The sequence below is a fragment of the Thalassobium sp. R2A62 genome, from assembly GCF_000161835.1.
GTDB lineage: Bacteria > Pseudomonadota > Alphaproteobacteria > Rhodobacterales > Rhodobacteraceae > Thalassobium.
In genome coordinates this window covers 2575346-2687850 of record NZ_GG697169.2, presented here as the reverse complement: position 1 = coordinate 2687850, position 112505 = coordinate 2575346, and the positions used below count along the sequence as shown (strand labels likewise).

General features: G+C 56.1%; 115 protein-coding genes and 2 pseudogenes (2 of these 117 running past the window's edge). 57 read left to right on the top strand and 60 right to left on the bottom strand.

What is annotated here, in order from left to right; translation table 11 throughout:
- Positions 1 to 744, bottom strand: the 5' portion of a protein-coding gene (locus TR2A62_RS13385) for a M17 family metallopeptidase (RefSeq protein WP_009158908.1). 642 nt of this gene lie to the left of the window's left edge; the window shows 744 of its 1386 coding nt (coding positions 1-744); it begins with the start codon at positions 742 to 744; its stop codon lies off the left edge, out of view.
- A 64-nt stretch (positions 745 to 808) separates the two neighbouring features.
- Positions 809 to 1189, bottom strand: a complete 381-nt coding sequence (locus TR2A62_RS13380) for a hypothetical protein (RefSeq protein WP_009159959.1) — start codon at positions 1187 to 1189, stop codon at positions 809 to 811.
- A 143-nt stretch (positions 1190 to 1332) separates the two neighbouring features.
- Between TR2A62_RS13380 and TR2A62_RS13375 the strand changes: the two genes are divergently transcribed.
- The 3 genes and pseudogenes from TR2A62_RS13375 to TR2A62_RS13365 all read left to right on the top strand — a co-directional run bounded on the left by TR2A62_RS13375 (position 1333) and on the right by TR2A62_RS13365 (position 3287).
- A complete protein-coding gene (locus TR2A62_RS13375) occupies positions 1333 to 1983 on the top strand; it encodes a carbonic anhydrase (RefSeq protein ID WP_009157418.1) in 651 nt (216 codons plus the stop codon).
- A gap of 21 nt (positions 1984 to 2004) precedes the next feature.
- Positions 2005 to 2972 (top strand): annotated as a pseudogene (locus TR2A62_RS13370) (sodium-dependent bicarbonate transport family permease).
- Between the two features lie 63 nt (positions 2973 to 3035).
- A complete protein-coding gene (locus TR2A62_RS13365) occupies positions 3036 to 3287 on the top strand; it encodes a transcriptional regulator (RefSeq protein WP_223296169.1) in 252 nt (83 codons plus the stop codon).
- Positions 3288 to 3343: 56 nt separating this feature from the next.
- Here the strand turns inward: TR2A62_RS13365 and TR2A62_RS13360 are convergent, their stop codons facing one another.
- Both TR2A62_RS13360 and TR2A62_RS13355 read right to left on the bottom strand, forming a co-directional pair.
- On the bottom strand, positions 3344 to 4366 hold the full coding sequence (locus TR2A62_RS13360) for an aspartate-semialdehyde dehydrogenase (protein WP_009160070.1): 1023 nt from the start codon (positions 4364 to 4366) through the stop codon (positions 3344 to 3346).
- Positions 4367 to 4437: 71 nt separating this feature from the next.
- Positions 4438 to 5616 (bottom strand): MFS transporter, encoded by a 1179-nt coding sequence (locus TR2A62_RS13355; RefSeq protein ID WP_009158025.1) that lies wholly within the window; start codon positions 5614 to 5616, stop codon positions 4438 to 4440.
- Positions 5617 to 5849: 233 nt separating this feature from the next.
- On the opposite strand from TR2A62_RS13355, the gene TR2A62_RS18550 reads away from it, so the two are divergent.
- From TR2A62_RS18550 to TR2A62_RS13335, 4 genes are read left to right on the top strand one after another with little or no spacing between them, the layout of a single operon-like run.
- Positions 5850 to 6737 (top strand): metal ABC transporter substrate-binding protein, encoded by an 888-nt coding sequence (locus TR2A62_RS18550; protein ID WP_009158680.1) that lies wholly within the window; start codon positions 5850 to 5852, stop codon positions 6735 to 6737.
- Entirely contained in the window at positions 6738 to 7580 is an 843-nt protein-coding gene (locus tag TR2A62_RS18545) for a manganese/iron ABC transporter ATP-binding protein (RefSeq protein ID WP_009159161.1), read from the top strand.
- Positions 7573 to 8433 (top strand): metal ABC transporter permease, encoded by an 861-nt coding sequence (locus TR2A62_RS13340; RefSeq protein WP_009160357.1) that lies wholly within the window; start codon positions 7573 to 7575, stop codon positions 8431 to 8433. The genes TR2A62_RS18545 and TR2A62_RS13340 overlap by 8 nt, the downstream gene beginning before the upstream one ends.
- A complete protein-coding gene (locus TR2A62_RS13335; RefSeq protein WP_009158552.1) occupies positions 8430 to 9263 on the top strand; it encodes a metal ABC transporter permease in 834 nt (277 codons plus the stop codon). The genes TR2A62_RS13340 and TR2A62_RS13335 overlap by 4 nt, the downstream gene beginning before the upstream one ends.
- Here TR2A62_RS13335 and TR2A62_RS13330 read toward each other — a convergent pair.
- The 8 genes from TR2A62_RS13330 to leuC all read right to left on the bottom strand — a co-directional run bounded on the left by TR2A62_RS13330 (position 9260) and on the right by leuC (position 17495).
- Complete coding sequence (locus TR2A62_RS13330) at positions 9260 to 10222, bottom strand: DMT family transporter (RefSeq protein ID WP_009158856.1); 963 nt, start codon at positions 10220 to 10222, stop codon at positions 9260 to 9262. The two genes, TR2A62_RS13335 and TR2A62_RS13330, sit on opposite strands and share 4 nt — an antisense overlap.
- 39 nt (positions 10223 to 10261) lie before the next feature.
- Positions 10262 to 10924 (bottom strand): methyl-accepting chemotaxis protein, encoded by a 663-nt coding sequence (locus TR2A62_RS13325; protein ID WP_150103493.1) that lies wholly within the window; start codon positions 10922 to 10924, stop codon positions 10262 to 10264.
- A 68-nt stretch (positions 10925 to 10992) separates the two neighbouring features.
- On the bottom strand, positions 10993 to 12096 hold the full coding sequence (leuB, locus tag TR2A62_RS13320) for a 3-isopropylmalate dehydrogenase (protein WP_009157788.1): 1104 nt from the start codon (positions 12094 to 12096) through the stop codon (positions 10993 to 10995).
- A gap of 54 nt (positions 12097 to 12150) precedes the next feature.
- Positions 12151 to 13404, bottom strand: a complete 1254-nt coding sequence (locus TR2A62_RS17725) for a substrate-binding domain-containing protein (protein WP_009158309.1) — start codon at positions 13402 to 13404, stop codon at positions 12151 to 12153.
- Positions 13405 to 13451: 47 nt separating this feature from the next.
- Positions 13452 to 14294 (bottom strand): hypothetical protein, encoded by an 843-nt coding sequence (locus tag TR2A62_RS13305; protein ID WP_009159837.1) that lies wholly within the window; start codon positions 14292 to 14294, stop codon positions 13452 to 13454.
- A gap of 489 nt (positions 14295 to 14783) precedes the next feature.
- A complete protein-coding gene (gene leuD, locus TR2A62_RS13300) occupies positions 14784 to 15389 on the bottom strand; it encodes a 3-isopropylmalate dehydratase small subunit (protein ID WP_009160348.1) in 606 nt (201 codons plus the stop codon).
- A 163-nt stretch (positions 15390 to 15552) separates the two neighbouring features.
- Positions 15553 to 16089 carry a hypothetical protein gene (locus tag TR2A62_RS13295; protein ID WP_009160547.1) on the bottom strand — a complete coding sequence of 179 codons (537 nt, stop codon included), beginning with the start codon at positions 16087 to 16089 and terminating at the stop codon, positions 15553 to 15555.
- A complete protein-coding gene (leuC, locus tag TR2A62_RS13290) occupies positions 16089 to 17495 on the bottom strand; it encodes a 3-isopropylmalate dehydratase large subunit (RefSeq protein WP_009159718.1) in 1407 nt (468 codons plus the stop codon). The genes TR2A62_RS13295 and leuC overlap by 1 nt, the downstream gene beginning before the upstream one ends.
- A 237-nt stretch (positions 17496 to 17732) precedes the next feature.
- On the opposite strand from leuC, the gene TR2A62_RS13285 reads away from it, so the two are divergent.
- Positions 17733 to 19151, top strand: coding sequence for a mechanosensitive ion channel family protein (locus TR2A62_RS13285; protein ID WP_009157425.1), 1419 nt, complete (start codon positions 17733 to 17735; stop codon positions 19149 to 19151).
- Here TR2A62_RS13285 and TR2A62_RS13280 read toward each other — a convergent pair.
- Positions 19148 to 19540, bottom strand: a complete 393-nt coding sequence (locus TR2A62_RS13280) for a GFA family protein (RefSeq protein ID WP_009160492.1) — start codon at positions 19538 to 19540, stop codon at positions 19148 to 19150. The two genes, TR2A62_RS13285 and TR2A62_RS13280, sit on opposite strands and share 4 nt — an antisense overlap.
- A gap of 146 nt (positions 19541 to 19686) precedes the next feature.
- Between TR2A62_RS13280 and TR2A62_RS13275 the strand changes: the two genes are divergently transcribed.
- The 9 genes from TR2A62_RS13275 to TR2A62_RS13235 all read left to right on the top strand — a co-directional run bounded on the left by TR2A62_RS13275 (position 19687) and on the right by TR2A62_RS13235 (position 27532).
- The gene (locus tag TR2A62_RS13275; protein ID WP_009158197.1) at positions 19687 to 20511 is read left to right on the top strand and encodes a class I SAM-dependent methyltransferase; all 825 of its coding nucleotides are present in this window, start codon (positions 19687 to 19689) and stop codon (positions 20509 to 20511) included.
- 108 nt (positions 20512 to 20619) lie between these two features.
- The gene (gene rsfS / locus TR2A62_RS13270; RefSeq protein WP_083791069.1) at positions 20620 to 21078 is read left to right on the top strand and encodes a ribosome silencing factor; all 459 of its coding nucleotides are present in this window, start codon (positions 20620 to 20622) and stop codon (positions 21076 to 21078) included.
- On the top strand, positions 21078 to 21548 hold the full coding sequence (rlmH, locus tag TR2A62_RS13265) for a 23S rRNA (pseudouridine(1915)-N(3))-methyltransferase RlmH (protein WP_009160774.1): 471 nt from the start codon (positions 21078 to 21080) through the stop codon (positions 21546 to 21548). The genes rsfS and rlmH overlap by 1 nt, the downstream gene beginning before the upstream one ends.
- 66 nt (positions 21549 to 21614) lie before the next feature.
- Positions 21615 to 23132 carry a 2,3-bisphosphoglycerate-independent phosphoglycerate mutase gene (gene gpmI / locus TR2A62_RS13260; RefSeq protein WP_009157948.1) on the top strand — a complete coding sequence of 506 codons (1518 nt, stop codon included), beginning with the start codon at positions 21615 to 21617 and terminating at the stop codon, positions 23130 to 23132.
- Positions 23132 to 24253 (top strand): murein hydrolase activator EnvC, encoded by a 1122-nt coding sequence (locus TR2A62_RS13255; protein WP_009160845.1) that lies wholly within the window; start codon positions 23132 to 23134, stop codon positions 24251 to 24253. Before gpmI ends, TR2A62_RS13255 begins: the two co-directional genes overlap by 1 nt.
- Entirely contained in the window at positions 24250 to 25578 is a 1329-nt protein-coding gene (locus TR2A62_RS13250; RefSeq protein WP_009159389.1) for a S41 family peptidase, read from the top strand. Before TR2A62_RS13255 ends, TR2A62_RS13250 begins: the two co-directional genes overlap by 4 nt.
- 71 nt (positions 25579 to 25649) lie before the next feature.
- Positions 25650 to 26138, top strand: coding sequence for an RNA pyrophosphohydrolase (locus tag TR2A62_RS13245; RefSeq protein WP_009158779.1), 489 nt, complete (start codon positions 25650 to 25652; stop codon positions 26136 to 26138).
- The gene (locus tag TR2A62_RS13240) at positions 26135 to 26632 is read left to right on the top strand and encodes a hypothetical protein (protein ID WP_009158162.1); all 498 of its coding nucleotides are present in this window, start codon (positions 26135 to 26137) and stop codon (positions 26630 to 26632) included. The genes TR2A62_RS13245 and TR2A62_RS13240 overlap by 4 nt, the downstream gene beginning before the upstream one ends.
- Positions 26633 to 26674: 42 nt before the next feature.
- Positions 26675 to 27532 (top strand): trans-aconitate 2-methyltransferase, encoded by an 858-nt coding sequence (locus TR2A62_RS13235; protein ID WP_009160864.1) that lies wholly within the window; start codon positions 26675 to 26677, stop codon positions 27530 to 27532.
- Positions 27533 to 27538: 6 nt separating this feature from the next.
- Here TR2A62_RS13235 and TR2A62_RS13230 read toward each other — a convergent pair whose 3' ends face one another.
- The 3 genes from TR2A62_RS13230 to dapE all read right to left on the bottom strand — a co-directional run bounded on the left by TR2A62_RS13230 (position 27539) and on the right by dapE (position 32334).
- On the bottom strand, positions 27539 to 28780 hold the full coding sequence (locus tag TR2A62_RS13230) for a lytic murein transglycosylase (RefSeq protein ID WP_009158390.1): 1242 nt from the start codon (positions 28778 to 28780) through the stop codon (positions 27539 to 27541).
- A 93-nt stretch (positions 28781 to 28873) separates the two neighbouring features.
- On the bottom strand, positions 28874 to 31144 hold the full coding sequence (gene rnr, locus TR2A62_RS13225) for a ribonuclease R (protein WP_009157374.1): 2271 nt from the start codon (positions 31142 to 31144) through the stop codon (positions 28874 to 28876).
- Positions 31145 to 31182: 38 nt separating this feature from the next.
- Positions 31183 to 32334, bottom strand: coding sequence for a succinyl-diaminopimelate desuccinylase (gene dapE / locus TR2A62_RS13220; RefSeq protein ID WP_009160477.1), 1152 nt, complete (start codon positions 32332 to 32334; stop codon positions 31183 to 31185).
- A 285-nt stretch (positions 32335 to 32619) separates the two neighbouring features.
- Here dapE and TR2A62_RS13215 point away from each other — a divergent pair, with 285 nt between their 5' ends.
- Genes TR2A62_RS13215 through TR2A62_RS13205 form a run of 3 tightly spaced genes read left to right on the top strand, consistent with a single transcriptional unit; the run spans position 32620 to position 36340 of the window.
- Complete coding sequence (locus TR2A62_RS13215; protein WP_009157488.1) at positions 32620 to 34197, top strand: Hint domain-containing protein; 1578 nt, start codon at positions 32620 to 32622, stop codon at positions 34195 to 34197.
- A complete protein-coding gene (locus TR2A62_RS17720) occupies positions 34194 to 35270 on the top strand; it encodes a Hint domain-containing protein (protein WP_009160344.1) in 1077 nt (358 codons plus the stop codon). Before TR2A62_RS13215 ends, TR2A62_RS17720 begins: the two co-directional genes overlap by 4 nt.
- Positions 35271 to 35287: 17 nt before the next feature.
- Positions 35288 to 36340, top strand: coding sequence for a transporter substrate-binding domain-containing protein (locus tag TR2A62_RS13205; RefSeq protein ID WP_009159859.1), 1053 nt, complete (start codon positions 35288 to 35290; stop codon positions 36338 to 36340).
- On the opposite strand, the gene TR2A62_RS13200 is transcribed toward TR2A62_RS13205, so the two are convergent.
- On the bottom strand, positions 36337 to 36672 hold the full coding sequence (locus TR2A62_RS13200; RefSeq protein ID WP_190275711.1) for a hypothetical protein: 336 nt from the start codon (positions 36670 to 36672) through the stop codon (positions 36337 to 36339). The genes TR2A62_RS13205 and TR2A62_RS13200 overlap by 4 nt on opposite strands.
- 159 nt (positions 36673 to 36831) lie before the next feature.
- On the opposite strand from TR2A62_RS13200, the gene TR2A62_RS13195 reads away from it, so the two are divergent.
- Together TR2A62_RS13195 and TR2A62_RS19420 are read left to right on the top strand one after the other, a co-directional pair.
- Positions 36832 to 38025 (top strand): choice-of-anchor L domain-containing protein, encoded by a 1194-nt coding sequence (locus TR2A62_RS13195; protein WP_009159838.1) that lies wholly within the window; start codon positions 36832 to 36834, stop codon positions 38023 to 38025.
- A gap of 34 nt (positions 38026 to 38059) precedes the next feature.
- Entirely contained in the window at positions 38060 to 38401 is a 342-nt protein-coding gene (locus TR2A62_RS19420; RefSeq protein ID WP_009158813.1) for a Hint domain-containing protein, read from the top strand.
- A 3-nt stretch (positions 38402 to 38404) separates the two neighbouring features.
- On the opposite strand, the gene dapD is transcribed toward TR2A62_RS19420, so the two are convergent.
- A complete protein-coding gene (gene dapD, locus TR2A62_RS13190; protein ID WP_009157833.1) occupies positions 38405 to 39232 on the bottom strand; it encodes a 2,3,4,5-tetrahydropyridine-2,6-dicarboxylate N-succinyltransferase in 828 nt (275 codons plus the stop codon).
- Positions 39233 to 39291: 59 nt separating this feature from the next.
- Positions 39292 to 39840, bottom strand: a complete 549-nt coding sequence (locus TR2A62_RS13185; protein WP_009159184.1) for a thioredoxin family protein — start codon at positions 39838 to 39840, stop codon at positions 39292 to 39294.
- An 84-nt stretch (positions 39841 to 39924) separates the two neighbouring features.
- On the opposite strand from TR2A62_RS13185, the gene TR2A62_RS13180 reads away from it, so the two are divergent.
- Complete coding sequence (locus TR2A62_RS13180) at positions 39925 to 40773, top strand: TIGR00730 family Rossman fold protein (RefSeq protein WP_009158450.1); 849 nt, start codon at positions 39925 to 39927, stop codon at positions 40771 to 40773.
- A gap of 41 nt (positions 40774 to 40814) precedes the next feature.
- Here the strand turns inward: TR2A62_RS13180 and rlmN are convergent, their stop codons facing one another.
- Both rlmN and TR2A62_RS13170 read right to left on the bottom strand, forming a co-directional pair.
- Positions 40815 to 42002 carry a 23S rRNA (adenine(2503)-C(2))-methyltransferase RlmN gene (gene rlmN / locus TR2A62_RS13175; protein ID WP_009158030.1) on the bottom strand — a complete coding sequence of 396 codons (1188 nt, stop codon included), beginning with the start codon at positions 42000 to 42002 and terminating at the stop codon, positions 40815 to 40817.
- Positions 42003 to 42110: 108 nt separating this feature from the next.
- Positions 42111 to 42638, bottom strand: coding sequence for an invasion associated locus B family protein (locus TR2A62_RS13170; protein WP_009160094.1), 528 nt, complete (start codon positions 42636 to 42638; stop codon positions 42111 to 42113).
- Positions 42639 to 42829: 191 nt separating this feature from the next.
- Between TR2A62_RS13170 and TR2A62_RS13165 the strand changes: the two genes are divergently transcribed.
- Positions 42830 to 43831 (top strand): asparaginase, encoded by a 1002-nt coding sequence (locus tag TR2A62_RS13165; RefSeq protein WP_009158187.1) that lies wholly within the window; start codon positions 42830 to 42832, stop codon positions 43829 to 43831.
- Here the strand turns inward: TR2A62_RS13165 and serB are convergent.
- From serB to TR2A62_RS13150, 4 genes and pseudogenes are all read right to left on the bottom strand, one after another.
- The gene (gene serB / locus TR2A62_RS13160) at positions 43828 to 44703 is read right to left on the bottom strand and encodes a phosphoserine phosphatase SerB (protein ID WP_009158056.1); all 876 of its coding nucleotides are present in this window, start codon (positions 44701 to 44703) and stop codon (positions 43828 to 43830) included. The genes TR2A62_RS13165 and serB overlap by 4 nt on opposite strands.
- A gap of 135 nt (positions 44704 to 44838) precedes the next feature.
- Positions 44839 to 44934, bottom strand: a pseudogene (locus TR2A62_RS19190) (GTP-binding protein); the annotation flags it as partial.
- 105 nt (positions 44935 to 45039) lie between these two features.
- Entirely contained in the window at positions 45040 to 45471 is a 432-nt protein-coding gene (locus TR2A62_RS13155; RefSeq protein WP_009160545.1) for an Rrf2 family transcriptional regulator, read from the bottom strand.
- A gap of 270 nt (positions 45472 to 45741) precedes the next feature.
- Complete coding sequence (locus TR2A62_RS13150) at positions 45742 to 46860, bottom strand: zinc ABC transporter substrate-binding protein (RefSeq protein WP_040820754.1); 1119 nt, start codon at positions 46858 to 46860, stop codon at positions 45742 to 45744.
- Between the two features lie 56 nt (positions 46861 to 46916).
- Here TR2A62_RS13150 and TR2A62_RS13145 point away from each other — a divergent pair, with 56 nt between their 5' ends.
- From TR2A62_RS13145 to TR2A62_RS13135, 3 genes are read left to right on the top strand one after another with little or no spacing between them, the layout of a single operon-like run.
- A complete protein-coding gene (locus tag TR2A62_RS13145; protein WP_009159678.1) occupies positions 46917 to 47429 on the top strand; it encodes a Fur family transcriptional regulator in 513 nt (170 codons plus the stop codon).
- Positions 47426 to 48181 (top strand): metal ABC transporter ATP-binding protein, encoded by a 756-nt coding sequence (locus TR2A62_RS13140; RefSeq protein WP_009158825.1) that lies wholly within the window; start codon positions 47426 to 47428, stop codon positions 48179 to 48181. The genes TR2A62_RS13145 and TR2A62_RS13140 overlap by 4 nt, the downstream gene beginning before the upstream one ends.
- Complete coding sequence (locus tag TR2A62_RS13135; RefSeq protein WP_009158521.1) at positions 48181 to 48975, top strand: iron chelate uptake ABC transporter family permease subunit; 795 nt, start codon at positions 48181 to 48183, stop codon at positions 48973 to 48975. The genes TR2A62_RS13140 and TR2A62_RS13135 overlap by 1 nt, the downstream gene beginning before the upstream one ends.
- A 445-nt stretch (positions 48976 to 49420) precedes the next feature.
- Here the strand turns inward: TR2A62_RS13135 and TR2A62_RS19185 are convergent, their stop codons facing one another.
- The 5 genes from TR2A62_RS19185 to TR2A62_RS13110 form a co-directional block, all read right to left on the bottom strand.
- Complete coding sequence (locus TR2A62_RS19185) at positions 49421 to 49591, bottom strand: hypothetical protein (RefSeq protein WP_009159580.1); 171 nt, start codon at positions 49589 to 49591, stop codon at positions 49421 to 49423.
- Positions 49584 to 50831 carry a relaxase/mobilization nuclease domain-containing protein gene (locus tag TR2A62_RS13125; protein WP_223296117.1) on the bottom strand — a complete coding sequence of 416 codons (1248 nt, stop codon included), beginning with the start codon at positions 50829 to 50831 and terminating at the stop codon, positions 49584 to 49586. Before TR2A62_RS13125 ends, TR2A62_RS19185 begins: the two co-directional genes overlap by 8 nt.
- A 65-nt stretch (positions 50832 to 50896) precedes the next feature.
- A complete protein-coding gene (mobC, locus tag TR2A62_RS19180; protein WP_223296116.1) occupies positions 50897 to 51325 on the bottom strand; it encodes a plasmid mobilization relaxosome protein MobC in 429 nt (142 codons plus the stop codon).
- 41 nt (positions 51326 to 51366) lie between these two features.
- Entirely contained in the window at positions 51367 to 51753 is a 387-nt protein-coding gene (locus tag TR2A62_RS13115) for a hypothetical protein (protein WP_009158287.1), read from the bottom strand.
- 106 nt (positions 51754 to 51859) lie between these two features.
- Positions 51860 to 52240: a helix-turn-helix domain-containing protein gene (locus TR2A62_RS13110; RefSeq protein WP_040820750.1), complete on the bottom strand. Its 381-nt coding sequence runs from the start codon at positions 52238 to 52240 to the stop codon at positions 51860 to 51862.
- A 274-nt stretch (positions 52241 to 52514) separates the two neighbouring features.
- On the opposite strand from TR2A62_RS13110, the gene TR2A62_RS13105 reads away from it, so the two are divergent.
- From TR2A62_RS13105 to TR2A62_RS13095, 3 genes are all read left to right on the top strand, one after another.
- Positions 52515 to 53660 (top strand): phosphoserine transaminase, encoded by a 1146-nt coding sequence (locus TR2A62_RS13105; RefSeq protein ID WP_009159408.1) that lies wholly within the window; start codon positions 52515 to 52517, stop codon positions 53658 to 53660.
- Between the two features lie 62 nt (positions 53661 to 53722).
- Positions 53723 to 55315, top strand: a complete 1593-nt coding sequence (gene serA / locus TR2A62_RS13100; RefSeq protein ID WP_009160514.1) for a phosphoglycerate dehydrogenase — start codon at positions 53723 to 53725, stop codon at positions 55313 to 55315.
- A gap of 84 nt (positions 55316 to 55399) precedes the next feature.
- Entirely contained in the window at positions 55400 to 56125 is a 726-nt protein-coding gene (locus TR2A62_RS13095) for a metallophosphoesterase family protein (RefSeq protein WP_009159443.1), read from the top strand.
- Between the two features lie 98 nt (positions 56126 to 56223).
- Here TR2A62_RS13095 and TR2A62_RS13090 read toward each other — a convergent pair whose 3' ends face one another.
- Genes TR2A62_RS13090 through TR2A62_RS13080 form a run of 3 tightly spaced genes read right to left on the bottom strand, consistent with a single transcriptional unit; the run spans position 56224 to position 57682 of the window.
- A complete protein-coding gene (locus TR2A62_RS13090) occupies positions 56224 to 56757 on the bottom strand; it encodes a hypothetical protein (protein ID WP_009158892.1) in 534 nt (177 codons plus the stop codon).
- An 18-nt stretch (positions 56758 to 56775) separates the two neighbouring features.
- Positions 56776 to 57204 (bottom strand): hypothetical protein, encoded by a 429-nt coding sequence (locus tag TR2A62_RS13085; protein ID WP_009157873.1) that lies wholly within the window; start codon positions 57202 to 57204, stop codon positions 56776 to 56778.
- A gap of 10 nt (positions 57205 to 57214) precedes the next feature.
- Positions 57215 to 57682, bottom strand: a complete 468-nt coding sequence (locus TR2A62_RS13080; protein WP_040820748.1) for a hypothetical protein — start codon at positions 57680 to 57682, stop codon at positions 57215 to 57217.
- 82 nt (positions 57683 to 57764) lie between these two features.
- Here TR2A62_RS13080 and mnmH point away from each other — a divergent pair, with 82 nt between their 5' ends.
- Positions 57765 to 58817, top strand: coding sequence for a tRNA 2-selenouridine(34) synthase MnmH (gene mnmH / locus TR2A62_RS13075; protein ID WP_009157775.1), 1053 nt, complete (start codon positions 57765 to 57767; stop codon positions 58815 to 58817).
- Here the strand turns inward: mnmH and selD are convergent.
- From selD to TR2A62_RS19415, 6 genes are all read right to left on the bottom strand, one after another.
- Positions 58804 to 60945 carry a selenide, water dikinase SelD gene (gene selD, locus TR2A62_RS13070; protein ID WP_009158477.1) on the bottom strand — a complete coding sequence of 714 codons (2142 nt, stop codon included), beginning with the start codon at positions 60943 to 60945 and terminating at the stop codon, positions 58804 to 58806. The two genes, mnmH and selD, sit on opposite strands and share 14 nt — an antisense overlap.
- A 57-nt stretch (positions 60946 to 61002) precedes the next feature.
- Positions 61003 to 61548 carry a pyridoxamine 5'-phosphate oxidase family protein gene (locus TR2A62_RS13065; RefSeq protein WP_009158823.1) on the bottom strand — a complete coding sequence of 182 codons (546 nt, stop codon included), beginning with the start codon at positions 61546 to 61548 and terminating at the stop codon, positions 61003 to 61005.
- The gene (locus tag TR2A62_RS13060; protein ID WP_040820746.1) at positions 61541 to 62587 is read right to left on the bottom strand and encodes a lipocalin-like domain-containing protein; all 1047 of its coding nucleotides are present in this window, start codon (positions 62585 to 62587) and stop codon (positions 61541 to 61543) included. The genes TR2A62_RS13065 and TR2A62_RS13060 overlap by 8 nt, the downstream gene beginning before the upstream one ends.
- Positions 62577 to 64976 (bottom strand): FtsX-like permease family protein, encoded by a 2400-nt coding sequence (locus TR2A62_RS13055; protein ID WP_040820744.1) that lies wholly within the window; start codon positions 64974 to 64976, stop codon positions 62577 to 62579. Before TR2A62_RS13055 ends, TR2A62_RS13060 begins: the two co-directional genes overlap by 11 nt.
- Positions 64973 to 65632, bottom strand: coding sequence for an ABC transporter ATP-binding protein (locus tag TR2A62_RS13050; protein ID WP_009159985.1), 660 nt, complete (start codon positions 65630 to 65632; stop codon positions 64973 to 64975). Before TR2A62_RS13050 ends, TR2A62_RS13055 begins: the two co-directional genes overlap by 4 nt.
- 82 nt (positions 65633 to 65714) lie before the next feature.
- Positions 65715 to 65840: a hypothetical protein gene (locus TR2A62_RS19415; RefSeq protein WP_009160084.1), complete on the bottom strand. Its 126-nt coding sequence runs from the start codon at positions 65838 to 65840 to the stop codon at positions 65715 to 65717.
- Between the two features lie 2 nt (positions 65841 to 65842).
- Here TR2A62_RS19415 and TR2A62_RS19410 point away from each other — a divergent pair, with 2 nt between their 5' ends.
- The 4 genes from TR2A62_RS19410 (at position 65843) to TR2A62_RS13035 (ending at position 69361) form a co-directional block, all read left to right on the top strand.
- A complete protein-coding gene (locus TR2A62_RS19410; protein ID WP_009158540.1) occupies positions 65843 to 65974 on the top strand; it encodes a hypothetical protein in 132 nt (43 codons plus the stop codon).
- Positions 65975 to 66512: 538 nt separating this feature from the next.
- A complete protein-coding gene (locus TR2A62_RS17715) occupies positions 66513 to 67727 on the top strand; it encodes an ATP-binding protein (protein ID WP_223296115.1) in 1215 nt (404 codons plus the stop codon).
- Positions 67711 to 68316, top strand: a complete 606-nt coding sequence (locus tag TR2A62_RS13040; protein WP_009158927.1) for a response regulator transcription factor — start codon at positions 67711 to 67713, stop codon at positions 68314 to 68316. The genes TR2A62_RS17715 and TR2A62_RS13040 overlap by 17 nt, the downstream gene beginning before the upstream one ends.
- A gap of 199 nt (positions 68317 to 68515) precedes the next feature.
- Positions 68516 to 69361 (top strand): B12-binding domain-containing protein, encoded by an 846-nt coding sequence (locus TR2A62_RS13035; RefSeq protein WP_009159783.1) that lies wholly within the window; start codon positions 68516 to 68518, stop codon positions 69359 to 69361.
- A gap of 1 nt (position 69362) precedes the next feature.
- On the opposite strand, the gene ppsR is transcribed toward TR2A62_RS13035, so the two are convergent.
- Entirely contained in the window at positions 69363 to 70775 is a 1413-nt protein-coding gene (gene ppsR, locus TR2A62_RS13030; protein WP_009160591.1) for a transcriptional regulator PpsR, read from the bottom strand.
- 81 nt (positions 70776 to 70856) lie between these two features.
- Positions 70857 to 71609, bottom strand: coding sequence for a B12-binding domain-containing protein (locus TR2A62_RS13025; protein WP_190275710.1), 753 nt, complete (start codon positions 71607 to 71609; stop codon positions 70857 to 70859).
- A gap of 254 nt (positions 71610 to 71863) precedes the next feature.
- On the opposite strand from TR2A62_RS13025, the gene bchF reads away from it, so the two are divergent.
- From bchF to hemA, 14 genes are read left to right on the top strand one after another with little or no spacing between them, the layout of a single operon-like run.
- Positions 71864 to 72352: a 2-vinyl bacteriochlorophyllide hydratase gene (bchF, locus tag TR2A62_RS13020; protein ID WP_009158496.1), complete on the top strand. Its 489-nt coding sequence runs from the start codon at positions 71864 to 71866 to the stop codon at positions 72350 to 72352.
- Positions 72349 to 73632, top strand: a complete 1284-nt coding sequence (locus tag TR2A62_RS13015) for a ferredoxin:protochlorophyllide reductase (ATP-dependent) subunit N (RefSeq protein ID WP_009157406.1) — start codon at positions 72349 to 72351, stop codon at positions 73630 to 73632. The genes bchF and TR2A62_RS13015 overlap by 4 nt, the downstream gene beginning before the upstream one ends.
- A complete protein-coding gene (bchB, locus tag TR2A62_RS13010) occupies positions 73629 to 75140 on the top strand; it encodes a ferredoxin:protochlorophyllide reductase (ATP-dependent) subunit B (protein ID WP_009158202.1) in 1512 nt (503 codons plus the stop codon). Before TR2A62_RS13015 ends, bchB begins: the two co-directional genes overlap by 4 nt.
- 13 nt (positions 75141 to 75153) lie before the next feature.
- Positions 75154 to 78675, top strand: coding sequence for a magnesium chelatase subunit H (locus TR2A62_RS13005; protein ID WP_009160386.1), 3522 nt, complete (start codon positions 75154 to 75156; stop codon positions 78673 to 78675).
- Between the two features lie 28 nt (positions 78676 to 78703).
- On the top strand, positions 78704 to 79600 hold the full coding sequence (bchL, locus tag TR2A62_RS13000; protein WP_009157981.1) for a ferredoxin:protochlorophyllide reductase (ATP-dependent) iron-sulfur ATP-binding protein: 897 nt from the start codon (positions 78704 to 78706) through the stop codon (positions 79598 to 79600).
- Positions 79600 to 80265, top strand: coding sequence for a magnesium protoporphyrin IX methyltransferase (bchM, locus tag TR2A62_RS12995; protein WP_009159039.1), 666 nt, complete (start codon positions 79600 to 79602; stop codon positions 80263 to 80265). The genes bchL and bchM overlap by 1 nt, the downstream gene beginning before the upstream one ends.
- On the top strand, positions 80262 to 81689 hold the full coding sequence (locus TR2A62_RS12990) for a PucC family protein (RefSeq protein ID WP_009160210.1): 1428 nt from the start codon (positions 80262 to 80264) through the stop codon (positions 81687 to 81689). The genes bchM and TR2A62_RS12990 overlap by 4 nt, the downstream gene beginning before the upstream one ends.
- Before the next feature lie 18 nt (positions 81690 to 81707).
- Positions 81708 to 82481, top strand: coding sequence for a photosynthetic reaction center subunit H (gene puhA, locus TR2A62_RS12985; protein ID WP_009158028.1), 774 nt, complete (start codon positions 81708 to 81710; stop codon positions 82479 to 82481).
- A gap of 58 nt (positions 82482 to 82539) precedes the next feature.
- A complete protein-coding gene (gene puhB, locus TR2A62_RS12980) occupies positions 82540 to 83172 on the top strand; it encodes a photosynthetic complex putative assembly protein PuhB (protein WP_009159030.1) in 633 nt (210 codons plus the stop codon).
- Between the two features lie 6 nt (positions 83173 to 83178).
- Positions 83179 to 83646, top strand: coding sequence for a photosynthetic complex assembly protein PuhC (gene puhC, locus TR2A62_RS12975; protein WP_009159655.1), 468 nt, complete (start codon positions 83179 to 83181; stop codon positions 83644 to 83646).
- Positions 83647 to 83672: 26 nt separating this feature from the next.
- A complete protein-coding gene (locus TR2A62_RS12970; RefSeq protein WP_009160697.1) occupies positions 83673 to 83969 on the top strand; it encodes a hypothetical protein in 297 nt (98 codons plus the stop codon).
- Positions 83966 to 85096, top strand: a complete 1131-nt coding sequence (gene acsF / locus TR2A62_RS12965) for a magnesium-protoporphyrin IX monomethyl ester (oxidative) cyclase (protein WP_009158148.1) — start codon at positions 83966 to 83968, stop codon at positions 85094 to 85096. Before TR2A62_RS12970 ends, acsF begins: the two co-directional genes overlap by 4 nt.
- Positions 85096 to 85902: a putative photosynthetic complex assembly protein PuhE gene (gene puhE / locus TR2A62_RS12960; RefSeq protein WP_009159013.1), complete on the top strand. Its 807-nt coding sequence runs from the start codon at positions 85096 to 85098 to the stop codon at positions 85900 to 85902. The genes acsF and puhE overlap by 1 nt, the downstream gene beginning before the upstream one ends.
- Positions 85892 to 87106 carry a 5-aminolevulinate synthase gene (gene hemA, locus TR2A62_RS12955; protein WP_009160698.1) on the top strand — a complete coding sequence of 405 codons (1215 nt, stop codon included), beginning with the start codon at positions 85892 to 85894 and terminating at the stop codon, positions 87104 to 87106. The genes puhE and hemA overlap by 11 nt, the downstream gene beginning before the upstream one ends.
- Here the strand turns inward: hemA and TR2A62_RS12950 are convergent.
- Together TR2A62_RS12950 and hemC are read right to left on the bottom strand one after the other, a co-directional pair.
- The gene (locus TR2A62_RS12950; protein ID WP_050761093.1) at positions 87103 to 88041 is read right to left on the bottom strand and encodes an NAD(P)H-binding protein; all 939 of its coding nucleotides are present in this window, start codon (positions 88039 to 88041) and stop codon (positions 87103 to 87105) included. The two genes, hemA and TR2A62_RS12950, sit on opposite strands and share 4 nt — an antisense overlap.
- A complete protein-coding gene (gene hemC, locus TR2A62_RS12945) occupies positions 88004 to 88954 on the bottom strand; it encodes a hydroxymethylbilane synthase (RefSeq protein WP_009158578.1) in 951 nt (316 codons plus the stop codon). The genes TR2A62_RS12950 and hemC overlap by 38 nt, the downstream gene beginning before the upstream one ends.
- Before the next feature lie 96 nt (positions 88955 to 89050).
- Between hemC and hemE the strand changes: the two genes are divergently transcribed.
- The gene (hemE, locus tag TR2A62_RS12940; protein ID WP_009158984.1) at positions 89051 to 90085 is read left to right on the top strand and encodes a uroporphyrinogen decarboxylase; all 1035 of its coding nucleotides are present in this window, start codon (positions 89051 to 89053) and stop codon (positions 90083 to 90085) included.
- Positions 90086 to 90153: 68 nt separating this feature from the next.
- Here hemE and TR2A62_RS12935 read toward each other — a convergent pair whose 3' ends face one another.
- Positions 90154 to 90597 (bottom strand): cytochrome c family protein, encoded by a 444-nt coding sequence (locus TR2A62_RS12935; protein ID WP_009160305.1) that lies wholly within the window; start codon positions 90595 to 90597, stop codon positions 90154 to 90156.
- Positions 90598 to 90750: 153 nt separating this feature from the next.
- Between TR2A62_RS12935 and chlG the strand changes: the two genes are divergently transcribed.
- From chlG to idi, 4 genes are read left to right on the top strand one after another with little or no spacing between them, the layout of a single operon-like run.
- A complete protein-coding gene (chlG, locus tag TR2A62_RS12930; RefSeq protein ID WP_009157949.1) occupies positions 90751 to 91650 on the top strand; it encodes a chlorophyll synthase ChlG in 900 nt (299 codons plus the stop codon).
- The gene (locus TR2A62_RS12925) at positions 91647 to 92933 is read left to right on the top strand and encodes a BCD family MFS transporter (RefSeq protein ID WP_009158232.1); all 1287 of its coding nucleotides are present in this window, start codon (positions 91647 to 91649) and stop codon (positions 92931 to 92933) included. The genes chlG and TR2A62_RS12925 overlap by 4 nt, the downstream gene beginning before the upstream one ends.
- Before the next feature lies 1 nt (position 92934).
- Positions 92935 to 94113, top strand: a complete 1179-nt coding sequence (locus tag TR2A62_RS12920; protein ID WP_009159471.1) for a geranylgeranyl diphosphate reductase — start codon at positions 92935 to 92937, stop codon at positions 94111 to 94113.
- Positions 94113 to 94643, top strand: a complete 531-nt coding sequence (idi, locus tag TR2A62_RS12915) for an isopentenyl-diphosphate Delta-isomerase (RefSeq protein ID WP_040820738.1) — start codon at positions 94113 to 94115, stop codon at positions 94641 to 94643. The genes TR2A62_RS12920 and idi overlap by 1 nt, the downstream gene beginning before the upstream one ends.
- Here the strand turns inward: idi and dxs are convergent.
- From dxs to TR2A62_RS12850, 13 genes are all read right to left on the bottom strand, one after another.
- A complete protein-coding gene (gene dxs / locus TR2A62_RS12910; RefSeq protein ID WP_009157499.1) occupies positions 94640 to 96499 on the bottom strand; it encodes a 1-deoxy-D-xylulose-5-phosphate synthase in 1860 nt (619 codons plus the stop codon). The genes idi and dxs overlap by 4 nt on opposite strands.
- A gap of 202 nt (positions 96500 to 96701) precedes the next feature.
- Complete coding sequence (gene pufX / locus TR2A62_RS12905; RefSeq protein ID WP_009159091.1) at positions 96702 to 96941, bottom strand: RC-LH1 core complex protein PufX; 240 nt, start codon at positions 96939 to 96941, stop codon at positions 96702 to 96704.
- 30 nt (positions 96942 to 96971) lie between these two features.
- Positions 96972 to 97898 carry a photosynthetic reaction center subunit M gene (pufM, locus tag TR2A62_RS12900; RefSeq protein ID WP_009159933.1) on the bottom strand — a complete coding sequence of 309 codons (927 nt, stop codon included), beginning with the start codon at positions 97896 to 97898 and terminating at the stop codon, positions 96972 to 96974.
- A gap of 14 nt (positions 97899 to 97912) precedes the next feature.
- Complete coding sequence (gene pufL / locus TR2A62_RS12895; RefSeq protein WP_009159999.1) at positions 97913 to 98743, bottom strand: photosynthetic reaction center subunit L; 831 nt, start codon at positions 98741 to 98743, stop codon at positions 97913 to 97915.
- A gap of 113 nt (positions 98744 to 98856) precedes the next feature.
- Positions 98857 to 99021 carry a light-harvesting antenna LH1, alpha subunit gene (gene pufA, locus TR2A62_RS12890; RefSeq protein ID WP_009160871.1) on the bottom strand — a complete coding sequence of 55 codons (165 nt, stop codon included), beginning with the start codon at positions 99019 to 99021 and terminating at the stop codon, positions 98857 to 98859.
- A gap of 16 nt (positions 99022 to 99037) precedes the next feature.
- Positions 99038 to 99193: a light-harvesting antenna LH1, beta subunit gene (gene pufB / locus TR2A62_RS12885; protein ID WP_009158673.1), complete on the bottom strand. Its 156-nt coding sequence runs from the start codon at positions 99191 to 99193 to the stop codon at positions 99038 to 99040.
- A 138-nt stretch (positions 99194 to 99331) separates the two neighbouring features.
- Positions 99332 to 99553, bottom strand: coding sequence for a cytochrome PufQ (gene pufQ / locus TR2A62_RS12880; RefSeq protein ID WP_009158601.1), 222 nt, complete (start codon positions 99551 to 99553; stop codon positions 99332 to 99334).
- Positions 99550 to 101010: a chlorophyllide a reductase subunit Z gene (gene bchZ / locus TR2A62_RS12875; protein ID WP_009160838.1), complete on the bottom strand. Its 1461-nt coding sequence runs from the start codon at positions 101008 to 101010 to the stop codon at positions 99550 to 99552. Before bchZ ends, pufQ begins: the two co-directional genes overlap by 4 nt.
- Positions 101010 to 102590 (bottom strand): chlorophyllide a reductase subunit Y, encoded by a 1581-nt coding sequence (bchY, locus tag TR2A62_RS12870; RefSeq protein WP_009158378.1) that lies wholly within the window; start codon positions 102588 to 102590, stop codon positions 101010 to 101012. The genes bchZ and bchY overlap by 1 nt, the downstream gene beginning before the upstream one ends.
- Positions 102583 to 103584 (bottom strand): chlorophyllide a reductase iron protein subunit X, encoded by a 1002-nt coding sequence (locus TR2A62_RS12865; protein WP_009157351.1) that lies wholly within the window; start codon positions 103582 to 103584, stop codon positions 102583 to 102585. Before TR2A62_RS12865 ends, bchY begins: the two co-directional genes overlap by 8 nt.
- Entirely contained in the window at positions 103581 to 104522 is a 942-nt protein-coding gene (gene bchC / locus TR2A62_RS12860) for a chlorophyll synthesis pathway protein BchC (RefSeq protein WP_009160498.1), read from the bottom strand. Before bchC ends, TR2A62_RS12865 begins: the two co-directional genes overlap by 4 nt.
- A 102-nt stretch (positions 104523 to 104624) precedes the next feature.
- Positions 104625 to 105755 carry a methyltransferase gene (locus TR2A62_RS12855; protein WP_009159398.1) on the bottom strand — a complete coding sequence of 377 codons (1131 nt, stop codon included), beginning with the start codon at positions 105753 to 105755 and terminating at the stop codon, positions 104625 to 104627.
- Between the two features lie 9 nt (positions 105756 to 105764).
- Entirely contained in the window at positions 105765 to 106652 is an 888-nt protein-coding gene (locus tag TR2A62_RS12850; protein WP_009158959.1) for a polyprenyl synthetase family protein, read from the bottom strand.
- A 129-nt stretch (positions 106653 to 106781) separates the two neighbouring features.
- Here TR2A62_RS12850 and crtD point away from each other — a divergent pair, with 129 nt between their 5' ends.
- Positions 106782 to 108248, top strand: coding sequence for a 1-hydroxycarotenoid 3,4-desaturase CrtD (crtD, locus tag TR2A62_RS12845; protein ID WP_009157940.1), 1467 nt, complete (start codon positions 106782 to 106784; stop codon positions 108246 to 108248).
- Between the two features lie 56 nt (positions 108249 to 108304).
- On the top strand, positions 108305 to 109159 hold the full coding sequence (gene crtC / locus TR2A62_RS12840; RefSeq protein ID WP_009160345.1) for a carotenoid 1,2-hydratase: 855 nt from the start codon (positions 108305 to 108307) through the stop codon (positions 109157 to 109159).
- Here crtC and TR2A62_RS12835 read toward each other — a convergent pair.
- Genes TR2A62_RS12835 through TR2A62_RS12825 form a run of 3 tightly spaced genes read right to left on the bottom strand, consistent with a single transcriptional unit; the run spans position 109156 to position 112232 of the window.
- Positions 109156 to 109635: a TspO/MBR family protein gene (locus TR2A62_RS12835; protein WP_009160520.1), complete on the bottom strand. Its 480-nt coding sequence runs from the start codon at positions 109633 to 109635 to the stop codon at positions 109156 to 109158. The genes crtC and TR2A62_RS12835 overlap by 4 nt on opposite strands.
- A gap of 21 nt (positions 109636 to 109656) precedes the next feature.
- Positions 109657 to 110700, bottom strand: a complete 1044-nt coding sequence (crtB, locus tag TR2A62_RS12830) for a 15-cis-phytoene synthase (protein WP_009157468.1) — start codon at positions 110698 to 110700, stop codon at positions 109657 to 109659.
- The gene (locus TR2A62_RS12825) at positions 110697 to 112232 is read right to left on the bottom strand and encodes a phytoene desaturase (protein WP_009157934.1); all 1536 of its coding nucleotides are present in this window, start codon (positions 112230 to 112232) and stop codon (positions 110697 to 110699) included. Before TR2A62_RS12825 ends, crtB begins: the two co-directional genes overlap by 4 nt.
- A 114-nt stretch (positions 112233 to 112346) precedes the next feature.
- On the opposite strand from TR2A62_RS12825, the gene crtA reads away from it, so the two are divergent.
- Positions 112347 to 112505, top strand: the start of a protein-coding gene (gene crtA / locus TR2A62_RS12820; protein ID WP_009160595.1) for a spheroidene monooxygenase. The gene runs 543 nt beyond the window's last position; the window shows 159 of its 702 coding nt (coding positions 1-159); its start codon is at positions 112347 to 112349; the stop codon falls past the right edge of the window.

Here is a 112505-nt window from a genome sequence, read left to right as displayed (position 1 = left end):
CATCAGGCCCATTGATCCACCCGGTTTGATGTTCAAACCGCCAGTGTCAAAGCACACACCTTTGCCCACGAGAGTAAGCTTGGGGCCAGAGGTGCCCCATGTCATATCAATCAAACGCGGGGCGCGATCGGCGGCGCGGCCCACCGTGTGGATCATAGGGAAGTTGCCAGCCAACAGGTCATCGCCCTCGGTCACGCTGATTGTTGCGTCATGTTGTTGGGCCAGTTCACGCGCCGCAGCTTCGACGTCGGGTGGGCCCATGTCTGATGCAGGCGTGTTGATCAAATCGCGGGTCAAAAACTCGCCCTCGGCCATTGCGATGACTTTGGCCGCGTCCACCGTCGCCGGTGTCTGAAGCGCTGCGCGAGCGGCAGGTTGAGCACGGTAGCGGTCAAAACGGTACTGACTCAGCAGCCAACCAAGCGTCGCTTCTTCTAAATCTTCGGGCGCAATGCCTCCGGCGATATGATAGGTCCCTTGGGGCAATTTGGCAGCCGCCGTTGCGAGGTGGAATCGACCGCGACGCCGAGCCGATGCTGTTCCCATTCCTGCAAGCGCCAAGGCGATGTTGCCATCTGCGTCTGGCACGGTCGCAACCGAGCCCAAGGCACCCGTAAACCCCTGTGCCGTAACCCATGCCTTTTGCGCAGGCGCCAGGCCCAATGCGGACAGATCAAACGCCTCTGACGGAACCGCGAACAGTGGGATGGTGTCTGTATCGCTAGCAGCAAAAGAAGGGGACATGGCACGACGCTCCTGAAGTCAGTTTTCGGCTAGCCTAGACCCTTTGTCGTCGACCGCAAGCATCCTAGCCTGCGGACATAGGTGGATCGGTTATTGCATCAAGCGATTGTGTCCCGATCCGCGTCAAACGGGCAACGGTGGCGCCTAGTCCTGCGGTATCAGAAGCCTCGGCGCAGACGGTTACATCCGTCGCCACCGAAACGAGGCTGTCCATTCCGATCTGCGCGGCGATGCAAGACAAATTGTCTGCGTGAACGCCTGCTTCGCGAAAACGACCTGCGTGATAGAGCCTGCTGATCGAGACCAATTGATCCTCGATATGTTCAACGGCACGGACCACGGCGTCAGAGTTACCTGTCGCCCCCATTTTTTCGTAAACCTCGACCAACCGATCAAGATCGATGTTTATGTCTTCTGACGGTTTGAGTTGCGTGACAGTTCCCACGACCTGTCTCCTTCCACTTCACTTACCCCACAACAAATCTAGCCAGTGATGGTTCCCAATTCCTTTCCAACCCTTCCAAGAAATCGCTCGAAATTCCCTAAAAAACGCTCTATGTCGACGGCGATACTATGAGGACCTCCGCAATGAATAATAGCAAACCCCTTCCGTCGTATTTGGCTCAACGCTACCACGGTTGGAAAGCGACGACCTATCAAGACAACGCCGTTTGGTATCGAAATTTGGCCGAGAACGGTCAGCATCCACGTGCCATGGTCATTTCGTGCTGCGACAGCCGCGTGCATGTGACGTCGATCTTTGGCGCGGAACAGGGCGAATTCTTCATTCACCGAAACATCGCAAATCTGGTGCCACCGTATCTGCCGGACGGGGCCAATCATGGCACATCAGCTGCTGTCGAATATGCGGTCACCGGCCTCAAAGTTGCGCATATCATCGTGCTGGGACATTCCAGCTGTGGCGGTGTTCAGGGATGCTATGACATGTGTTCCGGCCATGCGCCCGAACTGGAAGAAAAGACAAGCTTTATTGGGCGTTGGATGGATATTCTGCGTCCCGGCTTTGACCGTACGTCAGACATCGAAGACAAGGCCGCACGCATCCGCGCGTTGGAAAAAGAGGCGGTTCTTACTTCGCTTGAAAACCTGATGACCTTTCCGTTCGTAAAAGATGCCGTGACCGATGGACGCCTCACTCTACATGGGTTGTGGACAGACATCGGTCAGGGTGGTCTGGAATTCTACAACGCTGATACGGATGCGTTCCTGCCGGTCTAATTTTCTTTAGTAGGACAATATATGGATCAGATACTTTCGCTTGTTGCTAGCAATCTATTGTCTCCGATCATTTTTCGTTTGCGTTGGGTGTTGCGGCCTCTCTCGCACGCTCGGATCTCGCTGTGCCCGAGGCTGCGGCCAAGGCGATCTCAATCTATTTGTTGTTCGCAATTGGATTTAAAGGCGGCGTAAGTGTTGCCGATCATGGGATTGATGCAACGCTAGGGTTGTCTTTGTTAGCGGGCATCCTTCTGTCAGCAGTGCTGCCGCTGATCGCCTATGTGTTGCTCAACGTTCTCACATCCCTTAGTCGATTGGATGTGGCAGCTGTCGCAGCCCACTATGGATCAATTTCCATTGTGACCTTTGTTGCTGCGACTTCAGCACTTGAGAGTTCGGGCATCGCGTCCGAAGGCTATATGGTCGCTGTCGCGATGGAAGCCCCTGCGATCCTATCCACACTCTGGTTGATCTCGCGCGGCAGTACAGATGCACGGATGGACGCAGGGTTGTGGCGTGAGATTTTGCTCAACGGTTCAATTGTCCTGCTTGTTGGGGCGTTCTTTATCGGCTGGGCTACGGGCGACGAGGGGCTCAAAGAAATAGCACCATTCATCGTATCGCCGTTCAAGGGCGTGCTGTGCCTGTTCCTCTTGGACATGGGGCTAGTGGCTGGTCGTGGTCTTCGCGGAAGAAACGGGATTTTGCGCCCTGGCATCCTCGCCTTTGGTGTCCTGATGCCGCTGATTGGCAGCACCTTAGGACTTGGTGCAGGTTTGCTCTTGGGGCTTATCACGGGGGGGGCGCTGTTCATGGTGCTGTCGGCATCAGCGTCCTATATCGCTGTGCCTGCTACGATGCGCGTGGCCCTCCCCGAAGCAAACCCATCCATTTATCTGACCTTATCTCTAGGGGTGACATTTCCATTCAACCTGACGGTTGGCATCCCGCTCTATGTGGCGGTGGCAAGTGCTGTGACAGGAAGCTGAACCATGCAAACCCACGACGCCAAACTGGTCGAGATCGCGATCGAAGCGATCATGTAACGCCGCCTGCGCGATGCCCTGACGGATGCTGGTATGACGGGCTATACGATCCTGCCCGTCCTCGGGGGATCTGGTCGTTCAGGTGATTGGTCACGTTCTGGCCAAATGTCGCCTGCCAGCGGCATGGTTCAATTCGTTTGTATCATTCGCGAGGACCGTCTTGATGCATTGCTTGATGCGGCGTTCGCCGTGGTCGAACGGCATATTGGCGTGGTGACGATCACCGATTGCCAAGTTCTGCGCGCCGAGCGGTTCTAACGCAAAAGGGGCGCCCTATTGGCCGCCCCCCCCTTTAATTCACATGATCGCTGGGCTTAGCCCTTTTTGAGGACCCGCGCGCCCAGTGTTTCGGCGATCTGTACAGCGTTCAATGCGGCACCTTTGCGCAGGTTGTCAGAGACGCACCACAGGTTCAGGCCATTGTCGATTGTGCTGTCCTGACGGATGCGGCTGATGAACGTGGCAAAGTCACCCACACATTCAACCGGCGTGACATAGCCACCGTCTTCGCGCTTATCGATCACCATGATGCCCGGCGCTTCGCGCAGGATCTCACGGGCTTCTTCTTCGTCGAGGAAATCCTCAAATTCGATATTGATCGATTCCGAATGGCCGACAAAGACCGGAACACGCACACAGGTTGCAGTGACCTTGATCGAGGGGTCGATGATCTTTTTCGTCTCGGCGACCATTTTCCACTCTTCTTTGGTCTCGCCACTGTCGAGGAACACGTCGATGTGCGGGATCACGTTGAATGCGATCTGTTTTGGGTAAACGCTTGGCGCAACTTCTTGTCCAGGAACATAGACGCCTTTGGTCTGGTTCCATAGCTCGTCAATCGCGTCTTTGCCAGAGCCCGATACCGACTGGTAAGTGCTGACAACAACCCGTTTGATCCGTGCACGATCGTGCAGCGGCTTGAGAGCGACAACCATCTGCGCAGTCGAACAGTTCGGGTTCGCGATGATGTTTTTCTTGGAATAGCCCAGCACAGCCTCTGGATTGACCTCTGGGACGACCAGCGGCACGTCAGGATCATAGCGGTAGAGCGACGAGTTATCGATGACAACACAGCCGGTCGCTGCAGCCTTAGGCGCGTATTTCTTGGTCGCGTCAGAGCCAACCGCGAACAGAGCAATATCCCATCCCGTGAAGTCGAACGTATCAAGGTCCAACGTCGTGAGGGTTTTCTCGCCAAAGCTGACTTCGGTGCCGAGAGATTTGCGGCTCGCAAGCACGGTAATCTCATCGATCGGGAACTGGCGCTCGTCCAGAATATTCAGCATTTCGCGGCCCACATTGCCTGTGGCGCCTACGACGACGACTTTATAGCCCATTTCGGGGGTCTCCTAAGGTTAAAGAACACCGTGCATGTAGCCCCATTGGTCGCGATTTGAAAGAGCGAACCCTAGTCCATTCGATCCTGAGAGAAGGCGTAGATAGCCAGACCGGCACAAACCAGCAAGCCAAAGAACAAAAACAGCGTGTCATACGCCACCGCAGGGCTGCCCGATTCAGAGAGTTTGGCCGCGTAAATTCGCCCTGTAATCACCTGCATCAACCCGGCGCCACCAATACCAAAGAGGTTCAATAGCGTGACACCCCGCCCCGTCAGATGGGCGGGAAAGAATGTTTTAGAGTGGGCGATCATGACGGGGAATGATCCGCCACAGAACCCCACAGCGGCAAACCAAAAGGTCGCGGTCCAAATGCTGGAATTGTCAAATGACCAGAGCGCGAAACACGCAGTAACACCAATCGCATTGCCGACAAAGATGACCCATTTGCGCGTTCCGAAAATACGGTCCAACGGGCCATAGACAAAATTGCCGACCACCATCGCCAGCGCCATGACCAGCGTCGCGGTGCCGATCCGCGCGGCATCAGCCCCAAAGATGTCAGACATATAGGGCCCGATCCACAGTCCGCGCAGACCAGCCGCGGGCGCATAGTTCACAAACATCATCGGGAAAATGAACCACAACGCAGGAATTTTTAGCAGGTCGAAAACGCTGCCTTTGGCATCTGTCTCGACACGTTCGGGGTCGTTCACTGAAAACCAAACGGCCACGGCAATCGCTGCGGAGACCAATGCCAGCCCAAACATCGTTTCGCGCCAGCCGAATGCTTCGACAGCCCACGCCATCGGGGCGGACCCAGCGATGTTGCCCAACGATCCCACACCAATCACAAACGCTGCCATCGTGGCAAAAACTGCTGCCGGATAGGTCCGCGCAAAAATGAAATACGACGCCATGAGAACAGGCGAACATCCGATACCGATTAGAACCATTGCGATGTTGATGTGCATTGGTGTGGTCGCCACGGCAAAAACCAACGCCCCACCCGCACCACCAAATACAAAGAGAGTGGCCGCCGTTTTGCGCGGCCCGATCGTATCCAACGCCCAGCCCACCGGCAGCTGCATGATCGCAAATGTGAGGAACCACAGGCCTGATGCAAAGGACAGATCCTCGGGACCAGCGCCAAGCTCGGCCCCCAGAACAGGAGACAGAACCGCCAGAAAAGCGCGGTAAAATTGGCTCAGTACATAGGCGAGCACGAGCATGAATATCCCGAGCGACATGGCGTCTCCTTTTGTTGCTACCGACGTTGCATGCCCGTCGCGTGGAAGCAAGTGACTGTGCGGCCGCGCGTCACGCGTTACATGTCGTTTAGAGATACGGGAGCTCACACTAAGACTAAGGGCCAAAACGTGTTGATTGACGCGACTCCTATGCGCGCTACTTGCAACTCATTCGCAATTATGATGAGTGTTAGTTGCGAACACTTCGCAAAAGAGACTCATTTGGAGATCCCATGTCCCTAAGCCGCTTCATTGCAGCCCTCATTCTAGCTCTTAGTGCCCTGCCCGCTGCGGCCCAAGACCGCATGAAGGTCATCACGACCTTTACTGTTATCGCAGATATGGCCTCGAATGTTGCTGGCGACGCGGCCGATGTCGTGTCGATCACGCGCCCCGGCGCCGAGATCCACGGCTATGACCCGACCCCGCGCGATATTTTGCGCGCGCAGGACGCTGACTTGATCCTTTGGAACGGGCTGAACCTAGAGCTTTGGTTTGAACAGTTCCTATCAAACCTTGATGACGTGCCGAGCGCGACCCTGACCGACGGGATCGACCCGATCAGCATTTCCGAAGGTGAATACAACGGCAAACCCAACCCGCATGCGTGGATGAGCCTCGACAACGCGCTGGTCTACATCGACAACATCGCTATCGCCTTTGCCGCCAATGACCCTGTGAATGCATTGACTTATGCGAACAATGCAATCGCCTACAAAGCCGAGCTGACGGCGACGATTGCACCGTTGCGTGCTGCGGTACAAAGCATCCCCGAGAACAACCGTTGGCTGGTCACATGCGAAGGTGCGTTCAGCTATCTGATCCGTGATTTCGGGATGAAAGAACTCTACCTCTGGCCGATGAATGCTGACCAAACCGGCACCCCCCAACAGGTCCGCAAAGTCATCGACGGTGTGCGCGACAATGACATTTCGGTGGTGTTCTGCGAGAGCACCGTTTCATCGCGCCCCGCCGAGCAGGTCGCTCGTGAAACAGGTGCTGCGTTCGGCGGTATTTTGTATGTGGACAGCCTGACCAAAGCGGACGGCCTCGTTCCCACCTACCTCGATCTCTTGCGTGTCACATCCCAGACCGTGGCCGCCGGCCTGACGGAAAACTAGATGCCGGGATCAGGGATCACTGCACGGGATGTTGCGGTTACGTACCGCAATGGTCATACCGCTCTGCGTGAGACGAGTTTCGAAATTCCGACAGGCACTATTACAGCCCTCGTCGGTGTAAACGGTGCGGGAAAATCGACCCTGTTCAAAGCGATTATGGGGTTCGTTCCAGTTGCTGCAGGCGACATTCGCGTGCTCGGAATGCCGGTGCGCGACGCGCTAAAGAAGAATTTCGTGGCCTACGTGCCGCAAGCCGAAGAAGTCGATTGGTCGTTCCCCGTACTGGTCGAAGATGTCGTGATGATGGGGCGCTACGGCCATATGAATTTTCTGCGCCACCCCAAACAAGCCGATCAGGATGCAGTGACAGATGCATTGGCGCGCGTCGGCATGTCCGACTTTCGCGACCGGCAAATCGGCGAATTGTCAGGCGGCCAACGCAAACGTGTTTTCCTCGCTCGTGCACTAGCCCAAGACGGCAAAGTCATTCTGCTGGACGAACCGTTCACAGGCGTCGACGTTCAAACCGAAGACGCCATTATTGACCTACTCCGCAGTCTGCGGGCCGAAGGGCGCGTGATGCTGGTGTCGACCCACAACCTCGGATCTGTGCCCGAGTTTTGCGACAGAACAGTTCTGGTCAAAGGTACGGTGATCGCCTCGGGCCCTACAGAAACAACGTTTACCCAAGAGAACCTCGAGACAGCCTTTGGTGGCGTGCTCAGGCACTTTGTTCTGGGTGGTTCTGACCTGCATGACGATGACGACAGTCGCCAGATCCGCGTCATCACAGATGACGAGAAACCGTTTGTCATCTACGGGGACCAGCGCCGCGATGATTGACACCCTGCTGCTTCCGTTCGGCTATTCCTATATGGTGAATGCGATGTGGGTCTCGGCCTTGGTCGGGGGTGTTTGCGCGTTCCTGTCCGCCTATCTGATGCTAAAAGGGTGGTCGTTGATCGGTGACGCGCTGAGCCATTCGATCGTACCGGGTGTCGCGGGCGCGTACATGCTGGGCCTGCCTTTCGCGCTAGGTGCTTTTGCGGCGGGCGGACTGGCCGCGGGCGCAATGTTGTTTCTCAACCAACGAACAGGCCTCAAAGAAGACGCCATCATCGGTCTGATTTTCACATCGTTTTTCGGGCTCGGTCTGTTCATGGTTTCGGTGTCGCCAACGGCGGTCGACGTGCAAACGATCACACTGGGCAACATCCTGTCGATCACACCCTACGACACGATCCAATTGGCAATCATCGGCTGTGTCTCGCTCGCGATCCTGACGCTGAAATGGCGCGACCTCATGGTTGCGTTCTTTGATGAAAACCACGCGCGCTCTATTGGTCTGCGCCCGGACCTACTACGGGTTCTCTTTTTTACTCTGCTCTCGGCGTCATGTGTTGCCGCGCTGCAAACGGTGGGCGCGTTCTTGGTCATTGCGATGGTCGTCACACCCGGCGCCACGGCCTATCTGTTGACTGACCGGTTTCCTCGTTTGCTGATGCTGTCGATTGCGTTGGGCGCAGGCACCAGCTTTGTCGGGGCCTACATCAGTTTCTTTCTCGATGGGGCCACTGGCGGCGTAATCGTCTGCCTCCAGACGGCAATTTTTCTGGCGGCGTTTTTCCTAGCACCCAAGCACGGAATGCTGGCCGCACGCCGCCGCGCCCGTGCAGCGATCGAGGGCGCAGTATGATCGACACATTGTTGTTGCCCTTTCAATTCGAGTTCATGCAGCGTGCGTTCCTGATCGCGATCATCATCTCGCCACCAACTGCGATGTTATCGTGTATCTTGGTTCTCAAGGGGTGGTCGTTGATGGGCGACGCTGTCAGCCACGCTGTCCTGCCTGGGATCGTTTTGGCCTATATCGTGGGGATACCGTTGCTGGTCGGGGCGTTTGTTGCAGGGATGATATGTTCGCTTGCGACGGGATATTTGTCGGACAACAGCCGTGTGAAGCAGGATACCGTCATGGGCGTCGTGTTCTCGGGCATGTTCGGTCTAGGGCTGGTTATGTACACCAAGATCAGTTCGGACGTGCATCTGGACCACATTCTGTTTGGAAACATGTTGGGCGTTGGCGCTGACGATCTATGGACCGCTGGTATCATTGCGGTGATTGTCGGCGGGCTGCTGATTGCACGGCGCAAGGACCTGTTGTTGCATGCCTTTGATCCCGGCCAAGCACGTGCGGTTGGCCTGCCTGTTGCGTGGCTGCATTACGGCCTGCTCGCGATGCTAAGCCTGACGATTGTGGCGACCCTTGCCGCCGTTGGGATCATCCTAACCATCGGTTTGTTGATCGCACCGGGGGCAATTGCGTTTCTTTTAGTCCGCAGTTTTGAGCGAATGATGTGGACCGCAACGATTGTCACGCTGATCGCTGGTGTGCTGGGGGTTTATCTCAGCTTTTGGATCGACAGCGCGCCTGCACCAACAATCATTCTGATCCTAACCATCATTTTTATCGCGGCCTTTGTGACATCAGTGCGCCGGACCAAACGGGCCAACGCAATCGCCTAGTCGGGTTTTGAGCGCCCAGCGCGCATCCGAAGGACAGGACCGATGCGCAGGCTCGTGCCTGTTTCGACCCGACTGCGCGTGCGCAGCACAGGCGTTGTTTCCGAGGCGTCAGAACTGCTCTCACGTAGGACAATATAGAGACCGCTACCGATGATCACGGCTGCACCGATCATCGTGTTCAGGCTGGGTCTTTCACCAAAGAACAGAATGCCAAACCCCGTGGCCCATAGAATTTGCGAATACTGCATTGGGGCGACGATGACAGCTTCGCCAGCTTGGTACGCTTCGACAATCAGACGGCCCGCGATCCACGCAAAGAGCGCAATCACCGCCAGCATTCCAAAATGTTCGATTGGCATTTCGCGGTACACGAACGGCAATGCACACCCCATCACCGCAAAGTTTGCACACATCGGATAGATCAGCAGAACAACCTTGCGTTCATCTTGGCCGATCTTGCGCACTACGATCGAAGCAACCGAACCACCAACCGCAGCCACCAAGGCCGCTGCGTGTCCAAGACTCAAAGGCGTCGATCCCGGCTGTAGAACGATGATGACGCCAGCAAGACCGACGAGCACCGCGATCCAACGACGCAAGCGCACAGTTTCGCCCAAGACCGGGATCGACAAGATCGTGATCAACAGCGGCATCGCAAAGAGGATCGTATAGGTTTGCGCCAAAGGCAGGACCGAGAATGCGTAGAACGCGGTCACACCTGTTGCCGTTGCGGCCACCGTACGGGCAGCCATCCACCAAGGATGCCGCGGCAAAAGCGTGCCGGGCGTCGCGTCGCGCATCATCATCACTGTTGCGAGAGGGAAGCTAAGCAGGACCGAAAAGAAGACGATCTGGATCGGAGAATAAATCCCGCCCAATATTTTGACAAACACGTCGTGTGTCGAAAAAACACCAAAAGCCAAAAGCGCAAAAATCGCGCCGCGTACGTTCGCTGTCATCGGGTCACCCTCTTGCAGACGGTGAAACGGTTACTGCTCTCACGCGGCGCTGTCACGCCCCAACAGTGCATTTAATGCCTCAAGCGAGATCTCGGACGTTTTGGACAACCCGCGAGTTTCTTGGCTAATGATGGCAAAGCCTCGCCCAGCTGGCCCAGCTCGTGCATCTTCGATCGCGGCATTGATGGCAATGGTTTGGATCTCTTGACCGACACGCGACACACTATGCAGGCCCGCCGTCAGGGCCTTTGCTTCTTCTTGGTTAGTATGACGGTTCGCGGCCTCGTAGACATCGCGCAGGCATTCGATAACTGCAACGATCGAGGGGGTCATTTCATCGGTAACCTGCGCCAACAGTTTTGCCGCCGCTGGCACGCTGATCGGTGCGCGTTGCGCATAAAGGTTAACAAACTGGCCATGCATCGCAAGGATCACATGACCGGCAAATCGCGCGGTTTTTCGAAAATCCTCGGCCTGCGCAAGGGGGCCAATCTGATCGAGGTGGACATCGATCCCTTCGACCAGTGTTTGCCGCGCGACAAGAAGGTCGTCTAACCGTTTTGACAACGGAACGCGCTGCATCTCGTCAATCGTCGGGGCAATGAGCCGCAACACGATTTCCGGTCCGTGACTGCGGACTGCAGACACGGGTTCCATCTCTTTCAACAGAGCATGTAGTATTTTTCGGTTGCCGCTTTTCATTTCACCTAGACCCGTCAATCTAATGACCGGTCTCGATGATGAACCTTAATTTTCCGTCAAATCCGGAATTAGAATGCGGCCAATTCTGCGATGACTGCATCGCCCATTTCAGTCGTGGTTGCCGGTGTGCCGTCGCTAGCCTGCATCAGGTCACCAGTGCGGGTGCCGTCTGCCAGAACCTTTTCCACTGCGGCTTCGAGTTGGGTCGCCAGATCGCCCTGGTCGAACGAATAGCGCAGCGCCATTGCAAAGCTAAGAATACAAGCGGATGGGTTCGCTTTGCCCTGACCTGCAATGTCTGGGGCGGAACCGTGGACGGGTTCATAGAGCGCTTTGGGACGGCCGTTGGCCATCGGAGCACCCAAAGATGCAGATGGCAACATGCCAAGCGAGCCAGTCAACATCGCGGCGCAATCCGACAGGATGTCACCAAAGAGATTGTCGGTCAGGATCACATCAAACTGTTTGGGTGCGCGTACCAGCTGCATCGCGCCGTTGTCGGCATACATGTGGGACAGTTCAACGTCAGCATAGTCTGCAGCGTGCAATTCGGTGACGACGTCGCGCCACAGGATACCGCTCTCCATGACGTTGGCTTTTTCCATCGAACAGACCTTGTTGCCGCGACGGCGGGCCAGCTCGAATGCAGACCGCGCAACACGGTCGATTTCGGCTTCGGTATAGCGCTGGGTGTTGATGCCTACGCGCTGGTTGTCTTCGATGTGGATGCCGCGCGGTTCGCCAAAATAGCTGCCCGAGGTCAGTTCGCGCACGATCATGATGTCGAGACCAGATACGATGTCACGCTTGAGCGACGAGAAATCAGCGAGCGCGTCAAAACATTGAGCTGGGCGCAGGTTCGCGAACAGGTCCATTTCCTTGCGCAACCGCAAGAGGCCACGCTCGGGCTTAACGCTAAAGTCCAGATCATCGTAGGCAGGTCCACCAACGGCACCAAGCAGGACTGCGTCGACTTCTTGGGCCTTGGCCATCGTGTCGTCATGCAGTGGTGTTCCATGCGCGTCATAAGCTGCGCCGCCGACCAAATCTTCGCTGACATCAAAAGTCAGACCCTTGTTGGTCCCGACCCAATCGATAACCTTGCGGACTTCGGTCATGACCTCAGCGCCGATGCCGTCGCCAGCGAGAATAAGTAGGGATGGGTTAGACATGATCTGCGCTCCTGATGTGTGTTGCACGCGGGGTAAACCGACGCAGCCTCAGGGTCAAGTTTTGGCGTCGTCGCGGATCACTTGGACGAGCTGTTCAGCCAATAACGTCCAGACCCTGCGAATCCGTGGAGTGTGGCGCATCGCCTCGTGACTGGTCAGCCAAAGAGGCAGCGGTTCAATCTCGATACCAGTTGGAATTTCGATCATATCAGGGTCGGCGCGTCCGACCTTGGATAGGGTAAAGCCCACACCGCAGCCCGCGCGAACCAATTCCCAATAGACTGCCGGATTATCGACCCGTGTCTTGAACCAATCGCGCGTCGCATCAAACCCACGTTCGCGAAGGCCATGGATCAACCGCTCTTCGCGGTCATGGCCAACCAGATCGAGCGCCATCATGTCTTCTAGGCTCTCTGGTTTCGTGGTTCGCGCCAAATAGTCGCGACTGCCAAACAACCCCAACGCCATGTCGCCAATATGCTGCGTCACCACATCAAGCTGGGTCGGGCGGTACATTCGCAATGCAATGTCTGCCTCTCGGAACAGCAGGTTTTCACTCTCGTCAGAGGGCACCAGTTCAATGGCGATCCCGGGCTCGGCGAGACGAATGGCAGCGATGATAGGCGGCAAGACATAATGTGTCGTTGGCGCAGGCCCCATTGCCCCTGTTAGGTAGTGCGACCAGAAGCCCAACTCGTCTGCATTACGTCGCCCGTTTCGATCCTCGGGTCCGTCAAAAACAGGTGGCGTCGCATAGTGCGTCAACAAGTGCAGCACCTGCCCGTTCGGCAACGCTACTGGCACGTCCCAATGGGCCGTACTCGACAACCTCTGCACCTCATAGACCTTGGAATTAGGGAACAGGGCGCCATCAACGATCGGCAGGTTCGCGTTGGGAATGTCCCGCCACACCAGATCTGAAAAGTCCTTGGCCTGCTCAGATACTACGGCCCATCGCGACAGAATGGCCATGCCGTTGTCCCCACTGAAAGTGCCGTATCCTTGGGCATCACGGGGTTCTCCAAAGCGGTCGTTTCCGTCCGAATCGAGATCGGTCATTAAACCAGAATTAGGATGCGCGGCATACCGGTGCCCCAGATCAAGCCCTGCATCGTTCGGCGCGTCAGAAAACGCCCCAAGAGCAGTGCCGCCATGGTCATAGTCAAAGCCCGCAAGAACCACGATGTCAGGCGAAACCTCAACCAAAATATCAATCGTTGCAGTGATCTGAGGATCATCCACTTTGCGAATATCCTGCAACAGCAACCCCGGACCATCACGTGACAGGTCAGATGTGAAAAGGGCCACACGCAGAGTGTCTGCACGCGGCCCTGAAGCTAGAAAAAGACTTAGGATTACGCAGGTACCAAGGCACCATCGCGTTTTGCTGCGGCGTAGGTTTGGCGCCGCTTGTCGCTGATCATTTGCGCCACACGCCCCATCGCAATACCGCGCATGAAGAGACTGGCCGGTAAGAACGCCCATGCTGTCATCGTCCAAATCATCGTCTGCGAATTACCCAAAGTGATGGGATCGAAGAGGTCGGCGGCGAGTTTCATGAACGTCGGGATAATGAATGGCAGCAGAAATCCTAAGATAATGTTAACGCGGCCATCGCGGTTGAGGCGCTCAACAACGTCGGAACCCGCTGTTGGGTCAAAGGTGGGTAGGTTCACCCAGACGTTAAATGTGCTGCCACGGTTTGGCCAACCGCCCAAGCGCAGGCAGATCAGGAAGACCGCAAGCGAGATCAGCGAAATGAGATAGCTCAGACCCGCAGCGGTCCGGATCTGCCCCACGAGCGCGGCGTCCGTATCGGATGGCATCATGAGTACAACCAAACGTACAGGTGAGTAGGGAAAGTCGATGGACTGGCCGATCAATGTGCCAATTGCGCTAAGCAGCATCGTCATCTTGGTTGGGTCAACTGCGCCACGCGCAATAAGCGTCAGCAGCAAAACCGTTGTAAATAAGGCCAAGTAGCGGATGCGATTAAAGGGCGGCGCATCGCGGAATTCAACAAGGCTGGGATAAGTCGATCCGTATTCAAACAGAGTGAACGCCGCAGCAAAGATCGCAACCAATGTGACCGTTTGCGTCGTATCCGACGACGCGAATGGCAATAGGAGCGATGGCATTGCAACAAGCAAAACCACAAGAATTGCGCGCACGATGGCGCCTGTGAGCCGTGAAAACACTGCGTTCTTACCCTCAAAATGGACGGATGCGATACGATGCCGCGCCCTTGTCCCAACTTGATCCCCATCTTTATGACGGGTTGCCTCAATCTTGACCAAATTTTGCCTACTTTCACTAAACGCCACAAGCTATTGTTAAAATTAATGAAAAAAGTGGGGCTGTTTTGCGACTGGGGTGGTGCGCGAATGCAACCATTGCTAGGCGGCAGTGTGACGGTATCGCGTGCGACTACTAAATGATGTGGGGTGTGCGGCAGCGGCTACTAAACAAGCGCTGAAATGCCCGGCAATTGTGTTAACTATTGTGCACGCTTGCAAAAGTTGAGATCGGGTATCCGCAACGCTCGGACAGACCAACCAAGTCCAATACGGGCCCAATTTGCAAGATTTTGCGCTTACACAAAATTAAGGCCCGACAAATGTGCCGGGCCCATAGAGTACGGTGGTGGCGCACGGCTCAAGACCGCAGCCCACCTATGTGCGGAAGGCCTAGACCCAAGGACGGGCTTGGGACGCAGTTGCCTCAAAGCTGTCGATCGCAGTGACCTTTTCCAAAGTCTGGCCGATGTCGTCGAGACCATTCAGCAAGCAATGCTTCTTGTGGCTGTCGACCTCGAACGAGAACACTTCGCCGTCAGATGACGAAACTGTCTGAGCCTCAAGATCCACAGCGATGCGCGCGTTTGCACCTTTTTCCGCGTCCTTCATCAAGACAGCGACCTGTTCAGCAGGCAGCACGATCGGCAAGATGCCGTTCTTAAAGCAGTTATTGTAAAAGATATCTGCAAAGCTGGTGGAGACGACGCAGCGCACACCAAAGTCCAACAGTGCCCAAGGGGCGTGTTCGCGTGACGAACCGCAGCCAAAGTTGTCGCCAGCGACAAGGATCTCGGCCGAGCGGTAAGCAGATTGGTTGAGCACAAAATCAGAGATCTCGTTGCCTTCGCGATCAAAGCGCATTTCATCAAACAGGTTAGCACCGAGGCCAGACCGTTTGATCGTTTTCAAAAACTGCTTGGGGATGATCATATCGGTGTCGATATTCAGAAGCGGCATTGGTGCTGCGATCCCCGAGAGTGTGGTGAACTTTTCCATATCTAGTGTCCTTTCGAAGCGTCGGGATTTTGATCCGCGCCGCCGTGGGTCGAAATTTTGTGTAATTTGCGATTTTTTGCTTCTGAATTACGTAACTTGCGTAATTTCAGAGGCACCGCGCGTTGCGTGGTGGTGTTAGGTCCATTTTCTGAAAAGAAAACAGTCATCCGGTGGCCAATGCGATGCAGCGTGGGTGGGGCGTCATGCCCTGAGCGCGACACATATTATAGAGGTGCGCGAGCATCGGGCGTAGATCGGCCCACGGTGCTGTCGTGTTTTCGATCGCATCAGGTGCATCGGATGTGTCCGTTTTTGGACCCGATTTTTTGGTGCGGGATTTGGTTTGGCTCTGTGTCTTTTTCTGCTGCGCAATCTTGCGAGCCGCCAAAGCGTCAGCCTCAGCACGGCTCCAGATTGTGCTGCGTGCCCAACGGCCAGATTGGGTCGTGCCCTGAAGTGGGCCGAGAATACCCTTGTCTGACATATCGCGCATCAGCTGCTCGGCTTGACCCAATTGGAGGCCAAGCTGTTGCGCCAGCGAGAAGACCAAAAAGTTCACCCGCGACGTGGCGGATGCCATCGCAATACGCATTGCACCTGTCGGATAGGCAGCGCGCGACGCGGTTGCGACGGACACTTTGGGCAAGAGAGGTGCGGCGAGCGCGCGCCCGAGCATTTGCAGAAACCCGCGGCGATGCATTACATCACATCCCGAACGTCGGTCAGGTGACCAGTAAGGGCTGCCGCTGCGGCCATGCCAGGTGACACGAGGTGCGTGCGACCTTTGTAGCCTTGGCGACCCTCAAAGTTGCGGTTCGATGTGGCCGCACAGCGTTCGCCGGGCGCCAGCTGGTCAGGGTTCATCGCGAGGCACATTGAACACCCTGCGAGGCGCCATTCAAAGCCTGCCTCTTTGAAGATATTGGCAAGGCCTTCTTCTTCGGCTTGGGCGCGGACGAGACCCGAACCCGGCACGACCATGGCACGCAGACCGTCTTTGATCTTTTTGCCTTTGAGGATCGAAGCGGCGGCGCGCAGGTCTTCGATGCGGCCGTTTGTGCAGGAACCGATGAACACCGTGTCGATTTCGATGTCTGTCAGTTTTTGACCAGCTGTCAGGCCCATATAGTCGATGGCGCGCTGAGCAGCCTCGACCTTGCCGCCTTCAAAGCTGTCAGGCGATGGCACTGTGGCTGTGATCGGCAGTACATCCTCGGGCGATGTGCCCCATGTGACGAGCGGTGCGATGTCTTCGCCTTTGAGCGTGAGAACGAGATCCCAATCGGCATCGTCGTCAGAGTAGAGTGTTTTCCACCATGAAATGGCGGCCTCCCAAGCAGCGCCTTTGGGGGCGTGCGGGCGACCGTTGCAGTATTCAAAAGTCTTCTCGTCCGGTGCGATCAGGCCCGCGCGTGCGCCGCCTTCGATCGCCATGTTGCAGACGGTCATGCGGCCTTCCATCGACAAGTCGCGGATCGCTTCGCCGCAATACTCGATGACGTAGCCGGTGCCGCCGGCTGTGCCCGTAGCGCCAATGACGGCCATTGTGATGTCTTTGGCGGTCACACCGGGGGCAAGTTTGCCGGTGATCTCGACCTTCATGTTTTTGGATTTCTTCTGGATCAGCGTCTGAGTGGCAAGCACGTGCTCGACCTCGGATGTACCGATGCCGTGGGCCAATGCGCCGAATGCACCGTGTGTCGCTGTGTGGCTGTCGCCGCACACAACGGTCATACCCGGCAGGGTCCAGCCTTGCTCGGGGCCGACAATGTGCACGATGCCCTGACGGACGTCGGACACTGGATAGTAGTGCAGGCCAAATTCCTTGGCATTCTCATCAAGAGCTGCGACCTGAATACGGCTGTCTTCGGTCATTGTCTGAGCGTCAGCACGGTCCAGTGTTGTCGGCACGTTGTGGTCCGGAACAGCAATGGTTTTTTCAGGTGCACGCACGGTGCGGCCTGTCATGCGCAAACCTTCAAAGGCCTGAGGCGAAGTCACTTCGTGGACGAGGTGACGGTCAATGTAGAGAAGGCAGGTGCCGTCGTCAGCCTCGTGGGCGACGTGGGCATCCCAGATTTTATCATAAAGCGTTTTGGGGGACATGGGGTCCTCTCCCTTTTGGTGGCGGTGTTGAAAAGTCGAATGAGGCTCATGCGTCACGGGACGCAAAAGATCATAGCTGAAAGCGCAGCATCATCGCTTCTTTGTAGAAGCGTTCGCGCAATCGGGCGCGGTCATCCATATGAAAACAAGGTGTCATGCGATCATCAGATATAGGGCCGCGCCCGATCTCGCAAGTCTGCTTGCATCATATCAGCGCGGCAGGGCACACTCGACCATATGGGGCCAGAAGAAACCACACTCGAACGATCGACCGAGACCGCCGCTGAGGGGGCCACGCAAGACACGTTGGACACCAGTGCCGAATTTGCCGAACTCGGACTAAGCCTGTTCGAGCGGGCCGAAGTGTTCATGACATCGCTGTTTCGACCGTGGAACGCCTATCAGATTGCGATTGCATTGGCGTTGTTCGTGGTCGCACACCTGCTGCGAATGTGGCTGGGGCCAAAGCTGGTCGATTGGGTGCGCGGAAAAGAAGGCTGGCCCAAGTGGCGGCTGCGCCTGTTCGTGTTGAGCAATCAACGCCTGAGGCCCATCTTTTTTGTGATTCTGATCTGGCTGACCGTTGTTGCCCTGCGTGAATACACGTGGCCATCACGCAGCTATCTTCTGACGGTGATCGGAAACCTTGCGACCGCGTGGCTGTTCATCATCTTTGCCACCCGTCTGATCGGCAATTCGTTCATCCGGACGCTCGTTCGCTATGGCGCATGGGCGTGGGTGACGTTGAACATTGTCGGGCTGTTGCCCGAGGCAGAACAGGTGCTGGATAGCGCCGCAGTCGAGGTCGGCGACACACGGATTTCTGTGCTGCTGCTGCTGCAAGCCGCCGTTATTTTGGGTGCGCTGTTTTTTGGCGCTCGGTTTTTGTCACAAACCAGCGCCGCGCGCATTCAAAAGAACGAAGATATCAGCCCGTCGATGCGCGTGCTGTTGGTCAAGTTCCTACAGGTTCTGCTGTTTGGTGCCGCGTTTTTTATCGGTCTAAAGTCTATCGGTTTTGACCTAACAGGCCTCGCGGTGCTGTCGGGTGCGATTGGTATTGGTCTGGGCTTTGGCCTGCAAAAAGTCGTGTCGAACCTCGTGTCCGGCATCATCATTTTGTTGGACAAATCGATTAAGCCAGGCGACGTGATTTCGCTGGGTAAGACGTTTGGTTGGATCAATTCACTGGGCGCGCGCTATGTCAGTGTGGTCACCCGCAACGGCAAGGAATATCTGATCCCGAACGAAGACCTGATCACAGGTCAGGTGGTGAACTGGTCGCATTCCAACGATTTTGTCCGGCTCGATATCTATTTTGGCACGGCCTATGACGACAATCCGCACGATGTGCGCAAGTTGGCAATCGAAGCCGCCAAAGGGGTCGACCGTGTTTTGGCAACTCGTCCGGCGGTCTGTCACATCGTCGGTTTCGGTGACAGCAGCGTAGACTACATCCTGCGGTTCTGGATCAAAGACCCAACCGGAGGTCTGACCAATATCCGCGGCAACGTCTATCTCGCCCTGTGGGACACGTTTCAGGAAAACGGTATCTCTATCCCATTCCCGCAACGCGAAGTTCGGATGTTGGGTGATGAGATGGGTGACGGCGACGGGATGCCAGATCTGGGTGCCAAGGCCGCAGCGTCTGACTAACCCACCGGCGGCTCGAGGTGTTGTTCGATGTGATCCTCTAGCTCGTAGTAGTCGCCCTTTTGTGCGGTGTAGGTGTAGAGGTTCAACGTTGTGTTGGTGGGGCCATCAAAGGCGCCCAGCGACAGGCCAATCCAGTCCTGAAACAGCGGATCAAAAAACAGGGTCGCGCCGCATTTTTTGAAAAATCCGCGGCGGACCTTTTTAGAGGAATGGTACCATGTGACGTTGTCCTCGCCCGTGATTGTGACACGGTTGCGGGGGAGGTCGACGGACGCGAGAAAGTGTCCGGTTGATTTGCGGCAGTTTACGCAGTGACATCCATCGCCACAGGGCAGATCGCCGGTGACTTCAAAAGTGACGGCACCGCAGAGGCAAGAGGCGTGGTGCATGTTCGGGCTCCTGAACTGCTTCGCAATTGGCAACAATGCCGTATTCTAATCACAATCGTTCAATAGTTTGATCGTCAGCTTGTTTACGCAACCATAAGAGTTTTGAAACAAGCTGGACAGTGAGTTTGAAGACCGTAGCAAGTCGCATGTTACCAGACGTTCGCAATATCAAAGGTATCAAGACACGCCGCATGATCAAGCAAGAGCGGATCAAGGCGGACACGCTGGACTTGTTTGGGGACGAGCCGCCTGCTGAGTTGCTGACGCCTTATGTGATTGCGCCTGAGGATCAGGCCCGCGTCGACGAGCTGCAAAAGAAATACACTAACCGCGAGCGTAATATCCGCCGCTGTTGGAACCGCGTGCAGCTCTATATGCCTGAGTTGATGCAAGGGCCGAGCCACGATGTTTTAGAGTTGTCGGCAGCGCATGGTGGGATGCTCGAGGTTTTGCGCCACTATGGTCACAACGTCATGGGCAGCGACTATGCCAACATGGTGTCCAAGCGGAACGGCGAAGAAATGAGACAGTTTCGCAAGCTGAACGACAAGACATTTGTGCGCCAAGAGGATGATTTTGGTCTACCGATCGACAACGCAGACTGGCCGTACCGCCCGATTTGCGAGGCGATTGATCTGCCGATGACGATCTTTGATGCAGGAAAGACCCCCTACCCGTTTGATGACAAGTCGTATGACTACACTATGTGTTTCCATGCGATTGAGCACTACTGCCACCCGGACGATTGGATGGATTTGGTTGACGAGTTCTGCCGCATCACACGCAAGACTGTGTTCATCATGCTGAACCGTTTGGTGCCCGAATTTCGCGCAAAGAAAGACTACAACGAGGCGTTCACGACGTTCCGGCGCAACATGCGGGACTACAACAAGAACGGCTTTCGCTGTCAGGCAACGTTTGTGCATTGGGACAGCGCGTTGGGGTTCAAGCTGATGGCCACCGGCGACTAACCTGAGAAATCGGAGTAATTTGCGAGAGTGCGTTGCGTCTATGCCGCAACGCAGCGTCCCACTGTGCCACATGGTTGAAACGTCCCAAAGCCAGTGTTAGTTTGATCTATGCCCAGCGTCAGGGTCTTGGTGACGTATTTTAAGGAGGACAATGTCCTGTCTCTTACCAAAGATGCAGTTCAAGCTGCTGAGAGTGCCGCACTGATGACTGGCACACGGGCCGCAACAAGCGAAACGCTTCTTGCTGAAATCCTAACCTCACTTGAAGCCGACAAAGCCGAAGACATCGTGCAGATCGATCTGCGCGGTAAATCCGAAATGGGTGACTACATGATCATCTGCTCGGGCCGTTCGACACGTCAGGTGTCAGCGATCGCTGAAAAGCTGACCGACAAGGTCAAATCCGAGTTTGGGATCTTTTCCAAGATCGAAGGCAAAAGCGGTGGTGACTGGGTGCTGATCGACACAGGCGATGTGATCGTTCACGTATTCCGCCCCGAAGTGCGCGAGTTCTACCAGCTGGAGAAAATGTGGCAGGCCCCTGCGGATGCCGCATCGGCTGACTGATGCGTGTTCATATCTGCGCGGTGGGCCGTCTGCGGGCTGGCCCCGAGCGCGATTTGATAGACGACTATTCAACACGATTTGATCGGACGGGCCGGGCCTTGGGGCTCGGACCGTTGTCTGTGCACGAGGTCGAAGACAAGAAGGGTGGCGGCATGAGCGCCGAAGCCCAACTGTTAGAGCGCATTTTACCCAAGAACTGTGTCATCTGCTGCATGGACGAACGCGGAACAGTGATGACTTCGCCCGACTTTGCACGCCGGATCGGTGACTGGCGGGACGACGGTTGTTCGGACCTCGCCTTTGTCATTGGTGGGGCGGACGGAATTGACCCTAGCCTGCGCGCGCGGGCAGATTTCAAACTAAGCTTTGGCAAGATGGTATGGCCGCATATGCTGGCACGCGTGATGCTGTCAGAGCAGATGTATCGCGCAGCGTCGATCCTGTCGGGATCGCCGTATCATCGCGCTTGACGGATTGGCGGTTTTGCCGCGTCGCGATGTGGCGTAAAAGGCCCCAAACAAAGAGGAACCTGTTCTATGATCACCCCAAAGCCCGTTGTTCTGTGCATTCTAGATGGTTGGGGGATCAGCAAGACGGATGTTGGCAACGCGCCTGTGTTGGCCAAGACGCCGACGTTTGATGCGATCATGGCGGCGGGACCAATTGCCAAGCTGATCACACATGGGCCGGATGTCGGATTGCCGACGGGTCAGATGGGCAATTCTGAGGTTGGACATACGAACATTGGTGCAGGTCGTGTTGTGGCTATGACGCTGGGCCAAATTGATCTGGCGATCGAAAATGATGTGCTGGGTGACAAACCCGCGATTGCCGAATTCATCAACACGATGAAGACCAAGGGCGGTACCGCCCATTTGATGGGCGTTGTGTCTGACGGCGGCGTACATGGGCATATCGCCCACGTCATTGCAGCGGTCGATGCGGTGGTCGCTGCTGGGGTTCCGGTCGTGCTGCACGCCATCACAGATGGGCGCGATGTGGCGCCATCGTCTGCAGATGCGTTCATGGCCGAACTCGTCGCAGCGATGCCGGACGGTGCGCGGATCGGGTCGGTGACGGGGCGGTATTATGCGCTGGACCGGGACACCCGTTGGGAACGGGTTCAGACCGCCTATGACGCGATGGTCATGGGTCGCGGCCCATCTACGCCATCGGCTGTGGATGTTGTGGCGAACGCCTATGCGGCGGATGTGACGGACGAATTTATCCCCGCAACTGTGATTGACGGATACGAGGGCATTGCCGAAGGCGATGGTGTGTTCTGCCTGAATTTCCGCGCCGACCGTGCCCGCGAGATTATGGCGGCGATTGCCGATCCGACCTTTGGTGATTTTGACATCACAGGGCGGCCTACATTGGGTGCCGCGCTCGGGATGGTCAGCTATTCAAAGGATGCAGATGCCTATCTGGGCGTGGCGTTTCCCAAAGAGGTTATCGTCAATACGCTGGGCGAATGGGTTGCAAAGCAGGGCCTGCGCCAATACCGTTTGGCCGAAACCGAAAAATACCCGCATGTCACGTTCTTCCTGAACGGCGGCAAAGAGGTCGCCGAGGAAGGCGAAGATCGGTTGATGCCCAAGTCGCCCAAGGTTGCGACATATGATCTGCAGCCCGAGATGTCGTCGGCCGAAGTGTCAGATGCATTCGTCGCCGCGATTGCCGATGGCTATGATCTGATCGTCACCAATTTTGCCAACCCAGACATGGTGGGGCACACCGGCGATCTGGATGCAGCGACTGCAGCCTGTGAGGCCGTTGATCGTGGATTGGCGCGTGTTGTCGAGGCACTGGATGCCGTCGGTGGTGCAATGATCGTTACTGCGGATCACGGAAATTGCGAGGTGATGATCGACCCCGACACGGGTGGGCCACACACGGCGCACACGACCAACCTTGTGCCTGTCGCGCTGTACAATGGCCCCAATGGTGCGACCTTGCATGACGGACGTTTGGCCGATTTGGCGCCAACGCTGTTGCAGTTGATGAACGTCGCACAGCCCGCGGAAATGACGGGCAAGAGCCTGATCGATTGATGTGGCGCGCGGCGATCATATGGCTGGCACTGACAGGTGCAGTTCAGGCGCAGAATCCTGCGGCCGCCGCAATGGACGCTGTCGAGCAATTGAACGCCGCTGGGTTTTTGTTGGCGGATGCCAAGGATGCCCAAGACCGCGTCGCGGCGTTGACCAAAACCGTGCATGCCTACGAAGACGGATTGGCCGCGTTGCGCACAGGGATGCGTCAGGCGGCCATTCAGGAACAGGCGATCAGCGCTGACTTAGAGACACGCCGCGAGGATGTCGCACAGTTGCTGGGTGTATTATCCACGCTTAGCCGTGCGCCCACGCCGTTGTTGTTGTTGCATCCGACAGGGCCCACGGGGACCGCGAGGTCCGGCATGATGTTGTCCGAGGTGACGCAGGGGTTGCAGGCACGGGCCGAGGCGCTGCGATTGGAGCTGGAAGAGGTCATGATCTTACGTGATATTCAGGCTAACGCAGCGGCGACTTTGGTTGACGGTTTGACTGGAGCACAACAAGCGCGGGTGACGTTGCGGACAGCGATGTCCGACCGCACCGACCTGCCCCGCAAATTTATCGAAGACTCAGAACAGACCGCGTTGTTGATTGCCAGCAGCGAAACGTTAGATGCCTTTGCCAGCGCGCTCGTGGCGCAGCCATTGGGCGATACGGCGCCGACCGACAGCTTGGCGTTCGGCCAATTGCCCAGCCCAGTGGCGGGATTGGTCCTACGCTATGCTGGCGAGGCGGATGCGGCTGGTATCATCCGCCCAGGCACGATCATGGCAACACGCCCCCGCGCGCTGGTCACATCGCCAATGGCCGCAACTGTGCGCCATGTGGGTCCATTGCTGGATTTGGGCAATGTGGTGATTCTCGAGCCGTTGCCCGATCATCTTTTGATCCTATCGGGTTTGGCCGAGGTCTATCCCGATATAGGCGAAGTGTTGCCAGCAGGGGCGCCCGTGGGCCTGATGGGCGGCGAAGACGGCCAAGTTGACACGAATTTTACCAATCCGGCGCATGGCGCTGGCACCTCTGCGTCAGAAACGCTTTATATAGAGTTGAGAAACGGACAAGGTCCGATAGACCCCGCGGCATGGTTCGCGCTGGATGAGGAAGTGCAGAGATGAAGAAGTTTGTGATGACCGCTGCGGGTGGCGCACTGGCCGGATTGGTGGCGACAACCCAAGTGGCCGGCCCCCTGTTGGCACAAGAAACGTCGAATTCGAACGTCTACGAGCAGTTGGATTTGTTCGGAAATATCTTTGAGCGGATCCGCCAGCAGTATGTCGAAGACGTGGATGAGGCCGATCTGATCGAGGCCGCGATTGACGGGATGCTGTCGTCGCTGGACCCGCATTCCAGTTATCTGTCGCCCGAGGATGCCGCCGATATGCGCGTCCAGACCCGTGGCGAATTTGGCGGTCTCGGGATCGAAGTCACCCAAGAAGAAGGCTTTGTCAAAGTCGTTTCGCCAATTGATGGCACACCTGCCGACGCGGCCGGAATTTTGGCTGGTGATTTTATCACCGCAGTGGATGGCGAGAACGTCTTGGGTCTGACGCTGGATGACGCTGTCGAATTGATGCGCGGTCCGGTTGGATCCGAGATCATCATCACGGTTGTGCGCGAAGGCGAAGACGAGCCGTTTGATGTCAGCATTATCCGCGACACGATCAAATTGACCGCTGTGCGGACACGGACAGAGGGCGACACGGTTGTCTTGCGCGTCACGACGTTCAACGACCAGACCTATCCGAACCTCAGCTCTGGTTTGGCCGAGCAGATCGAAACTGCGGGTGGCATGGAGAACGTGAACGGTATCGTTCTGGATCTGCGCAACAACCCAGGTGGTTTGCTGACCCAAGCGATCAGAGTATCCGACGCGTTCTTGGAAAGTGGCGAGATCGTTTCGACCCGTGGCCGCGAGGCTGCAGACAGTGACCGCTACAATGCGAACCCCGGTGATTTGGCGAACGGCAAACCGATTGTCGTGCTGATCAATGGTGGCTCGGCCTCGGCCTCTGAAATTGTCGCTGGTGCGTTGCAAGACCACCGCCGTGCAATTGTCGTGGGCACCCAGTCGTTTGGTAAGGGTTCGGTTCAAACGGTCATGCCGCTGCGTGGCGATGGTGCGATGCGCCTGACCACTGCACGGTATTACACGCCGTCGGGTCGATCTATTCAGGCGCTGGGCATCTCGCCTGACATTATCGTTGAACAGCCACGTCCAGATCTGGACGCCGAGGACGAGGCCGAAGAAGAGCGTCGCGGCCGCACCGAGGCCGATCTGCGCGGTAGCCTGAACAACGACAGCTTTACCGAAGACGAGCTGCGTCAGTTGGAAGAGGACCGCGCACGTGCCGAGGCTGCCGCTCAATTGCGCGAGGATGACTATCAGTTGGCCTATGCCATCGACATCCTCAAAGGTCTGAGCGCACTGGGCGATCAGTAAAAACATTCAAATGGGGCGGCGTGCGTGATGCAGGCCGCCCTTTTTCTATTTTCAGACACCGGAGCGCGACCATGACCCCTGACGAGATTGCCAAACTGCCTTACCGCGACAATGTGGGTGTGATGTTGGTCAACTCCGAGGGTGGCGTCTGGGTCGGTCAGCGGCTCGACAAACGGTCGGATCAAACCGCGTGGCAGATGCCACAAGGTGGGATCGACAAAGGCGAAGAGCCACGCGCCGCGGCCCTGCGCGAGTTGGAAGAAGAAACCGGCTTGCCCGCGTCAATGGTCACTGTTGAGGCCGAAACCGAGGGATGGATTGCCTACGATCTTCCCCATGAATTGATCCCAAAGCTGTGGAAAGGTCGGTATCGCGGCCAGCGCCAGAAATGGTATTTGATGCGATTTCACGGGGCCGATGCGGATGTGACAATCGAGACCGAGCACCCAGAATTTTCAGCGTGGCAATGGCTCGCTGCCAAGGATTTGGTCCCCAATATCGTCCCATTCAAGAGAGAGGTCTATGAACAGGTCCTCGCAGCGTTTGGAGATCGAATATGATGAAACAGGTTTTGGCGGCACTGGCCGTCGTGGCGGCAACGACACCAGCAGCGCACGCGTTGTCGTGCATGCCTAGCGATGTCGCACGTAGCTTTAAGGCCGCACAGGCGTCCGAGGATCGCTATATTGTCGTACGCGGAGAGTTGCAGTTTAACACCCGTTTGATGCCACGTGGCGTCGATGTGGAAAACCAAATGGTCGACCGCAGCACGACCATTCCAGCGCAATTTTCTGGCAAATCTTTGGGGTTGGAAGGTTTCTCGAATGATTTTGCAACCGATGTTTCGATCAACATTGGCTGTGCTGGGCCGTGGTGCGGCGGCATCGCATCGGGGCATCCGTTTGTGATGTTCATGCGCCAGTCCCCATCGGGATATCAGCTGGATGTCGGGGCCTGCCCCACGTGGAGCTTTGACGGTAGAGACCGCGAAACGGCAGCACGAGTTACATCGTGTTTGCGCGGTCAGGACTGCGAGCCACAAGACCAGTTCTAAGGTCTCTTCTCAAACCGGCCTGTTTGGGCTAAGCGGTGCGGCATGGAAAAGCGCAAGATGAACACACAGGCCATTGGTCTGGACGCCGGGCTCAAGCTCATGAAGTGGCTGACTGGCCTCGAAAACCTGCACTACGGATATTGGGAGGGGCTCGAAGTGACGGCGGGCAATCTGCGCGAGGCGCAAGAGGCCTATACCGTTAAGCTGTTCAAGCTGTTGCCGAGCAAACCCTGCCGAATTTTGGATATTGGTGGTGGCGCAGGCGAGACCGCCAAGAAACTGGTCGCGTTGGGTCACACGGTAGATATCGTGGTGCCATCGCCGCTGTTGGCAGATCGTTGCCGCGCCAATGCACCCGAGGCGACGGTCCACGAGATGGTGTTCGAAGATTTCGAGAGCGACGAAAAATTCGATATCTGTCTGTTCTCAGAGAGCTTTCAATATATCCCGCTGGACGAGAGCCTACCCAAATGCTTGGGCATGCTGGCACCGGGTGGCGAGATCATTGTCAGCGACTGTTTCCGCACGCCAGAGTATTCGGTGGAAAAGATGCGCGCCAAGGTCGGTGGCGGCCACCGGATCGGGGCGTACCGCGAGGCGTTGGCCTCAATGCCGATTGAGGTGGTCAGCGAAGAAGACATCACGGTCGCCTGTGCGCCGTCTGTCGAAATCGAGCAGGGCATGTTCAACGTTGTGGGCTATGCGCTGGGTCGGATTGATGACGAGATGGCCATCGCCAAACCCAAGAGCCGTTGGGCGCTGCACAAGCTGATCGGGTTGGGGATGAACGAACGCAAACGGTCACGTTTGAACCAGCGTTTGAACGAACAAACCCGCAATCGGGACGAGTTCATCAAATACAATCAGTACCTGATGATGAAACTGCGTCCGACCGGCTAAACGCCCTTAGTTCTGGCGCAGTCTCTCTAGCAACCGAGGCGGTGCATAGCCGTCTGGTGTTTGCTCGATCGACAACTGGTATTGCCGGATCGCATTGATTGTCAGTGGGCCGATACGTGCGTCGATGCCTTGGGTGTCGAAACCTGCGTCGGTCAATCGGCGTTGAAGCTCGCGCCGCTCGTCCCCCGTCAAGGCACGGTCATCACGCGGCCAGTTTGACTGAACGACGGGCCCGCCACGCAATCTGTCGGCGAGATGGCCCACACCAATCACGTAGGCATCGGCGGTGTTATAGCGTTCGAGTGTTTCGAAATTTCCAAAAATCATAAACGCGGCCCCTGACGCGCCTCCGGGCAAAAGGATCGTAGCAGAGCCGTGGTCGGGAACTGCTCGGCCCTCCGTACCTGTGACGCCCATTTCGGCCCAAACAGAGGGCAGCTTTTCTATATCGCGGTTGGCGTTCAGGTAGTCAAAATCAGACGGCAGTGTGACCTCGACACCCCACGGTTGGCCCGTGGTCCAGCCGAATGCCTTGAGATAGGCGGCGGTCGAAGCAAGTGCGTCAGTTGGGTCATCCGACCAGATATCACGCGCACCATCGCCGCGAAAATCCACCACATAGTCGAGGTAGGACGTGGGGATAAATTGGGTGTGGCCCATGGCGCCAGCCCAGCTGCCAGTCATGTTTTGGGCTGTCGTGTCGCCAGTTTGCAGGATCCGCAGAGCGGCGATCAGTTGTTCTTCGAAGAAGTCGCCGCGCCGACCATCATAGGCCAGCGTCGCGAGGGACTGGATCACCGGCTGGCTGCCGCGAAAGGCGCCATAGCTGCTTTCTAGACCCCAGATCGCCACAACGATGTGACGGTCGACGCCATAGAGCGTCTCGATCTCGGACAAAAGCGTCTCGTGTTTGCGCAAGGCCGCCTGCCCGTTCTTTACACGCAGATCAGACGCAGCCGTGTCGAGGTAATCCCAAATCGTTTTGGTGAATTCTGATTGGTTCCGGTCGCGGCGAATGATGTCTCTGTCATAGGTCAAATTTCGAAGGACGCTGTTGAGCGTTGCGGCTTCGATCCCTTTGGAAATCGCGCGGGCACGGAAATTGATGATCCAGTGTTCCAGACCAGCAGTGGATCCGTCAGCTTGGGCCAGCGTGATGCGGGCCTGAGGGCGTGGCGCCGTATCAGGTGCGGCCTGTGCACCAATGGGCAAGAGGCACGCAAGGACGAGAGCAGGAAATCGGAGCATGGGCACAAACTTTCACTACTGGACTGAGATCAGCCTAGGCGATTGTCCCCTTAGTGGAAACAATCACGCGAACAGATGTGCGATAGTTCGCCGTCACCGGCGGGTGCGTTTGACCTTGCGTGCCGTTTTCGCGGCCTTCTTTTTGGCAGTGCTGGCCTTGCGACGCGGGCCGCCGCCGGACGGTTTACCGCGCCCCTTGCCCCGATGGCCTGACCCCTGAGGGATCTTGCGATCCTCAAGTTCCAACAGCTCTAGCATAAGGCCACCAGTGACAGGGACCGCTTCGGACAGGCGCACCTTGGCCCGTTGACCAAGCCCGATCACGACGCCCGTATCCGCACCCCGCAGCGTTTGGGTTTCGGCATCATGGTGAAAATATTCACGCCCGATATTGCGCATGGGTATCAACCCATCCGCGCCGTTGCCATCGAGTTTCACAAAGATGCCAAAGCGCGCGATGCCGGACACACGGCCCGTGAAATCGGCGCCCAAGCGGTCTGACAGAAAGCTCGCCAGATAACGGTCAGTAGTGTCGCGTTCTGCGGTCATGCTGCGGCGTTCAGTGTCCGAGATATGCTGGGCCGTATCGTCTAGCGTTTCGATGTCCTGAGGCGTCAGGCCATCGTCACCCCATCCATGAGCAGAGATCAGCGCGCGGTGCACAATCAAGTCGGCGTAGCGGCGGATGGGCGAGGTGAAATGCGCATAAGACCGCAGCGCGAGGCCAAAGTGACCAAAGTTTTCGCGATTATAGTAAGCTTGGGTCATGGACCGCAGGGTGCTGATGTTGATCAGCTCTGCGTTCTCGGTGCCTGCAGCGGCTTTGAGCAATTGGTTGAGATGCGCGGTCTTGAGAACCTGACCCTTGGCAAGTGTCAGGCCGCTGGCAACGGCGGTTTCGCGCAATGCGTCAAGCTTTTCGGGGCCGGGCTCTTCGTGAACGCGGAATAGCAGCGGTGTCTGTTTGGCACTTAGTGTCTCGGCCGCGGCAACATTGGCGAGAACCATAAATTCTTCGATCAGCTTGTGTGCGTCGAGGCGGTCTTTGAAATTTACGGCCGTTACAGTGCCATCTTCGTCGAGTTCGATCTGGCGCTCTGGCAGATCAAGTTCGAGCGGCTGGCGATCTGCGCGCGCGCGTTTAAGCGCAGCATAGGCCGCATAGAGCGGGCGGATCACATCTGACATCATGGCCGCAACACGGTCGTTGGGGTCACCGTCCATGCCAGCCTGAACTTCTTCGTAATTTAGCGCAGCGGGCGATTTCATCAGGCCGCGGTGGAACGTATGCGCAATCTTGGCACCATCTGCGTCGACCTGCATCCGAACAGCGAGACAGGCGCGTTCGACACCTTCGTGCAGGGAACACAGATCGCCGGACAACACGTCTGGCAGCATCGGAACCACACGGTCAGGGAAATAGGTCGAGTTGCCGCGCTTGCGCGCCTCGCGGTCCAATTCCGAACCCGGGGTGACGTGGTGCGCAACATCGGCAATCGAGACCCAGATGACATGGCCGTCTGGGTTTTTTGGATCGTCATCCGCGTGCGCATAGCAGGCGTCGTCATGGTCGCGCGCGTCCCATGGGTCGATGGTGACGAGGGGCAAATCGCGCAGATCTTCGCGGCCCTTTAGGCCCGCAGGTTTTTGGGCGTCCGCCTCGGCCCCAACGTCATCGGGGAAATGATCGGGGATGCCGTGCTGATGGATCGCAATCAAAGAGACGGATTTGCCAGCAGACGGATCACCCAACACGGTCACGATACGGGCGCGTGGCAGGCCCATGCGGCCCTTGGGGCCAGATTGTTCTGCCTCGACCAATTGTCCGTCGCGCGCATCCAATGCGTCACGTGCAAGCACCATCCATTCGCGGTCTTGCCCCTTGTCGATGGGCACGACGCGGCCACCCTCGGAACCTGTGCGGTAGATGCCGAGAATGCGAGGTTTTGTATTGCTGCCGATCTTGCGAATAAGGCGCGCGTCATAGCCTTCGTCGGTTTTGGTCAGGCGGCCCAGAATGCGGTCACCAGCGCCCAGCGCGGGGTCTGGCGATTTGATCACGAGTTGGATCAGTGGTGCGTCGCCTTCGCCGTTCCATTCCATCGGACAGGCGGTCAGATCACCATCTCTATCAGGGGCGTTGACGGTCAAGACCGATACAGGTGGCAGAGCATCGGGATCGCGGAACCGTTTGCCTTCTTTTTGCAAGAGGCCGTCGGCCTCGAGTTCACGCAAGATGCGTTTGAGATCAATGCGCGCGGCGCCCTTAATGCCAAAGGCACGGGCGATATCACGTTTCGAAGTTTTGGTTGGGTTCTGCTCGATCCATTGAAGGATGTCATCGCGCGCGGGGAGTTTGCTCATGTTGGCTGATTTAGCACGGATCGCGGCGGGGGGAAATGCTAGGTGAAATAGCGTTCGAGAATGCGAGCGTAGATCGATTTTAGCTGGTGGATCTGAGCGACCTCAACCCGTTCATCGACAGCGTGCATGGTTTTGCCAACGAGGCCGCATTCCACCACGGGACAGTGGTGTTTGACAAAGCGCGCGTCAGAAGTGCCGCCAGAGGTGGACATCTCGGGCGTGCGGTTTGTTTCGGTCTGAACAGCCTCTGAGATGAGCTGCGACAGCGCACCGGGTGGAGTGATAAAGCTCTCACCGCTGATCTTGGTCTTGGTGCTGATCTCGACCCCAAACTCGGCAGCGATCTGCGATGCTTGGTCATCGAGCCAGTCCGTCAGTGCGGCACCCGTATGAGCATCGTTAAAGCGGATATTGACCGTTGCGCGGCATTCCGCGGGGATCACATTGGTGGCCGGGTTTCCGGTATCGACGGTGACCACGGCCAGCGTTGATGCGTCGAAATGCTCAGTGCCGTCATCCAGCGTGTGCGAAGCCAACCGGTCCATCAAGCGCATCATCGCCGGGATCGGGTTATTGGCCCGATGCGGATAGGCCGAGTGCCCCTGTTTGCCCGTGACGGTGAAATAGGTCGTGAGCGATCCACGGCGGCCAATCTTGATCATCTCACCCATGTGGTTGGGGCTGGTCGGTTCACCAACGAGACAGTCGGTCATCTGTTCGCCATTCGCCTGCATCCAATCCAGCAGGGCCACAGTGCCGTGTTCGGCCACGTCCTCTTCATCGCCAGTGATGGCGAGGATTAGCGCACCATTTGGTGGGGTGGTTTGGACAAAGTCGATGGCAGCGGCGGCAAAGGCGGCGACGCCCGATTTCATATCAGTCGAGCCGCGACCATAGAGAAAGCCATCTTTGATTTCGGCGCCAAAGGGATCGACGGTCCAGTCATTAATGTCACCGATTGGCACGACATCTGTATGGCCGTTGAACCCAAACGTGCGCGGATCAGCGCGGTCACCCCAACGGGCAAAGAGGTTCGAGATGCCGCCACGGTCGACACGGGTACATTCAAAGCCATGCGCGCTCAGCAAAGTATCAAGCAACACCAAAGCGCCGCCTTCTTCTGGAGTGACAGAAGGACAGCGGACCAGTTCAGTTGTGAGAGAAACAGGATCGATTGGTGTGTGTATCATGCGTGGCCTCGGGGCAGTGGTTACTTTTGGTTGTGGGCATTGTCTGGGATCGCGCTGTGGCACTGAGGCGACACATCGAAAGGGTCGCATGAGGATCGCCTTATAAAGTGTTAACAAAACACAGATTTTTGCCCTACCTTAGACACAAATAAATGACCCGAGGCAGGGCACCCTTATAAAGTCCCAAGATGGTCTGTGTCGAGCAGTAAGCGACACAATATATAGACAAATGCGGAGCAACGGTAGTCGTTTGGGTGACTGTCTCAACACATGAGGGTTGGGGCAATGGTAGCAGCAAGTGAGCTGAACATCATCGAAAGTTCGTCGGCGACAGCTATGGCGAACGAAATTTTTGGCGACGGCGTGACCGTTGTCGGAGCATCCTATTCGGGATGGAGCAATTCGTCTGGCATCTACACGGGCGGCGATTCAACGTCTCCGGGTGTTGTTCCGGGTGACACTGGTATCATTTTATCCACCGGTCGTGCGGCGGATTTCACCAACTCGACTGGGTCTTCGAATCAAAGCACGAACACCTCGACCAATACGCCAGGCGCGACGAACGACAGTGACTTTAACGCGCTGGCGGGGGCCAGCACTTATGATGCGTCGTTCATGGTTGTCGATTTCATCCCGACGGGTGACACGGTGACCATGCAGTTCGTATTCTCGTCTGAGGAATACCCAGAATACTCGAACTCGATCTATAACGATGCAGTGGGCGTTTGGATCAACGGTGCGAACGTCGAGCTGGCAGTGGGCGACGGTGGATCTGATGTCGGCAACGTCAACCAAAGCGACAACGAAAACCTGTTCATCAACAACAGCAGCGACGACTACAACACCGAGATGGACGGCTTTACCGTCACGATGACACTGACGATTCCGGTGAACCCGGGCGTCGTGAATTCGATCAAGATTGGCATCGCGGACGTCGGGGACAGCAGCTACGATTCAAACCTGCTGATTGCGGGCGACAGTCTGCAAACGACGCTGATTGCCAATGATGACGCTGTGACGATGAAAGAGGGCACCACCAAAACGGTGGACGTGATGGCCAACGACGACAACACCACCGGTGGGACGTTGACGGTCACGCACATCAATGGTGTCGCTGTCAGTGTCGGCGACACTGTCACATTGGGCACAGGGCAAGAGATCACTCTCAACGCTGATGGCACCTTTGAAATTGAGACCGGTAACGACAATGACACGGCCAGATTTACCTACGAGATCGAAAGCTCGACGGGTGCTACCGACGTCGGTTTTGTCACTGTTGAGACGATCCCGTGTTTCGTCAGTGGAACGATGATTATGACCCCCGATGGCGAAGTGCCTGTTGAGAGCCTGACACCCGGTGATATGGTCATGACCCATGATGACGGCGCACAGCCTGTGCGTTGGATCGGTAGCCGGACCGTCGAAGCAGTGGGCAACTTTGCCCCGATCAAAATTCGCCGCGATACATTTGGTGGGCACAACACATTGATGTTGTCGCCACAGCACCGCATTCTGATCCGTGATGCGCTGGCCGAGTTGCTATTTGGTGATGCCGAAGTTCTGGTATCCGCCAAGGACCTCGTGAACGGCAAGTCCGTCAAGCGGATGGAGGGCGGCGACATCACCTATGTCCACCTGTTGTTCGACAAGCATCAGGTCGTATTCTCAGAAGGGTTGGCGACCGAGAGTTTCTTGCCTGGGCCGCAAACCACCAAAGCGTTTGAGCAGGATATTGTCGACGAGATCGTTGCGATTTTCCCAGAGCTCGATGCGTTGACAGGCAAAGGGTACAGCCCATCGGCCCGACGCACATTGAAGCGGTTCGAAGCCGAAGTTCTGTTGGCGAGCGGTCGCGCTGCATGAGTTGGATTGGGCTCTCTGATCCTGAAGGCGGCACATTCGCACCGCGCGGTTTGACCACATCGCAAGTTGTCGCGACACCGTCCGATCCTATGATGCTGCTGCCGCAAGGCACCTTTCTATGTGAATTGAATTACTTGGCCGGTGGCACGACACTGCGCCTGTGTGACTACAAGACTGTGAACCCTTGGCCAGTGAACGTGTCACTGGTGATTGGGCCGAACGGCACGTTGACGCTGACTATTGTTCAGGGCTCTGAAATGCTTCGAGCACGGCTGACTACGGATCTGACGAACGGCGACAACGGCGTTGTCATTGCTTACACATGGGACGCCCCTGCCCGCAAAAGCGCGCTGTCGGTTTTTATTCCTGAACGGGGCAAGTTCTACGTGACGGACGTACAAGGCGCGATGCCCTTGGTTCGGAAATGCGCGGGTCAGCTTGTTGGTCAGCGGACGATCGAGAACGTGAATTTTGTCGCTGTGTCTGATCAGGTCGAGCCGGTCGGCCCAATGCCCGGTCTGTCTGGTGCGGCTCGCATCCGGACAACCAAAGGCATTGTCGCGGCCAACAAAGTACGTCCCGGCGACTTGGTTCAAATGCACGACGGCGACATTGCCCAAGTGCGGTGGTGCGGATCTGTGGATTTGCCTGCGCGCGGACAGTTCCAGCCCCTGCGGGTACGCGCGCCCTATTTCGGGGCTACGCATGATGTCTATGTAGCTGCGGAACAGCACATGCTGTTTTCGGGTTCCGAAGTTGAATATCTATTCGGTGAGGAATCCGTGCTCGCCTCGGCGCGACATTTGATCGACCACGTATCGGTTCTGCCTGCCCCGCAGGTTCGGATTATGCGGTATCACCATTTCCTATTGGATCGCCCCGGTATCATGTCCGTTTCGGGCGCTCCAATTGAAAGCTTTGACGCAAGCTCGGTCTTGCGAGATCATTCCCTCTTGAGCCATTCGGTGCTCGCTAATATGCCCCCCGAACTGCTTCCAAAACCGGATAAAACAGCTCACCCCTTGCTTCGGGGTTTTGAGACGGTCACACTTGCAGCGCTGCGCGCAGCATAGGACTGGGGGAAGTTTTTGTGACAGTACGACGTATCCTGCTCATTTTGAGCTGTGTTTTTAGCTGTCTGGCTGTTCAAGCCGCTGCACAATCGCTAACCCTGACAACCGTGACCCGAGAGCCGTTTTCGCTGGCACGCGATGGCGTTGACACCGGATTTTCAATCGATCTGTGGAACGAAATCGCCGATGCGTTGAACTACGAGACTGAAATCGTCCGTGTCGGGCAGTTTGGTGAAATGTTTGAAATGCTCGATGCGGGCACCGCGGATATCGCTGCCGCGAATATTTCGATCACAGCCGCCCGCGAGGCATCATATGATTTTACCCAACCGATCTTTGCCGCGGGTTTGCAGATCATGGTGCGGCCCACTGGCACTGGGATTTCGGTCTGGAGCGTCATTCTGAACCCACAGTTGTTGCTGGCCGTCGTTGGCGCATTTGCTGCGTTGATGGCCTGTGGCATGCTGATGTGGGTCTTTGAACGGCGCGACCAAGAGTACTTTAAGGGGACCGCACGCGAGTCCGCCTTTCCCGCGTTTTGGTGGGCGCTGAACCTTGTCGTAAATGGTGGGTTCGAGGAACGGATGCCGCGTAGCCCGATGGGTCGTGTGTTTGGCGTCTTGCTGGTGGTCTCATCCTTGTTCATTGTGTCGATCTTTGTGGCGACAATCACAGCGAACATGACTGTTGGCGCGATCAAATCCAATGTCAGTGGATTGAATGACCTCTATGACAAACGGGTTGGTACAATCTCGGGATCAACCGCAGCAGACACTCTCGAAACTCGCGATCTGCGTTACGTGGATTTCAATTCGCTGGACACAATGTTGGATGCGTTTGAAATCGGGTATCTGGATGCAATCGTCTTTGATGCCCCAATTCTCGCCTACTATGCCAACACCCGCGGCAGAGGAAAAGCCGAGCTGGTCGGATCCGTTTTCTTGCCTGAGAACTACGGGTTCGTGATGCAGTCTGGCAGCCCGCTGGCCGAAGACATTAATCGCGCATTGTTGCGGTTGGTTGAGGACGGGACCTATGACAACATCCGCCGCAAGTGGTTCGGCAACTAGGTTTTAGGTTTGTCGTAGAACGGCGTCATCTGCGCGACGATCACTGCATTTTCAGCAAGAGCGCGCTCCATCAGAGCGCGTTCTTCGTCTGAGATATCGTGCCCCTCGGCAAGCCGGTCCTCGAGCGTGCCGTACCCAGACACATCCAACGGGGCGGTGTCAGCTTGTTTCAAAACGGCGACTGTCTCGCGTACAGCTTCGGCCTCGTCGACGCCGCTGGCGTAGATCATCAGCGCGCCGCCGGTTGATCCTTTGGGTAGTCCATCACCGTCTTTGCGGCCGATTTCGACCAGCAAGGTGAACACTTTTTGACGACTGTTGGGTTTGGCCATGAGGCTTTCTCTTACACAAAACATCAGATTTTCCTGATCTTGATCCTATCCATAAGGTCTAGAAATGGCACAGACAAGTCGTTGACCTAACCGTGGTGGGACCTCAGGTCGCTCATCTGAACCGTTATGTTCCTTAGGGAGATCAAAGGAAATCTCGGCATGGTAGATGCGACAAAATTGACGATTAATACAGATGTAACGGCACAGCAAATGGCCGAAACCATCTTTGGTGAAGGTGTTTCTGTCGAGAGCACGACCTACACAGGTGCGGCAACAGCATCCGGTATCTATTCTGGGGGTGACACGACCGCCCCTGGACTGATGCCTGCGGACACGGGCGTGATCCTTTTGACCGGTAACGCGGGTGCCGTGACGAACGACTCCGGCGAAGCAAACCAGCGAGACGATACATCGACCAACCATAATTTAGCCGGCGATGCGCAACTGACAGAGATTGCTGGGCTTACCACCTACGATACTGCAGTTTTGACCGTCAGTTTTATCCCAGTGGGCACGACGCTCACGATGCAACTAAATTTTTCGTCTGAGGAGTATTTGGAATATGTGGATAGTGGCTTTAACGATGCTGTTGGCATCTTTGTTAATGGTGTTCAGGCAGGAATCGCAGTTGGCGATGGCTCGATCTCAATCGACAACATCAACACTACGACAAACTCGAACCTTTACATCGACAACCCGGAAGCGGCGAGTGTCATAAACTCAGAGCTGGACGGGGTGACGATCACCCTGACCATCAAAGCGGACGTCAATCCAAACGAGCTCAACACAATCAAGATAGGCATCGCGGATGCTGGAGACGGGGTCTACGACAGTAATGTCATGATCGTTGTCGACAGTGTCCAAACACAGCTGATTCTGAATGACGACGAGATCACGATCGATGGCAACTCAACTGAAACGCTGGACGTCCTCGCCAACGACGAAATCGCCGCTGGCGTCACTGCAACAATCACTGCGATCAATGGCAACCCTGTCACTGTAGGCGATACGGTTGTTTTGGCGATAGGCGAAGAGATCACTCTGCTGGCAGATGGAACATTGTCGATCACGCCCGAAGGTGACGACGATTCCCAAACGTTTTCGTACACTGTGACGAGCAGCGACGGCGTGAATGATACGGCCCTTGTGACCGTCAACACAGTCGCCTATTTTGCTTCTGGTACAATGATCGATACACCCGACGGTCCCAAGCTGATCGACGACCTAGAGACAGGTGATATGATCACAACGCTTGACAGCGGTTCGCAAGCTATTCGTTGGATTGGCCACAGCCTGCGCAATGCGACTGGGAACGACGCACCGGTTCATGTCTCTAAGAATGCGATGGGCTAAGCACGACGCGTTTGAAGTGTCCCAAAACCACCGCATGTTGCTGCAAGATGGACAGGCCGAGCTACTGTATGGCGAAGCCGAAGTTTTGGTGAAAGCCAAGGATATGATCAAAGACCATTCGATCCGCATTCGTAAAGATGCCAAGCCAGTGGTCTACTTTCACTTGCTGTTCGAAAAGCACGAGATCATCTTTGGAAATAATGTCCTGTCAGAGAGCTTCTTTCCAGGGCGCCAAGCGGTGAAAAGCTTTGACGCGGAAACGCACGAAGAAGTTCTACGCCTCATGCCGACGATCGATCAGTTTCAAGGGTATGGGTACGGCCCGACCGCCCGGACCGTACTACGCACTTATGAGAGCCGCGTATTGCTTAACTAAGATTTAGTCGCGCAGCAGATCATTGATGCTGGTTTTGCTGCGCGTCTTAGCGTCGACCTTTTTCACGATGACCGCACAGTATAGGTTCACGCCGTTCTTGGATGGCATTGTGCCTGATACGACGACAGAACCTGCTGGCACTTCGCCATAGGACACATCGCCTGTCTCGCGGTCGACGATTTTGGTCGACTGACCGATGTAGACGCCCATGCCGAGAACTGCGCCTTCGCGGACGATCACGCCTTCAACGACTTCGGAACGTGCACCGATAAAGCAGTCATCCTCGATGATGGTTGGACCAGCCTGCATTGGCTCGAGAACACCACCGATGCCAACACCACCCGAAAGGTGGACATTTTTGCCGATCTGCGCGCAAGAACCAACAGACGCCCATGTGTCGACCATCGTGCCTGTATCGACATAGGCACCAAGGTTCACAAACGACGGCATCAGAACAACGCCAGGCGCGATATATGCAGATTTACGAGCAATGGCGCCGGGTACGGCACGAAAGCCAGTAGCACCCCATTCGTTTTCGCCCCAGCCGTGGAATTTGCTGTCGACCTTGTCGAACCAGCTGACGCCCTGTGGGCCGCCCGATTGCATTTCCATGTCTTTCAAGCGGAAGCCCAAGAGAACTGCTTTCTTCGCCCACTGGTTTACATGCCAGTCGCCGTTTTCCTTGCGTTCGGCGACCCGCAGGCTACCGCTGTCGAGTGCGTTCAGCGTGTCGGTGATCGCGTCACGGGTTTCGCCAGTGGTTGCAGGTGTAATTGCATCACGGGCATCCCATGCGGCCTCAATTGCGGTCTCAAGTTGTGCGTTCGACATAGGAATCCCCTCTTATATCCAGTTGTTGGCGCTATACCCTAGGGCAGCGGGTCACGCAATCAGCGCCATTTGATTGAGCAGCCCATTGATGGTGTCTGGTTTTGTGGTCCCTGCCCCGTTTTTGCAACCGCCAGCATCGCATCGCGCAGCTCCGCAGTGCGCCCTGTTGGGTCGCCCATCATCGCGCTGTCGATACGTCCGCGATATTGCAGGCCACTCTCGGCGTTATAGCCAAAGAAATCGGGTGTGCAGACTGCACCATAGCTTTGACCAACCGCTTGGGTTTCATCCACGAGATACGGCGCTGTCAGGCCATACTGTTTGGCAAATTCAGCCATGCGGTCGGGCGCATCAGCGGGGTAGCTCGCATAGTCGTTCGACATAATCAAAGCGACGCCAATGTCGGCATCTTGCAAGGCGCGAATATCATCCGCCAATCGGTCAATTACGGCAATCACATAAGGACAGTGATTGCAAATAAATGCGACCAACATTCCGTTCTCGCCCATCACGCCATCACGGGTGAACCGGTTGCCCATTGGGTCAGAGAGGTCGAAATCCGGTGCGGGTACGCCGAATTCACAAACGGGCGTATCTAAAAGGGCCATGATCATCCTCATCTTGTGACTGGTAGGGTGCGGGTTGGTCGTCTAGACCTATCGCAGAGACGTAATTTGTAAAGTGAGACGACCATGACCGAGCATCGCAATCACCCCTTCCGTCGCAGTGGCCAAGACCGCGAAGCCGTAAGCCACGTGCCTGATACGCCTCAAACGCGCGCACCAGCGTACCGCTTGGGTTTTGCGGACGAGGAATTCTTGTGCCGCGACGAGCTGCGCCCTGTTCGATTGCAGTTGGAATTGCTCAAGCCTGAGATGCTGCTGGACGAAGAAGGTGTCGACAGCACGATCGTTCTATTTGGCGGCGCGCGGATTCCTGAACCAGCCAAGAAAGACACCGCACGGACAGAAACACTGGCCGAGCTGACAGAATTTTACGCCGAAGCCCGTGAATTTGCGCGGCTGATGACGCTGAAGTCCATCAAAGACAGCGGCGGGCGTGAGAACGTGATCGTCACTGGCGGCGGCCCCGGCGTAATGGAGGCAGGCAACCGCGGCGCGATTGATGCAGGCGGTCGGTCTGTTGGTTTGAACATTGTCCTGCCGTTCGAGCAGGCCCCGAACGAGTACGTGACACCCGAGCTGTGCTTTAACTTTCACTACTTTGCCATTCGCAAGATGCATTTCCTGATGCGGGCTGCGGCAATCACGGTATTCCCGGGTGGGTTCGGCACATTGGACGAAATGTTCGAGACGCTGACGTTGATTCAAACGGGTCGCATGGAAAAAGTGCCGTTCCTGCTGTTTGGCAAGGATTTCTGGACCAAGATCATCAATTGGGAGGCGCTGTCGGATGCTGGCACGATCTCGGCAGAAGATCTGGATCTGTTCGTGATGGTCGACACTGCCGCGGAGGCAATGGATGCGATCGCGAATTGGGAAGGCGTAGGAGAAAAGCGCGGCGAGGTTCCCGGGCGCTAAGCGCGCCTCGGGACTTTTGCAGATCAACGCCAAACTAGGGGTTAAGCGTTACCGCTGATCCCTGCTTCGGCTTCGATCTGTTTGCGCGATTTGCGCGCCCGTTCAGTCGCAGACTTGAGCTGTCCACAGGCCGCCATGATATCTTCGCCACGCGGCTTGCGGATCGGGCTCGCGTAACCCGCTTTGTAGATGATGTGCGCAAAGGCACGGATGCGGTTGTTCGAGCTACGCTTGTAAGGCGCACCGGGCCATTCGTTGAACGGGATCAGGTTGATCTTGGCTGGGATGCCTTTGATCAATTCGACCAAACGGTGTGCGTCTTCGTCTGTGTCATTCACACCGTCCAGCATGACGTATTCGAATGTGATGCGTTCAGAATTGCTGACCTTTGGGTAGGCGCGCAGGGCGTCTAGCAATTCGGCAATGTTCCAGCGTTTGTTGATCGGCACCAATTTATCGCGCACGTCGTCGGTGGTCGCGTGAAAAGACACGGCCAACATACAGCCGATTTCTTCGGCAGTTTTTGCGATCTCTGGGACAACGCCACTGGTCGACAATGTGATGCGACGGCGTGAAAGCGAAATGCCCTCGGGGTCCATTGCGATCTTCATCGCGTCGCGGACGCCTTCGAAGTTATAGAGCGGCTCGCCCATCCCCATCAGCACGATGTTGGACAGCAAACGCGCCTCGTCGTTCGGGGTGCCGGGTTCAGGCCATTCGCCAAGATCGTCGCGTGCGACCATGACTTGGCCAATGATTTCGGCGGGTGTCAGGTTGCGCACCAATTTCTGGGTGCCTGTGTGACAGAACGAGCACGTCAGCGTGCAGCCAACCTGAGAGGAAATACACAGGGTGCCACGACCCTCTTCGGGGATGTAGACGACTTCGACCTCGTGGCCACCCGCGATGCGCACCAGATATTTTCGCGTGCCATCTTCGCTGACCTGTTTGGTCACAACTTCGGGGACTTCGATCACAAAGTTCTCGGCCAGTTTGGCGCGGTAGTCTTTGGACAGGTTTGTCATCTCGTCGAATGACCGCAGTCCTTTGACATAGATCCACTGCCAGATTTGGCCGACGCGCATCTTGGCCTGTTTTTCTGGCGTGCCATGCTCAATCAGCACATCGCGCATCGCATCGCGGCGCAAACCAACAAGGTTGATCGGACCCTCGGGCAACTTGCGCGGGATCGTGTGAACGTCTTGGGTGATCGGAGCGGTGGCCGACATGGAACTAACCTTTGGTGGATTCTGCCGCCCCTATATAGGAGCACGCCGGAAATGCAAAACCCCGCGCGGTGTCGCACGGGGTTTCATCAATCGATCTGGTCAGGCGTCTTAGCCCGCGCAGCGCTTGGCCGCGTCATCGCTGGCGGCGGTAAAGCCCAAGAGCGAGAAGGTATCTTTGGTGATCGTGCCGCGACCGGAACGTGCGGTCATGATGGCATTTGCACCACGCTTCATCGCGGCGATGATGCGAGCATCGTCTTGTGGTGTCGCAGGCCACGCCCACTCACCCTCGGTAAAGAGTTCATAGTCGGTGCCGTCGATGTTCATCGACACGGTCGAGCCGCCCGCAAACGGGTAGCCGCCCGTGAATGTCACCTGTTCTTTGACGTTCGCGCCGGGGCGGTTGAACACAAAGAGCAAAATATCACCACGGCGCACAGCAACTGTGTTGCCGTCACGAGTGTTGACCGTTTCCTTGGGCGCCGAGACGGCCCAGCATTCGGTGGGGTTGCTTTCGACGAACACGGACCAGTCGGTGTTTGCCGCTACGCGGTTGTTTGTTTCCTGTGCTGCGATAGGTGTCGCGAGACCCAAAATCGCAGCTGTGCCGAGGGCACAGACCATCTTTGAAATCATACTTACAGCCTCCAAGCTGCCCTTGCCTCTGTCTAACCGGTCTGCGGCACCTTTTTGGCGTCCTGTTTTTGTGACCGGTTTCACTCAAACTCGATACAGCTTACTCTAGCAAGAAAGCCCTTTGTCGCGAAACCCCTATTGGGCGGAAAATCGCGAAGAATTGAGGGCATAGCGACGTTGGAGAGCGTAAAATGACCAATTTGCCAACCCTTGTAGAAATCTGGCGGGGGGAACTCTTGGAAAGCGCGCATAGCGGGCATGTGGTGGTTTGCGATGCCAGCGGTGCGATTGTCGAGGCATGGGGCGATCCCAGCGCAGTGATTTACCCAAGGTCATCGTGCAAGATGCTCCAAGCGCTGCCTTTGATCGAAAGCGGGGCTGCCGCGGCGGCGGGATTGCGGTCAGAACAATTGGCGCTGTCCTGTGCTTCGCATCAGGGGGCCGCGATCCATACCAACCGTGTTGGTGTGTGGTTGGACGGTCTGGGCCTATCCCAAGATGCATTTCGCTGTGGTCCCCAAGACCCGAATGACCGCCCAGCCCGTGACAGATTGATCCGAGCAGGCGAGAGCGCATGCCAAATTCATAACAACTGTTCCGGCAAGCATGCTGGGTTTTTGACGTACACTCAGTATGTCGGCGCGGGAGCCGAGTATCACGAGATCAGCCACCCTTTGCAGGTCGCTATCAAGCAGTCGTTTGAAGAGGTGACACAAGAGGCCAGCCCGATGTGGGCTGTCGACGGCTGTTCGGCCCCCAATCACGCGACGACGGTGCATGGCTTGGCACGGGCCATGGCGACATTTGCAAGCGCACATACCCGCAGCGATACACGGTCAAAGGCGGCTGCATCTTTGGTTGACGCGATGCGGACGCATCCCGAATTGGTCGCGGGCGAAACCCGCGCCTGTACAGAAATGATGCGTGCAATGGAAGGACGCGTGGCCATCAAGACCGGTGCCGAGGGGGTATTCGTGGCAATCCTGCCCGAGCAACAGATCGGCATCGCCGTCAAAGCGTTGGATGGCGCCACCCGCGCCGCCGAGGCGATGATCGCGCAAGTTCTGATCAATCTAGGTGCATTGGATGCCGCGCATCCTGCGGCACTGAAACGGGTGGGTGGGCCGATCAAGAATTGGAATGGGATCACCACGGGCTATACCCGAGCTGCATCGGTTTTGCAGCGCGGCTAGGTGACAAATTCGTCCCGAGCGTACCCTTGGACAAACAACAGCGCGGTGAGGTCGCCGTGGTTGATCCGCACATCACATTGTGCCGCGACCGCGGGTTTCGCGTGAAGGGCAACGCCTGTGCCCACGCGGGTCAACATCCCGAGGTCATTGGCCCCGTCACCAACTGCGATAACATCCGCGTCGGTCAGGTCGAGTTGCGCTGTGATTTTTTCTAGCGCATCAACCTTAGCCTGTTTGCCAAGGATCGGCAGACCCACCTCGCCCGTTAGTTTTCCGTCTTGGGCGATCAACGTATTCGCGTGGTTTTCGTCAAAGCCAAGCCGCCCTGCGATGGCAGAGGTGAAGGCGGTAAAGCCACCCGAGACTAGCGCGGCATAGGCGCCGTTCGCCTTCATCGTCGCGAGCAGTTCAGGACCACCGGGCATCAGCGTGATCCGTGTCTCGAGGACCTGTTCAATCACCGTTTCAGGCAGCCCTGCGAGCAGTCCAACGCGTTCGCGCAATGCACCGTCAAAATCAATTTCACCATTCATCGCCCGTGCTGTGATGTCAGCGACGCGCGGACCAACGCCAGCCTCGTCCGCCAGTTCATCGATGCATTCTTGTTGGATCATGGTGCTGTCCATATCCGCCAAGAGCATCTTTTTGCGGCGACCTTCAGTCCGTTGACAGATCAGATCAACGCCAATGGATTGCAGGTCGACCCATACGGTTTCAAAGTTAGCGGGACGCGCGCCAATCACAAATTCCGCCGCCTCGCCAACAGCTAGCCACTGTGCCTCACCGCCACCCCAAGCATTGCGCAGGTTTTCAACGACCTCGCGGGTCAGCGATGGGTTTTTAGGATCAGTGATGAGCGTTGCGATGAACATGCGAGGTTTCCTATTGGCGTCAAAGGCGTCGCAAAAAGCGAGTTGAGCGGCGCTATAGTTTCATTTTGGCTGATGTGGAACCCCCGAGAGCCCCGTATTTGGGTCAGTGGGACACCCTTCCCCAACGAAGGCCCCCCCTGAGCTGTCAGCAAGAACCGCATTGACAAGCGTTGTCTTCCCGGCTCCCAAAAAGCCGGTCAAAAGCGTTACCGGGACACGTTGATCAATCATGCGGCACTATCCAAACCTGCGATGGTTAGGCAAAAACCGACCAGTACCATGCAGATGGTGTCGGAACCCCGTATCGACGTTGATGAATGCTTATGAGTGATGGTTTCAATGTACATCCCTGGGCTCCTGTCGCGTCGAACTTTGAACATCTGCAATCGTTGTTTGCCCAAGGCGCTCGACCAAACTCTGTTCGATCTCTTTCAGGATCTGTTGGACTCGTACATCTAGAGCGCGCTCTACAGCACATGTATCTGTTTTTATACGCTGTCCGGACACAACGAGGTTTTCTCCAAGCGCCGCATATACGTCGGCCAATGTGATGTGCTTTGTTTCGCGGCCCAATCGCCATCCGCCAGAATGGCCGCGCTCAGATGTCAGCAGACCCGCCGCACGTAACTTACCCAAAACGCGGCGGACGACGACTGGATTGGTTCCAGCGTGATCCGCGATCTCGGCGGATGTTTGGGCGTCGTCCGTGTCATATGCCATGTGACTGAGCGCGTGGAGCGCGAGCGATAAGCACGAATTTCGTTTCATGCGATTGCTCCGTGCCCTTCAGTAAATATAGTAACAACTATTGTTACGATAAACTCATCGATTGCATAGCCCCACACTGCTTTCTTGGCAAATCGACGCCGACCTCTTGGTCTAAGGCAATGATCAGTTGGCAGCGCCAAAAGGAACGACCTGAGCTACATCGACCAACTCGATGAGTTTCCTGAGCAGCGATAGAGACGTTAACCTTGATCGCAGAATAGAGTGGTTTGTGCCGCAACATAAGTGTTGAGGCACAAACCGTCGGCTATCTTATTCTAGGCAATCAGCCAACGCAGTTGCCATATTACTGATCAACTGCGGATAAAGTGTTGCCCCCGGTTCTAGGTCAGAACCAAGAGGATCAATCACACCGGTGTTCGCTTCTGATCCGTCCAAAACAGTCGTCACAAGGCCTGCGTTGAATTGCGGCTCAGCCAGAACACAGGAAATGCCTTCGTCTGCAATACGAGCTTGAACTTCCGCAATACGAGCCGGACTTGGGTCAGACGCATCACCGATTGAAATCGCACCAGAGGCCGGGAAGTCGAAATCAGTTTCAAAATACTGATAGGCATCATGGAAAACGACGAAACTTCCGCCGCGCACCGGATCAAGGGTGGCGTTCACTTGCGTGACGAGGGCGTCCATCTCGGCGCGACCCGCTGCTGCGTTGGCAAAATATGTGCCTGCATTGTCAGGATCAGCGACCGAAAGCTGGGCTGCGATTACGTTGAGCCAATTCGCGGCATTCTGCGGTGACAACCAAGCATGTGGATCATGCGCGCCGTGATCGTGACCTTCGTGACCGGCATGATCGTCACCGTGATCGTCGTGGTCTTCGTGGTCTTCGTGGTCTTCGTCTTCGGCATGCTCATCGTGGCCATGGTCGTCGTGACCGTCTTCATCGGCATGCTCTTCGCCGTGGTCATCATGGTCTTTTTCTTCAGCATGCTCGTCGTGGTCATGATTGTCATGACCGTCTTCCTCATCATGATCTTCATCGCCATGATCATCGTGGTCATGCGCTTCAAAAAGAGCGCCTTCGCGGAATTCCAATTTGATCGTGCCTTCAGATTCCAGCAATATCGTCACGGCGGCGTCAGGTGCCAAATTTTCAATCGTTTCAGTCAGCCATGGTGTCAGATCAGGGCCGATCCAGAACACAAGGTCCGCCTCTTGCAATGCAGACGCCTCAGAAGGGCGCAGGCTGTATTCATGCGGGCTGGCGCCAGTTTGAATGATCAGATCAGGAGCGCCAACACCGTCCATCACGCGGGCAACGAGTGAATGCACTGGAGCAATATCGGCAGCAACGCGAGGGACCTCTGCAAAGGCGACACCTCCCATCAAGGTAGCAGTTAAAGAGAGAGGAAGGAGCGTTCTAGACATCGGGTTACCTATGTGATTGTATAACATTGCGTCAGTCCTAAACAAAATGTAATAACATGACAAGTGATCCGGCAAAAAACACCACTGACGACCCGCTTGGGTTCGCACAGCATGACCACAGTGGCTGCGTTGGCGACGCACTTGCCGCGGCCGAATCATACTGTTCGGCAGAAGGGCTACGTTTCACGCCCGTGCGCCGTCGTGTCTTGGAAATTTTGTTGCAGGATCATCGCGCAGTTGGGGCCTATGCGATCCTTGACCAGCTGCGAGAAGAAGGCTTTGGTTCCCAGCCGCCCGTTGTTTACCGTGCACTTGATTTCCTGGTCGCAAACGGCCTCGTTCACAAGATTGAACGCTTGAACGCGTTTATCGCTTGCGCGCACCCAAGCCATGCACATGCCCCCGCGTTCCTGATCTGCCGCCTCTGCGATTCTGTTGCCGAAACGCACTCTTCACCTGCCAAAGGCACTTTGGGTGATGCTGCCAAAGCAGCGGGTTTCCTGATTGAACGCACTGTGGTTGAGGCAGAGGGTGTTTGCCCTGACTGCGCCGACAAGGCCGACACATGAGCCTTGTGAAAATGAGAGACGTCAGCGTTAGTTATGGCGGAAAAATAGTACTGTCACATGTTTCTTTGCGTATTGCAGCGGGCGAGATTGTGACGATTGTGGGTCCAAACGGATCCGGCAAAACTAGTCTGTTACGTACGATTATTGGTGCTGTAAAACCATCACAAGGTCATGTCGATCACGCACAAGGGGTCAAACTTGGTTATGTGCCGCAACGGCTGCATATTGACGAAACGCTGCCGATTACTGTGTCACGATTTCTCAAGTTACCGTGCCGGTTGAAGCATGACGCAATCACTCAGGCGCTCACACAAGCCGGTGTGCCAGAGTTATTCGATGCCCAGCTTTCAAAACTGTCAGGCGGCCAATTCCAACGTGTCCTGCTTGCAAGGGCGTTGATCGGAGAACCTGACCTACTATTGCTGGACGAAGCCACGCAAGGCTTAGATCAACGCGGCTCTGCGGCTTTCTATCAGCAAATCGAACAGGTGCGACAAAACACTGGCTGCGCCGTTTTGATGATCAGCCATGAATTGCATGTCGTGATGAGCGCATCTGACCGCGTGATTTGCCTCAACGGGCATGTCTGTTGTGAAGGGACACCCGCCGTCGTCGCCTCTGCCCCAGAATATCGCGCGCTCTTTGGAACAGGTACCGGCGGTGCGCTGGCTCTTTATCGACATGAGCATGATCACAGTCATGACAATTGTGACGATAGCCACGACCATCAAAGTACCGAGGCCGCTGAATAATGCTAGATGATTTTATGGTTCGTGCGACCCTAGCGGGAATCGGAGTAGCCTTTGCAGCCGCACCTTTGGGATGTTTCGTAGTCTGGCGGCGGATGGCCTATTTTGGTGATGCCACTGCACATGCCGCCATTCTTGGAGTGGCACTATCGCTCGCGTTCTCCATGTCGATCTTTGTTGGCACCGTGGTTGTGGCCCTCTTGATGGCCCTCACAGTTAATTTTTTATCGAGACGGGGCTATGCAATGGATACGTTGCTAGGCGTTCTGGCGCATTCTGCGCTGGCGTTTGGTTTGGTTGCCGTTTCGTTTTTATCGGGCATACGAATTGATCTGATGGCCTATCTTTTTGGCGATATTCTCGCCGTATCACGTGGTGATCTTGCCGTGATCTGGGGGGGGGCTTTGTTGGTAGCGATATTGATATGCTGGCGCTGGTCGGCGCTTCTGACGGCCACGTTGAATGAAGATTTGGCCTATGCCAGTGGGATCAACCCAAAGCGAGAACAGTTAGCCTTGACCATCGCTTTGGCCATCACAGTGGCAGTTGCGATCAAAGTCGTGGGTGTCTTGCTGATCGCTGCCATGCTGATCATTCCATCCGCCGCAGCTCGCCCGTTGTCTCAAACGCCAGAAGGCATGGCACTGATCGCGGGTCTGATTGGAGCACTGTCTGCTAGTGTTGGCCTACGCGCTGCCTATGTGTTTGATACACCCGCAGGGCCATCCATTGTTTGCGTTGCTGCAATCACCTTTTTGGTGTCGAGTGTCCTTAGAGGTCTTCGAACAGCTAGGTGAAATTGCACCAAACCCCCAGAGCGGTTACTTATTTGCCATCAGCCAAAATCTGTTTCGTCCACATCCTCGATGGTCGATCTCGGTCGCAGTGAAAGGGCGGATTGAATTTCGCGCCTCAGACTAGCTTCCAATGGCCGGTCTGGCGACATCAACCGCAACGCAGCGATAAGCGTGCCGCACCTGCAAGGGAATGCTGCGTCAGCGAAGTGCCAAAATCGAATGACGGTTTTGTCCCGCATTGTGTGAGTTCGGGCAGAGCGCAGCGAACAGCGGCGCTTTAGAGACCTGCAGTCCCCCATTGCCGGAGCGGCTGGTAGGGCCCTTCTGATGGGATGGTGGCTTGAGCGACGCCCGAAAGCCGGCCGTCGAAATCAAGATTGATCCCTGAGCTTGTATTTGGGTGCCGGACTAGCGTCACTCCGGTCCATTTCGACCTTGCGCTCTTCTAGTTCTGCTTCAACTGCTTCTCGGCGGCCTTCACTAATTTCAAGCTGGTCTCCAGTTGCGGGCGCAGCTTCGCGTAGTTCGAGCCCTCGCTCAACAAGCCGTGCAACGCAGCCACGGACGCTGTTTGCGATTGAATGAGCACCGACACGCAGGCGGCAAATCTATCCATCTGGCTCTACATCTTCGTCGTCAAGCGTGCCTCTAACCCGCTCAATTCCTTTGCTGAGACCTCGCAGGCCGTCACCAACCGCTCGACGCAGGCGAGCAAGTCGCGTTCCAAGGCTGTCAGGGGTGTCGTCATCTAATCCTCCTCGATCTTGATGCAGGTCACTGATCTGCCGCCCAGCGTGCAGGTCCTCAGGCGCGTCGTGGTCGGGTCCAGCACCAGCCAGGTCCCGTCCGCCCTGTTGATCCGCGTCAGGCCCAAGTCCGTCAGTTCCGAGCTCGCCAGCATCAACGTCCAAAGCAAGCTCGCGGCCATCATCGAGACGATCCCCACCAAGAATGTCCCCGTGATCAGCCAGGGCGAGATCGTCAGCCAGCTCTTGTTCTGTCGCAGAAAGCTGCGGGTATCGCTCTCGATTGTACGCTGCGCGATGGTCGCAATGTTGCTCAAATCGGCCCTGAAGCTCTCTAGCTGGGATTCCATCGAGGCGGCGTAGTCCTGCCGGATCGTGTCCAGCTCTGCGTTCAACTTCTCGCTCAGCCGTGTCGGCTTGCCAGTCTTCATGGAAAATCTCTCCTTTCAAACGCCAGCGTTCGCCGGTGTCGGGGTCCTGGGCGGTCAGGTAGGCTTTGCCCGCGCGGGGGATGTCGAAGCCCGCATCGACGAGCGCGTCGAGCATACTGGCGCGGTCGGTGATCAGGCCGACGCTGATCTGATCTTGCAGCCACATGTGCAGCTCGTCACGGCCTCGAGCGCGGGTTGGGGTCTCGATGGTGTCGCGGACCTCTTGGGTGCGCTCCAGCTCCATCGGATCGGCCCAGCCGTGGCGCTGGTTCATCACGTCGCGAAGGCTGTCGAAGGCTTTCTCGTAGCCGGGCGGCGCGATGTTCAGGCTCCGCCCCGAGGTCAGCTCCAAGCGCGGCGTGCAGAAGTGAAGCTCGACACGGTCTTCGTGGGTATGTCGGACCCAGAGCACCTCATATTGCTCAGGGTCCAGCCCCGCGAAGGCCAGACGCTCGAAGTGGTCTATGACCTCGGCCTGCGGTTCATCGGTCGGGGTGTCTTCGGCGGCAAAACTGATCACGCCAGCACGATAAGTCCACTGGTGGCGACTGGCGTCGATCAGGGCTTCGGTGCGGTCGGGATTGCCGCGCAACACCTCTGGCAAAGGCTGCCGCGTGACTGTCATCGGCTGGCTATCCGCATCGCGGATCAGGTCGCGGTTGTCGTCGTAGGCCAGCACATTGTCCGCGACGAGGTAGCCGACCGGACCAGCGCCCGCGCCCTTGCCGTTGCGGAAGAACTTGATCAGCATCGGCGCGCGGCCTCGACGATCTGTGCAAGCTGGCGTTCGATGGTGAGAAGGCGGCGGGCAACGGTCAGCCCATCGAGGTCGACACGGCCCGCCATCATCGCGCGGTTCAGCCAGCGGGCGATCTGGTTGAGGTTGCCACCGATGCGCCCGACAGCCAGCACCAGCGCGGGATCAACGCGGGGAATGGGCTTGCGACGACGAGCCTCAGTGAGGCCCAACGCCTCGCGCAGAAGGGTCGCAGCAGGCATGCCAGCCGCCTCGGCATTGGCGCGCAACTGAGCCTTCTCTGCGGCGCTACACCGAAAGACGAATGTCTCGGTCAGCGGCTCTTTGGTGCGGGGTTTGCCCGCGCCGGTGGGGTTCGAAGGGCAGGCTTGCCGCCCCCCGCAAGGTCCTGTTTCAGCAGCGCCAGCGTATGACATGGGTCACCTTGCTGTTTGCTCTTCGGTGGGATCGGTAGCGGTCATGATCTGAGGCCAGCGGCTTGGATTTGGGCCTGTATCACCAGTTTTGAGGCAAGAAATCCGTCGATCTGCTTGGCCGTGATGTGTTTGCACATCGGGCTGCGATCACTGATCCAGCAGACTAGCCGCGCGTGGTGATCGGCTTGCAGCGTTGCTGTCTTTTGGCGGCCTGCCGCTTGCTTCTCGACATAGGCCTGCCACCGCCGCGACTGGAACCAGTTGTCGGAAAAGCAGACCTTCGAGCGTGTGAAACCTGCGCTGTCGGTGGCGTAAGCTCGGACGGCCTGAAGCATGTCCTCCGGTGCGATCCCTTTCTTCATGGCCTCTTCGATTTGGGCAAGGCAGGCCGCTCTGCCGCGCAGTCGGTCTGGTGGATAGGCTGCCAAAATTTTCTCAGCTTCTTCATCCCCCGCCGCCTCGCGCCTGCGCGAAGGAGGTTCTTTCTTAGGTTCAATGATAAGGTTCCTGTCCCGATTTGAGACTACCCCCGTCTCACCCTTGAGACTTTTCCCCCGCAGTTTTGAGACGTTTCCCCCCCATCTCATTTTGAGACTCAACCCCATTTGGGCCGCTCGCGCCACCCTTCGGGCGGGCGCTTGGGCCAAGGGTGATATCAAGATGCAACTCATACTGATTGGACCCGCGCCCTCCATCGCCATCCCCACGAGCATGACGCCTGACAAGGCCGCATTCCTCTAAGGTCGTCATCTGCTGGAACAGCGTGGCGCGGCCCATCTCGCATTCGTCCGCCAACCGCTGTGCGCTTGGGTTGCACTGGCCGGTTTCCTTGTTGTGGAAGTCCGCCAGCTGAATCAGCACGATCTTGGCGGCGGGCTTCAGGCCTTTGACATTCGCGGCCCAGATCAACGCCATGCCACTCACGACGCCACCTGACCCGCCAGAAAAGAGCTGATTGCATTAAGCATTCCACACGATACTGCGGCTTGTTGTTGTGGAACAAAACCGAATTTCCTTGTGTCAAATTTGTGCCAATAGGAAACATGCGTTCCTGCATCGTTCTGCAAAAGGCTACATTTACCTACAAGGCAAACACCTTTGCCTATTGCTGTTTTTACTGAGGTTCCGTATGTCCGGCGGTGGGACACCCTTCCCCAACGAAGGGCATATATCTGTAAGGATAAGTATTATGACCACGACCAAACCGGCCAAGCGGCCGGCCAACCCTCGTTTTTCTTCTGGCCCTTGTGCCAAACCCCCGACATGGACACCTGCAGCAATTGCTGACGCGCCTCTGGGCCGCTCGCATCGTGCAGCTGTTGGCAAAGAGCGGCTGAAGGCTGCGATTGAAACAACACGCGACATACTAGGTGTACCTGCAGACTACAAAATTGGCATCGTTCCTGCGTCTGACACTGGTGCATTTGAAATGGCGATGTGGTCGATGTTGGGCGAACGCCATGTCGACATGGTCGCATGGGAAAGCTTTGGATCTGGCTGGGTCTCGGACGTTTTGAACCAGCTCAAGATCCCCGCGACCAAACATATCGCTGGCTACGGCGAGATCGTCGATATGGCCGCGCTTAACTATGACAACGACGTCTGTTTTACTTGGAACGGCACCACTTCCGGCGTGCGGATGCCAAACGGTGACATGATCCCTGACACCCGTGCGGGTCTAACAATGTGCGACGCCACAAGCGCCGCCTTTGCGATGGATCTGCCATGGGACAAATTGGATGTGACCACGTTCTCTTGGCAAAAGGTGATGGGGGGCGAGGCCGCACACGGGATGCTGATCCTGAGCCCGCGTGCTGTTGAGCGTCTCGAAAGCTATACACCTGCATGGCCATTGCCCAAGATTTTCCGCCTAACCAAAGGCGGCAAACTGATCGACGGCATTTTCACAGGCGCGACGATCAACACACCGTCGATGATGTGCGTTGAGGACTACCTGTTCGCGCTGAACTGGGCCAAATCGGTCGGCGGCCTGAAGGGTCTGCAACATCGTGCAACTGCAAACGCGCAGGCGATTTTCAATTTCTGCAAAACGCGGAATTGGATCGACAATCTGGCTGTTGATCCGGCCACACGGTCGACCACTTCGGTTTGTTTGAAGTTCACCGATGACCGGATTTTCGATGGTGCGGCTTTTGCCAAAGCTGTGGCCAAGCGGCTTGAGGCGGAAAAGGTCGCTTTGGACGTTGGGGCCTATCGCGATGCCCCTGCAGGTCTGCGGATCTGGTGCGGTGCAACTGTCGAGACCAGCGACATTGAGGCGATGCTGCCTTGGCTTGATTGGGCGTTTAACGCCGAAATCGACGCCCTAGCCTAATATTTTCAGGTCGCACGGGATGTGCGGCTCACTTTCCCCATTCTATTCAAAGGACCAACACCATGGCCCCCAAAGTTCTCGTATCCGACAAGCTCTCTGAAACTGCTGTCCAGATTTTCCGCGACCGCGGCATTGACGTGGATTTCCAACCGAACCTCGGTAAAGACAAGGACGCGCTGCTCGCGGTGATTGACCAGTATGATGGTCTGGCCATTCGCTCAGCGACCAAAGCAACCGAAAAGCTGATCAATGCAGCTGGCAATCTCAAGGTGATTGGCCGTGCAGGTATCGGCACCGACAATGTCGACAAAGATGCCGCATCCAAGAAGGGTGTGATCGTCATGAACACGCCATTCGGCAACATGATCACAACAGCAGAGCACGCCATCGCAATGATGTTTGCTGTGGCACGTCAAATTCCCGAGGCGTCTCAGTCGACACATGCCGGTAAATGGGAAAAGTCCAAGTTCATGGGTGTCGAGCTGACTGGTAAAACGCTGGGCGTTATCGGTGCTGGTAACATCGGCGGGATCGTCTGCGACCGTGCGCGCGGGCTCAAGATGAAAGTCATGGCCTATGACCCCTTCCTCAGCGAAGAAAAGGCCGAGAAGATGGGCGTGCAAAAGGTCGATCTGGACGAGCTGTTGGCCAAGGCTGATTTCATCACCCTGCACGTGCCCAAGACCGAGCAGACGGCAAATATTCTATCGGCTGAGCGGATTGCCAAGCTGAAAAAGGGCGTGCGTATTGTGAACTGTGCCCGCGGTGGTCTGGTCGACGAAGATGCACTGGCAGAGGCATTGAAGTCGGGTCACGTGGCCGGAGCTGCTTTTGACGTGTTTGCGGTCGAGCCTGCAACAGAATCGCCGCTGTTCAACCTGCCGAACGTCGTTGTGACCCCGCACTTGGGTGCTGCAACAACCGAAGCACAGGAAAACGTAGCGCTGCAAGTCGCTGAACAAATGTCGGACTATCTGCTGACAGGTGCTGTGACCAACGCGTTGAACATGCCAAGCGTCACCGCCGAAGAAGCCAAGGTCATGGGCCCATGGGTCAAACTGTCGGGCCATCTGGGCAACTTTATCGGTCAGATGACGGACGAGCCAATCACCGCGATCAACATCCTTTATGATGGTGAAGTCAGCGAGATGAACCTCGAGGCGCTGAACTGTTCGGTCGTCGCAGGGATCATGAAAAAGGCGAACCCTGATGTGAACATGGTGTCGGCCCCAGTGATCGCAAAAGAGCGTGGCATCACGATCTCAACGACCCGTCAGGATCAGTCCGGCGCATTCGAAGGCTATGTCAAAGTGACCGTAGTGACGGACAAACGCGAGCGTTCCGTTGCGGGCACTGTGTTTAGCGACGGCAAGCCACGGTTCATTCAGATCAAAGGCATCAACATTGACGCCGAGATCGGCCAGCACATGCTCTATACCACCAACGAAGACGTGCCAGGCATCATCGGTACATTGGGTCAGACCATGGGCGAGAACGGGGTGAACATTGCGAACTTTACATTGGGTCGTGCGGACCGCGGTGGCGAAGCGATTGCGCTGCTCTACATCGACGATCCAGTAGCGGCCGATGTGATTGCCAAGCTAGAGGCGACCGAGATGTTTACGCAGGTCAAACCGCTAGATTTCGATGTCTGAATTTGGCATTGGCTAACGCCGTGCAGATATGATTTTACAAGGGGGCTGCATCCGTGTGGCCCCCTTTTCAAATGAGGACGCGACATGACGCTCTATGCAATTGGCGATATTCACGGGCAGCTGGATATGCTGCACAACGCGCTGGATCTGATTGAAACTGACGGTGGGCGGGACGCACAGATCGTGTTTATGGGCGACTACACAGACCGTGGTCCTGACAGCCGAGGCGTCATCGACTTGTTGATCGAAGGGCGCGATGCGGAGCGTAATTGGACGTTCTTGATGGGCAACCACGACCGTATGTTCGAAGGTTTTTTGCGCGAAGATCCCTTTTTCGATCCGCATCTCTTTATTGATCTAAGTTGGCTGCATGACCGCTTGGGCGGCAAGACGACTTTGGAATCCTATGGCATGGAATTTCATGATCGGCGGCGGCTGTCGGATGTCCACGAAGAGGCGCGCAACGTCGTACCTGAGGAACACATCGCATTTCTAAAAAGCGGCAAGATCACCCACGAGACTGATGATCTGTTGTTTGTGCACGCAGGTGTGCGGCCCAGCGTTCCGATCGAGGAACAGAAAGTGGACGACATGTTGTGGATCCGCGAAGAGTTTGTGAATGCTCCTCGCACCTACCCCAAGCTGATCGTGCACGGTCATACGGCGCTGGATCACCCCGAACACTATGGCAACCGCGTCAATACTGACGGGGGCGCTGGCTATGGTCGTCCATTGGTGCCCGTTGCGATTGAGGGTACGGGTTTTTGGACATTGACGGACACAGGTCGTGTGTCGCTGGTGCCTGCCTAATCCTTGCGAATAACACCGGTGATCGCGGCAGCCCCAAGGGCTGTGATGATCCAACCGATGCCCTTGGCAAACCATCTGATCCACCATCCTGCACGTCCCTAATCCGAGCGTGATGTTGAGGGTGCCCATGCGGTCTCTTGGCCAAAAGCGACCAGCGGAATGACAAGGTCGGCGGCATAAGCGACGGCGTTGAACGTTTCCCAATCTTTGCCTGCTTGGTCAGGTTGTGACCAGAACGCGCCGGGGTTTTCAGGATGCGTCTCTGTCGCTGAAATCCGGTCAGCAGAAATCAAGATCGGGGCGGCGTTTGGTGTCATGTCACCTGCACGCCAAGTCCGATCGAAAAAGAAGCCAAGAGCCGCAATTAGAATGATCGCGATGACAACAGATCGGCCTGGTTTATAACCATAGCCCACTGTAAACCGGAACAGGAAGTCGACAATTGATGACATGCCACGGCGCAGCGGATGTGGCTTGCTGGCGCGAGACGTGGCGCGCAACAGTTTTTCCTTTTCCAGCAGAACACGCCGCGCATCATTGCGGTGGCCTAGCGCGATCAGAACGCTAGCTAGATGTTCATAGGGCTGGGCGGTAAAGGGTGTGTCAGCGGGCCTGCGATCAAGCCATTTCAAACGCGCGGCGACCGAGGTTTACGTGTGGCGTGAAAAGTCACCGTATCGAAAACCGTCGAGCCGGGTTGGATAACTGGCACCGGGGGCTTCTGGTTCGTCTTTGAGCCGAGCAACGGTAGCCCCGGCCAGATTGACGATACCGCCACTGCCAATTTGGTTGTCTTGGAAATACAAAATGCCGCCCACCTGCGCCCGAGCGAGGCTAAGGGCGACGTTGCTGCCGTGTTCTTCGGTCGCGCTAAAAAACCCGAGAGACACCTCATCCGATGAAAGTGAGACGCTGGTGTTGGTGACAAAGCAATCATGGTCGATCCGTGCCGACGACAGGAACAATGCTCCACTAGCGGTGAGCGTTGTCACACCCTCGGCATAGGGGTAGTTACCCAAAAAGACCGACCCTTCGACACGTAGCGATGGGGCAAAGAGGGCGTCTTGGGTAGGCGACAAAAGTTGGGCGTCACAGATTTGCAGATCGCCAGAGATACGAGCACTGGCGAGTGCTGATCTCGCCCTCGACCATGGTGCCACTGCGCAGATAGAGCGAGCCTACAAACTGGGCGTTGTTCGCTGAAATGCCGCGCGCATGGCAGGATGACAAATGCAGTCCGCGAAGGCGCGCGTTGATCATCAGCATCGGCTCGAAAATACGGCAATTGGACAGGGTGATGTCTTGGTCGTACTGGCTGCCTTGCAAGTCGAGTATACCCGTGATCCATGCCCCGCGCAGGCGCAGACCTTTGTCATGCAGGGGGCTGTCAGGATCGAGCAAGAGCGCGCGGATCAGGCTAGCGCGGATTTCGCAATCGGGGGTCGCGGCCTCAGGAACGACGCCATCACCGACGGTGATCCTGTCGGGCGTACCCGCGTCGGACATCAATTTGGCCTCAGCCACGGAAAAGGGCGGAAGGGCCTTGAAAGTCGTCATGCAGCCAAAGTTGCACGGCACGGTGCCGCGTCGCAAGGCAGATCACGCTTTTGCACCGGTGCGGGGCAGGATAGAGATAGATATGGCTAGAACGTTTTCCTCGCTCGCTGATCTGTTGGCGCATGACTTTGACACAGTGATCGACGTGAGGTCGCCTGCCGAATTTGCCGAAGATCACATGCCAGGCGCTATCAACCTGCCCGCGTTGGACGACGCACAAAGGGCCGAGGTTGGCACAGTTTACGTCCAAGATTGCCCGTTTAACGCCCGCAAAATGGGGGCTGCGATGGTGGCGCGAAACGTCGCCGATCACATTGATCAGAATCTGTCCGCGCATGAGGGTGGCTGGCGTCCCTTGGTGTATTGCTGGCGCGGTGGGCAACGGTCAAATTCGGTCGCTTCAATTCTGTCGCAGATTGGTTGGCGGGCCGAAGTCGTGGACGGAGGATACCGCACGTTCCGCCGCATGGTGAACGACATGCTGTACCAAAAAACGTTGCCGCACCGGGTTGTGCTGTTGGACGGAAATACTGGAACGGCCAAGACGGATATCCTGAACCGGCTGCATACGCGGGATGTGCAGGTTGTCGATCTGGAAGGATTGGCAGGGCATCGTGGATCATTGTTGGGTTTGGTTGGCAATGCTCAGCCCTCGCAAAAGGCATTTGAGACAGAGTTGGCGGTCGCGTTTTCCAAACTCGACCCTGCACGGATTGTCGTTCTTGAGGCGGAATCGAGCAAGATCGGGGAACGTTGTTTGCCGCCGTCTGTTTGGGCCCTGATGTGTGCGGCACCTCGGATCGTCATCGAGGCGCCATTGGCCGCACGAGCAACATTCCTGACACATGCCTACGCCGACATGATCGCCGATCCCACAGCGCTAAAAGAGCGGATAGAACCGCTTGTGCGGTTGCGTGGGCATGAAGCTGTTGGCCGTTGGAGCAATCAGATCGACAGTGGTGAGTTTACCGAACTTGCCGCCGATTTGATGGCCACGCATTATGATCCGTCCTATGAAAAATCGCGTAAGATCGAGACCAGAGATATCTTGGCGACCATCCGTTCCGAGACGCTGGACGAGGCAGACCGTGAACATCTAGCCGACCAGATTGCGACGCAAATCAGCGCACTGTGATATGCGGAGGCCCTGCCGTCAGGGTGCCAATACGTGCTGCCATGTAGCCTGCAGCGCTTAGGTCGCGCAGTGTATCGTTGACCTGATCCGCAGCCACAGCGGCCAGCAGGCCACCGGCGGTTTGTGGATCAAAGAGCAGATCGGTACGCGCAGTATTTTCGAGCGTCATCGCACGGCTGATTTTTGCGTTGTCGTCCCAGATGCTGGACCGGATGCCCTGTCCCGCAAGGTCGAGCGCACCGTCCATCACGGGGATCGCATCACTATCAAGCGTTGCCGCCACACCGGATGCCTCGCACAGTCCCATCAAGTGTCCGGCAAGGCCAAAACCTGTCACATCTGTCATGGCATGCGCGTTGTTCAGGCATGCTGCTGCGTTCTCTTGGGATTGGTCCATCATGTCGAGCGCAGATAGGGCGATGTCTCCAGCGGAGCAGCTCTGCATTTCGGCGGCCATGATCACGCCCGATCCAATCGGTTTGGTCAGGAGCAGACAGTCACCGTCTTGTGCGCCGGCCAAAGTAATGGGGTCGCGAGACAACAGTCCGGTGATTGAAAACCCAATCGTCAACTCTACGCCGAGCGAGGAGTGACCGCCTACGATGGCAGCACCCGCATCGGACATGATTTCAGACACGCCAGACATGATGTCGTCCATATAGCGCGCTTGCATTTCACCAGACATGCGCGGCAGGATCAAATTGACCGTCGCGGCCTGCGGGGCAGCACCCATTGCCCAAATGTCGCCCAGCGCATGATGTGCGGCAATCCGCGCCATGCGGTAGGGATCTAGCGTGAAAGCCCGCAAATGATCGGTCGTTAAAACTTGGTTTTGGCCGCCAATCGTCAAAAGGGCCGCATCGTCGCCAGCCAATGGTGTTACGTCCCTACGACCGTGATCTGGCAGTTGCGACAGCGCATTGGTCAGTGCATCGCGACCCACCTTGGCGCCGCAACCACCGCACATGCGTTGGTCGGGATTGGCACCAAGAGCTGTGATCGCTGGTTTCTTTGTGGCCATGTCAGGCAAGTCGATGAATTTGTTCATGAACGTGCGGTCGATGCGGTCCTTCCACTTCCACAAAAGTGGGCCTGAGAACGCGCGGTCAAATTTCTCAGCCAACGCGGACTGACCCCCCAGCGAGATAAGCTTGAGGTAGTACTTTTGAGGATGAAATGCCTGTCGGGTACCGCCCGACAAATCCGCACGCAAATTTGCCAAGAGGATCGGAGCCTCGCGAACGGCGAATACACCAGCCCTGGGGCGCGGGGCATGTGAAAGGTGGGCGCAATCACCAACCGCATAGATCGCGTCGTCGTTGCTGCATAGATGTTCGCCGACTTCGATATATCCGTTCTCGAGCGTCAGGCCCGTGTCCGCAATCCAATCATATGGACGCGCACCCGCGGCCCCTACCGTGAACTGCGACGGCACGTTGGTGCCACCAGTGAGGGTCACACCGTCAGACGTCAATTCAGCGATCGTGGCCTGCTCGATCCAATCAATGTCCATCTGGCGCAACTGGTCCGTCAACCGCGCGCGTGCTCGGTCACCAACGCCAGCCAAGACGACACCTGAATCAATGATCACTGCCTTGGCGCCAGGCAGCGCGTGGACCATCGCCATTGCCAATTCGACGCCCGCAACCCCACCACCAATCACGGCGATGCGTGTTGGGCTCCCTTGCGATTCATTCCGAAACGCGTCCCATTTCTGAGAGAAGACCCCCAGCGGCTTGGCCGGGATGCCGTGTCTTTTGAACCCTTTGATGTGCGGCATGTCGGATGTGATACCGATATCAATCGACGTGACATCATAGGGAATGTCACGTGTGCCGACGCGAATGGTTTTGTTCTTGCGGTCAATAGATGTCGCAGGTCCGTTGATCAGCCGCGCACCCGCAAACCGTGCAAGCCGTACGAGGTCAATGTCGAGTTCCGCGCGGGTATAATGACCTGCAACAAAGCCGGGCAACATACCGGTATAGGGCGCGGTCGGACCAGGATTGATCAACGTCACACGCACACCGGCAAGCGAGTTCATGCCCCAACTGCGCAGCACTAGCGCGTGGCTATGGCCGCCCCCAACGAGGACAAGATCACGGGTAAGAGGGGTCAAGTTTTGCATACAGAAGGGTTTAGACCAGTGTTGGCGCGTGCGCTAGAACGTTCACACAAATGTGGTTCACGGGGCCAGCCACGTACCAGCCCACTGATCACTGCGCTCAAAATGGGCACGACGATGTGGCACGTTCAAATCAACTACATCCATCTTTTGGATCGTACATCGCAAAACACCAAATGCAGTTGGGTCAGGTTCTTTGACATACGCCGTTGCAGTCGGGATCGGTGTCCCCGGAGACGGGGTTTCACCATAGCTAAGCCGCGAATTCGGCGGAATGCGATCCCAGAGAGGCGCGACAGCATCACCAGTGACAACCTCAACCGTGGTCCACAGCCGGATCTGGATTTGCGTTGCAGGATCCCAAAAATGGTAGCCGATGCGGGGCGATTGGGCGAGGCTGCGCAGTTTATCTGACGTGATGTCTGTGTGGCTTTCAACCAGCATGAGCGTCCGGTCAGCATGGCGAACCGCGAGCGTCCGCGCTTCGGGCCAGCCATCAGGGGAAACGGTCGATAGGGTCGGATAGCGAGCAGGTGATGTGCCGTCGGCCACCCCCGTTTTGATCACCGACCAACCAAGGTCAAGAAACGCTGTGAGGTCATTCATAGCCTGTCATCTCCAAATAGCCGCGGCCGCTATGAGAGCCGGTAATACTCACTGGTCCCTCCCAATAGGGGATCAGTGTAGACATCCATGATTGCGGGTTTAGGGCCGTAACAGTGACGTTTACACCGCGTTCTGGCAGTTGAACCGCCCAAGTGGTCGGGACATTGCGACCAGCGACATCACTGTTGGTGCGAGGTTGTGCCTGAAACGCCCCGTTTGGCATTGGGGTGACTGTCCCATCGGGTGTGATCCACGTTGCTGACGTGTATTGCGTGCCTTCGGTTTCTCGCAACACAAAGCCCATCATTTTGTCACCAATGTCAAAGCTGAGGCTGAACCAGTCCCAACCGGATTGATTGTCCGAGAGGGGCTGTGATGACCATTCGCGATCCAGCCAAGCGGTGCCTGTCACCTCGACCGGACCCTCGGGCAGGGTCAGGGTTCCTGACAGGTCATAGGCTGGTTGCGAGTAGTAATAGCTCGCCTGCCCCTCGGCCGATTTAACAGAATAACCGTTGTCACCGTGGCGGATCAAAGGACCCGTCGCCGCGAGGTCGATATCATAGCGAAAATCGGGGCCAGCGGCGGTCATGCTCAACGTGTCAAAGTCTGGTCCAGATAGCGACCATTCATCGATCCATGCCTCGAACGGGTCTGCTGTGACGCCCGCCTGACCGATACCGCCACGTGCCAATCGTTCGGTCACATAATGCGCATCGGGCGTGGTGACCGCGGCATGGCCCATCCACAGCTGGGGTGCGGTCCAACCGCTGCCGTCATCAGGCGCGAGGGCCGAACGGAACAACGTCCATTGTAGGCCATAGTCAGTGCCGTCAGCATCCGTCATGTTCGCCGTGATATACCACCATTCGATCCGGTAATCGGGGTGCGGGCCGTGATCGGCAGGAAAATCAAACTCTACGCCAGCTGTGGGAACGGCAAAGCCGTCAGCCTGTGCCCCGAGACCTGCGAACCCTTGGGTCATTGCGGAGCCAGGGGCGAGCAAGGCAAGCATGAGGGCTATGTGTTTAACGTTCATTTGAAAACACCTTGAGCAAGGTACTGGGCGGGGTCGTGGCAAGTTTGCGGGCGGGCCAAAGCGCTGCAAGAGCCGCAGCGATTAGGGCAAAGAACGCAAGGCGTGCGTAGTCGGCAGGAAAGACAAACATTGGCAATTTCCAACCAAAAGCTTCGACGTTGATGATCGCCAAAAGAACCCAAGCGAGGATCAGCCCCAGCGGGATCGCGGCAAGGGTCGTTAGTGTGGCGAGCAGCAAGGCGCGCAAGAGTTCGTATCGCCCAAGCGCACGCCGCGTCAGTCCCAAGGACCACACAGGTGCGAGCTGTGGTAGGCGCATAGCCGCCAGCGTGAGCAGGCTCATCAATATCGCAAAACCTGCAACCGACAAGGTCAGGATATTGAGCGCACCTGTTACCGTGAACGTCCGCTCAAACACATCGAGCGAGATGCGCTTGATCTGTGCTTGGTTAACAAGGTTGTCGTCTGACAGGCCCATATCGGTCCGCAGATCTTGGGCCAGTTCATTTGCGGTGGTGGTCCGCACGCCAAAGCGGGTGGCGCTGACATCAGGAAAGAGCGTTTTGAACAACGGCTCGGTTATAAAGGCCTGCGCCGACGGGTTGCCATAGTCACTGTAGATCCCGACGATCGATAGTTGTTTTCCCGCGATGGTGAGCGTGTCATCGATACCCAGCATTGATCGTCGGGCGGTCTGTTCATTCAACAAGACGCCCTGCCCTGCGGCAATGCGGTCCCAAGCATTGGGTGCCGCGTCGAGCAGTCCCCAATTCTCGCGGTAGGTAGCGTGGTCACGCGCTCCGAACACTTGGCCTGACTGTCCTGCGATCTCGATGTCGGCAGACAGTATCGGAAGAACCGCATCAACACGCGGGGTGAGATATGACTCGACGCTGTCTGCTTGGGCTGCGGTATCCACGCGTACATAGAGCTCGGACGCGAGCCGTTGATCGAGGAAGCCGACAAAGGTCAGGCGAAAGCTGGAGACCATTGTCGACACCCCGACATTGGCCGCCATAGCGAGGAGCAGCGCCATCAGCGCCAGCGACAAACCCGGAAGCTGTTGGCGCGTGTCCGCCCAAAACCATTGTGCGATGACTGACTTGGACAAGGACGCCCCCAGCGCCAACGCACGATCCAGAAGCAAGGGAAGCGCGAGTGCTGCACTAATCAAGAGAGCGCCCAGCAAAGCAAAGCCTGCCACCAGTCCTGACCCCACATTAGCAATGACAAAGGCCGTTCCTAGCAGCGCCACAGCAATCGCGCCTTGGACCCTAGCGTTGCGAGACGCGGCATGCGCCCAAGCACGAGGCTGTGCCGATGCCAACAGAGGCAAGCGCGCAAGTTTGAGCAAAGCCCCCATTGCCGCCAAGCCTGTCCCACCGACAGCAATCGCCATCCCAGACAGCCACCATGACGGACGCAGTGACAGTGTTCCTGTGACCTCGGCCCCATAGAGACCTCTTAGGGTCGCCGCGACATCGGGCAACAAGGCTGCGGCGATCAGATAACCGAGAAAGACACCAATCGCGCCCGCAATGACCGCAAAGGCCAAGAGTTCGATCAACAAGAGCAGGATCAGCTGGCGCAATGGCAACCCAAGCGCACGCAGGGTGCGAAACACGCTGCGGCGTTGTTCGAAGGCGAGCCCGATCGCGCCGTTCACGATAAAGATGCCAACCGCAAAAGACAGAAGGCCAAAGGCGGTTAAGTTCAGGTGAAAACTATCCGTCAGACGTGCAACATCTGTTTGCGAGGAGGGCGCACGAAGCGACAAGGACGGATCGATTTCCGCGAGGGGCTGATGACCTGATGCTTGGGCACCGGACACGATGACACGGTCAAATACTGGCCCTCGATCCATGATCTGCAGAGCAACCGAGATGTCCGTCAGCGCAGTGCCCGTGGCCAGATCAGGCGCGGCGATAACGGTGCGGCCCAGCCGTGCGCGGGCGAGATCGGCAGTTTCTGGGTGGGCATAGATCACCCCATCGCCAGCTATGAAATCCGATATATTGGCACGATCATCCAGCGCGACACCCGCCAGTGTGCCAGGGGCGGTCAGGGGATCGATACCAATCAGGCGCAGGCTTCCTTCGGGCCATACGAGCCGTTGATCGATTGCGGGGCTAACCAGCCAACCTGCACGGCGCATAGCGATGTAGGTGGTTTGATCAATCTGTGCGCCGTCGTTCCGAACGATCTGTGAAAACAGTCCCTCGCCGAGGGTTTCCGCAGCGACGTCATAGCTAGCACGTGCCTCTGAATTTACTGCTTGGACGCCGGACCAAAGAGCCGTGGCAAGAGCAAGACCCGCCAGCAACGTAAACAACTGAATCGGGTTGCGCCGCCAATGCGACAACAACGCCGTGAGGCCCGTGCGCATCATTCCGCAACGCGCCCAGCGGTTAGGTGCAAACGCCGCGACATGGCGCTGGCCAATCTGGCCGAGTGGGTCACAATCAGCAGCCCAGCGCCTGTCTCAGACACGAGATCAAGCATCAGGTCCATCACGGATTGGGCAGTGTCTTCGTCCAGATTGCCGGTGGGCTCATCCGCTAAAACCAGTTTCGGACGTGGCGCAAGGGTCCGAGCAATGGCGACCCGTTGTTGTTGACCGCCGGACAACTGTTCTGGGTATTTGCCCAACTGTTCAGTCAGCCCCATGCGGTTTGCGAGCGCCGCCTGCCACGCAGCGTCTTCGTTGCCTGCAAGCCGCGCCTGAAAGGCGATGTTATCCGCCACGCGCAGCGATGGGATCAGGTTGAATTGCTGAAACACCACGCCGACCACACCGCGCCGCAGCGCCGCCCGCCCAGCATCATCGAGCTGACCATTATCGGTCCCATTGATCAGAATTTCACCGGTGTCAGGGGTGTCGAGCCCACCAACGAGATGCAGCAGTGTGCTCTTGCCGCTGCCAGATTCGCCAGTCAGCGCCAGAGTTTCACCACGGTCTAGCGTGACATCAGCACCGCGCAGAACATCGACCCGAGCATCGCCCGAGCCAAAAGATTTGGTAACATTGGTGGCCTGTAGCAGCATAGCGATGTGTCCTTTCCCCCGTTCTATCTAGAGCGCGTGCCTAGGAAAACAGGGATCAGGACAAAATCGGCACTTGGACAGGTCAGGCGAGGGCGTGAACCAACATAACTTCGCATCCAGGCAAGATCTTTGCCGCCGCTGCTAAAATGGCTGTCACGCGGATAAATCGAAGTGTTTCGAGCAATGGCTGCATAATGTCGTCCCCCATTTATGAGCGTGACAGAGGCCGCGCGGATGCTCAAGCCCACGGACGTTCACCGCTGCGTGACGGAGCCGCCGCATCTATTGATGCTTATCCTCGACAAATCATCCGATGGTGAGATGAAATCGTCAGTAGGCTAGCTGCGCAGCTTGATTGAGAATGCGTAAATCAGCGAATTGTAGTTTTCATGGCAGGCCCAGTGAGACAGGGGGATGAAGCCATCGTTCAAGAGATTGATGTGCCAGACATCAAGGTAGCCGACATTCGAGGGCAGCATAGGCGTTGCCACAGGCACTTTGCTACATTGGGAGCATGGGCGTCGCTGGCCGCCGGACCTGCCCAAATGCTCTTGGCGTTGATTTCCAAGAAGCCATCCGTGGTACAAGATTTTCAAAAGTGTGTTGAAGATCAAACCCGTGACAAGTCAATTACTACAAATCAACGTCGTAATTGCGAATGGGGATCACTGGGGTGTTCAATGACCGCAAGTCATGTGCCCCGGCACCCTTGGGTAAATGCGAAGACCTACAATAGGTGTTATGTTGCATTTGTCTGAAACAGTTGGCCGCTGGCTTTAGAATTCGGGAGCGTTCGTTCGCAAGCATTCCAAATCGAGATTTCAAAAAGGACTGTCCGTCTTGCGTAAAATTATTCAGCGCTAGATAGTCTTTTAGCATGGTGGGCGAGGGCAAATATTCAGATCAAGGCGGGCCGCATTCTGGCGCGCTGCGCGCCGCGTTGCGGGCGCAGACCAACGACGTGCTTGATGCGCAATCCATCGAGGGTGTTGGGACCACGGACAATCTGTCGTCGGTGATCGACATGACACCGGAGCAGAGGAAAATGATTGCAGGTGCTGCGGTGTTGAATCTGTCTGATGATGGGCAAGATTACATGGTGTTGTTGCGCAGCACTTACCGGCAAACGATCCGCTGGGCGGGTAAGCCAGAAAAGATCGAAACTAAAGATAAGGACGGCATTACCCGACTATCACCACGCGGGTCTTTTGCGCTTTGGAGCGAAGAACGTCTGGGTAAGAGTAAGCCATTTGACGCCATTGACCGCGACACGCTGCGCATCTTGCGGCGGGCGCTTTTTGCGCTGAACAGTGTGGAGCGTGAACGTGTCGCACTCGAGGCGCAAAAGAAAGCTGAGGCGGAAGAGCTGCACCTACGGCACGCATTGTTGGATGCCGCACGGGCAAGCTCACTCTGTGAGTTGGCGTCGGCAATTGCACACGAATTGAACCAGCCGCTGTCTGCGATTTCCAATTATGTCAGCGCGTGCCCGCAAGAATTCAAGAATGCGGGCATTGATATGCCGCCGCGAGCGGTGGCTTTGATGGATACCGCCGTGACGGAAACGGCCCGCGCTGGCGAATTAGTCAGACGGGTGCGTGATTTCATTTCGCGCGGCGATTTGAAGTCGGAGTTCATTGATCTTGATAAAGTGATCCGCCAAAGTGTTAGCCTGGCGTTGGTTCCCGTTGATATGCCGCGCTTGAAAGTGAGTCTCGATCTGGACGCGGATCTGCCGCTGCTTCTAGCCGATCCGGTGCACGTCGGTCAGGTCTTGTTGAACTTGTCGCGCAACAGCCTTGCTGCGATGGAAAAATCGCAGACCCAACAGCTAACGATTAGGGCGCATCCACAAGGCGACGTGGTACGGATCACGGTTGTGGATACTGGGCCTGGCATACCCGACGATGCCCGCAGGCTGATCTTCGAGCCGTTCCACGCGTCGACAACCAAGGGTATGGGCATTGGCCTCTCTCTTTGTCGTTCAATCGTAGAGGCGCACGCCGGGCGTATCTGGGCAGAGCCGTCGGACAGTGGTGCTATTTTGATGTTTGAACTACCAATCCAAGCGGGGCTAGATGACGAACACGGATGAATACTTTTCGGTCTATGTGGTCGAAGATAATGCTGCGGTTCTTGCGTCGCTTTGCGCGCTATTGGCGGCGCATGGGATTGATACGATCCCGTGCCCGTCGGCTGAACATTTCATACAAATATATGACCCTGCAAAGCGCGCTTGCATGATCTTGGACGTACGCCTGCCTGGAATGAGCGGGATTCAATTGCAAAGTTATCTCAACGATAACGGGATCGCCATTCCGATCATCGTTATCACTGCCCACGGCAATGTTTCGATTGCGGTCAAAGCAATGCAGGCAGGTGCAATTGACTTCATCGAAAAGCCTGCTTCCAAGGCCCAACTACTAGAGGCGCTGACCACGGCGTCAGGGATGCTTTTTAACCGGCAAGCCACAGTGGTATCGAAAAAGGTTGTGGCTAGCCGATTGGAGAAACTGACGGATCGCGAACGTGAAATACTTGATCATCTTTTGACAGGGAAACTGAACAAGGAAATCGCAAGTGCGCTGGACGTCAGTCAGCGCACCGTCGAAGGCCACCGGTCGCGTATCCGCGAAAAGATGCACGCGCGTGGCATCGCTGACTTGGTCCGTATGTTGGGCTAATTCGGATACCACGTGCGTAGTTATACGCGGTGGTAATACCGGACTATCTCCTTTCCGATCTTCTGACCTAGGATGTTTGCGGGGGATGCTGCAGGTCCTGCCTGTCAGAGGTCTTTTTGCCTTCATCGTAAAATGTTGACGGATGCCGTTGCAGCCATAGTCAAAGTGATAGTGGCGTTTGGACGAGGAGGATTGATCAATGTCGGGGAACAACGACAAACTGCAGACACGTACTGCCGACGCCCCGGTCGCGATTGATGTTTACAAGCGTAGCCAAGCGAAAATCCGGCGTCTGAAAGAGAAACTTCCCGAAGATTTGGTGGCCAATCTTGCGCGCGAAGTCATCATGCGTGTGGCGTCAAAAGATCGAATGTTGGGCCATGTCCCGTATGAGGCCAACCCCGAAGCGCTAGAAAAACTGTGTGTCGCATTGCTATCGGATGACGACAAAGCTGCGTCGGGTATTATTTCGGAATTACGGGCTGACGGCGTGCGCGCTGAAGATATTTACCTCAAGCAGCTTGCAGCTGCGGCCCGGATCTTGGGCGACAAATGGGTCAACGATGAACTGTCATTTTCACAGGTGACCGTGGCCACGGGCCGGATGTATGCGATCATGCGCAGCCTGCGCCATCTTTTCGAACCCAAGCTGCCTCTGCATGGCAAAGCAGCCGTTTTTGCGGCCGTACCGGGCGAAGATCATACGCTTGGCGTTCATATGGCTGCAGATTTTTTTCGAAAGGACGGGTGGGACATCGCGTTGAAAGTCGGGATGGATCACGATGAACTTGTTGCCGAGATTGGAAAAACTCCAGTTGGCATTTTGGGGCTGTCGGTCAGTGGCAAGCACTCTATCGAGGCTTTGTCGCGGCTTGTCGTTGCTTTGAATATTTGCAGCCCGTCATTGATTATTCTGGTCGGCGGGTCAAATGTTTCGGAACTGCGGCCGATCCTTGATCTGCTTGGTTTGGATATCATCGCACCGTCGATTGAAGATGCCAAAATGCAGATGACCACACTTTATGAAGCGCAGGCGACCGCCTGAATTAGGTTTTGCTGACAAGCCCGTATTTGCGCAGTTTCACATAAAGTGATTGACGAGAAAGCCCCAACATTTCAGCTGCGGCAACGCGGTTGTTTGACGTCATCTCTACCACGGTTTCGATGCACATCTTCTCCACAACGTCCGTTGTCTTGGCGACGATATCTTTTAGAGATTGCCCACCGATCAGTTCGATCACTGAATGCATATCAACGTCAGTGATCTGTTTGCGGTGCGTTTTTGGTGTCTCAACCCGGTGAGAATCGCGCATGATCATGGCAAAGACAGGGTCAGTTCCCGTGCGCAATTGCGTGGTAGAAATTTCAACCGGACGCTCGACGCCATGTTCACTTATGACCCGCGTCGCATAAAGGCGCATGCCACCGCTGCGCCGAGCATTTTCAATCATCACATTCAGATCGGTGCTGCCGCGCGCCAAAAAGTCTGACATTGACCGGTTCTTGATTGATTGCGAGTGGGTCACGTTAGCCACTTTTAAGAACGCGTCGTTCGCGCTCAGGATTTGGCCTGCACCTGAAACAAAGACGAATGCATCGACGCCGTTCTGGTACAAATCTGAAAGCTGGCCCCGCAAGTGGTCTGCGGATTCCACCTGCGCGCCGGACGACTTAATCTTGCAGAGCAGCATTTGACTTTGCGCGCCGCGGAACAATGTCGGAACCAGAGTCAGCTTGCGGTTGCCCTTGATGCTTTTGACGGCGACGGGGGATTGCGATTGTTCTGTCGCGGCGGTGACCATCCGGTCAACAACGTCTTTGCGACCCTTAGATTCAAATTCTGCGGCGAATACGGCACCAACCAAATCGTCTTTTGACTTGCCCAACAGCAGCTCGGCTGCTGCATTGCAAGACACCACTAGCCCTGTTGCGACCGACAAAAAGATCGTCGGCTCGTCAGATGATTCCATCAAGACACGCAACCGAATGTCATGTTCCCGCTGTGCCTCGTAGTCGGCCTCAAGTGCTATTTGAGCCGCGACAAGCTGTTGTTGCATTTCAGCGGTGCGGCGCAAATCTTGGCCAAGCATCAAGATGGCCCCGTCGCGGTCAATATAGTGGAACGTGTATTTGACCGGCAGTTCAGGGAAATTTTCCGCGGCTTTGTGGTTCAACTCAACAGGCAAAACCTTGGCTTCAGCTGCAATAAATTTCGCAATCCGCGTCTCAAATTTTGGAATGGATTCAACGGTTAAGGTCTGTTGAACTTGCGTGCCAGCCCAACTTGCAATGTGGGAAGCGCCACCAAAAGCAGGATTACACCGCGCGGCCGACATCTTGCCCGACACATCGATGGTCAGCGCAAAATCGGCAACACTTGCGACGATCCGAGCTGCGACATCGGCTTCGGTCACGGGAATCAAGCCGCTGGTCCAAGTCGTTTCGCCGTGTGACGTCATTCGTCATGGCCTCTTATTAATTCGCGTATCAATCCCGCATAGCGCCGAACCTTTAGCGACATTTTTGGCAAAGCGGAATCCCTAGATGCATAGATCTAACGCATCTTGCAAATTTTGCGTTACATGATCCGCACCCACTGCAGCCATATTGCTGTCGTCTCTGTGCAAATAGGTTCCGCCCAAAATTACTTTGGAATCAGGCCATTGCGCATGAATAGTCCGCGTCAATTCGCATAAAGTGTCAGATGTTTCAGACAGTGATGCAGACATAAACACGTTGTGAAAAAATTGTGATTTTGCAAGCGCGGAAAGCGTATCGGGTGAAGCCTCTAGATCAATCGTGACCCGCATGCCCGCATAGCGCAGTTGCTTGGCCAAAATCATCGCGCCAAACGTGTGTTGGGCGCCCTTGGGCACGATCACAAGGCAATCGCGCTGATCTCCCGTCGCGAGGGGGGTATGGTGCGTGTCATCGGTCAAGTGGTGCAAAGCGCGCTGCAGGCGCGCGCAACCAACGGTGACGTCAGTAAAGGAAATGGTGTCATCTTCCCAGGCGGTTCCGAGTTGTCGTGCGACGTCTGGCAGTACGTCAAAGGCGATCTTAGTGCCGCTATGACCGCTTGCTTGAAGCGTCGCCAAAAGGTCTGTCAAAACGCGGGGATCGACGTGAACGGCCGCGTCAAACAACGGCTGTGTCAGTGGGCCCCGCGCCTGTGTATCTGACGCATGTATTAGAATCCCGTCCTTTGCCACCAAAGCGGACAGGGCGCGGCGGGCCACCAGCGTGATCTCGCATATGTCATCGGCCATGAACGCATGTTGGTGTTGTAACACGACACTCCCCCAAGGTTTGCAGGGCGCAGTTCCGTGCCCTTCGCCAATCGCATTGTTGGTCATATTCGGTGATTGGAAATCATATGTCAATAAATTCAGACAGTATTTGAATTGCCACCACATAATTCATAAAAACATGAATATTACTTTGGAGATAAGCGGAAAATAACGTGCCATTACTGTAAATCAAAGTTGACACAACTGGGGCTTCCTGCCAGATTTTACCCAAGAGTTAATGGCCTCAGGGGGGCTTCATGGCCAACGTGTCATCATCATCACAACAGCAATTTGGGCTTTATACAGTCGCGCAGCGCACGCGTCGGGACAACACTATTTGGACCTTGGTTCAGGGCATTTTGGCACCATTGCAATTTGTGGTTTTCTTGGTCTCGCTGGGCTTTGTGATGCGCTACATGTTGACCGGCGATGGTTACGGGGTTGCGACCGTATCGATCATCGCAAAAACTGGACTTTTGTATCTGATCATGGTGACCGGTGCGATCTGGGAAAAAGTGGTCTTTGGGCAATGGCTTTTTGCGCCCGCGTTCTTTTGGGAAGACGTGTTCAGCTTTGTCGTGATCGCCCTGCATACTCTTTATCTTTATGGGCTTTTGTCCGGTACGTTGTCGCCTGATGCCTTGATCGTCGTCGTGTTGGCCGCCTACGCCGCATACCTGATCAATGCGGGCCAGTTTTTGTGGAAATTGCGCGCAGCGCGCCTGCAATCGAAGGCCGCAGCATGACCGAACAACACTCTCCTCAAATCAGCGGTGGTTGCCGCAATGCGCCGGTTCTCAAACAGCGGGGCCAACGCGAGGTATTTTGCGGACTGACAGGGATCATTTGGCTGCACCGAAAAATGCAGGATGCGTTTTTTTTGGTGGTCGGGTCACGCACCTGTGCGCACCTTTTACAAAGTGCCGCCGGGGTCATGATTTTTGCCGAACCACGATTCGGCACAGCAATCTTAGAAGAATCAGATTTGGCAGGCTTGAACGACGCTCATGCTGAGCTGGACCGCGAAGTGGCCACGCTATTAGCGCGCCGTCCCGACATTCGACAGTTGTTCCTCGTGGGGTCCTGCCCGTCTGAGGTGATCAAACTGGACCTGAACCGCGCCGCCGAGCGCTTGACGCAGGAATACGCGCCAAAGGTGCGCGTGCTGGAATACTCCGGTTCTGGGATCGAGACGACATTCACCCAAGGCGAAGACGCGTGTCTGGCGGCGATGGTGCCTGTGTTGCCAACGACTGATGCTCGCAATTTAGTCGTGGTCGGGGCATTGCCTGACGTTGTCGAAGACCAAATGTTGTCGTTGATCGACGGGCTGGGCATCGACACTGTCCATGTACTGCCATCGCGTACAATCGACAGTGATATTGCGGTAGGCCCGAACACAGTTTTCGCTTTGACGCAGCCGTTCTTGGGCGACACGCACGCCGCATTGGTTCGCCGTGGCGCACGCCATATCGCAGCCCCCTTCCCTATGGGTGAAGAAGGCACGACGGCTTGGCTTGCCGCCCTTGCTGCTGAATTTGACGTTGGCAACGCGACATTCGAAGGTGTCACAGAAGCGCCCCGACGCCGGGCGCGTCAAGCCGTGGCGCAAGCTGCCGAAACTTTGAACGGCAAATCAGTATTCTTTTTCCCAGACAGCCAGTTGGAGATTCCTCTTGCGCGTTTCCTGACCCGCGAATGTGGGATGACAGCGCTGGAAGTCGGTTCACCCTATATTCACGACGCGATCCACGGACCAGATTTAGATCTATTGCCAGCCGGTCCACAGATTTCCGAGGGCCAAGATGTTGACCTGCAACTAGATCGATGCCGGGATGCACGCCCTGACCTGACAGTCTGTGGTTTAGGCCTTGCGAACCCGTTAGAGGCAGAAAGTCTATCGACCAAATGGGCCATCGAGTTGGTCTTCACCCCAGTGCATTTCTACGAACAAGCCGGTGACCTCGCCTCACTCTTTGCGCGCCCATTGCGCCGCAAATCGATCCTTGGGGTGGCTGCGGAATGAAGCTGACCGTCTGGACATATGAGGGCCCGCCACACGTTGGTGCCATGCGTGTCGCCACTGGCATGAAGGGTTTGCACTACGTTCTTCACGCCCCGCAAGGTGACACCTACGCCGACCTGTTGTTCACAATGATCGAGCGCCGTGACCATCGCCCGCCCGTGACCTACACCACGTTTCAAGCCCGCGATCTGGGTGCGGATACGGCGGGGCTGTTCAAGCAGGCCTGCCAAGATGCCTATGACCGATTCAAGCCAGAAGCGATAATCGTTGGGGCATCTTGCACGGCTGAATTGATCCAAGACGATCCCGGTGGTCTGGCCGAAACGATGGGTTTGCCGGTGCCCGTGATCCCACTGGAATTACCAAGCTATCAACGCAAAGAAAACTTTGGCGCGGACGAGACGTTCTTCCAGATTGTCAAACATCTGGCCAAGCCAATGAATAAAACCGCACGCGTTAGCTGCAATATCATTGGACCAACGGCCCTTGGGTTTCGTCATCGCGATGATGTAGCCGAGATTACGAACCTGTTGTTTGAACTGGGCATCGAAGTGAATGTCGCAGGCCCGATGGGAGCCACGCCAAGCGACATCGCAAAGATGGGTCAAGCCCATTTCAACGTGCTGCTTTACCCAGAAACGGGCGAGATGGCGGCGCGGTTTCTCGAAAAAGAATTCGGTCAGCCTTACACCAAAGTTGTGCCTATCGGCGCAGGTGCGACCCATGACTTTATCGCCGAAATTCGCGAACTTAGCGGCAGCACCGTGCAGCTAGATAGTGACCGCCTACGTCAGACGTGGTGGTCTCGGTCCGTTGACAGTACCTATTTGACCGGCAAGCGCGTCTTCATCTTTGGCGACGGCACACACGTCAAAGCGGCCGCACGTGTGGCCCGCGACGAGATGGGTTTCGAGGTTGTGGGGCTTGGTTGTTACAACCGTGAATATGCCCGCGATGTCCGTGCTTTAGCCAAAGATCACGGCATCGAAGCGCTGATCACGGACGACTACCTTTTGGTTGAAAAAACCATCGAAGAACTGCAGCCGGAAATGATCCTTGGCACCCAGATGGAACGCCACATCGGCAAGCGTTTGGGGATCCCTTGTGCAGTAATCTCGGCCCCGGTGCATGTGCAAGATTTCCCCGCACGCTATTCGCCGCAGATGGGTTTTGAGGGTGCGAATGTGTTGTTTGACACATGGATTCATCCGCTCGTTATGGGGCTGGAAGAACACCTTCTTCATATGTTCCGCGATGATTTCGAGTTTAACGACGCGGCCGGTCCGAGCCATCATGGGGGTGCTGTGCAACACGCCACGCCGGACCCACAAGTCGTGGACGCTGACAACGTAATCTGGCTGTCTGATGCAGAACGCGAGCTCAAGAAAATCCCGTTCTTCGTACGCGGCAAGGCGCGCCGGAACACCGAGTTCTACGCTGCTGAAAACGGCATGTCTGAAATCTCTGTCGACACCCTTTACGAAGCAAAGGCTCATTTTGCGCGATGACGTAACATATCAAATGTACAACGTTGTGTTGTTAACGCTGGACCGCCACGCAGCGGGTCCGGCTTCGCGTGTGGCGCCGCAATTAACTTCCGACTTTCCGGGACTGCAGCTGAAAATCCACGCCGCTGCAGAGTGGGCAAAAGACCCCGAAGCGCTGCTGGCAGCCCGCAATGATATCGCACGCGCCAATATTATTGTGACGTCAGTGATCTTCCTAGAAGAGCATATCAAAGCCATTTTGCCCGATCTGAACGCGCGCCGTGAAGACTGTGATGCGATGGTGGGTATCATCGCAGATCAGGAAATCGTGCAGCTGACCAAGATGGGTGATCTGGACATGATGCGCCCTGCGACGGGTGCCATGGCGTTGCTGAAAAAACTGAAGCCTGCAAAGAAGTCTGGCAGCGCTGGAGCGGGTCAGATGAAGATGCTGCGCCGCATCCCCAAAATTCTCCGCCTGATCCCAGGCAAGAGCCAAGACCTGCGCGCATGGTTTCTGACGATGCAATATTGGTTGGGTGGGTCAGACGATAACATCGAAAGCCTCGTGCGGTTCCTGATTTCGCGCTACGCGGGCGTGCCTGCATGGCGTGGCGTGCAGGCTGCGGCACCTGTGGAATACCCTGAAGTTGGCCTTTATCATCCTGATTTGCCGGATCATCACATTGCCACCAATATTGCGGATCTGCCGATCAAGGGGACAGGGCCCACAATCGGTATCGTCATGTTGCGCAGCTATATTTTGGCGAGCGACACGGCCCACTACGATCATGTCATTCGCACGTTCGAAGCCCGCGGTATGCGGGTTATTCCGGCTTTTGCGGGAGGGCTTGATGGCCGCCCTGCGATTGACGCTTATCACGCGGGTCAAATCGACGCGCTGGTGTCTTTGACCGGCTTCTCACTTGTCGGCGGCCCTGCCTACAACGACACCGATAGTGCAGTGGCCGCACTCGCCGACCTCGACGTACCGTACATCGCAGCGCAGCCACTCGAATTCCAGACCCTGTCGCAATGGGCGCAAGGCGGCCAAGGGCTTAGCCCGATTGAAGCAACCATGCTGGTTGCGTTGCCAGAGATTGACGGCGCCACAAATCCAACAGTGTTTGCGGGTCGCCATGCGTCAGACGGCTGCAGCGGTTGTGCACACAATTGCCCCGCAGTAGGCGCGATCAAGGCGATGGCCCCCTGCCCCGAACGGATCGACGCGTTGGTCGAAAAGGCCGAGCGTTTAGCGATCTTGCGCCGTAAAGAAAATGCAGAAAAGACCGTGGGCATTGTGCTGTTCGGTTTTCCACCAAATGCCGGGGCTGTTGGTACGGCGGCATATTTGTCGGTGTTTGAAAGCCTGCATAATACGTTGCACAAAATGGCAGCCGATGGCTATGACGTTACACCGCCCGCGACTGTCGAAGACCTGCGTGCAGCTGTTTTGCAAGGCAATGCACGCACTTATGGACAAGAGGCGAATGTTGCCGCACGCGTTAGCGCTGATGCGATCGTCGCCAACACACCTTGGTTGTCCGAGATTGAGGCCGTCTGGGGGCCGGCCCCCGGTCGCATCCAGTCAAATGGATCGGACGTCTTTATTTTGGGCGCGCAGTTTGGTCGCGTCTTTGTCGGTGTGCAGCCCACATTTGGCTATGAAGGCGACCCGATGCGCCTGTTGTTTGAGACAGGCTTTGCCCCGACACATGCGTTCAGCACGTTTTATCAGTTTTTGAAACACGAACTGAAAGCCGACGCTTTGCTGCATTTCGGCATGCACGGCGCGCTTGAATTTATGCCAGGCAAACAGAACGGCTGTAGTGGCAATGACTGGCCTGATCGCCTGATCGCGAACATGCCGAACATCTACCTTTATGCCGCGAACAATCCGTCCGAGGCGACCCTCGCCAAGCGCCGCAGCAACGCGATCACAATTACGCATATGACGCCGCCTCTACAGGCATCTGGTCTTTATCGCGGGTTGGCTGATCTGAAGGACAGTCTGACGAAATGGCGGACGATGATGCCGGACGACGCCGACCGTGCGAAGCTCGAAGCGCTGATCCGCGCACAAGCCGAGACCCTGCATTTGGACGCGCGAGATTTGCAAACACTGTGGATCAAGCTTCTGGAAACCGAAGACGCACTGATCCCTGATGGCTTGCATATTGTCGGGCGTGATCTGTCTGCTGACGCCGTCGAAGACATGTTGAACCTAATGACGTTTGACAGCGCCGAGGCACGCAGCAACGCACGCACGCACCTTTCAAAGAATGCCGAACTGGATGCTTTGATGCACGCGCTGAACGGGCAATTTATCAAACCAGTTGCGGGTGGTGACATCATCAACGCGCCTGACATCTTGCCTACTGGTCGCAACATCCACGCGTTCGATCCGTTCCGCATGCCGACCGCTTATGCCATGCAAGACGGCGCGCGTCAGGCCGCAGAACTGCTGAAAACCCATGACGCTTTACCCAAGACTGTGGCGCTTGTTTTGTGGGGGTCTGATAACATCAAATCCAATGGTGGTCCTATCGCACAAGCGCTAACGTTGATGGGTGCGGTGCCGCGCTTTGATACGCATGGGCGGCTTTGCGGGGCTGACTTGTTATCATTGGCGGAATTGGGTCGCGCGCGCGTTGATGTGGTTATGACGCTTTCTGGCATCTTCCGCGATCTATTGCCTTTGCAAACCAAGTTGCTTGCCGATGCGGCCCTCCAATGTGCGCAAGCGGATGAGCCACTGGACCTAAACCCGATCCGCGAGCACGCGTTGGCGTTCGCTACCGAAAATGACTGCGACCTGCAAACCGCCGCCCTGCGCGTATTTTCGAACGCCGAGGGTGCGTATGGGTCCAACGTGAACCAGTTGGTTGATAGCTCTGCCTTTGAAGACGACGGGGATCTGGCCGATGCGTATGAGGCGCGCAAAAGCTTCGCTTACGGTGTTGACGGCGAGGCGACAAAACAAGCGGCGTTGTTGCAAGACACTCTAGAGCACGTCGAATTGGCTTACCAAAATCTTGAATCGGTGGAACTGGGCGTCACAACCGTTGACCACTATTTCGATACGTTAGGTGGCATTGCCGCCGCAGTGAAGCGCGCCAAGAACGGGAAAGAGACCCCGATATATATCGGTGACCAAACCCATGGTGGTGCAAAGGTGCGAACCTTGCGCGAACAGGTAGCGCTAGAGACGCGCGCGCGCAGTTTGAACCCGAGATTCTATGAACCTTTGCTGAACCACGGCCACGAAGGCGTGCGTCAGATCGAGGCGCATATCACCAACACTGTCGGATGGTCCGCGACCACCGGCACGGTAGAGCCTTGGGTATACCAAGAGCTTTCAGAGACGTTTGTGCTGGATGACGCGATGCGCAGACGCCTTGCCGATCTGAACCCGCAAGCATCGATGCGCATGGCAAACCGCCTGCTGGAGGCATCAGATCGCGACTATTGGGCACCCGACGATGACACGCTTGCAGCGCTGCAAAACGCAGCCGACGCGATTGAAGATAGACTAGAGGGCATTGCAGCCGAATGACCCGCAATTTTAGGAAAGGGACCAAAAAATGAGCCCACTTGATAGAAGCATTCCGAACCTTGGTGGTGACGGTGAAGGATCGGTCCAGGTCCATCAAGACGAAAGCGCCAAGATCGAAGGCGCAAAGGTTTTCAGCGTTTATGGCAAGGGAGGGATCGGTAAATCGACAACCTCGTCCAACTTGTCGGCTGCGTTCTCCAAACTGGGCCACCGCGTCTTGCAAATCGGGTGTGACCCCAAACATGACAGTACGTTCACGTTGACTGGTTCTTTGCAGCCCACGGTCATCGACATCCTCAAAAGCGTCGATTTCCATGCCGAGGAATTGCGCCCCGAAGACTACGTGGCGACTGGCTATAACGGCGTGAAATGCGTCGAAGCTGGCGGCCCACCTGCGGGTACGGGCTGCGGCGGTTATGTTGTTGGCCAGACAGTGAAACTGCTGAAACAGCACCACATGCTGGAAGACACCGACGTCGTGATCTTTGACGTTCTGGGTGACGTGGTCTGCGGTGGCTTTGCGGCCCCGCTTCAACACGCAGATCGCGCGTTGATCGTCACGGCTAATGACTTTGACAGCATCTATGCGATGAACCGGATCATTGCCGCGGTCCAAGCGAAATCCAAGAACTACAAGGTCCGTCTTGCTGGCTGTGTCGCCAATCGCTCCAAAGACACGGACGAGGTGGATCGCTATTGCAAAACGGTTGGTTTTGACCGTATCGCGCATATGCCTGATCTGGATGCCATTCGTCGGTCGCGTCTGAAGAAAAAGACCCTGTTCGAGATGCCCGATGACGAAGATATCGTGCAGGTGCGCAAGGAATATATGCGCTTGGCCGAGACGCTTTATAACGGCACGTTGCCGCTGGCGCCCGATCCGTTGCCCGACCGCGAAATCTTTGAACTGTTGGGTTTCGATTGATGGAATATCAGGCCACACGCGATCGCGTCGAAACCTATTTCGACCGGACGGCGACCAAAACATGGGAGCGCCTCACATCAGACGCGCCTGTGTCTGGCATCCGCGCGACTGTGCGTGCGGGCCGTGATCAAATGCGCGATGTGTTGATCGGTCAATTGCCTGATGATCTGACAGGCGCGCGCATTCTGGATGCGGGTTGTGGCACGGGTGCCCTGTCGTTTGAGCTTGCGGCCCGTGGCGCTGACATGGTCGGTGTCGATATTTCGCCGCAGCTAATCGACATAGCTCTAAAACGCATGCCTGACGCGACACGCGGCACAATGACATTTTCCGTAGGCGACATGTTTAACCCTGCCCTTGGCACGTTCGATCATATCGTCGCGATGGACAGCATGATCTATTACGGTGCCGATGACATCGCGCGCATTCTGGACGGCATCGCACCGCGCCTGAACGACAACATAGTGTTCACCGTGGCCCCGCGCACACCACTTTTAATGGCAATGTGGCGCGTCGGCAAATTGTTCCCGCGCAGTGACAGATCACCCACAATGATTCCACATCATCCGGCAAAGATCGCGACCAAAACTAAGGGCCATTTGCGCGAATTGACCCGCGTCAATTCTGGCTTCTACATCAGCCAAGCGTTGGAGTATCGCCCATGATCCCCAAGCGCGCTGTACAAGGTATGACCCTCAAGATGCTGCCCTTTGCGGATGCAGCAAGCGATGGTTTGCCGTTGTCACAACTGTTGCGTTTGTCGTTGTTTCAAATCTCTGTCGGCATGGCTGCAGTCATGTTGCTCGGCACCCTGAATCGCGTGATGATCGTGGAATTGTCAGTGCCTGCCTTCATCGTAGCGACCATGATTGCGATCCCTGTATTGATCGCACCGTTCCGCGCATTGCTTGGTTTTAAGTCTGACAATTATCGTTCTGCCATTGGTTGGAAGCGTGTCCCCTACCTTTGGTTCGGCACACTTTGGCAGTTCGGTGGCCTCGCTATCATGCCAATGGCATTGCTTGTCTTGGCTGGTGATTCCGCCATTGATGCAGGCTTTTTCGGCCAAGTCGCAGCTGCCCTTGCCTTCTTGCTTACTGGCCTTGGCATGCACATGACACAAACTGCGGGCCTCGCCCTCGCCGCTGACCGCGCAAGCGAGGAAACCCGCGCCAAGGTAGTGTCTCTTCTTTATGTTATGTACCTGTTGGGCATGGGCGTTTCTGCTGTGATCATCGGCTCGCTGCTGAAAGATTATTCTTCGTTACTGCTGGTTCAAGTCGTGCAAGGTGCCGCCGTTGTCACGATGGTTTTGAACATTGTCGCACTGTGGAAACAGGAAAAGATGTCTCCCATGACCAAGGACGAACGCAGCGCGCCGCAGCCCGCATTCCGCACTGCTTGGGCTGATCTGACGCGCGAGACGGACATGTTGCGGCTCGTGGTAACAATCTTCCTTGGAACGATTGCATTCAACATGCAGGATGTCTTGCTCGAGCCATATGGCGGTGAGATTCTTGGGCTTTCAGTCTCCGCCACAACCTTGCTGACGGCAATGTGGGCTTGTGGTGCATTGCTGGGCTTTGGTCTTGCTGCGCGTTGGTTGTCGAATGGCATCGACACTTACCGTATGGGCGGACGCGGCGTGATCGTGGGCATCCTCGCTTTCAGCGCAGTGCTTCTTTCTGCCCCCCTTGCTTCGCCAATCCTTTTCTACACAGGCGCAGCTCTCATCGGTCTTGGCGGAGGCTTGTTCGCCGTCGCTACTTTGACCGCCGCAATGACAATCAACGTCGCGGGTTCAGCAGGTCGCGGCCTTGCCCTTGGCGTCTGGGGCGCTGCCCAAGCCACGGGCGCTGGCCTGTCCATTTTCATCGGTGGTGCAACGCGTGATTTAGTCAATTCCGCCGCGTCCAACGGCATCCTTGGGGACGTCCTGCAAGCCCCTTCTATCGGCTATTCGGTCGTCTACCAGATCGAAATCGGCCTCTTGTTTATCACACTCGTAGCCCTTGGTCCGCTTGTCCGCGCCAAAGGCTTAGACACATCAAATCCGCGCAAACTTGAATTGACGGATTTTCCGATATGACACGCAAAGGAGACAACTATGGTTGGCAATGAATTCTTTGGAAACTTCGATCTGGCAAGCGCCGCGATCTGGATGTTCTGGATCTTTTTCACACTGCTGGTTTATTATCTGCAGACAGAAAACATGCGCGAAGGCTATCCGCTGGAGCGTGAAGATGGCAACGAATCTGCCAGCGTGGGTTTGTTCCCAACGCCATCTGACAAGACGTTCCACCTGCCGCACGGTCGCGGTGAAGTTTCAGTCCCATCGGGCCAAAACCCCGAGCGTAAGGAACTTGCGATGGAAGCGACTGCCGCTTCCGCAGGCTCGCCTTATATACCCACTGGCAATCCAATGGTTGACGGCATTGGTGCCGCTGCATGGGCACCGCGCCGCGATGTGACCGAACTTGACGCGCACGGCCACAACAAGATCCAAGCGATGTCCAATCTGCCTGACTTTGCAGTTTCTGCAGGGCGTGATCCGCGTGGTAAGCCCGTGGTCGCAGGCGATGGTCAAGTTATCGGCCGTATCCTCGACATGTGGATCGATGTGCCAGAGCAGATGGTCCGTTATCTGACCATTGACCTGAACCCAGAGGGCAAAGGCAACACACGCCTGATCCCAATCAATTTTTGCAAAATTCAGAATGACCGCGTGACTGTGCGTTCGTTGTTTGAGGCGAACTTTGCAGACGTGCCAGGAATTGCAAAACCAGATCAAATCACGCTGCTCGAGGAAGAAAAAATCATGGCCTACTACGGTGGTGGCACGCTTTATGCTGATCCGTCGCGCAATGAGCCAAAGATCTAATCCAGCACTGTCGGGCCTTTAGCCACGGTCCGACACATACGCCAAAGGGGACGATAAAATGCACCACGATGATTTTAAATTTGAGCCGGTCCACGGACTTCCCGAAGCCCTGCCAGAGGATGAACATATCTTGTGGCAAGGCGCACCGAGCCCGCTGCGCCTTGCAAAAGACGCATGGTCTCTAAATTGGGTGTTGGGTTATTTTGTAGCCCTTGCCGCGATCCGCGTGATCATGGTTTCACCTGATATGTCGCTGACAGCCGCCATGGCGCAAGGCATTCCGTTTCTCTTTGCGGGCGGCATCGTTGCTCTGATTTTGATTGGGCTTGCCACGGTTCAAGCACGCAGCACGGTCTACACATTGACCAACAAACGCGCGTGTATGCGCATCGGAGCCGCCTTGAGCATGACATTGAACTTGCCATACGTTTGCATTGGAAATGCAAACGTGGCGGTCCGCCCGTCCGGGCTTGGCACCCTGACATTCGAACTGATCGGTGAGACGCGCCTGTCGTTCTTGATGACGTGGCCGCATGTACGCCCTTGGCATATGCGGCGCACACAACCTGCGTTCCGCGCGATCCCAGATGCAGCCCGCGTGGCCGCAATTTTTGCCGAAGCCGCCGAAACACGCGTGTCGATGCCGCAGGTTGCACCTGTCGCATCACGCGACGCTATTGCTGCGGAGTAAATTGATATGACTGCTACAAATTCACTCGCCAACCAGATGAAATACCGCGACCGTGACATGGTGCCAGCGGTGCTGGTCAAAGCGATGTTCGCCTTGATGTTGGGTGCGATCGTATTGGTCGGTTACGCCCGCCTGACCGACCGCCCCGTCATCGGTGTAGCCCCCCACAGCGACATAGTGCGCGAGATCGCCATTATTCTGGACGGTACACGTAATGACGGTGTGCAGGTCTTGGACTCCGATGGCATCAAGCTGGCGCATTCCACCGACAACAAATCCGGATTCATTGACGTGATCTGGACCTCGGTGAACCGCGCACGCACCGTGCAAGGCGTCGACTTGAACGCTCCATTGCGCCTCGTGCGCCTTGAAAACGGCCACGTCGCCGTAATTGATGACACCACCGGCTGGAAGATCGAGTTGATCGGATACGGCCAAGACAACGTCGCAGCTTTCGCCAAGCTGATCGACTAAAACCGCCAACCAAAGGGACAACAAACATGGGACTTTTTACCAGAACAAAAGAAACGGCACCATGCACCGTCACGATTAGCCATCGTTTCGAAGAGCTGTCAGCGCATGTCAAATTCAACAACGGGGCTGTCGTAAACCCGGGCGATACCGTGCAGGTTCACGGTCCTGAGATCATGGCGCCCTACGGTGAATTGGTCGAAGAGAACCGCACCGCGACCATCACTCGGGCGTCGACAATCGAACAAATCTGGACCCGCCTGACAGGTGATTTCGAGTTCATGGAACTGTGTGAGTTTTCGTTTTCCGAGGAGGTTTTGTCATGAATGTTCCAACACACTCCGCCTTCGCTGCCACCGCTGAAGAGGCGATTGCCGCACAAGACGCTCTGGATGATGGCCCGATGACATCGGAAAAAGCGACTGAGATTGCGATGCAAAACACGCTGCTGACGCCGCGCTTTTACACCACTGATTTTGCCGAGATGGACGCGATAGACGTCACCCCAGTGCGTGCCGATTGGGACAAACTGATCGCTCAGATGAAGTCCGACCCCAACAAGGGCCACTTCAAAAAGAACGACGATTGGGGCACTGTCGATTGGGACGGGATGGAGCCTGCTCTGAAGGCAGAATTCATCGACTTCCTGATCTCGTCCTGCACCGCCGAATTCTCTGGCTGTGTTCTATATAAAGAGATGAAGCGCCGTGGGTCTAACGAAGACATCACGACATTGTTCCAGCTAATGGCCCGTGACGAAGCGCGTCACGCAGGCTTCATCAACGATGCGCTGCGCGAAGCTGGCATCCGCGTGAACCTTGGGTTTTTGACCCAAGCGAAGAAGTACACCTACTTCCGCCCCAAGTTCATTTATTACGCAACATATCTATCCGAGAAGATCGGTTATGCGCGTTACATCACAATCTATCGCCATCTGGAAAAGAACCCAGAACTGCGCTTCCACCCAATCTTTTTGTGGTTCCGAGAGTGGTGCAATGACGAATTTAGCCACGGCGAAGCTTTCGCACTGTTGCTCAAAACAGATCCGAAACTGACCGAAACGTGGGCAAACAAAATGTGGATCAAGTTCTTCCTTACCGCCGTTTATTCCACCATGTGGGTCCGCGACCATCAGCGCCCCTTGTTCCACAAAGCGCTTGGTGTTGACGTCACGTGGTACGGCCAAGAAGTATTCCGCAAAACGTCTGAGATCACCAAACAAGTGTTCCCGATCACGTTGGACATCGACCACCCGCGCTGGCGTCCGAACCTTGACCGGATGGAAGCCGCCTCTCGTCAGATCGCAGCCGCCAAAGAACGCGGGGGGATCGGTGGTTTCTTCAGCCGGATGACAGGTATGGCAAAAGCCGCATCAGCGTTCGTCGCCGTCTTTACCATTCCGAGCCACAAACACACGGTACCCGACAGCCCACGATTGGAGCCCGCATACTAATGCTTTCATCCGCTTGGATAGCCGCAGCGATCGCAATTTTTTCTTGGTGGTTCTTCACCGGGATCATTTTACTGATCGTGCGTCGCGCGGATGGCGGTGGGGCCACGGCTCACGGGCGATCTGTGGTCTTTGGCACTCCGCTATTCGCGCTTGGCATCTTGGGGTTGGTTCTGTCAGCGACAACGCTGACAGTCGGGAATGTCTACTTTGCATTCTTTTCAGTATTGATGGTTTGGGGCTGGATCGAACTTGCGTTTCTATCCGGCGTCATCACCGGACCAGAGCGCCGCCCCTGCCCTGAAACGCTCAATGGTTGGGGCCGGTTCGTTCGCGCATGGAACACATTATCCTACCACGAATTGCTACTGCTCGGCGGCTTACTGATCGTCACCGTTGCGACGACAGGCGCCGAAAACACCTTTGGCTTTTGGGCTTACTTATTGTTGTTCGCAGCGCGGATCTCAGCGAAGCTGAATTTGTTCTTCGGCGTGCCACGGATCAATACCGAATTTGTGCCGCGCCCTTTGCAGCACCTTAAAAGCTATTTCCGCCAAGGCAATGTGACCGTCGCATTTGTCATCGGCGTCACCCTCCTGAGCCTCGCCACTGCTTACTTTGCAGAACGTCTGATGTCTGCGGATGCCGGCGCACAAACGGTGGGCTTCACGCTTCTGCTGGCATTGTCAGCGCTGGCTACCATTGAACACTGGCTGATGATCATTCCATTGCCAGACGCGAAACTTTGGCGCTGGATGCTACCCGCGCTGCCAACGACCCATAAGACAGGACAGTCCCATGAACTTTGATACGCTTTTTCAAAACCAACTTGATGCGCTCAAGGAAGAAGGCAACTACCGTTACTTTGCAGAGCTAGAGCGCAAGTGCGGCAAGTTCCCACACGCGGCCAATCACCAAGATGGCGAAGTCCGCGATGTTACCGTCTGGTGTTCAAACGACTACCTTGGCATGGGTCAAAACCCACTGGTCATCGAAGCAATGTGCGAAGCTGTCCAGCGCACAGGCACTGGGGCTGGTGGCACGCGCAATATTTCTGGTACGAACCATGACCACCTGTTGTTGGAGCGCGAATTGGCGGACCTGCACGGCAAAGAAGCGGCATTGCTTTTCACCTCCGGTTACGTGTCAAACTGGGCCGCTCTCAGTACTTTGGGTAGCCGTCTTGAGGGATGTGTTATCCTGAGCGACTCAGGCAACCACGCGTCAATGATCGAAGGTATTCGTCACAGCCGCGCGCAAAAAGTCATCTGGAACCACAACGACGTGGCCGACCTAGAGGCAAAACTGGCGGCCCTGCCCGCCAACGCGCCCAAAATTGTCGCGTTCGAATCCGTCTATTCGATGGATGGAGACATTGCCCCCATTCGCGAGATTGTCGAGGTCGCTGAAAAGTACGGCGCGATGACATATCTGGACGAAGTTCACGCGGTTGGTCTTTACGGTCCACGTGGCGGCGGCGTCGCTGAGCGCGAAGGCCTGATGGACCGTATCACGCTGATCGAAGGCACGCTTGGCAAGGCATTTGGCGTTGTCGGCGGATATATCACCGGATCGACGGCCTTGTGTGATTTCATCCGTAGTTTTGCATCAGGCTTTATCTTCACCACGGCGCTACCGCCTGCAGTCGCTGCTGCCGCGCGCGCATCGATCATGCACCTGAAGCAATCGACGGCAGAGCGGACGCAACATCAAGCCCAAGTCGCAAAACTGCGCGCTGGTCTTGACCGCGCGGGCATTCCGCATCTGGCAAACGCAAGCCACATCGTGCCGGTGATGATCAAAGATCCGGTAAAAACAAAGATGCTGGCAGATTTCTTGATGAACGAATGGGGCATTTACGTTCAACCCATCAACTACCCCACAGTGCCAAAAGGGACAGAGCGTTTGCGCTTTACCCCGTCCCCATTGCACAAGGACGCCGACATTGACCACCTTGTCGCAGCATTGACTTCCCTTTGGAAGCAATGCGCCATTGCCCACGCAGTCGCCTAAAAAACGCTATGATCGCCGCGTTGCACAGACGTATCGTCGGCGATCACCTGCGCGTAATAATCGAACAGGGTCTCCGTCCCCGTCGATGGGGTCACATCTGCATCGTAGCGTGCCCCGTCCCAAACCAGCATTGACTCTGTTGCATAGTAATGGCCGATGCGGGCAAGGTCGGCCTTGGCTGCGGCCTTAGAGCTGACAAATCCAGCGATGCGCAGTCCATGATAAATTATGCGCATCATCGCGACAGGAACACGTTTTATTCTAATGGGCTGGCCAAGAAACGCTGACAAGGCCGCCGCCTGATCCAGCGGCGTGATCGCATCCCCTGGTCCGCCAATCGGCAACACTTGATTGTGCAGAGTAAGGTCATCGACGCATTGCGCGATAAACCGTCCCAAATCATCATCACTGATCGGTTTGCAAGCCGTCAATGTGCCATCACCAAACACCAGAAACGGTTTTCTGCGACGCACACGGTCGATCTGCCCTGATAAGGATTTAAAGAACGCGGTCGGACGCACAATGGAATAGGTCAGCGTCGATTGCGTCAATGCGGCCTCGAACGCAAGCTTGGCCTGTTGAAAAGGAAGCTTTGGTTTTTGCACGCAGATAGCCGACAACAAAATGAACTGCCCGACACCTGTGTCTTCGGCCCACGCCAGAATGTTCAAATGCGCTAGATGATCAATCGCCCAGGCATCATCCGTGCTGCCGGATCGCGACGCCAGACACGACACCACAACATCAAACTTTTCAGCTATCTCTAAAGGTTGCGTGACATCCGCGATGATCTGCGCATCTCTGCGCCCGATGCAGGTGACATCATAACCCGCAACTTTCAGCGCCCTAAACGCACCCCGCCCCGCGGTGCCAGTTGCACCAAATAGGGCAATTCGTTTAACTGACACGCCAGTCAAAGAACCCTTCTCCGGCATTTGCCAACAGGCGCGCGGCCATAGCTTGCCCCGCAGCTGCGCCGTCTTCGATCAATATGGTCACGTCATCACCAATCGCCTCTGACCCATCGGGGCGCAAGACTTCTCCACGCAATCGCATCGAAGTTCCGTCTAATTCTGCCAGCGCTGCAATCGGGGTTTCACATGATCCGTCAAGTGCTTGTAGGAATGCGCGCTCTGCTGATAATCGTTGCCCCGTCAGCCTATCATGGATCGCTGCAAGCATGTCCGCAGCACGTAAATCATTCGCCCGCCGCTCAATCCCGATGGCGCCTTGCGCCACAGCGGGCAGCATCTCCTCGACTTCGATCGGAGTGCGCGTCACATCGTCCATTTTCAAACGATTCAACCCAGCCATCGCAAGGAAGGTAGCATCGGCGACTTTGTCACCCAACTTCCTTAACCGTGTCTGCAAGTTCCCGCGAAATTCGACGACCTGCAAGTCGGGTCGCCGCAATCTCAATTGCGCTTGCCTACGCAAACTAGATGTACCGACAACTCCACCATCCGGCAGATCGGCCAGCGTCCCACCGTCCAATGCAATGAACGCATCGCGCACGTCTTCACGCGGCAGATAGGTGTCCAACAGCAACCCGTCAGGCTGCAAAGTCGGCATATCCTTCATCGAATGCACGGCGATATCGATGGACCCGTCCAGCATCGCCTGTTCGATCTCGCGGGTGAATAACCCCTTACCGCCAATCTCTTTGAGAGGGCGGTCAATGATCCGGTCGCCTGTGGTCTGGATGACCTGAATGGCAAACGCTTCATGCGGCAAATCAAAGGCAGCGGCCAAGCGCTCGCGGGTCTCGTGCGCTTGGGCAAGGGCCAAAGGCGAGCCACGCGTTCCAATTTTCAAAGGCTTTGTCGGGACGGGCAAGTCATATGTCATAAACCCGTTCTAAAGGTGTAAACTAATGTTTACAACTGTTGCGTATGTCCGATGTTACGGTGCATAAATGATGGGTCAAACATAGGAAGACCAGCGATGACTATTCAGAAAACTGTCTTGCGTGCCCTTTCTGGTGAAGCCTTGCCCGTCCCGCCAATTTGGATGATGCGCCAAGCGGGCCGTTACCTGCCCGAATACAAAGCCACACGCGCGCAAGCCGGGGACTTTTTGTCGTTGTGCTATAACCCTGAACTCGCGGCCGAGGTGACGTTGCAGCCCATTCGCCGCTATGGGTTTGATGCCGCAATTTTGTTCGCAGACATCCTATTGTTGCCGCAAGCTTTGGGTGCCGACCTATGGTTCGTCACGGGTGAAGGCCCGCGTTTGTCGACCATCACAACCGCTGATCAGCTTGCCGCTTTGAAACCTGCAGCTGATGTAAACGATCACCTCTCACCGATTTACGAGACGATCAAAATCCTGTCCAAATCCCTTCCGGTCGGGACGACATTGATCGGTTTCGCAGGCTCCCCTTGGACGGTCGCGACCTATATGATTGCGGGCCAAGGCACACCAGATCAAGGGCCGGCACATGCGCTCAAGGATGAAAACCGTTTGGTTTTTGATGGGCTAATTGACATCATCACTGACGCTACAATCGTCTATCTTAGCGCGCAAATCGAAGCGGGCGCAGAAGTGATCAAGCTATTCGACAGCTGGGCGGGCTCACTGCATGGCGACGACTTCGCGCAGTATTCAATCGCGCCTATGCGCAAGATTACATCCGCCCTGAAATCGGCCTACCCCGACGTGCCAATCATCGCATTCCCGCGTGGTGCGGGCGAAAAATATGGCAATCTTCACACCGCAATTGGGGCTGATTGTATCGCACTTGATGACGGTGTAAGTGCTGACTGGGCCGCGAAAAATGTTCAAACAGGCGGCTGCGTACAGGGCAATCTGGCTTCGCGGCATATGGTGACGGGGGGTGATGCGCTTGTGGCTGAGACCCGCAAAATCGTAGATGCCTTTTCGGGTGGTCCGCACATCTTTAATCTGGGTCACGGGATCACCCCTGATGCCGATCCCGAAAATGTCCAATTGATGATCGATACCGTGCGCGGCATCTAAAACGCAAAAGACCTGCCACAATCGGCAGGTCTTTGTCGCGCATTATGCAAAAGCATCAAGACGCTAGACTATTCGGCAGCTGGCCCGACGGAAACAAGGTACGCCCAGACATCGCGGCGATCATCTTCTTTCCGCAGCTTGAACGCCATGTTCGAGCGTGCACGACGGTCATCCAGATACTCGCGCAGGAACGCCCGCGGATCTTCGACATAAGCAACAAAGTCCTCTTCATTCCAAGCCAATCCGGCTTCACCCGTCGCAATTAGAGAATCGCCATACTTTGTAAAGTCCGGCTGCGTTCCCGCAGTGCGCGTGTAGACACCATAAAGGTTCGGGCCGTTCTTGCCGCCGCGCAAAATGACGTTGTCCTCGTCATCAACGATCGAGTGACAGGCTTTGCACTGGTTAAACACTGCAGCACCTGCTTCAGCGTCGCCCGTAGCGTGGCCATCGGCGAACGCCGGAGCGGCCAGAAGACACAGGCTCAAACTAGAAACCAACATTTTCTTCATTCAAAAATCTCCCATTCCGATAACTAAACTAGCACGACTCCTTCACAGGTAAAGTCATGCATTCGCATTAAGACAAATCATGGCTTGAATCACCAAAATGTCAATCCAACTTTACACTTGAAGAGTCTACAACTGTAACGCTAAACTTACACTATGACCGATTTTCCTGCTCCGACCCTGCGCCGGTGGCCTGAACCAGCTGCGATGTTGCGCCTGATCAAGCCTGTCACATGGTTTCCGCCGATGTGGGCGTATCTGTGTGGCGTTGTCTCCTCTGGTGTTTCGTTAAGCGGCCATTGGGCGTTGATCATTTTGGGCATCATCCTTGCCGGCCCCATCGTTTGCGGCATGAGTCAAGCCGCCAATGATTGGTGCGACCGTCACGTTGATGCCATCAACGAACCCGACCGGCCAATTCCGTCTGGCCGCATTCCGGGCAAGTGGGGTCTATATATCGCACTCGCCATGTCCGCGCTGTCGCTAATCGTTGGCGCGCAACTTGGCCCTTGGGGCTTTGGCGCCACAATCTTTGGTGTATTGGCTGCATGGGCTTATTCAGCCGAACCCATCCGAATGAAGCGGTCCGGTTGGTGGGGGCCTGGGCTTGTTGGCCTTTGCTACGAAGGCTTGCCGTGGTTCACGGGCGCTGCCGTTTTATCCGTTGGCTCACCTAGCTGGCCTGTCATCACCATTGCGGCCCTGTATGCCACAGGCGCGCATGGCATCATGACCCTGAACGACTTCAAGGCGCTGGAAGGCGACCGCCAAACGGGCGTCAATTCCTTGCCTGTCACCCTAGGGCCAGAACGCGCAGCCCGCGCTGCTTGCTGGGTTATGGCCGTTCCGCAGGTTGTTGTTGCAGCTTTGCTAGTCGTATGGGGTAAGCCGCTCTTCGCGATAGCCATCACCGTTTTAATTGCCGCGCAATTTTGTGCGATGAGCATTTTACTGACTGACCCCAAAGCGCGCGCGCCTTGGTACAACGCCACCGGCGTCGCGATGTATGTCAGCGGCATGATGATCACCGCCTTCGCACTTAGGAGCATTTCATGAACTTATCATGGGGCCAAATTGCCCGTCTTGGGTTGGTACAAATGGCTCTTGGCGCGGTTGTCGTATTGACCACATCAACGCTCAACCGCTTGATGGTTGTCGAGTTCGCGTTGCCCGCCTTGTTGCCTGGCGCGTTGGTCGGCCTTCACTACGGCATCCAGCTGTCGCGCCCGCGTTGGGGGTATACCTCTGACACAGGCGGCAATCGCACACGCTGGATCATTGGCGGCATGTCGATCCTCGCTGCTGGCGGCATCGGCGCTGCTTTCGCCGTCACACTCTTTGCGCAAAGCTTCATGGCCGCAATCATCCTATCAATCGCGTCTTATGCGCTGATCGGCATCGGTGTCGGCGCATCAGGCACGTCGCTTCTGGCACTGCTTGCCACAGCAACGGCCCCCAACCGCCGCGCTGCGGCTGCGACAATCACGTGGCTGATGATGATCTTTGGGATCGCCGTGACCGCAGGGCTATCGGGTCAATTCCTTGACCCCTACTCGCCCCAACGCCTGATGACCGTCGTCACGGTTATCGCTGCCATCGCAGTGCTCCTTACAACCATCGCTATCGGCCGCATTGAATCCCGCGTGACCCCGATGAAGCCAGAAGCCCCCACGCCGTTCATCCAAGGCATGCAAGAGATTTGGGCCGAAGAAAAAACCCGCAATTTCACCATCTTCGTATTTCTGTCGATGAACGCCTACTTCATGCAAGAGCTGATCTTGGAACCTTACGCAGGCCTCGTCTTTGGCTTTACCCCGGGGCAATCCACCACCCTTAGCGGTGCGCAAAACGGTGGCGTGTTCATCGGGATGTTGACCGTCGGCATTATGGCCACTGGCCTGAAAATCGGCGCACTGCGAACATGGGTCATGGTCGGTTGCTTGGGTTCTTGCGCGGTGCTGACACTGATCTGCATGACTGGTTTCGCCTACACCGCCCTGAACTTTATTTACCTTGTCGTGGCCCTCGGCTTCTTTAATGGGATGTTTGCAGTCGCCGCCATCGGAGCAATGATGGCGCTCGCTTCCGAAGGGCGCGGCCAACGCGAAGGCACACGAATGGGTCTATGGGGGGCAGCCCAAGCGATTGCCGCAGGCTTTGGCGGCCTAACAGGCGCTGTGCTTGTCGATATCGCGCGCAATTTCGCACCAGATGGTCCCGCTTTTGGTACGGTCTTTGCGTTCGAAGCACTGCTCTTTCTCGCCGCGGCCATGATGTCTGCGCGAGTTATGGAAACCCCACAGGCCATCATGCCTGCCACAATGGTCCCTGGAGAATAACATGTATGATGTCATCGTGATCGGAGGGGGCCCATCAGGTGCCACAGCAGCACAAGACCTTGCACGCTCGGGCCATAAAGTTGCGATGATCGACCGCGAAGGTCGGATCAAACCTTGCGGCGGTGCGATCCCACCGCGCGCCATCGAAGATTTTTGTATCCCCGACGACCAACTTGTGGCCAAGGTTAACACCGCAAGGATGATCTCGCCCACTGGCCGCAAGGTCGACATCCCTATTGAGAACGGCTTTGTCGGCATGGTCGACCGCAAGGATTTTGACCCTTTTCTGCGGGACCGTGCGGGTAAGGCTGGCGCTCACTGCCTGACAGGTACCTTTTTGCGGATCAATCGCACCGCGGGTCAAACAACTGTCATTTACCGCGACAAGGACAGCGGCAAAGAACGCACGTTGCGCACCAAAATTATCATCGGAGCAGACGGTGCCCGATCAAAAGTCGCAAAGGCCGAAGTGCCCGGCGGCGACAAAATTCCATACGTCATCGCCTATCACGAAATAATCGAGGCCCCAGCCCTTAGCGCTGACTACGACCCGTTGCGTTGTGACGTTATCTATGACGGTAAAATCTCACCCGATTTCTATGGCTGGATTTTCCCGCACGGCAGATCCGCCAGCATCGGCATCGGCACCGGCATCGAAGGCGTAGACCTCAAGAGAGCGACTGCAGACATCCGCGCAGCCCACGGTTTGACCGATTGCAAAACCCTGCGCCGTGAAGGCGCGCCAATTCCACTGCGCCCAATGGACAAGTGGGACAACGGCACCGATGTGGTACTTGCTGGTGATGCCGCAGGCGTCGTAGCCCCGTCCTCTGGTGAAGGCATTTACTACGCCATGCTGGGTGGTCGCGTGGCCGCCACGGCTGCCAGCGCTTGCATTGCAACAGGCCGCAGCAAAGACCTCCAACTTGCCCGCAAGCTTTTCATGCGCGAGCATAAATCCGTGTTCAAAGTCCTTGGTGCGATGCAAAACGCCTACTACCGCAGCGACGAGCGCCGCGAGCGGTTCGTGTCGCTTTGCCACGATGTGGACGTGCAGCGCCTGACATTCGAGGCTTACATGAACAAGCGCCTGATCAAGGCCCGCCCTATGGCGCACTTGAAAATCGGCATCAAGAACCTCGCGCATCTGACGCGCCTTGTTTCTGAGACGCGCGTCTGATGGCTATCATGATCCCCGCTTGGGTTGACGGCATGCTGCAACCTGTCGAAAAACTTGACGCGCATCTGCGTGGCTTGCGGCACAAAGCTGTATCGATCTTTGTGATTTCAGGTGACTATATCCTGATCCAGCAGCGCGCCATGTGCAAATACCACACGCCCGGTCAATGGGCGAACACCTGTTGCACGCATCCCGATTGGCAAGAGGATCCACACCGTTGTGCGACCCGCCGCCTGAACGAAGAACTGGGCATCACAAAACTACCCCTACATCATCGCGGCCAAGTCGAATACCGCGCCCATGTCGGCGGTGGGTTGATCGAACATGAAGTGGTCGAGGTCTATACGGCCCATACCCAGTTCAACCTGCAACTGGCGCCAAACCCAGAAGAGGTGATGGCCACACGTTGGGTTTCAATTACCGATCTACAAAATCAGCTAGCGACCACGCCCGAAATATTCACACCTTGGCTGCATATTTATATGGAGCAGCACAGCGAAATGATCTTCAAAGAAATGGCAGGGGTTTAAACCCGGGCGCGCGTCTTGACAGCTTGGATCGCAGTCGCCGCAATATCCGTCGCCGTCAGCCCAGCATCAGCATACATCGCATCAGGTGCCGCTTGATCAATAAACCGATCCGGCAACGTCATGGTGCGCACAGCGATATCGCCATCAAGCAGCCCCTCGCCTGCCATGTAGTGCAGCACCATCGCGCCAAAACCGCCCTGCGATCCTTGCTCAATCGTAATCAGCGCTTTGTGGTGTTTGACCAGCTGGCGGATCAATGCGTGATCAAGCGGCTTTGCAAATCGCGCGTCGGCAACCGTGGCCGTCACACCCTGGGCAGCCATCATATCAGCAGACTTCAGGCTTTCAGATAGATGCGCCCCAAACGACAGAATAGCGACATCAGCCCCTTCGCGCACAACACGACCTTTGCCAATCTCGAGCACCTCGCCCAAGTCGGGAACAGCCGCCCCCGTACCAGTGCCGCGCGGATATCGAAACGCAATCGGCCCAGCATCATGGGCCACAGCGGTCGCTACCATATGCACAAGTTCGGCTTCGTCAGATGCGGCCATTACAGTCATGTTCGGCAAGGCGCTTAGGTAGCCCACATCAAACGCACCCGCATGTGTAGCACCATCAGCACCCACCAGCCCCGCGCGATCAATCGCAAAGCGGACAGGCAGGTTTTGCAGCGCTACATCATGCACGATCTGGTCGTACCCACGTTGTAGGAAGGTCGAATAAATCGCACAAAACGGTTTCAATCCGCCGGCCGCCAAACCCGCGGCAAAGGTCACACCATGTTGTTCGGCAATGCCAACATCAAACACCCGGCGGGGAAAGGCATCGGCGAATATATCCATACCAGTGCCAGACGGCATAGCTGCAGTGATCCCAACTATCTTGGAATCTCGTGCTGCAATTCGCGTCAAAGCATGACCAAAGACCGATGTATAGCTTGGTGCGTTCGACCCAGACTTGGCTTGCGCACCGCTGGACACATCAAACTTTGATACTCCGTGATATTTGTCGGCCGAGTTTTCGGCAGGCGCATATCCCTTACCTTTCACTGTGCAGCAATGGATCAAGACAGGCCCTGTCGCGCGGGTCCGCACACTGCGCAGAACGGCCAACAATTGATCCATGTCATGCCCGTTGATCGGGCCGACATACTCGAACCCCAGCTCTTCGAACATCGTACCGCTGGATGTCGTCCTACCTGTCACTAATTCCCGCGCACGCCGCGCATGATCACGCAGTGGCCCGGGCAAAGCCGCACCAAGCGGCGTATCCGCAAGCCGCGACATATATTGCGACATCGCCCCAACGGGTGGCGCAATACTCATCTCATTGTCGTTAAGGATCACAAACATCCGCCGCCCTTCTGCGCCAGCGTTGTTCATCGCTTCGTAGGCCATTCCTGCGCTGATCGAACCGTCGCCGATAATGGCGACAGCATCACCCGTAGGCTGACCCATATCGCGCGCCACGGTAAAACCCAAAGCTGCCGAAATTGACGTGCTGGAATGTGCCGCACCAAACGGATCAAAGTCACTTTCAGTGCGTTTGGTGAACCCCGAAATACCACCCTCTTGGCGCAAGGTCTTCATCTGCGCGCGGCGTCCCGTCAAAACCTTATGCGGATAACATTGGTGGCCGACATCCCAGATCAACTTGTCACGTGGGGTGTCGAACACCGCATGCAATGCAACCGTCAGTTCAACCACACCAAGGGATGACCCCAAATGCCCGCCCGTTGTGGCTACAGCCTCGATCACTTCGGTGCGCAATTCATCGGCCAATTGCGACAAGTCCGGATCGCTTAGGCCCTTTAGGTCAGATGGGCCTGCGATGTTGTCTAAAATAGATGTCATGACAAGGACCCCTCGGAACTAAGTTATGAATTAGGACCTGTTGGCTCGGGAACAGATGGGGTTGGGTGTCCAACCGGCATCTGCCTCCCGTAGCCAACAGGACGTGTCGAAACTTTACAAAATTCCGACGATTTCCAAATGATCAAGGGACTTAACCATTCGGAAAGAGGACCCCCCGGCCAAACACGGCCCGAAGGAATTATTAGACCAAATCGATCTGCTGATCGGACATGTAAAACGAATAAGGTGTCGGGTCTGGCCGGTATTTTGAATCCTCTGGCAACAGCAAACCGATCCAATGCAACGCGACCAAGATGAACCATAGCGCCAGACAAAAAGCCGCGGCATACCCCGCCCCCTTCAGCATCAGCATCAGAACGTCGGCACTGAGGCGAAACTTCGAATTTTCGCTCGTACTCAGATAGTCGTGATTGTCACTCATAGTCTTAATCCTCTCTTGGGGACGCCCCGCTTAATCAAGCGGTGCGTAGCCATGATCTTGGGCCCAGACGAACCAGTTATCGACGACCGTGCCAGTTAACAGAATTCCGATACCGCCTGTCAGCGTTGTTAGAACTGCGAACCACCAAGCCCAGCGGTGAATACCTTCCATCGTGGCGTTAAAGCCCATGGTCCAGCGCCAGAACAAAGCCGCACGCTCGGACGCAGTACCGCGGTCCACGATCTGCTCAATCTCACGCTCGCCGCCGTACCGGCTGACCGCCAGAATTGTCGCACCGTGCATCGCAAACAGCAGGGCTGATCCATAAAGGAAGGCAATGCTTAGCGCGTGGAACGGATTGTAAAACAGGTTTCCATAAGTGAGTGAAAACAGGTTCGTCCAATCAAGGTGAGAGAACACGCCGTAAGGCACAGCTTCGGCCCATGATCCCATCATAATCGGTCTGATCAGACCCAACACAAGGAACAACCAGATCGCCGACGCGAACGCCCAGGATACGTGCTTGCCCAGGCCCAGCTCTTCGGCCCGCAGGTACGTGCGGATCCACCAGGAGATCACAGAGACCAGCAAGAAGAATGACGCAATCAACCAAGCGCCACCGTCATCCAACGGGGCCATACCCAACCCGTAATCCTCTGAAGGCGGCTCTAACGACAGCCAGAACAATTCCTTCAGGAAAAGCGGGATAGAATAGTCGACCTGCGCCAAAAAGCTGATGCCGATGATCAGAAACCACAACGCACCTGTTGCCAGCGACACGACACCAAAAGTGCCCAAGTAGATTGGCCCCAACTGCGCGTTACCGAACAGACCTGCCAACTTCGAAAAGCTTGCGCGTTTGGTGCGTTCGTTTTCAAGCCGCCCCGTTGGATCGAGCCCCATCTCGGGCGGTCCTTGGACCTGAACTTGCGTAAAGATATTTTGATATTCAACCATTTTTCATGTCCTCCTTACAGGTCCCGCCACCAAGGCAAATCGGCATACCAATCCCACCAGCTCGCCCAGCTATCGAACCAAATCGTACCCGAGATCACGATACAAATCGCACTCCAGACCACGGCACTTAGCGCCAAAAACAGACCCAAGCGGTGGATGCCCAATGGCCCGATAGAATAACCGATAAGATCGCGGAAATAGGTGTCTTCGTGATCCGGTGTCGCAATCGTTTTGCCTCTGCCCGGATTGACCGCGGACAGCACCAAAGATCCGTGCAGCGCCAGCGCAAAACACGTCGTAAAGAAGAACGTGATCGCGATCATATGCGCCGGATTGTAGTGGAAGTTCCCGTAGGCGTAGCCCACGTTATTCACCCAATCGAGGTGACTAAAGATACCGTATGGAAAGCCGTGGCCCCAAGCACCCAACAAAAGTGGGCGGATAATGACCAGCGTCACATATGCCAAAATCGCGATGCTAAAGGCAAAAGGCACATGATATCCCATGCCCAATTTGCGGCAAATTTCGACCTCGCGCATCATCCAACTGAGGAACGCAAATGTGGCACAAACTGTAATCGCTTGCCACAACCCCCCTTCAGCCAAGGGTGCAATCCCAAGACCCACCTCTAACGACGGTGGATTGATCGAAATTAACCACGGGTTCCATGTGTTGCCCAATGCGGCGCCATAAATGATCAGAAACGTGCCAAGAGCGGCGAAAAAGATCGTAGTGACACCAAAAAAGCCAACATAGAAGGGACCCACCCAGAAATCGAATAGATCACCACCAACCAGTGTTCCACCGCGAACCCGGTATTTTCTTTCGAAGCTGAGCAATGCCATCTTCTCTCTCCCTACTCATCACAGTCCGCGTATCAGGACGGCCATGTTCAAATGAAATCTGTTTGCTATGGGCGGCACACGAATGCCGCCCATAGCTGTTTTGATTAGCTGAGTTACTCGTCGGCCATCGTGCTGAACGCACGCTCGAACCAATTTGTCTCTGGATTGCTCAACAGAACGAGGTGAATCATTGCTGCCAGCAAGAACAGGAAAACACCCTGTGCCACGAAGACGCGACGTGGGTCGAAGATCAGCCAGATTTTGTAAAACTGTGCCATATTTTCTGTTCTCCCTTTACCAATCGAACCAAGGCAGTTTGATGTACGTCAGGATATGAGCAACGACTGCGATAGCCGTGAAGACCATGAGTCCTTGCATGTAAACTGAGTGCAGTTCTTGCGCTTGTTCGTCTGTGAGACCTGTAAAGCTAAGGTCTTGTTTATCAGCCATTTTTTTCTCCTAAGAATAAGTACTGACGCCGCGCGTCCCCCGCGACTGGGTTGCAACAAGGGCTCCTCCCCTGCCTTAATTCCACCGCCTGAAGGATAAGCGGATCTTGTTGTCACCTACCTGTGCGGGGGCATGCGTTTACGCCCAAAAGATGCGCGGTGTAATCGTGCGCGCTTCTGAAAGTGCACTTTGAATCGGGCCTTGCGCGGGCAGTTTTGCTTGATGGATGAGGCGGTAAGCCCAGATCGCAGTGCAAAACGGCACGGCGGCCAGAAAGATCAATCCAAGGTAGACGCGGTATTCACCAGTCGTTTGGCGATGCCGTTTTGAGTCCGGGATATCATGCGTGAAGTCAGTCATTTGGCTCCTCCCAAAGCTGGTTGAAGATCATCGACGATCTCCAACACGACCCGCTCGTCCCCGTTTTCAAGCGCGCGCTTTTCAGCGGCATCTCGCAACGTCTTGGCGGCGGAAATACGTGTTAAAATTGGATGCGATGCGACGATCTCATCCAGTCGTTTCTGCGCATCCAAATCCCAAGGGAAATCGCGGCGCAATGTCGTTGGTGTTGCAGGCGTGGCATCCATTTCAGTGCCAAGCGGCAGAATATGAAACAGTGCATCAAACAAGCTATTGCAGACTTCCTGCAATAGATACGTCGCCCCAGCGTAGCCCATAAACGGCGTACCCGTTGCGCGCCGAATTGCAGCTCCAGGAAAAGACGCCGGAATAAATGAAGGTGCCGGGCCAAAGCCCGCCTTCATTTCGGCCAGATACATTTTTTCATTGATGGATCCCAAAACGATCAACGGCTTTTTCTCGTGCATCATGGCGCGCACATCGTCGTTATTCGTTTTCTTGCCACGCAATCGCGCAACAGCGAATGCACATGGCAATCCCAAATCAGTCTCAAGGTAATTGTGAATACCGCGGGTATACGTTTCATTCGCAACAATTGCGAAAGACGCCGTTGCAAAGAAGTCTTGCGTCACAGACCGCCACAAATCCCAAACAGGTTTAATTGTGGAATGCTTCTCTTGCTCGATAAACGGCTCTGGGTCGAGGTCCAGCATCTTGCCCAAAGTGCGCAAAAACTTGGTGGTCGATTCAATCCCAATCGGCGCCTGCAGATAAGGCTTATTCAGAACTTCACAAAGACCGCGACCAAATTCGCGGTACATGCAAACGTTCACATCAGCATTCACCAACCCACGCATTTCGGCTACATGCGCACCGAGCGGCATAATCATATTAATTTCGGCACCAATCCCTTCGACAAGGCGGCGAATTTCAGCCAGATCGGACGGCATATTGAACGTGCCATACATCGGACCCAGAATGTTCACGCGCGGTGCTGCACCCTCTTCACGCTTTTTTTCGGGCGGCATGCGCCCTTTGGTCATGCCAAATTCCGTAAAGATCCATGTCATCGCGCGGTCGGCGGCTTCCCATTGATCCTCATCAATCGTACGGGGCAAAAACCGTTGAATATTGGTGCCCTGCGGCGTGACACCGCCACCGATCATTTCCGAAATCGACCCTGTCACAACAACTGCAGGCAGAGCAGGATCTAGCACGTCCCAAGCCCGCTTCATCGACTCCTCCGTGCCCGATCCCATCTCTTCCTCACCAAGTCCGGTCACCACGATGGGCAATTCATGCGGCGGCAGGCCGTCGGTATAGTGAAGCACAGAAGTCACCGGCAGGTTTTCGCACCCGACCGGTCCATCGATGACACATTGCAACCCTTTGACGGCACAGAAGGCATAAACCGCCCCCCAATATCCGCCCGCGCGATCATGATCTTGCACTAGCATCAGATCATCTCCGCCGCTTTGGCGGCCTTGGCGGCACGCTCCAATTTCTTGGCATTCGTCGCACGAAATCCTGGCTGTACGTTCGGGGACTTTTCCCAAACTCCAGCGGTGTCACCATGACCAACACCTTCGAAGAATTCACGCATGTGATCCATCCGCGCTTTGTTGCCCATCGCGGCATTGACAACTTGCGCCAACGATCCTGCGCCAGCCGCACCCATCAAAGGCCGTGCTGAAATCAGGTTCGTGAAATATAAGGACGGAATCCCGAGCTCTTTGCCCTTTTGCACAACTGGCGTCGTGCCAATTGCAAGGTCCGGTTTGATCGCTTCCATCGCGGCGCAATCGTCTTCTAGCGACGCGCGGAATTTCACCTTCACACCCTTATCGGCCAACCAAGCCGCATCCACCTCATTCCAAGGCGTCTTCGGGCAAGCGGTGCCAACATATGGCACATCAGCACCACTCTCGATGAGCAACCGTGCAACAAGTAGTTCGCTACCCTCATAACCAGACAACGTGATCGTCCCATTGATCTGTGCACCTTCAAGCGCAGTTTTGATCATCGGAAGGAATTGGTTCTTCGCGTCATCAATCGTTTTCTGCGGCAAGGCGAACGCATCACCAATCGCCGACAGCCACGCATCCGTGCCGTCATAACCCACAGGCGCGGACCCAATCACAGGACGCCGTGCGGCTTGGAATTCGCGCACACTGGCAGTGTAGAACGGATGGATTGCAGCCACCGCACCACAGTCGAGTGCTGCATACAATTCACGCCACTCACGGCAAGGCACAACGGGTCCAGCCGCCAGACCCAAAGGCGCCAACATCTGCCCAATCACCATCGGATCAGCAGGAAACATTTCACCCAAGAGACTAACTGCTGGACGGTCCGATTTACCGCTGGCAGGCATTGCAACAGGACCAGCTTCAATCTCTTTGCGCGCATAATTCAGCATCGCACCGGCAAGCACATCTTTCGCTTCTGCATGTGTTGGGATGCCAAAGCCTGGTACGTCAATGCCAACGATCCGCACGCCATTGATCTCTTCGGGTAGCAACCGAAGCGGTACACCAGACGCTGTTGGCACACATAAGTTGGTCACCACAACTGCATCCAGTTTCTCTGGGTCGGCAATGACATGCACTGCCTCGCGAATGTCCTCGAACAGCTTGCCCGTGACCAATGTTTCCGAGTTGAACGGTACGTATCCGACCGACCTACGCGCACCGTAAAAATGCGAGACAAACGTCAAACCATAAACACAACACGCCGAACCACTTAAGATCGTGGCCGTGCGCTTCATGCGCAAACCCACCCGCAATGACCCGAACGCAGGGCACATGCTTTGTGGTTTGTCGTGCGGTCCTTGTGGATAGTCCGCCGCGTATTGGTCCAAGATTTCGGACTTGCCAGCGGCACGCGCCGCCGCATCCATCGCACCGACTCCGGCCGTGCAGCCACCCTCGACAGCGATAGCTTCCACAGCTTCGCTGGCTTCGGTCACTGATAGGTTTCCATCGGTGTCATAGCCGACCTCGAACCCTTCACGGCCTTGGTCAATGCCTTCAGACATCGTCATAGACCACTTCTAGGCTGGCCTTTGGCGCAGATTTTTTGCCACGCATGTCCATGTCGGTCGCAGGCACCAATTCGTAATCACCGCCCGTATCTTTGCTATCGAACAGGCCAAGCAATCCGTCTTGATCCAGCGGTGTTGGCCGCACAGGTGGTGCCAGCCCTACAGCATCACCAAGCTGGCCAAACAGCTCACCCCATTGGGATTTTGATGTGCCAACAATCTGATAATTCGCAGATTTTTTACGTAGATCATCGTCTTGCGGAATAGACGCAAGGATCGGGATATCGACCGCTTCAGCGAACGCTGCGGCCTCGCCGGTGCCGTCGTCTTTGTTGATCACAAGACCTGCGACGCCAACATTGCCGCCCATCTTGCGGAAATATTCCACAGCGGAACACACGTTGTTGGCCACATAAAGCGATTGCAAATCGTTGGACGCCACAAGGATAACCTTTTGCGCCATGTCCCGCGCAATGGGCAGGCCGAAACCGCCGCAGACCACATCGCCCAAGAAATCGAGCAGCACATAGTCAAAGTCCCAATCGTGGAACCCAAGTTTTTCGAGCAGTTCAAACCCGTGGATAATCCCACGACCACCACAGCCACGACCAACCTCTGGTCCGCCTAGCTCCATCGCAAAGACGCCACCGCGCTTGAAGCACACATCACCGATCTTCACCTCTTCGCCAGAAATCTTCTTTTTTCCAGAGGTTTCAATTATCGTCGGACAAGCCTTGCCGCCAAACAGCAATGATGTCGTATCGGATTTCGGGTCACACCCAATCAGCAAAACGCGCTTGCCCTGCTCGGCCATCATGTGGCTGAGGTTTGCCAGCGTGAACGATTTACCAATCCCGCCTTTGCCATAGATTGCGATGATCTGTGTCTTGCTGGTCGGTTCGCCTTTCGGCACTTCCAGCGTTGGCTCGCTTGCCTCGTCGCGCAAGCGTTGGTCAAAATCTTTTAGATTTGGCACTTCATCTTTCACGATGCGTCCTTCCAATTTAACATCATTTTCAGGCACGCCGGATCACTGAACGCCGTCTCGTAGGCGCGCGTCGCGTCGGCTGCCTTTGATGTGTGGGTGATCAATCCGCCAAGGCTAAGGCTTCCGCTTTCAACAAGCGCGCGCGTGGCTGTCAGATCATGCTTGTTCCATTCAGCTGCGATGCGGAACCGCGCCTCTTTCATAAAGGCCGGTGGAAATGCAAAGCTGATGGGATCGGTGTAGAACCCAGCCAAAACGATCTCGCCACCCTTAGCGATCCGCCCAATCAGTTGTGGCAACACTGCAGCCGACCCAGATGCATCGTAGATAGAAGTGTAGTCGTGGCGCTCGTCCGTTTCGGGATCGATCACGGCATAACCAACGGCACCGCTTCGGCGTGCAGGATCAATTTCCCAAACTGTCGGTGCTGGCGCACCAGCGGCAACAGTTAACCGTGCAAGCAGCCGTCCAAGTACTCCGTGTCCAACAATCAGATCAGGCACCGCTTTGCCCTGCCCCGCCATCGCGTGGCGCGCAGTCGCGGCAAGGGCAAGCAACGCACCTTCGGCACCAAGACCACTATCAATTTTCGTCACGCGGTCTTCAGAGCTCACCAGCAATCGGGCGGCACCGCCAAACAGACCGAACGCACCTTCGTAGCAATTGGCACCCGGCACAAACACCGTGTCGCCGACATTATACTGACTTCCACTACTGACCTCGACGACCTCTCCGGTCGCCTCGTAACCTGGCACCAGTGGATAGCCCATGCCGGGGAACGGCGGCATATCGCCTGACCAGAACAGCTTTTCTGTGCCTGTTGAAATTCCAGAATGGTTGATCCGCACCACCACATCACCAGCCGCAGGGGCCGTGATATCCAGCATATCCAATCCAAGATCACGCGGACCTTTCAGAATAACGGCTGTGGTTTGCAAAGCGGCTCCCCTTCTTGCTTGCCTACACCGGTCGACAAAGACTCAGTGGTGCGACAGCATGTCTTATGTGTAGCGTAAGTAGGACACTACTTTGTGTCAATATTAATTGACACTTTGCGAAAGCCCAGCCTTGCGCGCCACCAAACAACACGTCACGAACGGGCGAAATGGGATGGGCGTCTGCACAACTTCGAACCCAGCCGCAGCACAAAGCGCCGAGATTTCAGCTATCGACCGCGCTTTGCCGGTCTGCATCGCCAATGTATAAAGGGCGAAATATACGTCGCCTGCGCGCTCGGGCGTATCACCGCCTGACATTGGTTCGGAAATGTAAAGCAGTCCGCCCTCCGGCAGACTGTCAAAACACTTAGACAATAAAGCCGCAACAGTCGTATCAGAATGATCGTACAACACCCGCACCAAACTGATTGCATCGGCACCTTGGGGAATCGGGTCGTTGATAAACGATCCCCCCTCAATGCGCGCGCGCGCTGACATGCCAGCCGCCGCAAATCGCGGCGCCGCCGTAGGTGCGACCTCTGGTAAATCAAACAAAACCAGATTGAGCTTTGGATATGCCCGCCCGACCTTTTCCAAGAACGCACCGGACCCACCGCCCACATCAAGAAAGGTGGTCACGTCCGAGAAATCAAGCGTCCGCAACGTGTCATCTGCGACCAACTCTTGGCTTTGCGCCATTAGATCCGAATAAGTGTTGGCGACTGCGGCATCCATCTCTCCGCCAAAGACGTAAGGCCAGAAATCAGCCAGCTCGGTCTTTGTCTCACCGCGAAAAAACGCGGCGGGGTCAGCCAGATCGCGGTACAAAATTTCATGGTGCTTGATCATCGCTGTAAGACCCGGCACGCCGGCCAAAGCGGCACCACGCCGCGCCAAAACGTACCGTCCTCCGCGCTTTTGCTTGACCAGCTTGAGGGCCTCGGCCGCCCGCATCAGAATTACCATGCGCGGATGTGGCACATCACAGCGTGTCGCCAAAACTTCGGCCGTCAACGGCCCTACCAGCAGCATCTGTGGAATTTCAAACTGGACCAAGGCCATCAGCACCTGACTTTGGCAAAACCCTGAGAGCAGGTCAAAAAGCGCCTCACCTTCGCGCCGCACAATGCCCCGCGTCGGGCGAAACGCCGCTGCCCATTTCTGGAACTTGCGCGATGCAATCAGCCGCGCCGCCCACCCCCGCATACGTGGTGCACCACCGCTGTCAGGCATATCGGTCATTTATTCACCGGGTACAGTGCTATGCTTGGTGCTGCGCCATTTCATCGGTGTCAGCATCTCTGCCTGCGCGTTGACCATCTTGGCCAACATCGCCTCACCAGGGCATTTTGGGATAGACGCAATCGCACCACTTAAGATGTCTTTCATCCGTGCAATCGCCCCTTCGACTCCCAGTTCAGCCACAGCGTTCGGGCGCCCATGCAGATCATCCTGACCCACAGGCTTGCCCAATGTCGCCTGGTCATAAAGCGCATCACGCAGATCATCGGCCACTTGGAACGCCTCGCCAATGCGCGCGCCCAACTCATCCCAAGGCGCTCCATCTTGGCCAGCCGCAATCGCACCCATTTGGGTCGCTGCAATAAACAAGGCTCCGGTCTTGGCTCGGTGATACGCCGATAGATCAATCTGATCTTCGCTTTCCCACCCTTGCCCAGCGCAAATCCCATTAGGCATGCCGGTGCGCTCTGCTAACACCTTCATCAATTCAATCGCACGCGTTGGATGTAGATGCGCGCTTTGCGTCAAGACAGTGAACGCCATCACGATAAGGCTGTCTCCGGTCAGCACCGCCAGCGGCTCACCAAAAGCACGATGCACCGCAGGTTTACCACGCCGCGTGTCGGCATCGTCAAAGCAAGGCAGGTCATCATGAACCAACGACGCGCAATGGATCAGCTCAAGTGCCGCCGCGGCCGCATCAGCCAGTTTGGGCATATCATCCCCACAGGCAGAAGCCACACTGAGCAAAATCGTAGGCCTGATCCGCGCACCACCGGGTGTCACCGCGTAATGCAAAGCCGATGCAAGCTTACCCGGCGAAGGTGCCGTCTGCCCTCCTGCAATGGCACTTTGAATTGCAGTTTCAATACGGGCGGTGAACGCCATTGGCCACTCCTCGTGTCAGCTGATCTTGCCATCACTATGTAAGCACTTGATGACATATCATATGTAAACTAATCTGGACAGATTGCACTCACCTGTCAATCCCGAAGCTTTGCAAAGGAACTGCACCACTTGACCAAAGGCGCGCCACGTATCGCAATTATCGGCGCCGGCATTGGCGGTCTTGCCGCTGCATTGCGTTTGGCCCACAGCGGTGCGGCGGTCACGGTTTTTGAACGTCATGCAACCCCTGGCGGCAAGATGCGCACCGTGCCAAGTGTGGCCGGCCCCATCGATGCAGGCCCCACTGTTTTGACACTAAAACCTGTGTTTGACACCTTGTTTTCAGACGCGGGGCTTGCACTTGAAGACCACGTTACCATGGTGCCGCAAAACACGCTTGCGCGACATTTCTGGCCTGACGGTACGAGGCTGGACCTGATGCAAGATCACACCGCCAGCGCCCAAAACATTCGCACTGCATTCGGCGCAAAATCCGCGCAAGAGTTCAGAGGATTCGCGCACCGCGCAGCAAAACTCTTTGACGCCTTCAACCCGAGCATGATGCAATCAGCGGCACCCACTATCGCTGGTTTGGCCCGCGTCGTTGCAACAAACCCGGCCCTGATTCCCGCATTGGACCCGCTGCGTAGCCTGTCGAGATCCTTGCAACAGCAGTTCACAGATCCGCGCTTGGCCCAGCTTTTCGCGCGCTACGCGACCTATGTCGGCGGCCTGCCGAACGCATCGCCTGCACTCCTTAGTTTGATTTGGCATGCCGAGGCGCAAGGCGTGTGGCACGTCAAAGGTGGCATGCATCGACTGGCCCACGCGATTGAAAAATGCGCAATGTCACTTGGTGCGACCTTTCACTACAACAGCCAGATCACCCGCATCGAGGGGCAATCGGGAACGGCCCGTGCGGTTCACACATCGGACGCGCGCCATGTTGTCGACGCGGTGTTATTCAATGGCGATCCGCGCGCATTGACGACAGGTCTTCTTGGCCCTGCCGTTGAAAACAGCTTCCCAAATACTGCGGTCGAGCCGCGCAGCCTATCAGCTAGCGTCATGTCGTTTGCGGCGATTCCCAAAGGGGTAGAACTGTCGGCGCACAATGTCTTTTTCGCGACCGATCCGCACCACGAATATGCGCCCTTGGTTAACAACCAACCGCAAACAGACCCCACTCTTTATGTCTGCGCCCAAGACCGCTTCACCGACTGCACGCCTACAGGTGCCGAACGGTTCGAGGTCATTCTTAACAGCCCCCCCGCCACAACTGATAAAGCGAGACACACATGTCAGACACTGATCTTAGACCGGCTTTCCCAGTACGGGCTGACCTTCTCGCCAACACCCCAAGGCGTGACCCAGCCTCAGGACTTCGCCCAAATGTTTCCAGCCTCGCAAGGGTCGCTTTACGGGCGGTCCCCACATGGGATGATGGCCGCATTCAAACGCCCCAAAGCGCGCACGTCTCTGCGGGGGTTATACCTGACTGGCGGCGGTGCGCATCCAGGGGCGGGGGTGCCGATGGCTGTGTTATCCGCGCACCACGCGGTCGCGGCGATCTTGAAAGACCTGCCTTCAATATAGACGTACCGCCGGGTGGTTACGCATGGTGGTATATCGACGGGGTCAGCGATGACGGCTTGCGGGCTGTATCGATCATCGGCTTCATCGGGTCAGTATTCTCGCCTTGGTACGCGTGGTCTGGCCGCAGCGACCCGACAAACCACTGTTGCATCAACGTGGCTACCTACGGAAAAGGTGGGCGTTTCGCGATGACCGACCGTGGCTCCAGCGCCTTGCGCCAATCCCACGACACGTTACAAGTCGGCCCGTCATCCATGACATGGACCGGCAAGGATCTGGTGATCGACATCAACGAAATTTCCTCGCTGCCGCTGATCTCGCGCATGCGCGGCACCATCACCCTGACCCCTTCGGCGATCACACAAGTGGAACTACCCCTCACCCTGGATGGCGCGCATGTCTGGCGGCCCTTTGCCCCTACCGCACGGATCAATGTCGACCTCGAAGCAGACGGTTGGCAGTTCGAAGGTCACGGCTACTTCGACAGCAACTTTGGCACGAGGCCTTTAGAAGCGGATTTCAACACATGGACTTGGGCGCGCTATCCTACTGCCGCAGGAGCGACCTGTTTCTACGACGCGAAACGCACCGATGGCACAACGCTCGACACCGCAATCAGCTTTGCCCCAGACGGCACCGCAGCTCATGTCTCAGGCCCACCGCAAACCCCGTTCAAGCGTACGCTGTGGGGCCTGCCCCGTGACACGCGCGCCGACGCAGGCACAACACCGCGCCAAGTCAAAGCCATGTTAGACGCACCATTTTATTCCCGCAGTGTAGTAGAAACCCACATTGATGGCGAGATCGTGCAAGGCGTCCACGAAGCACTCGACCTGCAGCGCTATGCCAATCCAGTGATCAAATCCATGCTCGCCGCACGCGTGCCACGCCGCGGCAAATGGACGTTCTAGATTTTAGATAGATCTACAGGGGCCACATCAGGGTTCAACGTCGCAACAGAATAATTCAAAATACCGGCGACTGTGACCCATGCTATATAGGGCAAAAAGGCGATCCCCGCCCACGTGTCCAATTGCCAATGTGTAATCACGCAGCCGAACACCGAAAGCCATAGCAATGCCATCACAACCAACGCACCTTTCAGGCGGCGCAGGCCAAAGAACATCGGCGTCCACAATGTGTTGAACGCAATTTGCGCCGCCCAAAACGCCATGGCATAACCACTGCCCGCCTGCATCGCGACACGTGCTGCGGCAAATGACATCAGCACATAAATTGAGGTCCACATAATCGGAAACAACCAGTTTGGTGGCGTCCAGCTCGGCTTGTGCAGGCTTTGATACCACGCACCCGGCGGAAACAGCCCACCTGTGGCACCAGCACCAAAACACGTGATTATAAATAGGGCGAAGAGTGTAAAATTCATTCGCGCATCCTAAGGCAAGTGTTACTCTGCGGCTACCACGCTGCCGCCGGAAATTCCTGTTTCGCGGGCTTTCAGCTCGGCCATCACGCTTAGGAATGATCCCGCCCGCCCCGTACCCCAATCAGATGCACGCGGCCGGTTCGTCGCCACCGCATCCACCAAGAACTGCACTTCATCCAAGGGACGCGCGAATAAAATGGGTGAGGTCGGCAACACCATGCTACCACCAGCACGCAACGCGGATTTACCGATCAAGGCAACCTTCTGGGCCTTGCTGGACCGTCCGCGATAGGTAATTGAATCGTAACCATTGCGAGCCACCGCAGATCCGATCGCTGAATAGATATAGCGTGCCGCAAAAATGCCGGTGCGCGCTGACGCCGGCAGCGAGCCAATGCCCGCCTCAGATTTCACATAAAGCGCCCGCGCATCCGCAAGCATGGTTTTCACCATCTGCTTGATCTCGGGTGTCGCTTGCGGGTTTCGCAAGAAAGCACCTTGATCAACACCAGCCTCGTTCAGCCAATCCAACGGCAGGTAGATACGCCCCATTCGCGCGTCTTCACCCACATCTCGCGCAATATTCGTGAGTTGCATTGCTACGCCCAAATCACAAGCTCGCGCAAGCGCATCCGCATCGCGCACGCGCATCAATACGCACATCATCGCACCAACAGCCGACGCCACACGCGCACAATATCCGCGCAAATCCGCAAGGCTGTTGTATTGTTGTTCAATCGCGTCCCACGCCAGGCCTTCCAGCAATGCCTCTGGCAGAGCACGGGGCAACTCAAAGTCTGCGACCACAGCCGCAAAGGCACGATCTTCGGGGGCATTACGCGGCTTGCCCGCATAGACCAGCTCTAGCCGCTCTTGCAGATCAATCACCGCGCGCGCTTTGTTGTCACCTTCATCAACCTCGTCATCCGCCAACCTGCAAAAAGCATAGAGCGCTAGCGCAGGGTCGCGTACAGACGCGGGCAGTAGCTTGGATGCCGCATGAAACGATAGCGACCCCGTGCGGATTACATCGCGGCAATGTTCCAGATCATTGGGATCAATCATTCTGCGGCCAACTTTATACTAGATGAAATCACGGGCATGTTTGGGACCAGCTTAGCCAACACCTCGGCGCTTGAAATAACCCCAGGAAGTCCCGCACCCGGATGCGTCCCCGCCCCGACAAGATACAAACCCTTAGCCTCTTCGCTGACGTTATGTGGCCGGAACCAGGCGCTTTGTAAAATCCGCGGCTCTAACGAAAACCCACACCCATGCGGGCTTAGATACCGATCACGAAACGTCTCGGGCGTGAACACTGTTTCCGTGACTATATCGTCCTGAAATCCGGGTATGATCTTTTCAATCTCGGCTGCCACCTTGGCGCGGTAAATCGGTTCTTCTATCTGCCAATCCACCGCATTGTCCCAACCCAAATGCGGCACAGGCGACAGCACATAGAAAGTATCATCGCCTTTGGGTGCCGCCGTGGAATCGGTGACCGAGGGCCTATGCACATAAAGGCTCATGTCATCGGACAGCTTGCCCTTCATAAAAATGTCGTGCAGCAAGCCCTTGTACCGCGGCCCGTTCACAATTGTATGGTGGCCGACATCGGCCCACTTGTCCGCCGTACCTTTGGTGCCAAAATACCAAACATAGAGCCCCATCGACCACCGCTTGCGCCCCAACTTCGCCCGCGTCCAACGTCGCTTGCTATGGTTGCGCAACAAATGATCATAGGTGTGCCCCGCATCCGCATTGCTAACGATCAACGGCGCGTCCAACTGCTTTCCGTCATCCAGAACAACCGCCTTTGCAGCGCCGCCTGTGACAACAATCTCGTCCACCACAGTCTTATGTCGAATAACACCGCCCTGCGAACGCACCACGTCGGCCATAGCATCGGCAATAGCTTGTACGCCGCCAATAGCGTAATGTACGCCGTAGGTTTTTTCTAAATGCGCCACCAGCGCATAGATCGAGGTTACATGCATCGGATCACCACCAATGAACAGCGGATGAAACGACAACGCCATACGCAAGCGCTCGTCTTTCACCCGCACCGCCGCTAACCCGTAGATCGACCGATCCGCCCGCAGCTGCGCGAACTTCGGCAAGACCTTGATCGTTTCCCAAAGCCTGTGCATCGGCTTGGCAACCATGCCTTCAAAACCCACCACATATCGCGCACGGCTGTCTTTCAAAAACCGCTTGAACCCCGCCACATCCGCTGGGTTCAGCTTGGCCACCTCTGCCAACATCTTGTCATCGTCGGAGCTTGCAGAAAACGTCGAACCATCAGGCCAGCGCACCTCGTAAAACGGCTCTAGCGGACGCAGATTGACATCTGCGCGAAAGTCACGCCCGCAATCTGACCATAGGTCTTCAAACACCTGCGGCACCGTCACAATCGTCGGCCCCAGATCAAACCGGTGCCCGTCTTGACCAATCGAAGATCCCCGCCCGCCGCTGCGATCCAGTTTGTCCAGAACAGTGACGGCATAGCCCTTGGCCCCCAGACGCATGGCCGCCGCCAGCCCGCCAAGACCCGCGCCAATCACAATCGCGCGGTTGTCCGTTGCAGGCTGTGACATGGCGGCCCCCTATCCAATGGTGTAAACTTTACTTTACATTTCTAGCGCGCCACTCCTTCACATTGCAAGGTATATGTGTCAGGGTAAGTTTACATATTTAGGATTCTACGCCCCATGTCGCAGGTCGTCAGCATCAGCTTCTTTCGTTTCGGGTCCATCCGGTCCCGCATTTGGGCATTCTCAATGATGGGCCGCGCACGCGGTCACATGAAACGAATCCCCGGCATCGAATTCTGGAAGCTGTGCGGTTCAGGCTCTGGCGAAGGATTCACA

Coding starts and splice junctions, on each gene's coding strand:
- TR2A62_RS12835 (WP_009160520.1), bottom strand. CDS start 109,635: ATGAATTTTACACTCTTCGCCCTATTTATAATCACGTGTTTTGGTGCT.
- bchB (WP_009158202.1), top strand. CDS start 73,629: ATGAAGCTGACCGTCTGGACATATGAGGGCCCGCCACACGTTGGTGCC.
- mobC (WP_223296116.1), bottom strand. CDS start 51,325: ATGTCATACGCTGGCGCTGCTGAAACAGGACCTTGCGGGGGGCGGCAA.
- pufQ (WP_009158601.1), bottom strand. CDS start 99,553: ATGACTGACTTCACGCATGATATCCCGGACTCAAAACGGCATCGCCAA.
- leuD (WP_009160348.1), bottom strand. CDS start 15,389: ATGGAAAAGTTCACCACACTCTCGGGGATCGCAGCACCAATGCCGCTT.
- TR2A62_RS13005 (WP_009160386.1), top strand. CDS start 75,154: ATGTACAACGTTGTGTTGTTAACGCTGGACCGCCACGCAGCGGGTCCG.
- TR2A62_RS13155 (WP_009160545.1), bottom strand. CDS start 45,471: ATGAAACGAAATTCGTGCTTATCGCTCGCGCTCCACGCGCTCAGTCAC.
- leuC (WP_009159718.1), bottom strand. CDS start 17,495: ATGTCCCCCAAAACGCTTTATGATAAAATCTGGGATGCCCACGTCGCC.
- TR2A62_RS19410 (WP_009158540.1), top strand. CDS start 65,843: ATGAGCGTGACAGAGGCCGCGCGGATGCTCAAGCCCACGGACGTTCAC.
- TR2A62_RS13180 (WP_009158450.1), top strand. CDS start 39,925: ATGACCGAGCATCGCAATCACCCCTTCCGTCGCAGTGGCCAAGACCGC.
- TR2A62_RS13235 (WP_009160864.1), top strand. CDS start 26,675: ATGGAAAAGCGCAAGATGAACACACAGGCCATTGGTCTGGACGCCGGG.
- hemA (WP_009160698.1), top strand. CDS start 85,892: ATGAACTTTGATACGCTTTTTCAAAACCAACTTGATGCGCTCAAGGAA.
- pufB (WP_009158673.1), bottom strand. CDS start 99,193: ATGGCTGATAAACAAGACCTTAGCTTTACAGGTCTCACAGACGAACAA.
- TR2A62_RS13035 (WP_009159783.1), top strand. CDS start 68,516: ATGTCGGGGAACAACGACAAACTGCAGACACGTACTGCCGACGCCCCG.
- TR2A62_RS13110 (WP_040820750.1), bottom strand. CDS start 52,240: ATGGCGTTGATCTGGGCCGCGAATGTCAAAGGCCTGAAGCCCGCCGCC.
- TR2A62_RS13275 (WP_009158197.1), top strand. CDS start 19,687: ATGTTACCAGACGTTCGCAATATCAAAGGTATCAAGACACGCCGCATG.
- TR2A62_RS19420 (WP_009158813.1), top strand. CDS start 38,060: ATGTTGCTGCAAGATGGACAGGCCGAGCTACTGTATGGCGAAGCCGAA.
- TR2A62_RS13280 (WP_009160492.1), bottom strand. CDS start 19,540: ATGCACCACGCCTCTTGCCTCTGCGGTGCCGTCACTTTTGAAGTCACC.
- TR2A62_RS18550 (WP_009158680.1), top strand. CDS start 5,850: ATGTCCCTAAGCCGCTTCATTGCAGCCCTCATTCTAGCTCTTAGTGCC.
- bchZ (WP_009160838.1), bottom strand. CDS start 101,010: ATGCTAGTGCAAGATCATGATCGCGCGGGCGGATATTGGGGGGCGGTT.
- TR2A62_RS13195 (WP_009159838.1), top strand. CDS start 36,832: ATGGTAGATGCGACAAAATTGACGATTAATACAGATGTAACGGCACAG.
- TR2A62_RS19415 (WP_009160084.1), bottom strand. CDS start 65,840: ATGGGGGACGACATTATGCAGCCATTGCTCGAAACACTTCGATTTATC.
- rlmH (WP_009160774.1), top strand. CDS start 21,078: ATGCGTGTTCATATCTGCGCGGTGGGCCGTCTGCGGGCTGGCCCCGAG.
- TR2A62_RS13295 (WP_009160547.1), bottom strand. CDS start 16,089: ATGCATCGCCGCGGGTTTCTGCAAATGCTCGGGCGCGCGCTCGCCGCA.
- hemC (WP_009158578.1), bottom strand. CDS start 88,954: ATGACATATGACTTGCCCGTCCCGACAAAGCCTTTGAAAATTGGAACG.
- TR2A62_RS19185 (WP_009159580.1), bottom strand. CDS start 49,591: ATGGATAGATTTGCCGCCTGCGTGTCGGTGCTCATTCAATCGCAAACA.
- puhB (WP_009159030.1), top strand. CDS start 82,540: ATGCACCACGATGATTTTAAATTTGAGCCGGTCCACGGACTTCCCGAA.
- TR2A62_RS13250 (WP_009159389.1), top strand. CDS start 24,250: ATGAAGAAGTTTGTGATGACCGCTGCGGGTGGCGCACTGGCCGGATTG.
- bchM (WP_009159039.1), top strand. CDS start 79,600: ATGGAATATCAGGCCACACGCGATCGCGTCGAAACCTATTTCGACCGG.
- TR2A62_RS13140 (WP_009158825.1), top strand. CDS start 47,426: ATGAGCCTTGTGAAAATGAGAGACGTCAGCGTTAGTTATGGCGGAAAA.
- TR2A62_RS12825 (WP_009157934.1), bottom strand. CDS start 112,232: ATGTCACAGCCTGCAACGGACAACCGCGCGATTGTGATTGGCGCGGGT.
- TR2A62_RS13285 (WP_009157425.1), top strand. CDS start 17,733: ATGGGGCCAGAAGAAACCACACTCGAACGATCGACCGAGACCGCCGCT.
- TR2A62_RS13325 (WP_150103493.1), bottom strand. CDS start 10,924: ATGAAAAGCGGCAACCGAAAAATACTACATGCTCTGTTGAAAGAGATG.
- TR2A62_RS13240 (WP_009158162.1), top strand. CDS start 26,135: ATGATGAAACAGGTTTTGGCGGCACTGGCCGTCGTGGCGGCAACGACA.
- TR2A62_RS13165 (WP_009158187.1), top strand. CDS start 42,830: ATGACCAATTTGCCAACCCTTGTAGAAATCTGGCGGGGGGAACTCTTG.
- idi (WP_040820738.1), top strand. CDS start 94,113: ATGGCTATCATGATCCCCGCTTGGGTTGACGGCATGCTGCAACCTGTC.
- TR2A62_RS13170 (WP_009160094.1), bottom strand. CDS start 42,638: ATGATTTCAAAGATGGTCTGTGCCCTCGGCACAGCTGCGATTTTGGGT.
- TR2A62_RS13105 (WP_009159408.1), top strand. CDS start 52,515: ATGACCACGACCAAACCGGCCAAGCGGCCGGCCAACCCTCGTTTTTCT.
- TR2A62_RS13040 (WP_009158927.1), top strand. CDS start 67,711: ATGACGAACACGGATGAATACTTTTCGGTCTATGTGGTCGAAGATAAT.
- TR2A62_RS13080 (WP_040820748.1), bottom strand. CDS start 57,682: ATGACGACTTTCAAGGCCCTTCCGCCCTTTTCCGTGGCTGAGGCCAAA.
- serB (WP_009158056.1), bottom strand. CDS start 44,703: ATGTTCATCGCAACGCTCATCACTGATCCTAAAAACCCATCGCTGACC.
- selD (WP_009158477.1), bottom strand. CDS start 60,945: ATGCAAAACTTGACCCCTCTTACCCGTGATCTTGTCCTCGTTGGGGGC.
- TR2A62_RS12935 (WP_009160305.1), bottom strand. CDS start 90,597: ATGAAGAAAATGTTGGTTTCTAGTTTGAGCCTGTGTCTTCTGGCCGCT.
- TR2A62_RS13255 (WP_009160845.1), top strand. CDS start 23,132: ATGTGGCGCGCGGCGATCATATGGCTGGCACTGACAGGTGCAGTTCAG.
- crtB (WP_009157468.1), bottom strand. CDS start 110,700: ATGATTGATCCCAATGATCTGGAACATTGCCGCGATGTAATCCGCACG.
- TR2A62_RS13065 (WP_009158823.1), bottom strand. CDS start 61,548: ATGAATGACCTCACAGCGTTTCTTGACCTTGGTTGGTCGGTGATCAAA.
- TR2A62_RS12990 (WP_009160210.1), top strand. CDS start 80,262: ATGATCCCCAAGCGCGCTGTACAAGGTATGACCCTCAAGATGCTGCCC.
- bchF (WP_009158496.1), top strand. CDS start 71,864: ATGGCCAACGTGTCATCATCATCACAACAGCAATTTGGGCTTTATACA.
- TR2A62_RS13360 (WP_009160070.1), bottom strand. CDS start 4,366: ATGGGCTATAAAGTCGTCGTCGTAGGCGCCACAGGCAATGTGGGCCGC.
- TR2A62_RS13185 (WP_009159184.1), bottom strand. CDS start 39,840: ATGGCCCTTTTAGATACGCCCGTTTGTGAATTCGGCGTACCCGCACCG.
- puhC (WP_009159655.1), top strand. CDS start 83,179: ATGACTGCTACAAATTCACTCGCCAACCAGATGAAATACCGCGACCGT.
- TR2A62_RS13145 (WP_009159678.1), top strand. CDS start 46,917: ATGACAAGTGATCCGGCAAAAAACACCACTGACGACCCGCTTGGGTTC.
- TR2A62_RS18545 (WP_009159161.1), top strand. CDS start 6,738: ATGCCGGGATCAGGGATCACTGCACGGGATGTTGCGGTTACGTACCGC.
- TR2A62_RS13215 (WP_009157488.1), top strand. CDS start 32,620: ATGGTAGCAGCAAGTGAGCTGAACATCATCGAAAGTTCGTCGGCGACA.
- dxs (WP_009157499.1), bottom strand. CDS start 96,499: ATGACATCTATTTTAGACAACATCGCAGGCCCATCTGACCTAAAGGGC.
- gpmI (WP_009157948.1), top strand. CDS start 21,615: ATGATCACCCCAAAGCCCGTTGTTCTGTGCATTCTAGATGGTTGGGGG.
- TR2A62_RS12855 (WP_009159398.1), bottom strand. CDS start 105,755: ATGCCTGACAGCGGTGGTGCACCACGTATGCGGGGGTGGGCGGCGCGG.
- TR2A62_RS13055 (WP_040820744.1), bottom strand. CDS start 64,976: ATGATGCGCACGGGCCTCACGGCGTTGTTGTCGCATTGGCGGCGCAAC.
- acsF (WP_009158148.1), top strand. CDS start 83,966: ATGAATGTTCCAACACACTCCGCCTTCGCTGCCACCGCTGAAGAGGCG.
- puhE (WP_009159013.1), top strand. CDS start 85,096: ATGCTTTCATCCGCTTGGATAGCCGCAGCGATCGCAATTTTTTCTTGG.
- TR2A62_RS13330 (WP_009158856.1), bottom strand. CDS start 10,222: ATGACAGCGAACGTACGCGGCGCGATTTTTGCGCTTTTGGCTTTTGGT.
- mnmH (WP_009157775.1), top strand. CDS start 57,765: ATGGCTAGAACGTTTTCCTCGCTCGCTGATCTGTTGGCGCATGACTTT.
- TR2A62_RS13355 (WP_009158025.1), bottom strand. CDS start 5,616: ATGTCGCTCGGGATATTCATGCTCGTGCTCGCCTATGTACTGAGCCAA.
- TR2A62_RS13335 (WP_009158552.1), top strand. CDS start 8,430: ATGATCGACACATTGTTGTTGCCCTTTCAATTCGAGTTCATGCAGCGT.
- TR2A62_RS12970 (WP_009160697.1), top strand. CDS start 83,673: ATGGGACTTTTTACCAGAACAAAAGAAACGGCACCATGCACCGTCACG.
- ppsR (WP_009160591.1), bottom strand. CDS start 70,775: ATGACGTCACACGGCGAAACGACTTGGACCAGCGGCTTGATTCCCGTG.
- leuB (WP_009157788.1), bottom strand. CDS start 12,096: ATGTCTAACCCATCCCTACTTATTCTCGCTGGCGACGGCATCGGCGCT.
- TR2A62_RS13050 (WP_009159985.1), bottom strand. CDS start 65,632: ATGCTGCTACAGGCCACCAATGTTACCAAATCTTTTGGCTCGGGCGAT.
- bchY (WP_009158378.1), bottom strand. CDS start 102,590: ATGTCTGAAGGCATTGACCAAGGCCGTGAAGGGTTCGAGGTCGGCTAT.
- TR2A62_RS13230 (WP_009158390.1), bottom strand. CDS start 28,780: ATGCTCCGATTTCCTGCTCTCGTCCTTGCGTGCCTCTTGCCCATTGGT.
- TR2A62_RS13200 (WP_190275711.1), bottom strand. CDS start 36,672: ATGGCCAAACCCAACAGTCGTCAAAAAGTGTTCACCTTGCTGGTCGAA.
- pufM (WP_009159933.1), bottom strand. CDS start 97,898: ATGGTTGAATATCAAAATATCTTTACGCAAGTTCAGGTCCAAGGACCG.
- TR2A62_RS13340 (WP_009160357.1), top strand. CDS start 7,573: ATGATTGACACCCTGCTGCTTCCGTTCGGCTATTCCTATATGGTGAAT.
- TR2A62_RS12850 (WP_009158959.1), bottom strand. CDS start 106,652: ATGGCGTTCACCGCCCGTATTGAAACTGCAATTCAAAGTGCCATTGCA.
- TR2A62_RS13245 (WP_009158779.1), top strand. CDS start 25,650: ATGACCCCTGACGAGATTGCCAAACTGCCTTACCGCGACAATGTGGGT.
- rlmN (WP_009158030.1), bottom strand. CDS start 42,002: ATGTCGGCCACCGCTCCGATCACCCAAGACGTTCACACGATCCCGCGC.
- hemE (WP_009158984.1), top strand. CDS start 89,051: ATGACTATTCAGAAAACTGTCTTGCGTGCCCTTTCTGGTGAAGCCTTG.
- pufX (WP_009159091.1), bottom strand. CDS start 96,941: ATGAGTGACAATCACGACTATCTGAGTACGAGCGAAAATTCGAAGTTT.
- TR2A62_RS12925 (WP_009158232.1), top strand. CDS start 91,647: ATGAACTTATCATGGGGCCAAATTGCCCGTCTTGGGTTGGTACAAATG.
- rsfS (WP_083791069.1), top strand. CDS start 20,620: ATGCCCAGCGTCAGGGTCTTGGTGACGTATTTTAAGGAGGACAATGTC.
- TR2A62_RS13150 (WP_040820754.1), bottom strand. CDS start 46,860: ATGTCTAGAACGCTCCTTCCTCTCTCTTTAACTGCTACCTTGATGGGA.
- dapE (WP_009160477.1), bottom strand. CDS start 32,334: ATGATACACACACCAATCGATCCTGTTTCTCTCACAACTGAACTGGTC.
- puhA (WP_009158028.1), top strand. CDS start 81,708: ATGGTTGGCAATGAATTCTTTGGAAACTTCGATCTGGCAAGCGCCGCG.
- pufA (WP_009160871.1), bottom strand. CDS start 99,021: ATGGCACAGTTTTACAAAATCTGGCTGATCTTCGACCCACGTCGCGTC.
- serA (WP_009160514.1), top strand. CDS start 53,723: ATGGCCCCCAAAGTTCTCGTATCCGACAAGCTCTCTGAAACTGCTGTC.
- TR2A62_RS13060 (WP_040820746.1), bottom strand. CDS start 62,587: ATGAACGTTAAACACATAGCCCTCATGCTTGCCTTGCTCGCCCCTGGC.
- TR2A62_RS17720 (WP_009160344.1), top strand. CDS start 34,194: ATGAGTTGGATTGGGCTCTCTGATCCTGAAGGCGGCACATTCGCACCG.
- TR2A62_RS12920 (WP_009159471.1), top strand. CDS start 92,935: ATGTATGATGTCATCGTGATCGGAGGGGGCCCATCAGGTGCCACAGCA.
- pufL (WP_009159999.1), bottom strand. CDS start 98,743: ATGGCATTGCTCAGCTTCGAAAGAAAATACCGGGTTCGCGGTGGAACA.
- TR2A62_RS13375 (WP_009157418.1), top strand. CDS start 1,333: ATGAATAATAGCAAACCCCTTCCGTCGTATTTGGCTCAACGCTACCAC.
- TR2A62_RS12950 (WP_050761093.1), bottom strand. CDS start 88,041: ATGCCGGAGAAGGGTTCTTTGACTGGCGTGTCAGTTAAACGAATTGCC.
- chlG (WP_009157949.1), top strand. CDS start 90,751: ATGACCGATTTTCCTGCTCCGACCCTGCGCCGGTGGCCTGAACCAGCT.
- TR2A62_RS13135 (WP_009158521.1), top strand. CDS start 48,181: ATGCTAGATGATTTTATGGTTCGTGCGACCCTAGCGGGAATCGGAGTA.
- bchL (WP_009157981.1), top strand. CDS start 78,704: ATGAGCCCACTTGATAGAAGCATTCCGAACCTTGGTGGTGACGGTGAA.
- TR2A62_RS13015 (WP_009157406.1), top strand. CDS start 72,349: ATGACCGAACAACACTCTCCTCAAATCAGCGGTGGTTGCCGCAATGCG.
- rnr (WP_009157374.1), bottom strand. CDS start 31,144: ATGAGCAAACTCCCCGCGCGCGATGACATCCTTCAATGGATCGAGCAG.
- dapD (WP_009157833.1), bottom strand. CDS start 39,232: ATGTCGAACGCACAACTTGAGACCGCAATTGAGGCCGCATGGGATGCC.
- TR2A62_RS13095 (WP_009159443.1), top strand. CDS start 55,400: ATGACGCTCTATGCAATTGGCGATATTCACGGGCAGCTGGATATGCTG.